Below are 111,059 nucleotides of genomic sequence, written 5' to 3' on the forward strand. Positions count from 1 at the left end.
GCTGAACCTGCTGGAGCAGACCCAGACGGCTGCACAAGCCAGCGGGGTGACCAGGGTGGGAACCGGTTTCCTGCAGCAGACACTGGCCCTGAATGCGCGTCGTTTCGACAAGGGTGGTGACCAGTTCTATGACCAGATTTCGGCCATGCACAAGTCGGTGCGGGGCTCGGACCCGGATGCCTCGCTCTACTGGTTCTGCCGCATGCTGGATGGCGGGGCGGACGCGCGCTATCTCGCGCGCCGCATCGTGCGCATGGCCTGGGAGGATATCGGCCTCGCTGACCCGCGTGCCATGCAACTGGCCAATGAAGCTGCCGCCACCTACGAACGGCTGGGGTCGCCGGAAGGGGAGCTGGCGCTGGCGCAGGCGCTGATTTATCTGGCGGTCGCTCCGAAGAGCAATGCGGGTTACCAGGCCTACAACACGGCGCGGGCTTTCGTGCGCCAGCATGGCTCGGATCCGGTACCGGTGCATCTGCGCAACGCGCCCACGCGACTGATGAAGGAACTGGGCTACGGCAAGGCCTACCGCTATGCGCACGACGAGCCGGAAGCCTATGCCGCCGGTGAAACCTATTTCCCGGATGCGCTCGACGCCCACCCCGGCTGGTATCGCCCGACGGCACGCGGGCTGGAATCGAAGATCGCCGCCAAGCTCGCACACCTGCGCGATCTGGACCGTGCATGGCAAGAGGGGCAGGGCGAACCCGAATGAATGCCAATGTGTGCCAAGGGTCACATTCCGCGGTGAAAAGTGTGCGACCGTCCTATTTTTCTAGGGCAAACCCTTGAAGTTCAATTGGTTGCATTTCGTGTCGAGTCGCTACAATCGCCCCACCGGAACGGGAGGGTCAAGAAACTGCCATATCTGCAGTCGACCTTCGTTCCAGCAGGACGGCGCTGTCCACAAGGCAGACGCATGCCAACATCAATAGCAGTCTTCCAGACCTACAGTCCAGGACAGACACGGAGTCACAACTTATGGAAATCTTGCTGCAGCAGATCATCAACGGTCTCGTCCTCGGCAGCATGTATGCCCTGGTAGCCCTTGGCTACACCATGGTGTACGGCATCATCAACCTCATCAACTTTGCGCACGGTGAAGTGCTGATGATCGGCGCTCTCACGAGTTGGTCCATCATCGGCCTGATGCAGGGCAGCATGCCGGACACTCCCGGCTGGCTGATTCTGCTCATTGCCATGGTTATCGCCTGTATCGTGGCTGCGGCGCTCAATTTCAGCATCGAGAAAATTGCCTACCGGCCGTTGCGCAACAGTCCGCGCCTGGCTCCGCTGATCACCGCCATCGGCATGAGCATCCTGCTGCAGACGCTGGCCATGATCATCTGGAAGCCGAACTACAAGGCCTATCCCACGCTGCTGTCCTCCACGCCTTTCCAGGTGGGCGGTGCCGTGATCACCGTGACGCAGATTACGGCCCTCGCGGTAACGGCCCTGTCGCTGGCAGCACTGATGTATCTGGTCAACGCCACCAAACTGGGCCGTGCCATGCGCGCCACGGCCGAGAATCCGCGCGTGGCCTCGCTGATGGGCGTCAAGCCTGATACGGTGATTTCCGCCACCTTCATCATCGGTGCCGTGCTGGCCGCCATCGCCGGCGTGATGTATGCCGCCAACTACGGCACCGTGCAGCACACCATGGGCTTTCTGCCGGGCCTGAAGGCCTTTACCGCAGCCGTGTTCGGTGGCATTGGCAACCTGGCCGGCGCCGTGATCGGCGGTATGCTGCTGGGCCTGATCGAATCCATCGGCTCCGGCTATCTGGGGACGCTGACCGGCGGTGTGCTGGGCAGCAACTACACCGACATCCTGGCCTTCATCGTGCTGATCGTGATCCTGACGCTGCGCCCCTCGGGCCTGCTGGGTGAGCGCGTGGCTGACCGCGCCTGATCACGAAGGAGAGCACCATGGCATCTTCCAAGAACAAACTTGTCGTTTTCCTGCTGGCGGCCGTCGGCCTGCTGGTGCTGCCGCTCATCCTGCAGCACTTCGGCAACGCCTGGGTCCGCATTGCGGATCTGGCCTTGCTGTACATCATGCTGGCGCTGGGCCTGAACATCGTGGTCGGCTATGCCGGTCTGCTCGATCTGGGTTATGTGGCTTTCTATGCCGTCGGGGCCTACCTGTTTGCATTGCTGGCCTCGCCGCACCTGATAGACACCTTCCCGGCCATTGCGGCCACCTTCCCCAATGGTCTGCACCTGCCCTTGTGGGCGGTGATTCCCATAGCGGCTGCGCTGGCGGGCATCGTCGGGGTGCTGCTGGGTTATCCGCTGCTCAAGCTGCGTGGTGACTACCTGGCCATCGTGACGCTGGGCTTCGGCGAAATCATCCGCATCTTCATGAACAACCTGGATGCGCCGGTCAACATCACCAACGGTCCCAAGGGCATCGGCCAGATCGATCCCGTGACCGTGATGGGTTATCCGCTGTCCAAGTCCTTCACCATCGGCGGTTTCACCATCGAATCGGTGTCGCTGTACTACTACCTGTTCCTGATCCTGGTAGTGTTCACCGTCATCGTCTGCTACCGCCTGCAGGATTCCCGCATCGGGCGCGCCTGGATGGCCATTCGTGAAGATCAGACGGCGGCGCAGGCCATGGGTCTGAACACGCGCAACCTGAAGCTGCTGGCATTCGGTATGGGTGCCACTTTCGGCGGCATTTCCGGCGCCATGTTTGCCAGTTTCCAGGGTTTTGTCTCTCCCGAATCCTTCAGCCTGATGGAATCGGTGATGATCGTCGCCATGGTGGTGCTGGGCGGCCTGGGCCACCTGCCGGGCGTGATTCTGGGTGCGGTGCTGCTGTCTGCGCTGCCTGAAGTGCTGCGCTATGTGGCGCACCCGCTGCAGGCCATGACCGATGGCCGTCTCGACCCGGCCATCCTGCGCCAACTGCTGATCGCACTCGCCATGATTTCTGTGATGCTGCTGCGTCCGCGCGGCCTGTGGCCGTCTCCCGAGCACGGCCAGGGCAAGACGCCCGCCGACAGGCATGCGGACGAAATCCGCCCCGGCACTGCGCAGCAGAACCCGCCCGGCGTGGATTCCCCCTCGGATGCGATTCCCGGCACCATCGAAGTCCGCCAGGACACCGTCAACCCCTGAAGCCGGAGCGAAGCATTCATCATGGGTACTACCATTCTCAACGTCAAGAACGTTTCCAAACGCTTCGGTGGTCTGCAGGCATTGAGCGATGTGCACATGCACATCGAGCAGGGCCAGGTCTACGGCCTGATCGGCCCCAACGGCGCCGGCAAGACGACTTTCTTCAACGTGCTCACCGGGCTGTACACGCCTGACAGTGGCAGCTTCGAACTCGGCGGCAAGCCCTACGAGCCGACGGCCGTGCACAAGGTGGCGCAGGCCGGCATTGCCCGAACCTTCCAGAACATCCGCCTGTTTGCCGAGATGACGGCACTCGAGAACGTGATGGTGGGGCGCCACATTCGCACCCATTCCGGCGTGATCGGAGCGATCTTCAAGACCGCCGGTTTCAAGGCCGAGGAGGCTGCCATCCGCCAGCGTGCGCAGGAACTGCTGGACTATGTCGGCATTGGCAAATACGCCAACTTCCGCGCCCGTACCCTGAGCTATGGCGACCAGCGTCGCCTGGAGATTGCGCGTGCACTGGCCACCGAGCCCAAGCTGATCGCGCTCGACGAACCTGCCGCCGGCATGAACGCCACCGAGAAGGTGCAGCTGCGCGAGCTGATCGACCGCATCCGCAAGGACAACCGCACCATCCTGCTGATCGAGCACGATGTGAAGCTGGTGATGGGCCTGTGCGATCGCGTCACGGTGCTGGACTACGGCAAGCCGATTGCCGAAGGGACTCCTGCCGAAGTGCAGAAGAACGAAAAAGTGATCGAAGCATACCTGGGCACAGGCCACCACTGAGGCGAGCAAGATGGCAAACGTATTGTTGAAAGTAAGCGGCCTGGAAGTGGCCTACGGCGGCATCAACGCCGTCAAGGGTGTGGATTTCGAGGTGCGCGAGGGTGAACTGGTCTCGCTGATCGGCTCCAACGGCGCCGGCAAGACCACCACCATGAAGGCCATCACCGGTCTGCTGCCGATCAAGGCCGGCGACATCAGCTTCCTGGGCAAGAGCATCAAGGGCCGCGGTGCCTGGGATATGGTCAAGGAAGGCTTGGTCATGATTCCCGAGGGTCGTGGCATCTTCACGCGCATGACCATCGTCGAGAACCTGCAGATGGGCGCCTTCATCCGTGATGACAAGGCCGGCATTGCGCAGGACATCGAGCGCATGTTCGCGCTGTTCCCGCGCCTGAAGGAGCGCCGTGCGCAGCTGGCCGGCACCATGTCCGGCGGCGAGCAGCAGATGCTGGCCATGGCGCGCGGCCTGATGGCGCAGCCCAAGCTGCTGCTGCTGGACGAACCCTCCATGGGCCTGTCGCCCATCATGGTCGACAAGATCTTCGAGGTGGTGGAAGAAGTCTACAAGCAGGGCGTGACCATGATGCTGGTGGAGCAGAACGCCAGCCGCGCCCTGAGCATTGCCGATCGTGGCTATGTGATGGAATCCGGCATCCTGACCATGTCGGGCGAGGCCCAGCAGATGCTGAATGACCCGCGCGTGCGCGCGGCCTACCTCGGCGAATAAGCGCACACGGACAGGAGCGTGGCTTTGCAGCATCCCTGCCTTCCGGCGGGATGTTGCATAGTTCACGCTCCTCGTTTTTTGCGGTTGGAGGGCCGAAAAATCAGGGTATTCATGGATCTACACTGTGCTTGCACAGGAAAGTTCATGTTGACCCAGTACATTTGCACCACCAATATCGGGCAGTCGATCGATTTTTATACGAAAGTCGTCGGACTGCGCTATGTGCCGCCGCAATTGGGGTCCGAGGAATATGCGCGTCTCGAGGCGGGCGCACCCATGACCCGAGAGGGCGAAGTGCTTGTGATCCGCGACGAGACAATCTGTCTGGCGTCGCCCCGGGTGGCCAGCCGGATCCGGCGCACACGCATGCGGCGGGTGCCCGGCAGTCTGGGGCAGGACCTGTACTTTCTGTCGCGCCACCCCCTGGATTACGTGCGCGCCCGTGTGCAGGCGGCCGGATGGCAAGTGCTTGAGGGTCCCGTAGCGCGCAAGGGCAACACCCACACCTTGCGCACGCTGTATCTGCTCGATCCCGACGGTAACCGTATCCGTCTGGTGGAACTGTCCGCCTGAACGCCCGACAGACCAAGCACCGCCCGTAGACGGTGCTTGCAACGGAGATCAGGCCGTGGCTTCCGGCGCCGTCTTGTCTTTCAGCGACGTGAAGGCATCGGCGAAGAAGGCATCTTCGGACAGACCGGCCTTGCCCACGCACTGCGCATGGGCGGCATGCACCATGGCGGGCACGCCACAGGCGTAGAGCTGGTAGTCGCTCATGTCGGGATGATCCTGCAGCATCTGGTCGAGCGCCAGGCCGCGCTTGCCTTCCCACACGTCTTCGGGCAGGGCGTCAGACACCACGGGCACATAGGTCACGTTGGGGTGGGCTTCGCAGTAATCCAGCATCCACTGGTGCATGTAGATGTCCACCGGACGGCGTGCACCCCAGTACAGCGTCACCTTGCGTTGGTTGCCGGTGTGCGTCATGTGCTCGAGGATGGCCTTGATGGGCGCAAAACCCGTGCCGGAAGCCAGGAACAGCACCGGGCCAGCGCTGTTGTCGCGCAGGAAGAAGCTGCCGAACGGGCCTTCCACGCGCAGGATTTCCTTCTCCTTCATGGCAGAGAACACATGGTCGGTGAACTTGCCGCCGGGCATGTGGCGCACATGCAGCTCCACCTGGGGCTTGTTGGGATCGACCTGATGCGGAGCCGTGGCCATGGAGTAGCTGCGGCGCTGGCCATCCTTCAGCAGAAAATCCAGGTACTGGCCGGCATGGAACTGCATGGGGGCGTTGGCCGGCAGCTGCAGCGTCAGGCGCATCACGTCGCTGGACAGCTGTTCCATGCCCATCACGCGCACCGGCATCTTGCGTACCGGATAGGCGCCTTCGGAGGTCACTTGGCGCGATTCCAGCACCAGATCGCTGCCGGGCACAGCACGGCAGGTCAGCACGTAATCCTGTGCGGCTTCTTCTTCGCTCAGCGCGCTCGGCTGGTAGGGCTTGTGCTCCACCGTGCCGCTGATTTTCTTGCACTTGCAGGAGCCGCAGGCACCATCCTTGCAGCCGTAGGGCAGGCCGATCCCCTGGCGGATGCCCGCCTCGAGCACCGTCTCGCCATCCAGCACCTCGAATTGCCGTCCGCTCGGCTGCACATTGACCTGATAACCCATGAAAAACGCTCTCCTGCAATCCTGAAACAATTGCCGTTATTATCCCCCGGACTGATTACTCCTCGCTTAACGCCCGTGCGGCCATCCCAAGGGCAGCAGGGTTTCCAGGGCTTGCTCCATGATGCATCGTGTCCGTTCCCGCGCCTTGCCGGCGCGATTCCGCCGTCACCGGCTGCTGATCGTCGGCTGCGGCGATGTGGGGACGCGTCTGGTGCACAGCCTGCAACCCGTCCCCCGGCGCGTGCAGGTGCTGGCGCTCAACAGCACGCCGGAGCGCGCCGAGGCCCTGCGTGCGGCCGGCATCCGGGTGCTGGCGGGCAATCTGGACGAGCCCTCCACGCTGCGCCGCCTTGCCGGGCTGGCGCACAGTCTGGTGCATCTGGCGCCGCCGGGAACGGCGTCGCCCACAACGGATCCCCGCATCCGGGCGCTGATCGCAGCCCTGCGCCGCGGCCGCTTGCCACAGCGCGTGGTCTACGGCAGCACCAGCGGCGTATATGGCAACCGGCAAGGCCGGTGGACGGAGGAGACTACCCAGCCGGCACCGCTGACGGCGCGTGCGCAGCGCCGCGTGGATGCCGAGCAGGCCTTGCGCCAATGGGGCCGGGCGGGGCAGGGACTTCCCGCTGTTCGCATCCTGCGCATCCCCGGCATCTATGCCCCCGACCGTGAAGGCGGCACCCCGCGCGAACGCCTGCAACGCGGCACGCCCGTGCTGGCGCAGCAGGACGATGTCTTCACCAACCACATCCACGCCGATGATCTTGCGCGCGCCTGCCTGCGCGCCCTGTGGAAAGGCGCGCCCCAGCGCATCTACAACGCCAACGATGACTCCTGCAGCCGCATGGGTGACTATTTCGACATGGCTGCCGACCTCTACGGCCTGCCGCGCCCGCCGCGCCTGCCGCTGGCGCAGGCGCGTGAACAGCTTCCGCCGACCTTGCTCAGTTTCATGCAGGAATCCCGCCGCCTGCACAACCGGCGCCTCAAGCGCGAACTGGGACTGGTGCTGCGCTATCCGACGCCCGAGCAGGGTCTGCGCGTCTGAGCGCCAGCCGCTACGCCAATAGCTGCCGCTACAATCGACGCATGTTAGCCAAACGCATCATTCCCTGTCTGGACGTTACCGGTGGCCGCGTGGTCAAGGGCGTCAACTTCGTTGAACTGCGCGACGCCGGCGATCCGGTGGAGATTGCAGCACGCTATAACGAGCAGGGCGCTGACGAACTCACTTTCCTGGACATCACCGCCACCAGCGATGGCCGTGACCTGATCCTGCACATCATCGAGGACGTGGCCAGCCAGGTCTTCATTCCGCTGACCGTGGGCGGTGGTGTGCGCACGGTGGAAGACGTGCGCCGCCTGCTCAACGCCGGCGCCGACAAGACCAGCTTCAACTCGGCGGCCATTGCCAACCCGGAGGTCATCCGTGAAACCTCTGGCCGTTATGGATCGCAGTGCATTGTTGTTGCCATCGACGCCAAGCGTCGCGTGGCGCCCGAAGAGATTGCTGCCCGCGGCCAGGGCTGGGACGTCTACAGCCACGGTGGACGCAAGAACACCGGTCTGGACGCCGTCACCTGGGCGCGCAAGATGGCCGAATACGGCGCTGGCGAAATCCTGCTCACCAGCATGGACCGCGATGGCACCAAGAGCGGTTTCGACCTCGAACTGACCCGCGCTGTGAGCGACGCCATCAATGTGCCCGTGATCGCTTCCGGCGGCGTGGGCAACCTCGATCATCTGGCGGATGGCGTGCAGCAGGGCGGCGCCGATGCGGTGCTGGCTGCCAGCATCTTCCATTACGGCGAGTACACCGTGCAGCAGGCCAAGCAGCATATGGCGGCGCGCGGCATTCCCGTGCGCCTGTAATTCGCAGCAGGGCGTTTTACGCGCTTACGCGCCGGCCTGCAGCCAGGCCGGCAACTTGCCGATTTCACTCAAGGATTTTCAATGACAAGCTCGATCGACTGGCTGGATGCCGTGCAATGGGACGCCAACGGCCTGGTGCCGGTGATTGCCCAGGAAGCCTCCAGCGGCGACGTGATGATGTTCGCCTGGATGAACCGCGAGGCGCTGCAGAAAACCGCCGAACTGGGCCGCGCCGTCTATTTCAGCCGCTCGCGCAGCAAGCTCTGGTTCAAGGGCGAGGAAAGCGGTCACGTGCAGACCGTGCATGACATCCGTCTCGACTGCGACAACGACGTGGTGCTGCTCAAGATCACGCAATTGGGGCACGAACCCGGCATCGCCTGCCACACGGGCCGCCACAGCTGTTTTTACCAGAGCTTGCAAAATGACCAGTGGCAGGCCGTCGATCCGGTCTTGAAAGACCCCGAATCCATCTACAAGTAAGCACTGACATGAACATGTCCACTGACATCCTCGCACGCGTGGCCGATGTGCTGGAATCGCGCCTGCCGGCCAACGGCGGCAACCTCGAATCCAGCTATGTGGCCAGGCTGCTGCACAAGGGTCCGGACGCCTTTCTCAAGAAGATCGGCGAGGAAGCTACCGAAACCGTGATGGCGGCCAAGGATGTGGATGCCGGCGCCGACAAGACCAAGCTGGTGTACGAGGTGGCAGACCTGTGGTTTCACACCATGGTCGCACTCACGCACTATGGTTTGAGGCCGGAGGATGTCGTCGCGGAACTTGCACGCCGCGAAGGGATCAGTGGCATTGAGGAAAAGGCCAGCCGGCCGGCTGGATAGCCCGCAGACAGCGGGCGCAACTGGCGGAGCAATCCGCACGGAGGTTGAAGATGAACGACGTGATCGACGTGAAGGCCCGCGAAACCCGCAAGGAACTGCCGAACGGCAGTGGTTTTGCTGCGCCCCAGGCCGATGCAGCCGCATTGCAGCGCGCCGACGGACTCAAGACGGTGGGCTGGATCAGCTACCTGCTGCACCTCATCGTGGCCGTAGCGGCCGTGGTGCCGGGCTTCCAGGTCAGCATTGCCTTGTTGATCGTTGCCTTTGTCATCGACCTGGTCAAGAAGGACGATGCAGCAGGCACCTGGCAGGAGAGCCATTTCTCGTGGCGCATCCGCTCCGTGGTCTGGGCAGGCATCCTGTATTTGGTGACCAGCCCGCTGTTCCTGCTGCTGTTGCTGCCGGGCATGCTGGCCTGGGCCGTGGTGTCGATCTGGTTCCTGTACCGCATCGTGCGCGGCATGGTCGCCATGAATGACAACCGCCCGGTTGGCGTGTGACTGTTGCAATGCAGGTTTGTGACAACTTGTCATGAACCTGCAGGATAATGCGCGGATGACCGCAACTCAGGAAACCCCCATGGACAAGCATCCAGACTGCATCTTCTGCAAGATCGCCGCCGGCGAGATTCCGTCGCGCAAGGTCTACGAAGATGACGAGCTGTTTGCCTTCCACGACATTTCGCCGTGGGCCCCCGTGCATTTCCTGATCATTCCCAAGCAGCACATTCCTTCCATGGCCTCGCTGACCGACGCCGATGCCGCCCTGATGGGCCGCATCATGACGCTGGCGCCCCAACTGGCGCTGGAGCAGGGCTGCGAGCCGTATCCGCAAGGCGGCTATCGCATTGTCATCAACACCGGAGAGCAGGGTGGGCAGGAAGTGCACCACCTGCACGTCCATGTGATCGGCGGACCTCGCCCCTGGGCCAAGGGCTGATCAGGCAAAGGCCATGCCGGTCACCGTGGTTCTGCATCAACGGTGGCTGCAGGGCCGGGCGCACGTACAATCGCAACATTCAAACAGGAGATTCATCATGGGTTCTTTTTCCATTTGGCACTGGCTGATCGTGCTGCTGATCGTGGTCATGATCTTTGGTACCAAGAAGCTGAAGAACATCGGTTCCGATCTGGGCGGTGCCGTCAAGGGCTTCAAGGACGGCATGAAGGACGGCGGCGAGCCGGAAACACCGGCTGGCGAGCAGCCCAAGGTGGCCAACAAGACGTCCAGCGCGCAGGACAGCGCCATCGACGTGGAAGCCAAGACCAAGTCCTGATGTGAGCAGCAGGAGCATGGCGCGTCGTGATTGACCTCGGTATTTCCAAGCTGGCCCTGATCGGCACAGTGGCGTTGATCGTCATCGGGCCGGAAAAACTGCCGCGCGTGGCACGCACGGTGGGTACCCTGCTGGGCAAGGCACAGCGTTACGTGAATGACGTCAAGGCCGAGGTCAGCCGCTCCATGGAAATGGACGAGCTGCGCAAGATGAAGGATTCGGTCGAGAGCGCTGCTCGCGATGTGGAGCAGAGCTTCGAGAAGACGGCCAGCACCGTGCGCGATGACCTGGAAGGCGTGGCTGGTTCCGAGAGCGACTTCACCTCGTCCACCGATCCGGAAGCCGAAAGCGACCGCAGCTGGTTCTCACCGCGTCCCGCCGTCTATACGCCGCCGCGCAAGAACTGGCGTGTCAAGCGTGGCGCCATGCCGCGTTGGTACAAGCTGCAGAACGGCGTGCGCACGCACGTGCAATCCGGCGCAGCGCGCGTGGCGCGTCACCGCCCCAAGAAGCGCTTCTGAAATCCCGCACGCTCCTGCCGCAGTCCTGCGCCTCATGCGCGCATGAGGCGTACCGTTTCAACACCTGATCCAACATGGCCGACCCCAACAACAAGGACGATGAACTGGCTGGCACCGAACAGCCTTTCGTCGAACACCTGATCGAACTGCGCAACCGCCTGCTGTATGCCATCTATGGCATCGCCGTCGTTGCGCTGGCGCTGGCCTTCTTTCCGGGCCCCGACGGCCTGCTCAACTTCGTTGCCGAGCCCATCCGCGCGCACATGCCGCCGGATTCCAAGCTGATCGCCGTGGACGTGTTCTCTCCGTTCTTCATCCCGCTCAAGGTGCTGATGATGGTGGCGGTGCTGGGTGCCTTGCCCTGGATCATGTACCAGATGTGGGCCTTCGTGGCGCCAGGCCTGTATGCCCACGAAAAGCGTTTCGCGCTGCCGCTGATCGTGTTCGGCAGCTTCCTGGCCTATTGCGGCATCGCTTTTGTCCAGTTCTTCGTGCTGGACAAGATGTTCACCTTCATCCAGCATTTCACGCCGGCCTCGGTGGCAGCCACGCCGGATGTGGCGTCCTATGTGCAGGCCATCCTGTCGCTGTACCTGGCTTTTGCGCTGGCATTCCAGGTGCCCATCGTGGTGATGCTGCTGGTGCGTTTCGAGATGGTCACCATCGAGAAGCTGAAGTCCTTCCGCGGTTACTTCATCGTGCTGGCCTTCGTCATCGCTGCCATCGTGACACCGCCGGACGTGCTGTCGCAGCTGGCGCTGGCCATCCCCATGTGCCTGCTGTATGAAGTCGGCATTCTGGGTTCGCGCTGGTTCGTGCGCATCAGCAAGGCGCCGGAAGAGGGCGAGCAGGAAGCATCCTGATATCGATCCCACGGCTAGCCGCCGTTCCGGAAACAACAAGGCCAGCTTCTTGAAGCTGGCCTTGTTGTTTGTCCAGGTAGAGGCCTGTCTTATTCGCGCCAGTGCTCATTCACCCACAGCGCGGGCTTGATGAAGCGGAACTTGCGGTTGCGGCGGCCAGCCAGGGCATCCGGCGGGTTGCATTCGCCGTGGAAGATCACCACACGCGCATCCTTGGGCACGAAAGGCGGATTCCAGAAGTTGGTCGGCCAGGTCGGAATGCAGTGGTACTTGAAGCTCGGACACCAGCTCTTGGGCCAGTAGCTGAGCTTGCCCTGCTTGTGCAGCACATCCGACAGATAGGCCTGCTCGTTGCGGTACTGCTTGCGGATCTCGGCAAAATGCTTGCGGAAATAATCCAGCACGTCCGGATGCGCGCCGACCTTGAAGCGGTACACCGACGAGTTGCCGGTGATGCGCCACGGTCGCTTGTAGTCGTGGATGATGACGAACTCGCCCGGGTAGGTGAAGAACTCGTCCAGCGAGCCGGTGATCACCACGTCCACATCCAGGAACAGCGCCGTGCCCTGCAGGCCATGCAGGTCGGCAGTGAAGGTCGTCAGCTTGTTCCAGCCACGCTCGGGAATGCCGGGGGGCAGGTCCAGCGGAGGAATCGGGTAGCATTCCACCTCCGGGCGGATGCCTTCGCCGTCGTCTGTCAGGCAGACAAAGCGAAAATCACCCGTCAGGTGCCGGCGCACCATGGCGTACAGGCGGTTGACATACTCGGGGCCGTACTTCTTGCCCCATTTCATGCACAGGATGATGCGGTCCTGATCGCTCATCAGTCGCCCTGGCGTTTCTTGACGGAGGACTGGCGCGGCTTGGCGCGCTTGATCTTGCCGCCGGGAGTCAGGCGCTCATTGCCCAGAACGCGTACCATGCGTACTTCAGGACGTTGTCCGCCACGCTTGCTGTTCTTGATGACCTTGATGTTGCGCGGACCGGGCATGCGGTCTTCGTCCAGCTCGCGCTCCTTTTCGGGTTGCGGGCGCCACAGCACGAGTAGTTTGCCAATATGCTGGATGGGGGCCGCGTTCAGTTCGTCCGCCAGTTGCTGGTACATGGCTTCGCGCGCAGCGCGGTCGTCGCCCAGCACACGCACCTTGATCAGACCGTGGGCATTGAGGGCGGCGTCGGTTTCCTTCAGCACGGCCGGGGTGAGGCCATCGGCGCCGATCATGACGACGGGCGACAGGTGATGGGCTTCTGCACGGTGCGACTTGCGCTCCTGCACGGTCAATACAATTTGCGGCATGGGGGTATTATCCTCAAAACAGTGAATCGGCGGTTGCGCCGGAAAATCCGATGAAAGTCAAAACCAAAAGCAAGAAAGTCAACAAGGCATGGCTCAACGACCATGTCAACGACCCGTACGTGAAACTGGCGCAGAGGGAGGGCTACCGTGCCCGTGCTGCCTACAAGCTGAAGGAAATTGACGAATCCCTGCACCTCATCAAGCCAGGTGATCTGGTGGTGGATCTGGGCTCGGCGCCGGGCGCCTGGAGCCAGTATGTGCGGCGCAAGCTGTCGCCCGATGGGGCGGCGGTCGGCGCACTCAATGGCAGGATTATCGCATTGGACCTGCTGACCATGCAGCCGATCGAGGGCGTGGAGTTCCTGCAGGGCGATTTTCGCGAGGAAGATGTGCTGCGGCAGCTACAGTCCACGCTGCAGGGACGCAAGGCCGATGTGGTGGTGTCGGACATGGCGCCCAACCTGTCGGGCGTGGAGTCGGCCGATTCGGCGCGCGTGGCGCACCTGATCGAACTGGCGATCGAGTTTTCGCAAAGCCACCTCAAACCCGAAGGCGCTTTGGTGACCAAGGTGTTCCACGGCAGCGGCTACAGCCAGCTGGTCAAGCTGTTCAAGGAGCATTTCCAGGTGGTCAAGCCCATCAAGCCCAAGGCCTCGCGCGACAAGTCTTCCGAGACTTTCATCGTCGGCATGCGCCTGAAACAGCCGCTGGTGGACTGAAGTACCGCAAAACCGCACGAATCAAGGGGTTTCGCGCACAAAATGGTACAGGCGAACAGCCTTGAAAGTCCTAAAATGAGATCCATATGGGCACTGTCGGCATGGCAGTGCCCAGTTTTGCATTGGTATTGGAGTCTGGTTTGAACAAGCAATGGTTTTCCAAGATAGCTGTATGGATGGTGGTGGCCATGGTGCTGTTCACCGTCTTCAAGCAGTTCGATGCGCGTGGGCCGGCCGGATCCAGCAACGTGGCGTACTCGGACTTCATTGCCGACGTCCATGCCCGCAAGATCAAGAGTGCCACCATCCAGGAAGGCTCCGGCGGCACGACCGAGATCCTGGCTGTCACCACCGAGGATCGCCGCATCCGTACCACGGCCACCTATCTGGACCGCGGCCTGATTGGCGACCTGCTGAATGCCGGCGTCAAGTTCGATGTCAAGCAGCGTGAAGAGGGCTCCCTGCTGGGTAGCCTGCTGATCAGCTGGGGTCCGATGCTGCTGCTGATTGGCGTCTGGGTGTACTTCATGCGCCAGATGCAGGGCGGCGGCAAGGGCGGTGCCTTCAGCTTCGGCAAGAGCAAGGCGCGCATGCTTGACGAGAACAACAACTCCATCACCTTTGCTGACGTGGCCGGTTGCGACGAGGCCAAGGAAGAGGTGAAGGAGGTCGTCGACTTCCTGAAAGACCCGCAGAAATTCCAGAAGCTGGGCGGGCGCATTCCGCGCGGCCTGCTGCTGGTCGGCCCTCCGGGTACCGGCAAGACGCTGCTGGCCAAGTCCATTGCGGGCGAAGCCAAGGTGCCGTTCTTCAGCATCTCCGGTTCCGACTTCGTCGAAATGTTCGTCGGCGTGGGTGCTGCCCGCGTGCGCGACATGTTCGAGAATGCCAAGAAAAACGCCCCCTGCATCATCTTCATTGACGAGATCGATGCGGTCGGTCGTCAGCGTGGCGCCGGCCTGGGCGGTGGCAACGACGAGCGCGAACAGACGCTCAACCAGATGCTGGTCGAGATGGACGGTTTCGAGACCAATCTGGGCGTGATCGTGGTGGCTGCCACCAACCGCCCGGACATCCTGGATGCCGCTCTGCTGCGCCCGGGCCGTTTCGACCGCCAGGTTTATGTGTCGCTGCCCGATATCCGTGGCCGTGAACAGATCCTGAATGTCCACATGCGCAAGATTCCGGTTGGTCCGGACGTCAACGCCGCCGTCATCGCCCGTGGTACGCCCGGCATGAGCGGTGCCGACCTGGCCAACCTGTGCAACGAGGCTGCCCTGATGGCTGCCCGCCGCAGCGCGCGTCTGGTCGAAATGCAGGACTTCGAGAAGGCCAAGGACAAGATCCTGATGGGTCCGGAACGCAAGAGCATGGTCATGCCCGAGGAAGAGCGCCGCAACACGGCCTACCATGAGGCCGGCCACGCCCTGATCGGCCGTCTGCTGCCCAAGTGCGATCCGGTGCACAAGGTCACCATCATTCCGCGCGGCCGTGCGCTGGGCGTGACCATGAGCCTGCCCGAGCAGGACCGCTACAGCTACGACCGTGAATACATGCTGAACCAGATCAGCATGCTGTTCGGCGGCCGCATTGCCGAGGAAGTGTTCATGCACCAGATGACCACCGGTGCCAGCAACGACTTCGAGCGCGCCACCAACCTGGCCCGCGACATGGTGATGAAGTACGGCATGAGCGAGCGCCTCGGCCCCATGGTGTATGCCGAGAACGAGGGCGAAGTGTTCCTGGGCCGCAGCGTTACCAAGACCACGCACATGAGCGAAGAGACCATGCGCAAGGTGGACGAGGAAGTGCGCCGCATCATCGACGAGCAGTACGATCTGGCACGCCGCCTGATCGAGGAGCACAGCGACAAGATGCACGCCATGGCCAAGGCCCTGCTGGAATGGGAAACCATCGATGCCGAGCAGCTGGACGCCATCATGGAAGGCCGCCAGCCGCAGCCGCCCAAGGACTGGGCCCCGCGTGTTCCGCCGCGTGGCGATGGTGGCTCCGGTGGCGGTACGGCACCGGCAACCGTGCCGGCTCCGCCCGCTCCCGAGGTGAAGCCCACGCCCAACCCGACGACCCGCGTCTGAGCGCGTTACACTCACCCAGCGGAGCTTAGGCTCCGCTTTTTTGTTTTCCGGAGACCGAGCATGACCGAACAAACGCTCTGGCAGGCGGGCGACTACTGCCTGGACCTGCAGCGCCCACACATCATGGGCATCGTTAACGTGACGCCCGATTCCTTCTCGGATGGTGGGCAGCATGCCGACACGCGCAGTGCCTTGCTGCATGCCGAATCGTTGCTGTACCAGGGCGCGACGATTCTGGACATTGGCGGGGAGTCCACGCGACCGGGTTCACCGGCCGTGCCGTTGGAACTGGAACTGGAGCGCGTGCTGCCGGTGGTGCAGCATGCGGTGGCCTACAAGGTGCCGATTTCGGTGGATACCTACAAGCCGGAGGTGATGCTTGCCGTGCTGGATGCCGGCGCCTCCATCATCAATGATATCTGGGCCCTGCGCTGGAAGTCCGGACCGGATGGCATGGACGGCGAGCAGGTGGTGGCCCAGCACGGCAAGTGTGGCGTCTGCCTGATGCACATGCACCGCGATCCGCGAAGCATGCAGGTGCAGCCCATGCAGGGCACGGTGCACGAGGTGGTGCGTGAAGTGGCAGACTTCCTGCAGAAGCGTTCCAATGTGCTGCGTAGCCTGGGCGTTAGCAAGGACCGCATCATGCTGGATCCGGGCATCGGCTTTGGCAAGACGGTGCCGCAGAACCTGGCGCTGCTGGCGCAGCAGGCCGTGCTGCAGGAGGCTGGGCATGCCGTGCTGGCGGGCTGGTCGCGCAAGTCCAGCCTGGGCGCCGTGCTGGAGCTGCTGCCGCCGGGCATCACCGATGTCGACCACCGCTGTGACCTGCTGGCGCACGACCGCAGCCTGGCCAGTGTGGCGGCTGCACTGCTGGCCGTGGAAAAAGGGGCCCGCATCGTGCGTGTGCACGATGTGGCCGCCACCCGGCAGGCACTGGCGGTGTGGGAGGCGATGGCGCGCGTTGCCGCCTGATACATGATTTTGCGCACGATTGGCCGCCTCGTTCCGGAAGGCAGGATGCGATAATCGAAAGATTATTTCTAGCGCAATTCCAGGAAAGATTCGATGAGCCAGGCACGCAAGTATTTCGGCACCGACGGCATTCGTGGTCCGGTCGGCACTCCCCCCCTGACGGCAGATTTCGTCATGAAGCTGGCGAACGCAGTGGGGCGGGTGCTGCGCCGGGGCAGCACGCAGCGTCCCACCGTCATCATCGGCAAGGACACGCGCATCTCCGGCTACATGCTGGAGAGCGCGCTCGAATCGGGCTTCAACGCCGCTGGCGTGGATGTGATCCTGCTCGGTCCGATTCCGACGCCGGCCGTGGCCTATCTGACGCGCGCCCAGCGCGCTTCGCTGGGTGTGGTGATCAGCGCCAGCCACAACGCCTTTGCCGACAATGGCATCAAGTTCTTCAGCTCCCAAGGGACCAAACTGCCGGACAGCTGGGAGCAGGAGGTGGAGGCCGAAATCGACCAGCCGATGGTCTGCGTCGAGCCCGAGAAGCTGGGCAAGACCTGGCGCCTGAAGGACGCTGCCGGCCGCTATGTCGAATTCTGCAAGGGCAGCTTTGCCAACGACCTGAACCTGCATGGTCTGCGCATCGTGGTGGATGCCGCTCATGGCGCCGCCTACCAGATCGCGCCCATGGTGTTCCACGAGCTGGGCGCCGAGGTGATTTCCATCGGTTGCAATCCCGATGGCCTGAACATCAACAAGGACTGCGGAGCCACGCATCCCGAGGCGCTGGTCGAAGCCGTCAGGCAGCACCGCGCCGACTATGGCGTGGCACTTGATGGCGATGCCGACCGTCTGCAGATGGTCGATGCCAGCGGGCGCCTGTTCAACGGCGATGAACTGGTCTATCTGCTCGCCATGGATCGTGTGGCCCAGGGCAAGGTCGTGGAGGGCGTGGTCGGTACGCTGATGACCAACATGGCGATCGAGCAGGCGCTGAATGAAAAAGGCGTGGATCTGGTCCGCGCCAAGGTGGGCGACCGCTACGTGCTGGAAGAGCTGCAGAAGCGCGGCTGGCTGATCGGCGGCGAAAGCTCCGGCCACATCCTGGTGCTGGACGAACACAGCACGGGCGATGGTTTGGTCAGCGCACTGCAGGTGCTGCAGGCTGTGGCACGCAGCCGTTGCTCGATGGCCGAGCTGCTGGAAGACGCCAGCCTGTTCCCGCAAACCATGATCAACGTGCGCATGGCACCGGGCACGCCCTGGCAGCAAAGCGCTTCGCTGCAACAGGCCATCAACGATGCTGAAACGGCGCTGGGCAGTGATGGTCGCGTGCTGATCCGCGCCAGTGGCACCGAGCCCGTGCTGCGCGTGATGGTCGAGGCGCGCGAGGCCGAGGTGGCCGAGAGCTGGGCCAAATCCATTGCAGCAACGGTGCCTGTGGCATGACGGCAGGGCAGGATAGCCAGATCCCGACAGGCTCTCGCACCGATGGAGCTTCGTTGAACGATCCGCAGCGGGACATGACCGTGTCGGTCATGCTGGCCGACTACCATGACCCGGTCCACGCCAAGGCTCTGGTCGACCTGCTCGACGCTTACGCCAGCGATCCTGCCGGCGGTGGAGAGGGCTTGTGCGATGACGTGAAGCGAGGCCTGATTCCCGCGATGGCAAGCCGTCCCGATGCCTTCAGTGTACTGGCCTGGGAGTGCCTGTCGGAAGACGGCGGGTTGCGGCCGATCGGCCTGATCAACTGCTTCGAAGGCTTCTCCACATTTGCCGCACGTCCGCTGATCAACGTGCATGACGTGGCGGTGCTGCCCGGCTATCGTGGCAGGGGCGTGGCCCAGGCCATGCTGGCGCGGGTGGAGGAAGAAGCGCGCCGCCGCGGGGCCTGCAAGCTCACGCTGGAAGTACTGGAAGGCAATCAGCCCGCCATGCGGCTGTACCAGCGCGAAGGCTTTGCTCCCTACTCGCTGGATCCGGCGTGGGGCACGGCGGTGATGATGCAGAAGCCGCTCTGAAGCCCGACGGGCTTCAGCCTGCGGGCTTGCGGTCAGGCGGAAAGTCCTTGACCGAAAAATCCATGCTGTGTACGCCGAAGGCGCCGCGTCGGCGGTCTTCGAAATAGTTCTGCAGCGTGTGGCGCACCGTGAGGAAGGCGATTTCGTCCCAGGGGATGTCCTCTTCTGCAAACAGCTGCGCTTCCATGGTTTCCGTGCCGGGGTCAAAACGGTCGTGGCGCAGGGCGCACAGGTAGAACAGATGAACCTGTCCCACCCGCGGCACGTTCATCACGCCGAACAGGGGGCCGATATCGAACTCGGCGCCCGATTCCTCCACTGTTTCGCGCGCCGCACCTTCTGCCGTGGTTTCATCCAGCTCCATGAAGCCGGCCGGCAGCGTCCACTTGCCCCGGCGGGGCTCGATATTGCGCTTGCACAGCAGCACCTTGTCGCCCAGATAGGGCACGGTGCCCACCACCACCAGCGGATTGACGTAATGGATGGTGCCGCAGGCCGGGCAGACGCTGCGTGGCGTGATGTCATCCTGGGGCGTGCGCTGCTCGGTGGCATGACCGCAGTGGCGACAGTAGAGGATCCGGGTGCGGGGAGGCTGGTGGATGGGGGTGAACACGGCAGGCAATCCGGCAAAGGGTCAGGCAACGCGCAACTGGATGGAGGGCAGGCCGTCGATCTGCGCTTCCAGCAGATCGCCGCGAACCACGGCCCCCACGCCTTCGGGGGTGCCGGTGTAGATCAGGTCACCGGGTTGCAGCGTCCAGGCACGGCTCAGGTGCTCGATGGTTTCGGCAATGTTCCAGATCAGCTTGGACACCGTGCTGCTCTGGCGCACTTCGCCATTGACACGCAGGCTGATGCCCGCTTGCGCCACGTTGCCCGCTTCGGCCGCAGGCACGATGGCGCCGATCGGCGCAGAGGCGTCAAAGCCCTTGCCGATGCACCAGGGACGGCCGTCCCTCTTCATGGTGTTCTGCAGGTCGCGCCGGGTCATGTCCAGACCTACGGCATAGCCGTACACATGCTGCATGGCGTCGGTAGCGGCAATGTTGCTGCCCCCCTTGCCGATGGCCACCACCAGTTCGACCTCATGGTGCAGGTTCTCGGTGAGGGTCGGGTAGGGCAGGGTGGTCGGGGCGTCTCCAACAGCCACCAGCACGGCATCGGCAGGCTTCAGGAAGAAGAAGGGCGGCTCACGGCCGGTGAAGCCCATTTCCTTTGCATGATCCTCATAGTTGCGCCCCACGCAGTAGATGCGGTGCACCGGAAATGCCTGTGCGCTGCCGGCGATGGGCACGAGCGGGACGGACGGGGGAGGGAACAGCGGCGTAGTCATGGACCTCTCGCAGGGAAACAGTGGATGAGCTAATTTACCACGCAAGCGCATCGCGCTCCGCGCTGGCAGGGCAGATCAGGTACATTGCCCGCATGAGCACATCTCCCGCCATTCCCGCAGACTGGATCCAGCCGCAATGGCCCGCGCCGCAGGGCGTGCGGGCACTGTTCACCACGCGTGCAGGAGGCGTTTCAGCGGCTCCGTTCGACAGCTTCAATCTGGGTGACCATGTGCAGGATGACCCAGAGGCAGTGACCCGGAATCGGGCCGTGCTCGCGTCGGTAGCGGGGATGCATCCGGTCTTTCTGCAGCAGGTGCATGGCTGCGACGTGCTGCCGCTGGAGAGTACTTCTGCCGACGGGCAGGTGGCCGATGCGTGTTTCAGCACCACCCGCGGAGTGGCCTGCACTGTCATGGTGGCGGACTGTCTGCCCGTGCTGTTCTCGCACCGCAGTCTGCCTCTGGTCGGGGCGGCGCATGCGGGGTGGCGTGGCCTGGCTGGCGCAGAAGGAGTGGGGGTGCTCGAGCGTCTGCTGCAGGCCATGGATGCGGCCCTGCAACGCCAGCATGCGGGTACTCCCGCCGACTGGATCGCCTGGCTCGGCCCCTGTATCGGACAGTCGGCCTTCGAGGTGGGAGACGAGGTGCGCGAGGCCTTCAGCATGCACCATGCGGGTGCGGCGCAATACTTCGGGCAGGGCGTTCGCCCGGGAAAATGGCAGGCAGATCTGGCGGAGCTGGCACGTCACCGCCTGCAGGCGATGGGCGTGGAAGTTCATGGCAATGACAGCAGTGCGGCCTGGTGCACCTTCAGCCAGCCGCAACGCTTCTACTCCTACCGCCGTGCCTCACGCACCGGGCGTATGGCTGCTGCCGTCTGGCTGTCGGTCTGACCCGCTCGCCGCCGGCGTTACGGCAGTCTCGGACGGTTCGGCACTTTCCTGCTCTTCCAGCAGGCGCTTGCGCCGCCTGGCACCATGGCCAAGGATGTAGTGCGCCAGACCCATGGGCAGCACCCCCACGAACAGGAAAACCAGGATGGCCTGCAGCACGCTGCCCTGGGGGTGGGAAGCTGTGGTGAGGGCGACCATGCCCACCACGTAAAGCCATCCCAGCAAGATCAAGTACATTCGTTTGCCTTCAAATTGTCAAAATTGTGTCTTACTATGATTGTCTTCGCGGAGCCAATCTGACGCAGCATATTCTGCCAGCGCCTGTGTACCGGTGTATGCGTCGGGGCGCGTTCCCGGCAGACTGGAGTACTCCCGGAGCAGCATATTGTCAGTTAGCTGTGGGCGTCTGCAGCTATGATATGGGCAGGATTTCCTGCAGCTACCAAACAAGGAGACGAGCCGATGAGTACGACCCCCAAGAACCCCTGGGAGGCCATTGCACAGCCCATGCAGACGATGTGGGCCAATGCCATGCAGCAGATGGGCCAGCCGATGCCGTTCGGCATGCCCGGCGCCATGCCCATGACTGACATGATGGGCACTTTTGCCAAGATGGTGCCCACGGTTCCGGGCGCACCCCAGGTCAGTTTCGACCCGACCAAGCTGCAGGAACTGCAGCAGGCCTACATGAAGGATCTGACCGAGCTGTGGATGCAGGGCATGGTGCCTCCGAGCATTGCCACCGACCGCCGCTTCGCCAGTGACGAATGGCAAAAGCAGCCGGTATCCGGCTTTGCTGCCGCCTTGCACCTGATCAATACCCGCATGCTGATGGGTCTGGCCGATGCCATGCAGGCAGATGCCAAGACCAAGGCGCGCGTCAACTTTGCGGTCGAGCAGTGGGCTGCTGCAGCAGCACCCAGCAACTTCCTGGTGTTCAACGCCGATGCCCAGCGCAAGGCGATCGAGACCAAGGGCGAGAGCATTGCCAAGGGCATGCAGAACATGCTGCATGACATGCGCCAGGGCCATGTCTCCATGACGGACGAGAGCAAGTTCGAGGTGGGCCGCAACGTCGCCACCACCGAAGGCGCCGTGGTGTTCGAGAACGAGCTGTTTCAGCTGATCGAATACAAGCCGCTGACCGAGAAGGTGCATGAGCGTCCCTTCCTGTTCATTCCGCCCTGCATCAACAAGTTCTACATCCTCGACCTGCAGCCCGACAACTCCGTTGTGCGCTACCTGATCGAGCAGGGCCACCACGCCTTCATGCTGAGCTGGCGCAACCCCGATGCCAGCATGGCGCAAGTCACTTGGGATGACTACATCGAGAAGGGTGCCATCACCGCCATCAAGACGGTGCAGGACCTGACCAAGAAACCCGACATCAACGCGCTGGGCTTCTGCGTGGGCGGCACGATCCTGAGCAACGCTCTGGCCGTGCTGGCTGCCCGTGGCGACAAGCCGGTGCACAGCGCCACCTTCCTGACCGCGCTGCTCGACTTCACCAACACCGGTGTACTCGACCTGTTCATCGACGAAGGCTTCGTGCGCATGCGCGAACTGCAGTTCGGCCAGGGCGGCCTGATGCCGGCGAGCGACCTGTCGACCACCTTCAGCTTCCTGCGCCCGAACGATCTGGTGTGGAACTACGTGGTGGGCAACTACCTCAAGGGCGAAACCCCGCCGCCGTTCGACCTGCTGTACTGGAACAGCGATTCGACCAACCTGCCGGGCCCGATGTACGCCTGGTACCTGCGCAACACCTACCTCGAAAACAAGCTGATCACCCCCGGCGCGGTCGAGGTGTGCGGCGAGAAGATCGACTTCAACAAGATCGACATTCCCGTCTACATCTACGGCTCGCGCGAAGACCATATCGTGCCGATCGAGGGTGCCTACGCCACCACGCAGGTGCTGCCGGGCGAGAAGCGTTTCGTGATGGGCGCCTCCGGCCACATCGCCGGCGTGATCAACCCGGTGAAGAAGAACAAGCGCAGCTACTGGACCAACGACGAACTGCCGGCCAGCCACGAAGAGTGGGTGGCAGGTGCTACCGAGCATGCCGGCAGCTGGTGGGCAGACTGGTCGGGCTGGCTGGAGCAGCAGGGCGGCAAGCTGGTTGCTGCGCCCAAGCGTTACGGCTCCACCAAGTACAAGGAAATCGAGCCGGCTCCGGGCCGCTACGTGAAGGCCAAGGCCAGCCTGATGTAAGCGCTTGCGGTGCGCCCTGGATGCCGATCGGCACTCAGGGTAAGCCATAGGCGTGTTTTTACCAAGTGGCGCTGGAGTCCGTCGGCGCCGCTTCTAAACTGGAATGGCAACGGATTTTTTTACCAGAGGAGACGACAATGACTCAAAAAGTAGCGTATGTAACGGGTGGCATGGGCGGCATCGGTACCGCAATCTGCCAGCGTCTGCACAAGGATGGTTTCAAGGTGATTGCTGGCTGCGGCCCGACCCGTGACTTCCAGAAGTGGCTGGACGAGCAGAAGGCAGAGGGCTACACCTTCTACGCTTCCGTGGGTAACGTGGGCGACTGGGACTCCACCGTCGAAGCTTTCGCCAAGGCCAAGGCTGAGCATGGCCCGATCGACGTGCTGGTGAACAACGCCGGTATCACGCGCGACCGCATGTTCGTCAAGATGACGCCCGAAGACTGGAAGGCCGTGATCGAGACCAACCTGAACTCCATGTTCAACGTGACCAAGCAGGTCGTGCCCGACATGGTGGAGCGTGGTTTCGGCCGCATCATCAACATCTCTTCCGTGAACGGTGCCAAGGGTCAGGCTGGCCAGACCAACTACTCTGCTGCCAAGGCCGGCATGCACGGCTTCTCCATGGCCCTGGCCCAGGAACTGGCCAACAAGGGCGTGACCGTCAACACCGTGAGCCCCGGCTACATCGGTACCGACATGGTCCGCGCCATCCGTGAAGACGTGCTGGAAAAGATCGTGGCCACCATCCCGGTCAAGCGCCTGGGTACGCCCGAAGAGATCGGCTCCATCGTCAGCTGGCTGGCTGGCCCGGATTCCGGCTTCACCACTGGCGCCGAATTCGCCTGCAACGGCGGTCTGCACATGAGCTGATTCCCTGTCGGGATTTCACTGCCATGTGAGAAAGAGTCCTGCTTCGGCAGGACTTTTTTCTTGGGTGCGGCCACTGTCACGAAAATGTCGTCACAGTGGAAAAACCCAAAAAACTGATATATAATTTCAGTCTCTGTTCCTCAATAGCTCAGTCGGTAGAGCGCCGGACTGTTAATCCGTAGGTCCCTGGTTCGAGCCCAGGTTGAGGAGCCAGAACAATTCAATGTGTTGCCTTGTGCAGCATACCGACATTCCTCAATAGCTCAGTCGGTAGAGCGCCGGACTGTTAATCCGTAGGTCCCTGGTTCGAGCCCAGGTTGAGGAGCCAGACAAAGCCCCGCAGCAGATGTTGCGGGGCTTTTTCTTTGTCCGCGCTTATGCCGTATGCTGGAGCTTTTCCGGCTCGTTCTTGATGGAGAGTTTTGCCATGCAGGCCCCCGATTTCGACTTCAGCTACATCCATGTGCTCAGCATTGCGGGTTCGGACAGCGGCGGTGGTGCCGGCATCCAGGCCGACCTGAAAACCTGTGCCGCCCTGGGTGTGTACGGCATGACGGCGATCACGGCCATTACCGCCCAGAACACGCGGGGCGTGACGGCCATCCATTCCGTGCCTCCCGAGGTGATTGCCGCCCAGATCGATGCGGTCGCCACCGATATCGGCGTGGAGGCCGTGAAGATCGGCATGCTGCATGCGCCGGAGGTGGCGGAGACAGTGGCAGCTGCGCTGGAGCGGCATGCTTTCGGGCAGGTGGTGCTGGATCCGGTCATGGTGGCAACCAGCGGTTCGGTGCTGATGGAAAACAGCACGGTGGACGTGCTGGTCAAGCGCCTGTTTCCGCTGGCCAGCATCATCACGCCGAATCTGGATGAGGCGTCCCTGCTGCTGGGCCGCAAGCTGGACACCGTCGATGCCATGCGGGAGGCTGCGCGTGAACTGCAGCAGCGGGGTGCCCGTGCCGTGTTGCTGAAGGGCGGGCATCTGCCGGGCGAGCGCGTGGCTGATGTGCTGCTGCTGGAGGATGGCGAAGAACTGGTGATGGACGGCGCGCGCATTGCCACGCCGAACACCCATGGCACAGGATGCACGCTGTCGTCGGCCATCGCCAGCTATCTGGCGCTGGGCGAGGAGCTTCCGGATGCCGTGCGCATGGCACGCGAGTTTGTGCGCAAGGCGCTGGAGGCCGGGGCGAATGTACGCACCGGAACCGTCGGCAACGGACCGCTGAATCACGGCTTTGCCCCGCGGGTGACGCGGATGGATCGGCTGTAGATCTGTTACAGGAGTTGCGGCGCTTCACGCATGCCGGCATCGGCTGTTGTTAGGCTGGACACCATTGCAACATGGGCAAGGAGGTGTCCCATGCAGAGTCATTGGAATGCTGTGGCGCTGTTCGCCGCTGTGCTGCTCGCGGCGTGTTCGGATGCGGGCCGTGAACTTCCGGCGTCTTCTGAGCAGAGTGGGAGTGCTGCCAGCACTCCGGTGGAGGGTGGCAGTAGCGCGGTGCCGGTATCGGAAGGGACTGCGGTTGATGGGGACGAGCAGGAGCGTGACAAGGGCCTGAATGAAGGCCGACCGGCTTCTGCTTCTGCTTCTGCCGCGGAGCCGGTTCAGCCGGTGGTTTCGCCGGAAGAGCAGGCCAGGCTTGAAAAGCAGCTGTGGCTGGAGTCACCTCTGTACGGCAGCGACAACCACATGGCCCGGGCCCGCCGGGTGACGATTACCCCTTTGGGCGATGACGGCTACCGCGTGCTGATCGCGAATCAGATGTCGTTTGAGTGTGATCTGGCTTTCAACAGCAGGGGGCAGCCTGCGCGCATGGCGCACTGCGCCCCCAAGCTAGCTGAAAACAGCGAATGGAAGGTGGTGCAGAAGGAGGTTCCACTGCATTGCTCCGCGCTGGCAACCGAAGTGGTGTGCAGCGGGGAGTACGACCTGGGAATGCCTGCGGGCGGCACCTTCCCCGGACGCATGACGATTGCGCGCAAGCGCTGAAGGGCATGACAGGGATGCAGCCAGAGGGCGGCTCGCTGGTGCCCGTATGATCTGGCCGCCTGCCGCCTGCCGCCTGCCGCCTGCCGCCTGCCGCCTGCCGCCTGCCGCCTGCCGCCTGCCGCCTGCCGCCTGCCGCCCCGGTATCGACCGCTCAGTCGAAATTCGGTGATTCCACGCCCAGCACCTTGTGCAGCTTGGGGCTGGTGGTGGTGTACTGCAGGAACACCTTCTTCTCGGGGAAGATGAAGTCCATGGCGCCGAAGGCGGCCAGGGCGCATTCGTGGAAGCCGGAGAGGATCAGCTTCTTCTTGCCGGGATAGGTGTTGATGTCACCCACGGCGAAGATGCCGGGGACGCTGGTGGAGAACTTCTCGGTATCGACCACCAGCTGCTTGCGTTCGATCTCCAGACCCCATTCGGCAATCGGGCCGAGCTTGGGCGAGAGGCCGAAGAACACCATGAGCACGTCCAGCGGCACGGAGCGTGTCACGGCATCGCCGCCGGTGACCTTGACGGCAGTGAGCTTGCCATCGGTCTCTTCGTAGCCGGTGATCTGGCCGACGAGGAACTGCATCTCGTGCTGGTTGCACAGCGCCTTCATCTTCTGCACGCTGGCCGGTGCGGCGCGGAAACCGTCGCGGCGGTGCACCAGGATGACGCTTTCGGCCTTGTGTGCCGTGTCGGATGTGAAATCAAGCGTCCAGTCGAGTGCGGAGTCGCCGCCGCCAACGATCACCAGGTTCTTGCCGGCAAAGTCTTCCGGGCGCTTGACGCGGTAGAACAGCTGACTCTCTTCGAATTTCTCCAGCCCCTCCACCTTGAGCTTGCGGGGCTGGAAGGCGCCCACGCCGGCGGCGATGAAGATGGTCTTGGTGAGGAACTCGGTGTTCTTGCTGGTGCAGACGTAGAAGCGGCCGTCGGGCTGCTGCTCGACTTCGGTCACTTCCTGGCCGAGGTGGAAGGTGGCGCCAAAGGGCTCGATCTGCTTCATCAGCGCATCGGTGAGCTCCTTGCCGGTGCACACGGGAATGGCGGGGATGTCGTAGATGGGCTTGTCGGGGTAGAGCTCGACCGGCTGGCCGCCGGGGTAGGCCAGGGCATCGATGATGTGCGCCTTGACTTCCAGCAGTCCGAGTTCGAACACCTGGAAGAGGCCGACCGGCCCCGCACCGATGATGACGGCATCTGCCTCGATCGCGTTGGGGAATGTGCGTTCTGTAGTCATGATGAAGTCAAAAAGGCAGCTTGCGCTGCCGTGGATGGGGTGCCGGGGCGCAGCGGCGCCGGCGCGTTGGAGGCGAAAGGAATCAGCGCACCAGCTCGTTCAGCTTGCCGGTCTTGTCTTTCCAGTCCTCGGCATCGGGCAGCGCGTCCTTGCGCTTGGTGATGCTCTTCCAGTTGGGCAGGCGGGCCAGTTCGGCGTTGAGCTTGATCATGTGCTGCTCGTTGGCCGGAACATCCTCTTCGGCGTAGATGGCGCCGACCGGGCACTCGGGAATGCAGACTGCGCAGTCGATGCATTCATCGGGGTCGATGGTCAGGAAGTTGGGGCCTTCGCGGAAGCAGTCCACAGGGCACACATCGACACAGTCGGTGTACTTGCAACGGATACAGGCTTCGGTGACGACGTGGGTCATGGTGGCTTCTCTTCTGAAACGGAAATACGACAGGAATGATGGCTAACCTGGAATTTTAGCTGCTGGGACCGGTATTGTCAGATTTAAGGGAAATGTAAACCGTCAAATCCGGTCGGGTCTTGCGTCAGGTCAAGCCCGGGAAGCGGCACTGTGTCGCCAGTGCAAACGATACGCCCAAGTGCGTCTGCCTTGGGCGATCAGGGTTATTTAGCGGACCATGGCCGCGGCAGCGGTGGCATGGGTGGCGGTGTCGACAAGGATCAGGGCGCCGAGCTGGCGGTTGTGCGCGTAAGGCTGCAGGGGCAGGGGTGCCTGGAACTCCAGTTCGACCTGACCGATGGCATTGGCGCCGAGCTGGTCGGCGGGGCCTTGTTCCAGCGTGTGGATGTCGAGCTGGTGCTCCACGCGGCGTACGCGCGCCTTGACCCAGCGGTGGCCGTGCAGCGCCCAGTATTGGCGGCCGGGCACCAAGGCTTCGTTGTCGAGCCAGGTGAGGGTGGCGGAGCACTGGCGCTGCGCTGGCAGGTCGTTCGTAGCGGCCACAATCCAGTCGCCACGGGTGATGTCCAGTTCGCGGTCGAGCACCAGGCCGACCGAGCGCTGTACGCTGGCGGTAGCGGGGCGGCGTGCGTGATCGAGCACCTGGGCCACGACGGCCTGCTGGCCACCGGGGAAGACCTGTACCGTATCCCCAGCCTGCACCGAGCCGCTGCTGACGCGGCCCCAGAGCGTGCGGCGGCCGTGATCGGTCTGGGCGCTGCCGGCGCTGGATTCGACCCACTGTACGGGCAGGGCAAAGGACTGCTGCGGTGCTGTTGCAACTGGCAGTTGCTCGAGGATGTCGAGCAGCGTGGGCCCCTGGTAGTTGCACCAGCCGGGATGGGCATCGACCACGTTCCAGCCCTTGAGGGCTGATAGCGGCAGGATGGCGGCAGGCTGGATGCCGGCTGCCTGGGTGAAGCTCTGGAGCGCTTCGGAGATGCGGACAAAGGCCAGGGCGGGATCGGCGACGGCGTCGAGCTTGTTGATGGCAAACACGCAGTGCGGCACGCGCAACAGCTGGGTGAGCAGGGTGTGGCGGCGGGTTTGGGGCAGCAGTTGCGCGGGGACATCCGCGGTGCTGGCCCACGGCAGCTTGGTGGCATCGACCAGCACCACGGCGCAATCAGCCTGGCTGGCAGCGGTGACCATGTTGCGGGTGTACTGCTCGTGGCCGGGCGCGTCGCCGATGATGAACTTGCGTCGCGTGCTGGAGAAATAGCGCCAGGCCACGTCGATGGTGATGCCCTGGGCGCGTTCGGCCTGCAGGCCGTCAGTCAGGCGCGCGAGGGCGGCGGCGTCCACCTCGCCGGTGGCCTGGTGGGTGACGTGGGCGAGCTGGTCCTGCAGCACGGACTGGCTGTCGAGCAGCAGGCGGCCGATCAGCGTGCTCTTGCCATCATCCACGCTGCCGCAGGTGATGAAGCGCAGGGCGGGAGCGAGTGCCTGGTCGGGGGAGGCGTTCAGGGCGATGTCCATCAGAAATATCCTTCGAGCTTGCGTTTTTCCATGCTGGCGTCGCTGGTCTGGTCGTCCATACGGGTGGCGCCGCGTTCGCTGGTGTCGGAACTCAGAGTTTCGCGCACGATGTCGTGGGCGGTGGCTGCGTCGCTCTCGACCGGGCAGGTGCAGGTGATGTCGCCCAGGGTGCGGAAGCGCACGTTGAGCGTCTGCACCTGTTCGCCTTCGCGCGGCGGGGTGAGCGGGGTGACGGGTACCAGCAGGCCACGGCGTTCGACGACCTCGCGCGGGTGGGCGTAGTACAGGCTGGGCAGGGCCAGTTGCTCGCGGGCGATGTATTGCCAGACGTCCAGTTCGGTCCAGTTGCTGATGGGGAACACGCGGAAGTGTTCGCCGGGTTGCAGGCGGGTGTTGAACAGCGTCCATAGCTCGGGGCGCTGCTGGCGTGGCTGCCACTGGCCGAAGCTGTCGCGGTGGCTGAACAGGCGTTCCTTGGCACGGGCCTTTTCCTCGTCGCGGCGCGCGCCGCCGATCAAGGCATCGAAGCGGAATTCCTCGATCGCTTCCAGCAGGGTGACGGATTGGTGCGCGTTGCGGCTTTCGTCCGGGCGCGACAGGCGCACGGTGCCGCGTGCCATCGAATCCTCCACGCTGCGCACGATCAGGTTGGCTTGCAGTTCGGCAGCGCGCTGGTCACGGAAGGCGGTCACTTCGGGGAAGTTGTGGCCGGTGTCGATCATCAGCAGCGGGAAGGGGATGCGGCCGCGGCCGAACGCCTTTTCTGCGCAGGCGAGCAGCACCAGAGAGTCCTTGCCACCGGAGAACAGCAGGGCGGGACGTTCGAAGCTGGCAGCAACTTCGCGCAGCAGGAAGATGGTTTCCTCTTCCAGGGCGTCCAGGTGGGATAAAGCGCCTGCTGGCGACATGTGCAGGGGATTGCGGGCATTTGCGGGCGGCAGGTGCGCGTATTGGGTGGCGCTGGCAGGCGGCGTATGCACTGCGGGAAGAGGGGTGTTCATGCTGGTTGCTCCTGAAGATGGGAGAGTGGGCTGGCTTCGGAGGTTGCGGCGGAGACGTGCAGGCCGCATTCGCGGGCGTTGTCCTGCTCCCACCACCAGCGGCCGGAGCGGAAGTCTTCGCCCAGGGTGACGGCGCGTGTGCAGGGAGCGCAACCGATGCTGGGGTAGAACTGGTCGTGCAGCGGGTTGTAGGGCACCTGGTGCGTGGCGATGTAGTGCCAGATGTCACCCCAGGTCCAGCTGGCCAGCGGGTTGAACTTGACCGGCCGTCCGGATGCCTGTTCGCCGGCATCACGCAAGGCCACTTCGGCCCGGGCGCCGGATTGCTCCCGGCGCAGGCCCGTCAACCAGGCGGATTTGCCTTGCAGGGCGCGCTCCAGCGGCTCGAGTTTGCGGATCTGGCAGCAGGCCTTGCGCAGGGCGATGCTGCGGTACATGGGCTCTTCGCCTTCTGCGGCGACGAAAGCTTGGACGGCCTCGGGATCCGGCTGGTAGACAGTGACGGCTTCCGGGCGGCGCTGCTGGGTGGCTTGCAGCAACTGCAGCGTTTCGGGGTGCAGCTTGCCTGTGTCCAGAACGAACAGGGGAATGCCCAGTTCGTTGGCTTCGATCAGGTGGCTGAGCACCACGTCCTCGGCGCCGAGACTACTGGCCTGCACGATGGTGTCGGTGCCAAACTCGGCGATGGCTGCGCGCAGCGTTGCCAGGGCTTCGTCCAGATGGGCGGCGTAATCAGCGGAAGGGCGCCCGTAGAGGGTGATGGCAGAGGGCTGGCTCATGATGCGGTTTCCTCGCTGGGTGTCCTGGCGTGGCCGATGGCAGGCGGGGTGGCGGATGCGTTGTCGATGGTGGACACGTCTGCACTGGCAGTAAAACGAGGCTCCGGCTGGAGGACATCTCCCTGGTAGTAGCCTTGCGTGAACAGCGCCAGCAGGCGTTGGCCGTGCGCGGCATCCTGATCGGCGCGCAGCACGGCCTGGTCGAAGCCGCAGCGCTGCATCTGCAGCAACTGGTCGATCAGCACGTCGCCCGTGGCGCGCAGCGTGCCGGCAAAGCCGCGCCGGCGGCGCAGCAGCAGGGCCTGGCTGTAGGCGCGGCCATCGGTGTGGGCGGGGAACTGCAGTTCGACGACGGAAATACCGGCCAGATCGGCTTGCAGCGCGTCCTGGTCGTTGCCCAGCACCAACCGGCCGGATGCTTCGGGCTGGTAATCGCCGGCGTGAATAAGGGTGAGCGTGGTCATGGTGTGCGTAGCTTCAGGCGATGGCGAGGTCGGTCGGAGTGGCTGCTCCGGGCGCGGTGGTGATGGCCGGGTGGCGTGCGGCGTTGGCAGCCTGCTTGAACGGATCGAGGCCGGTGCGGCGCAGGGTCTGGATGAAGGTTTCGCCGTCTGTCCGCTCTGCGCGATAGCAGTCGAGGATGGCTTCCACCACGTCCGGCACTTCGGCTGCGCTGAAGGACGGGCCGACCACCTTGCCCGGCATGGCAGGACCGGAGAGGGCCGAACCATCGGCACCACCAAGGGTGATCTGGTACCACTCCTTGCCATCCTTGTCGACGCCCAGAATGCCGATATGGCCGCTGTGATGGTGGCCGCAGGAGTTGATGCAGCCGCTCATGTGCAGGTCGATTTCGCCCAGATCCCACAGTTCGTCCAGATCCTGATAACGCTCGGCCAGTGCTTCGGCAATCGGGATGGAGCGGGCATTGGCGAGTGCACAGAAATCACCGCCGGGGCAGGCGATCATGTCGGTCAACAGGCCGATGTTGGGGCGGGCCAGACCAAGCGCCCTGGCGTGCTCGTAGAGCGCAGGCAGGTCGCTGGCGTGCACCCAGGGCAGCACCATGTTCTGCTCGTGTGTCAGGCGCGCTTCGCCCGCGCTGAAACGTTCTGCCAGATCGGCCACTGCGTCCAGCACCACGGCATCGGCATCGCCCGGTGCCAGGCCCGGGCGCTTGAACGACAGCGCCACCACGCGCAACTGGGGCAGGCGGTGGGCGCGCACATTGCGCTCCAGCCAGCGCTGGTAGGCGGTGCTGTCGGTGTCCACGCTGTGCGGCAGATTGGCGGGCTGCAGCTCGGGCTGCACGAAGCTGGCGGCCACGCGTTCCAGTTCGGCATCGGTGATGGTATGACGGCCACCGTCCTCGCTCAGGATCTGCGCGTACTCGGCCTCCACGGCATCGGTGAAACGCTGCCCTTCGGATTTCACCAGCACCTTGATGCGCGCCTTCCACACGTTATCGCGGCGGCCGTACTGGTTGTAGACGCGCAGCACGGCTTCCAGATAGTTCAACATCTGCTGCCACGGCAGGAAGCTGCGGATCACCGGACTCACGATGGGCGTGCGGCCCATGCCACCGCCCACGCTCACCACAAAGCCCAATTCGCCCGCGTCATTGCGCGTGAGCTTCAGGCCCACGTCATACCAGTGCGTTGCGGCGCGGTCTTCCACGCCGCCAGTCAGTGAAATCTTGAACTTGCGCGGCAGGTAGGCAAACTCGGGATGCAGCGTACTCCACTGGCGCAGGATTTCGGCAAAGGGGCGCGGATCGGCGATTTCGTCCGGCGCAATGCCGGCCAGCGCGTCGGCGTTGAGGTTGCGGATGCAGTTGCCGCTGGTCTGGATGCCGTGCATCTGCACGCTGGCGAGCAGGTCCATCACGTCCGCGCTTTTTTCCAGCGGGATCCAGTTGAACTGCACATTGGTGCGCGTGGTGAGGTGGCCGTAACCGTAGCGCAGCGGCGGGGCAGCCAGCGTGCCGGGTTGTGCCGCCTGAAGGGCATCCTGCAGGCCCTGGGCGTGGCGCAGCAAATTGGGGGCTGGCTGGTCGTATTCGCGGGCAATGCGGGCCAGCACGCGCAGCTGGCGGCTGGCAATCTCGCCATAGGGCACGGCGATGCGCAACATGGGCGCATGGCGCTGGATATACCAGCCGTTCTGCAGCCGCAGCGGCTTGAATTCGGTGTCGGAAAGCTGCCCGGCCAGATGCCGCTGCAGCTGGTCGCGGTACTGGGCCGCGCGCTGTTCGATGAACTGCTGATCGAAAGAGGTGTACTGGTACATGAATCCGTCCGCCTGCTTCCGGCAAGCGCACACCATGCGCGCATTACCGGTCAGGAACGGGGGAACTGTACCGAGTCTTTATATCTTTCGGAACGACTTTATGATGATGTATATATACCCAAAGAATATATACGCAGCAGGCTTATTGTTTGCGCACCACCAGGCTGCCGATGGAGTAGCCCGCGCCGAAGGAGCAGATCACACCGACATCACCCGTCTGCAGATCCTGGCTGTGGCGGTGGAAGGCGATGATGGAGCCGGCGGAGGCGGTATTGGCAAACTCGTCCAGAATCACCGGCGCCTCGTCGAAGCTCGGCTCGTGACCCAGCAGGCGCTTGCCGATCAGCTGGTTCATGCTCAGGTTGGCCTGGTGCAGCCAGAAGCGGCGTACCTGCGCGGGAGTCAGGCCCAGCGTTTCCAGTTGCGTGGCAATATGCTCGGCCGCCATCGGGCACACTTCCTTGAACACCTTGCGGCCTTCCTGCATGAACAGCTGGTCGCGGTCTTCCGGATTGCGGTCTTCGCTGCGGCTCATGAAGCCGGCGTTGTTGCGGATGTTGTTGGAGAACTGCGTGGCCAGACGCGTGCCCAGCACTTCCCAGCGGTGGGCCGAAGTCGCCAGATCGGCGCGCTCGATCACCAGGGCGGTACACACGTCACCGAAGATGAAGTGGCAGTCGCGGTCCATCCAGGCATGGTGGGCGGAGGTGATTTCGGGGTTGATCACCAGCGCCGCCTTCACCTGACCGGTGCGCACGGCATTCACTGCCTGCTCCAGCCCGAACGTGGCGGAAGAGCAGGCCACATTCATGTCGAACCCGTAGCCCTTGGCGCCGATGGCATTCTGCACTTCGATGGCCATGGCGGGGTACTGGCGCTGCATGTTGGAGGCAGCACAGACCACCATCTCGATGTCCTCGCCCTTGCGGCCGGCGTTTTCCAGTGCCTGGGTGGCGGCGGCCACGGCAATTTCGGCCATCAGCGAGAGCTGGTCATCCGGACGCGGCGTGAAGCGGGGACGCATGCGCTGCGGATCCAGAATGCCTTCCTTCTCGATCACATAGCGCTGCTTGATGCCCGATGCCTTGACGATGAATTCTTCGCTCGACTCCGGCAGCGCAGCCCGCTCTCCGGCGGCGATCGCCTCGGCATGCTGCTCGTTCTGCTGGCGCACGTAGGCGTTGTAGGCGGTCACGAGTTCGGCGTTGCTGATGGTGTGCGGAGCGACCCACAGGCCGGTTCCGCTGATGGCGGCTTGGTACATGGCGGATAGTTCTGATGAGAAAATAATCGAACGATTGTACGCTTTTGTGTCGACAGGCAGCAACCGACCGCCTGTGCACAACTCAGGGGGATTTCCCTATGGGGCAGGCACTGTTGCACGGGTTTGTACACCTGCCGCGCACAGCCTGTCCACAGACTTGTGCACAACCCGCCGGCCCCGAATCGCTACCATGTAGGGTTGCGGTGCATCTAACCAGGAAACAGGCTGTGGCAGAGAACGAGGATTACGGGCAATACGACATGGGTGAACCGGTGGACCGGCAGGTGGCGCAGCTGCGTGTGCCGCCGCACTCCATCGAATCCGAGTCCAGCGTGCTGGGCGGCCTGCTGCTGGACAACAACGCCTGGGATCGCGTGGCCGACCTGCTCATCGCCAGCGACTTCTACCGTCATGAGCACCAGCTGGTGTTCGAGGCCATTGCCAAGCTGATCAACGCCTCCAAGCCGGCCGACGTCATCACCGTGTTCGAGGCCTTGCAGAGCCTGGGCAAGGCGGAAGAGATCGGCGGGCTGGTCTACCTCAACCAGCTGGCCCAGTTCGTGCCCAGCGCCGCCAACATCCGGCGTTATGCCGAGATCGTGCGCGAGCGCTCCATCCTGCGCAAGCTGGTCACCGCCAGTGACGAGATCGCCACCAAGGCCTTCAACCCGCAGGGCACGCCGGTCGAGAAGATTCTGGACGAAGCCGAGCAGAAGATCTTCAAGATCGGCGAAGAAGGCTCCCGCATGAAGGAGGGCTTCCAGGCGATGGATTCGCTGGTGGTCGATCTGCTGGATCGCGTGCAGGAGATGGCGGACAACCCGAACGACATCACCGGCGTGCCGAGCGGCTTCTACGACCTGGACCGCATGACCAGCGGCATGCAGGCGGGCGACCTGATCATCCTGGCGGCGCGCCCGTCCATGGGCAAGACCGCCTTCGCCATCAACATTGCCGAGCATGTGGCGCTGGCGGAAGGCCTGCCGGTGGCGGTGTTCTCGATGGAAATGGGCGCCGCCCAGCTGGCGGTGCGTATCGTGGGCTCCATCGGTCGCATCGACCAGGGCCGCCTGCGCACCGGCAAGCTGCACGACGAGGAATGGCCGCGCCTGACGGAAGCCATCGAGAAGCTGCGTACCGTGTCCATGCACATCGATGAAACCCCCGGTCTGACGCCGAGCGAACTGCGCGCCAATGCCCGCCGCCTGGCGCGGCAGCAGGGCAAGCTGGGGCTGATCGTGGTCGACTACCTGCAGTTGATGAGCGGCAGCGGCGGTTCCTCCAGCGAGAACCGTGCCACCGAGCTGAGTGAGATTTCCCGTGGCCTGAAAATGCTGGCCAAGGAACTGCAGTGCCCGCTGATCGCACTCTCCCAGCTCAACCGCAGCGTGGAACAGCGTACCGACAAGCGCCCCATGATGAGTGACTTGCGCGAATCCGGCGCCATCGAGCAGGATGCAGACGTCATCATGTTCATCTACCGCGACGACTACTACAACAAGGAAAGCCGCGAACCGGGCGTGGCCGAGATCATCATCGGCAAGCAGCGTAACGGCCCGACCGGGACGGTGAAACTGGCCTTCATCAAGCCGCTGACCAAGTTCGAGAGTTTGGCGAGCATGGCGGATGAGTATTGATTCCCAATGGGGAATTAATTAAAGAGGAATGTTTTCCAGATCGATTTTCGAAAGGGATCGACAAGCCTTTGTAGACCCTGTCCAGTCATCTGGCCGGTAAGCTCACCCAAGGACGCATTCCAGCGCGAGTCCCCGAACCAACCCGCACCATAGGCGGTAAGCTCATCGGCACGGAGCCGACCGTGTTTGCGCGCGTTTAACCAGCCGTATTGGCTGCAAGACTCAAGCTACTCGCAGGGTGATGGGAGCGGAGTTTGCCATCAAGTACATGCTTTGAAGAGCAGCGGCAAGATTCATGCAGCTCTCAGTGTGACGGGAACCCACCCGCGTACGCTGTTGACGAACCAGAGCTGATCGCCCGGAAAGGGATCAAGCAGCCGCTGAACCGGGATGACAGCCTCCTCGATGCCGCCGCGTTGCAGCAGGGCTTCCCGCAGCGTGCCGGGCAGCAAATCCTGTGTCGCCGGAGGAGTCAGCAAGCGCCCGTCCGCCGTCTGCAGCACGATGTTGCCGCGCGTGCATTCGGTGGCATGGCCTTCGCTGTCATGCAGCAGCACATCCCAGGTCTCCTGATGCCGAGCCGTTTCGCGTTCATAGTGGGCGCGCTGTGTCGTCTTGTGACGTAGCCACGGGGCATCCACTTTCGCGTTGGGCGAGCTCGCCAGGGCAACTGTCTGTACCGCGCCGGAGAGGGCGCCGGAATCTGGTGGCTCCAGCCAGCACTTCGGCGCCAGCCCGTTGGCATTCCAGTCCGTCAGATGGGCGGGAGTGGCGTTCTCGAGCAATACGCCTTCCACCTGCACCTCTCCGTTCGCCGAGCGCAGCAGCCGAACACGCCAGACCCCGGGCACGCGCGACTGCGAAAATTCAACCAGATTCCGCTGCAACTCGGTCGCCGAAACCGGCCGGAAACCCAGTGCCACCGCAGAAGCCGTCATGCGTTCCAGATGCAGAGGCAGCAGCGCGTAGCGTCCATCCACCAGCAACAGGGTTTCAAGCAGTGCAGGGCTTGCAGCGGGAACTGGTGGCGTGTGCAGAAAACGCGCCTTCAGCGCCGCCTCCGCATACTCTGCCTCGGCCAGCGAGGACCAGGTAATTCCGCCCCCCACGCCACCGCGCAGATGGCCGTCTGCGGCAAACACCGTGCGGATTGCCACATTGAAGGTGGCACGATAGGGGCTGATGATGCCCAGCGCACCGCAATACACGCCACGCGCACTGCCTTCGAGTTTGGCAATCGCCTCCATCGCCTTGCGCTTGGGCGCTCCCGTGATGGAGCCGCAGGGAAACAGCGCCTGCATCAGGGACTGCAGGCCGATCTCCGGCCGCGTGATGGCCTGCACCGTGCTGGTCATCTGCCAGAGCGTAGGGTAGGGCTCGGTATCGAACAGCTTGGGTGTCTGCACGCTGCCGGTCACCGCGATCCGCCCCAGATCGTTGCGCAGCAGGTCCACGATCATCACGTTTTCGGCCCGCTCCTTGGGGCTGGAACGCAAGGCCTTGGCCGCAGCCATGTCCTCTTCCGGCGTTGCGCCGCGCGGAGCAGTGCCTTTCATCGGCCGTGTGCTGATCTGGCCCGTCCCACGGTTCCAGGTGAAAAACAGTTCGGGCGAGAGCGACAGCACCTGCCAGCCGCCCCAGTCCAGAAACGCACAGTAGTCGGCCTGCTGCCGCTGCCGCAAGGCCTCGTAGTAGTGCCACAGCGGATACTCAGGCGGCACCTGTGCCAGGGTGCGCAGCGTGTGATTCACCTGGTAGAAATCCCCGGCCGCAATCGACTGGCGAATACGCTCCACGGCAGCGGAGTGAGCGTCGGCATTCTCGCTCAACGTCCAGTCGGGGATGGCGGCTGTTTCCTTCTGCGAGTCAGGCAGCGCCATGGGCCGGCACTGACTCCCCAAGGCAAATTCCGGCTCCCCGTCCGGATGGTCGAACAAGGCAAACGCCAGCAGGGGTTCGTTCGAAATCGCATCTGCCGCCACGCCCATGCTCTGCGCCAGCTTGTCATCCAGCCCGGCAGCGGCTTCGTAGGACAGATAACCCACTGCCCACAAGCCGCTGGCAGTCGCCTGCTCCAGACGTGCCAATGCCGGCAGCACCTCATCGGGCTGCCAGGCCAGCAGCAATTCGCGCGGCCGGCTGAAGCGCAGCCGCTGCACACCACCGCGGCTGTGCGGAAAGTCCGTGACGAAAACCAGCCGGTCCGGATCGGGAGTCAGGCGCGCCAAGATTTACAGCACTTCGCTCGCAAAGTCCGCCAGGCGCGAGCGCTCGCCGCGTGCCAGCATGATGTGGCCGGCATGCGGCCAGCCCTTGAACTTGTCCACCACCGCCGTCAGGCCGGAAGAGCCTTCGGTCAGATAGGGCGTATCGATCTGCGCCAGGTTGCCCATGCAGATGATCTTGGTACCTGGGCCGGCGCGCGTGATCAGCGTCTTCATCTGCTTGGGCGTCAGGTTCTGTGCCTCGTCGATGATGACGTACTTGTTCAGGAAGGTGCGACCGCGCATGAAGTTCATGCTCTTGATCTTGATGCGGCTGCGCACCAGCTCCTGCGTGGCCGCGCGGCCCCATTCCCCGGCGCCGCTGTTGTCGCCGCCCTTGGTCAGAAACTCCAGGTTGTCGTCCAGCGCGCCCATCCAGGGGCCCATCTTTTCCTCCTCGGTGCCGGGCAGGAAGCCAATATCCTCGCCCACGCTCACCGTGGCGCGCGTCATGATGATCTCGGTGTAGCGGCGCTCGTCCAGTACCTGCGTCAGGCCGCAGGCCAGCGCCAGCAGCGTCTTGCCGGTACCGGCAGTGCCTGTCAGCGTGACGAAGTCGATCTCGGGATCGAGCAGCAGGTTCATGGCGAAGTTCTGCTCGCGGTTGCGTGCCGTCACGCCCCAGGCCGCCTGCTTGGGATGGGTGCAGTCGCGCAGCGTCTTCAGCACCGCGCTGTCGCCACGGATCTCGACCACGCGCGTGTACAGGCTGGGCTCGCCCGGCTGCTCGAAGTAGACGAACTGGTTGATCAGCATCTGCTGCGCCAGCGGGCCATGCACGCGGTAGAAGGTGTGTGCGCCTTCGTTCCAGCTCTCGATCTCGTCACCCTGGGTTTCCCAGAAATCACCGGGCAGGGCGAGGGCGCCGTTGTACAGCAGCTCGTCATCGTCCAGCGTCTTGTCGTTCTGGTAATCCTCGGCCGGCAGGCCCAGCGCGCGCGCCTTCACGCGCATGTTGATGTCCTTGGACACCAGCACCACTTCGCGGCCCGGATGCGCCTGCTGCAGCGCGGCCACCACCGCCAGAATCTGGTTGTCGGCCTTGCCTTGCGGCAGGGTGTTGGGCAGCGTGTAGTTCAGCGTCTCGGTCTGGAAGAACAGGCAGCCGCGCGCTTCGGTGTGGCCGGTGGCGTTCAGCGGCATGCCGTCCGCCAGATCCTGCTTGGGCACGGTGGCGACCAGGGCATCCAGCGTACGGCTGGTCTGGCGCACGTTGCGCGCCACTTCGGTCACGCCCTTCTTGTGACCATCCAGCTCTTCCAGCACGATCAGGGCCAGATAGATGTCATGTTCCTCGAAGCGAAACAGGCACATGGGATCGTGCATCAGCACGTTGGTGTCGAGGACAAACAGCTTGCGCGGTGCGTCACCGGCCTTGCGGGCCTTGGTGCGGCTGGCCGCTGCCGCTTTCACTGGGGGCGCGGGACTGACGGCTGGCGCCTTGTCTGCCACGGGCTTTGCGGTTGCAGCCTGGGCCTCTGTGGCAGGAGCAGCCGTTCTGGCGGCAGCTCCTGTCTTGCGTCGCACCGGCGCCGGCTCCGAAGCGGCTACGGCAGCCACTGGCAGCTTTGCCACCGAGCCCGGAGCGCTTTCGCCGGTTTCCAGCACCGTGGCCAGACTGGCTTCTTGCGCATGGGCTGCCAGCACGGTGTCGGTCTTGCGGCGACGGCGCGTGGAAGCAGGGGCCGCAGTGGCAGCTTCAGGAATTTCTTCGGCGACCGGGCGTTGCGCCTTGGCGTTGGAAGCCAGTGTTTCGGGGGAGGCGGCGGGCAGAAGCTTGGCATCCAGCAGGCTGGCACGCTTCTTGGGTGCGGGGGGCAGTGGCATGTAGGTAGGGCTCTCGCAAGTCTGTGGAACACATGCACGCACAGCAGGCATGCCGTAGAAATGCGCCGCAGCACGGCGATTCATACACCTGCAATATACAACGATCGACAGGCCGCTCCGTCATGCCACTGTCACACCGTGCAAGGCGCAGCAAAAAGCCGCTCACGGGGAGCGGCTTTGCGGCGGAAAAACCCTGAAGGGGGCTTATTCGGCGGATTCTGCGGTGGCAGGGGTGGCCGAGGTCTTCTTCAGCGCCTTGACGGCCTTGAGCACTTCAGCCACGTGGCCGGCCACCTTGATGCCGCGCCACTCCTGGCGCAGGATACCATCGGGGCCGATCAGGAAGGTGCTGCGCTCGATGCCCTTGACCTTCTTGCCGTACATGATCTTGTTCTTGACCACGCCGAACATGTGGCACATCTTCTCTTCGGTATCGGCGATCAGCTCGTAGGGCAGCTCGAGCTTGGCCTTGAAGCCGTCATGCGAAGTCATGTTGTCGCGCGACACACCGAAGACGGCAGCGCCTGCCTTCTCGAAGTCCTTGTACTTGTCGCGGAACTCCATGGCTTCGGTGGTGCAGCCGGGAGTGTTGTCCTTGGGGTAGAAAAACAGCACAACGATCTGGCCGAGATGGGAGGTGTTGCTAACCTTGACTGCGTTGGTCGCGATTGCATCGAACTCGGGAATCAGCTTGTCTACGACGATTGCCATGTGTGTATCAATCTCTCTTTATATCTAGGGAAGACGGGGGCATGGTCGGGTTGGTGCTCCCGCGCCAGAATCCTTCTGACGCAATGGGCGCTGTGTGCAGGCCCGTCTTCAGACGACAGCAGGCCGGGTGCCAAATGCTGTTCAATCCCCTATTTTAAACCAAATTGCCGAAACGCGCCTGTGCGTAATCCCCATGTCAGGCTGGGGGCTCGACGATCAGGGCGGCCACGACCTTGCGTCCTTCCCCCGCAAGAACGTTGTAGGTGCGGCAGGCGGCGGCCGTGTCCATGGTCTCGATGCCGATGCGGCGCTCCAGCAAGGCGGCGGTCCACTGCGGATGCACGAAGCGCAGGCGGTTGCCGCTGCCGAAGATGACCAGTTCGCAGTCATGCTCGGCCAGGGCAGTGAAATGACCGGCGTTGATGTCCTCGAAACGGTCGCAGTTCCAGCGCTGCAGGAAACCGTCCGAACTGAGCACCAGGCTCTCGGTGAACTGGCGGTGATCGACGGCCACCCAGCCCGGGCCGTGGGCGGTGATGGCTTGCACATCCATGCGGTCGGGCTGGATTTTCATGAGGGTCCTTTGTTGGGGCGCAACTGCTGCACTGCACCAGAGCGGCAAATTGTGGTCAAATTATAGTTTTCCCCTCAAAAATCCTGCAGGAGCCGGTGTGAAACCCATCCAGAAGTCCTCCAAACTTGCCAATGTGCTGTACGACGTGCGTGGACCGATCGTCGACGCGGCGCGCCAGATGGAGGACGAGGGGCAGAAGATCATCAAGCTCAACATCGGCAACCTGGCGCCGTTCGGCTTCGAGCCGCCCGAGGAAATCGTCGAGGACATGGTGCGCAACCTGCCCAACTCGGCCGGCTATTCCGACAGCAAGGGCATTTTCGCCGCGCGCAAGGCGGTGATGCACTACACGCAGCAACAGGGCGTGCAGGGCGTCACGCTGGATGACATCTACATCGGCAACGGCGCCAGCGACCTGATCATCACGGCCACCACGGCGCTGCTCAACGAGGGCGACGAACTGCTGGTGCCCGCGCCCGACTATCCGCTGTGGACGGCTGCCACCAGCCTGGCCGGCGGCAAGCCGGTGCACTACATCTGCGACGAGAACAATGGCTGGATGCCCGACCTGGATGACATCCGCAGCAAGATCTCGCCGCGCACCAAGGGCATCGTCGTCATCAACCCGAACAACCCGACCGGTGCGCTCTACAGCAACGAACTGCTGCTCGGCATCATCGAGATCGCGCGCGAGCATGGGCTGATCATCATGGCCGACGAGGTGTACGACAAGGTGCTGTACGACGGCGTCAGGCACACGGCGATGGCCAGCCTGTCCACCGACGTGCTCACGCTCACTTTCAACTCGCTGTCCAAGGCCTACCGTGCCTGCGGCTATCGCGCCGGCTGGATGTACATCTCCGGCGACAAGACGGTGGCCCGTGACTACATCGAGGGCCTGAACATGCTGGCCAACATCAAGCTCGGCTCCAACGTGCCCGGCCAGTGGGCGGTGCAGACGGCGCTGGGTGGCTATCAGAGCATCAAGGATCTGGTGAAGGAGGGCGGCCGTCTGCGCCGCCAGCGCGATCTGGCCTATGAGCTGATCTCCAAGATCCCGGGCGTGACATGCGTGAAGCCCCAGGCCGCGCTCTACATGTTCCCGCGCCTGGATCCGGCGGTGTACCCGATCAATGATGACCGCGAATTCTTCCTGGAAGTGCTCAAGGCCACGCGTGTCATGCTGGTGCAAGGTTCGGGCTTCAATTTCCCCGACAATCAGCACTTCCGCATCGTCTTCCTGCCGCAGGAGGACGATCTGCGCGAGGCCATCAACCGCCTGGCCAAGTTCCTCGAAGGCTACCGCAAGCGTCACGCCGTCGCGAATGCCGCGACAGCGGCGGCTGCCTGAGAACCCTTTCCCGTATCACGACAAACAGAAAACGAACACGACATGAATCCGATCAAAGTTGGCCTGCTGGGCATTGGCACCGTTGGTAGCGGTGTGTTTACCGTGCTGGAACGCAACCAGACCGAAATCAAGGGCCGCGCCGGCCGTGGCATCGAGATTGCCGTGGTGGCCGATCGTGATACCGAGCGTGCACGTTCCATCGTGGGTGAGCGCGCCGAAGTGGTGGATGACGCCTTTGCCGTGGTCAAGCGTCCCGACATCGACATCGTGATCGAGCTGATCGGCGGCTATACCGTGGCCAAGGATCTGGTCATGCAGGCCATCGAGAACGGCAAGCACGTGGTCACCGCCAACAAGGCGCTGCTGGCCGTGCATGGCACCGAAATCTTCGCCGCCGCCCAGAAAAAGGGCGTGATGGTGGCTTTTGAAGCAGCAGTGGCTGGTGGCATCCCCATCATCAAGGCGCTGCGCGAAGGCCTCACTGCCAACCGCATCGAGTGGGTGGCCGGCATCATCAACGGCACCACCAACTTCATCCTGTCCGAGATGCGTGACAAGGGTCTGGACTTCGACGTGGTGCTGAAGGAAGCGCAGCGCCTGGGCTATGCCGAAGCCGACCCGACCTTCGACATCGAAGGCGTGGACGCCGCGCACAAGGTCACGCTGATGAGCGCCATTGCCTTCGGCGTGGACGTGCAGTTCGACAAGGCCTACATCGAGGGCATCACCAAGCTGTCTTCCGCCGATATCCGCTATGCCGAGCAGCTGGGCTACCGCATCAAGCTGCTGGGCATCACCAAGCGCACCGACAAGGGCGTGGAGCTGCGCGTGCATCCCACGCTGATTCCGGCCAAACGCCTGATCGCCAACGTCGAGGGCGCCATGAACGCCGTGGTGGTGAACGGCGATGCCGTGGGTACCACGCTGTACTACGGCAAGGGCGCCGGCAGCGAGCCGACCGCCAGCGCCGTGATTGCCGACCTGGTGGACGTGACGCGCATGCACACCTCCGACCCGGCCAACCGCGTGCCGCATCTGGCCTTCCAGCCGGATTCCATGCAGAGCCACATCCAGATCCTGCCCATGGGCGAAGTGGTGACCAGCTACTACCTGCGTCTGCGCGTGGCCGATGAGACCGGCGTGCTGGCCCGCATCGCCACCGTGCTGGCCGATGGCGGCATCAGCATCGATGCCATCATCCAGCGCGAGGCCGACGAAGTGGCCGGCGAGGGCGCCGAGCAGACCGACGTGATCATCCTCACGCACGACTGCACCGAGGCCGCCATGAATGCCGCCATCGCCACCATGCAGGCTGCGCCCACCGTGCTGCAGCCCATCGTCCGTATCCGCAAGGAAGAGCTGAACTGATGCATTACCTGTCCACCCGTGGCGATGCCACACCGCGCAAGTTCTGCGACATCCTGCTCGAAGGCCTGGCTCCCGATGGCGGCCTGTACATGCCGGTGCGCTATCCGCAGGTCGATGCCCCGACGCTGGCCAAGTGGCGCAAGCTGTATGCGGAGCAGGGCTATGCAGCGCTGGCCTTTGCCATCCTGTCGCTCTACATCGACGACATTCCTGCGGCCGACCTGAAGGCCATCTGCGACAAGACCTACACGCAGGAGGTGTTCGGCACGCAGCAGATCACGCCGGTGCGTCCGCTCGAAGGCGATCTGCACATTGAAGGGCTGTCCAACGGTCCGACGATTGCCTTCAAGGACATGGCCATGCAGCTGCTGGGCAACCTGTTTGAATACGAACTGGGCCGCCGCGGCGAACAACTCAACATTCTGGGCGCCACCAGTGGAGACACCGGCAGCGCGGCCGAGTACGCCATGCGCGGCAAGCAGGGCGTGCGCGTGTTCATGCTCAGCCCGCACGGCCGCATGAGTGCCTTCCAGCAGGCGCAGATGTTCAGCCTGCAGGACGAGAATATCCACAACCTCGCGGTCGAAGGCGTGTTCGACGACTGCCAGGACATCGTCAAGGCTGTCAGCAACGATCTGGAGTTCAAGCGCCAGTACAAGATCGGCACCGTCAACTCCATCAACTGGGCGCGTCTGCTGGCCCAGGTGGTGTACTACTTTGCCGGCTATTTCCAGGCGACCACATCCGATGCGCAGAAGGTGAGCTTCACCGTGCCCAGCGGCAACTTTGGCAACATCTGCGCCGGCCACGTGGCGCGCATGATGGGCCTGCCGGTGGACAAGCTGGTGGTGGCTACCAACGAGAACGACGTGCTGGACGAGTTCTTCCGCACCGGCGTCTACCGCGTGCGTGCCAGCGCCGATACCTACGAAACCTCCAGCCCGTCCATGGACATCAGCAAGGCGAGCAACTTCGAGCGTTTCGTGTTCGACCTGCTGGGCCGCAATGCCAAGCGCACCGCCGAACTGTTCGGTAGTGACCTGGGCAGCAAGGGCCATTTCGACCTGAGCCAGGATCCGGTGTTCCCGCTGGCCGCCAGCCGTTACGGTTTCGTCAGCGGCAAAAGCACCCATGCCGATCGTCTGGACACCATCCGCGACTGCTACAACCGTCTCGGCACCATGATCGACACCCATACCGCCGATGGCGTGAAGGTGGCGCGCGAGCAGGTGCAGGCTGGTGTGCCGATGATCGTGCTGGAAACCGCCTTGCCAATCAAGTTTGCCGACACCATCACCGAGGCACTGGGCCGCAAGCCCGAAGTGCCGGCGAAGTTTGCCGGCATCGAGGATCTGCCCAAGCGCGTTGAAGTGGTTCCGGCCGATACGGATCGCATCAAGCAGATCATCAGCCAGGCCTGCGCGTAAGCTGCGGGCGCGATTGCCTGTCAGCGTTTTGCCATCCGGCTCCCCGTACACAAAAGTGTATGCAACGCCTTGTTAGAATCGGAACCGGTTTGCAAGCACGGAGGAGCATGATGGCAGTAACGACAACGAATTCGCGCAAGGGACTTTGGCGTGTGGCAATGGCAGCCGGCGTGTTGGCCGGGCTGCTGTCCGGTTGCTCCACCGTGGACAGTGCGCTGGGCGCAGTGGGCCTGCAACGCATTCCTTCCACCGGACCGGCTCCCGTGATCAAGGTGGATCCGGTGCCGCCGGCATCTTCGGCTGCGGCCAGCTGGACAGGCACCTATCGCGGGGTGCTGCCCTGTCCCGATTGCGACGGGGTGCGCATCAGCCTGTCGCTGTTCAAGGATGCCACCTACGAGTTGCAGACCGAGCTGATCGGTTCCGACAAGCGCCATGCGCGCAGCGGCTCCTTCACCTTCAATGCTGACGAAACCCGCATCACGCTGGATGCCAACGGGCAGAACCGCAGTTTCGACATCCTGCCGCCCAACCGCCTGCGCATGCTCGGCAAGGACAACGCGCCGGTGACGGGTGCAAATGCCGAGCGCTTCATCCTGCGCAAGTGAACATGGTCCGTCAGCCGGAGTTTCTGGCCTGTCGTGGGTAGCTGCATTGCGCAGGCCAGGCATGCAGGCCGATTGCCGGGCCGGCGTCCTTCAATGCGTGGCTTTCTGTCGCTATCCTGCAATCAATCGCGGGGCATCTCGGCCATTGCTGCTGCATCGCCGATCGAGGCCACTACAATAACTGCAATCCAGAAAGAGGCGGGCGTCAGGCCCGCCTGCTTTTGGTGCTGCCAACACAACCAGAACAAGCAAACAGGCAGCGCCGCACCGGTTTAACTTTTGGAGCATGCAATGTCTGCACTTTTCAATGCGACCGACCTGGTCGTTCCTTTCGAGAAACTCCGCATGGAGGACGTCGACACCGTCGGCGGCAAGAATGCCAGCCTGGGCGAGATGATCTCCCAGCTGCCCGAGGGCGTTCGCGTCCCCACGGGTTTTGCCACCACGGCCCACGCGTTCCGCGAGTTCCTCAAGCACGACGGCCTGGATGCGCGCATCAATGCCAAGCTTGATGCACTGGACGCCGATGACGTCAACGCCCTGGCTGTCACCGGCGCCGAAATCCGTGCCATGGTCGAGAACCAGCCGTTCCCTGCCGATCTGGAACAGGGCATCCGCGACGCCTTCGCCACCCTGAGCGGCGGCAATGACCAGGCCAGCTTCGCCGTGCGTTCTTCCGCCACCGCAGAAGATTTGCCTGACGCCTCCTTCGCCGGCCAGCAGGAAACCTTCCTGAACGTGGTGGGCATCGAGACCGTGCTGCACAAGATCAAGGAAGTGTTCGCCAGCCTGTACAACGACCGTGCCATCAGCTACCGCGTGCACAAGGGCTTTGCCCACGCCGAAGTGGCTCTGTCTGCCGGCGTGCAGCGCATGGTGCGCTCCGACCTGGGCGCTGCCGGCGTGATGTTCACCATGGATACCGAGTCCGGCTTCCGTGATGTCGTGTTCATCACCTCCAGCTACGGCCTGGGTGAAACCGTGGTGCAGGGTGCCGTCAACCCCGACGAGTTCTACGTGCACAAGCCCATGCTGCAAGCCGGCAACAAGGCACTGATCCGTCGCAACCTGGGCAGCAAGCTGATCCAGATGGTGTTTGCCACGCCCGAAGAGAAGGCTGCCAGCGGCAAGCTGGTGCGCACCGAAGACGTGCCGGCCGAACTGCGCAACCGCTATTCCCTGACCGACGCCGAAGTCGAGCAGCTGGCCCGCTATGCGCTGGTGATCGAGCAGCACTATGGTCGCCCGATGGACATCGAGTGGGGCAAGGACGGCACCGACGGCCAGCTCTATATCCTGCAGGCCCGCCCCGAGACGGTGAAGAGCCAGAGCGAAGGCCAGGTCGAATACCGCTACAAGCTCAAGGGCAAGGGCACCGTGCTGGCCGAAGGCCGTGCCATTGGCCAGAAGATCGGTACCGGTCCGGTGCGGCTGGTGAACGACCCCAGCGAAATGGATACCGTGCAGCCTGGCGACGTGCTGGTGACCGACATGACCGACCCCAACTGGGAACCGGTGATGAAGCGCGCCAGCGCCATCGTGACCAACCGTGGCGGCCGTACCTGCCACGCCGCCATCATCGCGCGTGAGCTGGGCATCCCGGCCGTGGTGGGCTGCCATGACGCCACCGAAACGCTCAAGGACGGTACCCTGGTGACCGTGAGCTGCGCCGAAGGCGACACCGGCCACATCTACGACGGCCTGCTGGAAATGGAAGTGACCGAAGTGGAACGCGGCGCCATGCCCGAGATCTCCACCAAGATCATGATGAACGTGGGCAACCCCCAGCTGGCCTTCGACTTCTGCCAGCTGCCCAACAGCGGAGTGGGTCTGGCCCGCCTCGAGTTCATCATCAACAACAACATCGGCGTGCACCCCAAGGCCATCATCGACTACCCGAATATCGATGCCGACCTGAAGAAGGCGGTCGAGTCCGTGGCCCGTGGCCATGCGTCTCCGCGTGCCTTCTACGTGGACAAGGTCGCCGAAGGCGTGGCCACCATCGGCGCGGCCTTCTGGCCCAAGCCGGTGATCGTGCGCATGTCCGACTTCAAGAGCAACGAGTACCGCAAGCTGATCGGCGGCAGCCGCTACGAGCCGGAAGAAGAAAACCCGATGCTGGGCTTCCGCGGTGCGGCGCGCTACGTGAGCGAGGACTTTGCCGAGGCGTTCGCCATGGAATGCGAGGCGCTCAAGCGCGTGCGCAATGAAATGGGTCTGACCAACGTCGAGATCATGATTCCGTTCGTGCGTACCCTAGGCCAGGCCAAGAAGGTCACCGAGCTGCTGGCGCAGCACGGCCTCAAGCGCGGCGAGAACGGCCTGCGCCTGATCATGATGTGCGAGATCCCGAGCAACGCCATCCTGGCCGAGCAGTTCCTCGAGTACTTCGACGGCTTCAGCATCGGCTCCAACGACCTGACGCAGCTGAGCCTCGGCTTGGACCGCGACTCCGGCATGGAGCTGCTGGCCATCGACTTCGACGAACGCGATCCGGCCGTGCAGTTCCTGATTGCCCGCTCCATCGCGGCGTGCAAGGCACAGGGCAAGTACATCGGCATCTGCGGCCAGGGCCCCAGCGACCATCCGGACTTTGCACAGTGGCTAGCGAAAGAGGGCATTGTGTCCATCTCGCTGAACCCCGATACTGTGATCGACACTTGGAAGAAGCTGGCAGCCTGACCGGCCTGAAGCGGAAGGGACTGCCCCAGGCAGTCCCTTTTTTTATTCTGATTGCAGCATCACACCGGTATGGAGTCCCACGAGTATTCGCACCGCACCCCTCTTGCTGAAACCGAGCCGGTCGGCTGGGGCTGGCGTGGGTTCCTGCTCGGGTTGTGGCTGGTGGGAAGCTTTGGCGGCATGTATTTCGTGCGCCAGCTCGAGCGCATCACGGTGCTGGGGTGGCCGCTGGGCTACTGGCTGGCCGCGCAGGGCCTGATCATCGGCTACGTCTGCATCGTGGCCTGTTACGCCTGGATTGCGAACCGGCGGGAGCGGCGCCAGCCGCCGCCTGCGCTGCAGGACGATACGGAGGAGGCCGCATGAACTGGCAGTCCCCGAATCGCGTGCACTTCGTGTTCGTGGCCTATGTGCTGGGCACCATGCTGTTCGTGGTGGCCATGGGATTTGCCGAACAGCTCGGACTGTCGCGCGAATGGCTGGGCGGCATCTGCCTGATGGCCTCCATCCTGAGCTACGCGCTGATCGGCATCTACTGCCGTACCACGCAAATCAGCGAATACTACGTGGCGGGACGCCGCATCAGCGGCTTCTACAACGGCATGGCCAGTGCGGCCGACTGGATGAGCGCCGCCACCTTCATCAGCCTGGCGGGCGGCCTGTATCTGCAGGGGTTCTCGGGCAGCAGCACGCAGGCCGGAGGATTTGCCTATCTGCTGGGCTGGACGGGTGGCTTCTGCCTGGTGGCGCTTCTGGCTGCGCCGTACCTGCGGCGCATGCAGCTGTACACGCTGCCGGGCTTCTTCGAGCAGCGCTACGGTGGAGACTGGCCGCGCCGCATTGCCATGCTGGCAACGGTGGTCTGCACCTTCATCTACATGGTGGCGCAGATCTATGGCGTGGGCCTGATTGCGTCTCGCCTGTCGGGGGTGCGTTTCGAGATCGGCATGCTGCTGGGCCTGAGTGGGGTGCTGGTGTGCTCCTTTCTGGGGGGCATGCGGGCCGTGACCTGGACGCAGGTGGCGCAGTATGTGATCCTGCTGCTGGCCTTTCTGGTGCCGGTATCCCTGCTGGCGTACAAGCAGCTGGGCAATCCCTGGGCGCCGGTGGCCTACAGCGAGCAGCTGGCGCGTGTCAATTCGCTGGAATATGCCCTGCTGGCATCGCCGCGCGAGGCGGAAGTGGGGCAGATCTACTGGCAGCGCGCACTCAACGATGCGCAGCGCCTGCAGGACGTGAAGACCTCCATGTACCAGGACCGCATGCAACTGCTGCAGCGCTTGCAGGAGCTGAAGAACGAGCAGACGGATACTTCGACCATCTTTGCCATGAGCCGCGCGCTGGCGCAGCTGCCGCGCACCGAGGAGGAGGCGAGGGCGCTCTGGAGCCGCTCGCTGGCCACCAACCAGGCGCGCAGCCAGCCGCTTTCGGGCATGCCGCTGTCGGCGCAGGCCTATGCCGGAGACCCGAATGGACCGCCGGAGCAGCGCGCCCTGCATGATCTCTCGCGGCGCAACTTCCTGGCCCTGATGTTCTGCCTGATGGCAGGAACGCTGGGCTTGCCGCACCTGCTGACGCGCTACCTGACGACACCCAGCGTGGCGCAGACCCGGTCTTCCGTGGCCTGGACACTGTTCTTCATCGCGCTGCTCTATGTGAGCATTCCGGCCCTGGCCATCATGGTCAAGTTCGAGGTGATGCAGAATCTGGTGGGCATGCGCTTCGATGCCTTGCCGCAATGGATCGGGCAGTGGTCACGCGTGGATCCGGATCTGCTGTCAGTCCAGGATGTGAACGGGGACGGCATCCTGCAGTTTGCCGAACTGCATCTGGATGCCGACCTGGTGATGCTGGCCATGCCGGAGATTGCCGGCTTGCCCTATGTGGTGTCGGCTCTGGTGGCAGCAGGCGGACTGGCCGCGGCACTTTCCACCGCGGACGGCCTGCTGTTGACCATGGGCACCACCATCGCCCATGACGGCTACTACCGCGAGATCAACCGCAATGCCCCGGAAATCCGGCGCGTGATGCTGTCCAAGTTCGTGCTGCTGGTGATGGCGCTGGCAGCCGCGTATGTGGCAGCACAGAAGCCGGGCGACATCCTGGCCATGGTGGCGGCGTCGTTCTCGATTGCGGCGGCAACCTTTGTGCCGGCGATGGTGCTGGGCATTTTCTGGCGCCGTGCCACGCGCATCGGTGCTGTCGCCGGCATGGTGGGCGGACTCTTGCTCACCGTCGGCTATCTGGTGGCGTTCACGCCCCACACGCGCGACGCCTGGCCCATCCTGAAGGCGCTGCAACCGTGGTGGGGCATCCAGCCGGTGGCGGCCGGCGTGTTCGGCGTGCCCTTCGGTGCATTCGTGCTGGTGGTGGTCAGCCTGTTGACGCAGCACACCAGTGCACACGAAATACGACGCGACTCCTTGCCAATCTAGCATTGGCATAGCTATAATCTTTGGTTTCCCTTGCTGCACTGCGCTTTGACGCTGCGGGCGGCATTCCATTCCACAAGGAGCATCAATGCGTCATTACGAGATCATTCTGCTGATCCACCCGGATCAGAGCGAGCAGGTTCCCGCCATGCTGGACCGCTACAAGGGCATGGTTACGGCCGGCAACGGCAACATTCACCGTGTTGAAGACTGGGGCCGCCGCCAGCTGGCTTACCAGATCAACAAGCTGAACAAGGCCCACTACCTGTGCATCAACATCGAAGCCGACCAGGCCGTGATGGCTGAACTGGAACACGCGTTCAAGTTCAACGATGCCGTGCTGCGCCACATGACTGTGCAGAAGAAGAAAGCCGACACCGCTCCCTCGACCATGATGAAGTCCGTCGAGCGCGAAGAGGCCCGCAAGTCCGCACAGGCCAGCGAGGCTGACGCATCCTGATCGGATGCAGGTGGAAACAGTGTCCGCGCCAGCCCTGAACCGGCTGGAACTGACCGCCAGACTGGTTGAACGCGCACCCCTGCGTCTGACACCCGCCGGCATCCCGGTTCTGGATTGTGTGCTCGAGCACCAGTCGGAACAGGTCGAGGCGGGCAGCAGACGCCAGGTGAATGCCCAGATCCGCAGCATGGCTGTAGGCCCCCTGGCCGAACAGCTCGAGCGCATGGAGATGGGATGCGAGGCCCGGTTTGCCGGTTTCCTGGCCACTCCGGCCAGACGCGGCGGGGTCGTCAAGACACCCAGACTGGTTTTTCACCTCCAGGCTTTCCAGACCACAGTCACCCCTTAAACACAGAATTTTCAGGAGTCCATCATGGCCTTCAAGAGCAACAAAGACAAGCGCCCCAAGCGCAATACCCAATCCCTGCTGTTCAAGCGCAAGCGCTTCTGCCGCTTCACCGTCGCCAAGGTCGAGGAAATCGACTACAAGGACGTTGACACCCTGCGCGACTTCATCTCCGAAAACGGCAAGATCATCCCCGCCCGCCTGACCGGCACCCGCGCGATCTACCAGCGCCAGCTGAACACCGCCATCAAGCGCGCGCGTTTCCTGGCCTTGCTGCCGTACACCGACCAGCACAAGATCTAAGCCAAGGAGCACATCATCATGCAAATCATTCTGCTCGACAAAGTTGTGAACCTGGGCAACCTGGGTGAAATCGTCAAGGTCAAGGATGGCTACGCCCGTAACTTCCTGATCCCCTCCGGCCGTGCCCGCCGCGCTACCGCTGCTGCCCTGGCCGAGTTCGAAGCCAAGCGCGCCGAACTGGAAAAGCAGGCGGCCGAGAAGCTGGCTGCTGCCGAAGAACAAGGCAAGAAGCTGGAAGGCGCTGTGGTCAAGCTGACCCAGAAGGCTGGCGTTGACGGCCGTCTGTTCGGTTCCGTGACCAACGGTGACATCGCCGAAGAGCTGGGCAAGATGGGCTTCCCGGTCCACAAGTCCCAGATCCGCATGCCCAACGGTCAGATCAAGACCGTGAGCGACAACACCGTTCAGGTGGCTCTGCACACCGACGTGGTGGTGGACGTGACCGTGACCGTGTACGGCGAAACCGCCTAAGCGATCCGGTTCAAACGACCGCATCCAAGGCCGTCAGGGCAACCTGGCGGCCTTTTTGTTTGCGGACGTGAAAGGGGGTGCGTGAGGCACGTGTGACTGCAGCCCCCTTGGTGTTGTATGCTCAAATATTCTGCTGAATCTGCAATCCTTGCCATGTCTTCTTCCCCGCTCGAATCCCTCATCACCCGCGCCGAATCCCTGCTGCAACGGCTGGAACAGGTGCTGCCTCAGCCTTTGCAGCAGCCCGACTGGGATGCGTCCATCGCTTTCCGCTATCGCAAGCGCTCCAGCGGCTTTGCCGGCCAGACCGGTGTGCTGGAACCGGTGCGCCACGTGGCAGAAATGCGGCTGGAAGACCTGCAGGAGATCGACGGGCAGAAGGAGCGCCTGGTGCGCAATACCGAGCAGTTCGTGGCGGGCCGCACGGCCAACAATGTGCTGCTGACCGGCTCGCGCGGTACCGGCAAGTCCTCGCTGATCAAGGCCTGCCTGCATGCCTATGCGCCCCAAGGCTTGCGCCTGATCGAGGTGGACAAGGCCGACCTGGTGGATCTTCCGGACATTGCCGAACTGGTGGCAGGCAGACCGGAAAAGTTCATCATCTTCTGCGATGACCTGAGCTTTGATGAGGGCGAGCTGGGCTACAAGGCGCTCAAATCCATGCTGGACGGTTCGGTGGCGGCGAGCACGCCCAATGTGCTGATCTACGCTACCAGCAACCGGCGCCATCTGCTGCCGGAGTACATGAAGGAAAACCTGAGCTACACGCACACGCCAGACGGTGAGGTGCATCCGGGCGAAGTGGTGGAGGAGAAGATTTCGCTGTCCGAGCGCTTTGGCCTGTGGATCAGCTTCTATCCCTTCAGCCAGGACGAGTATCTGGCCATCGTGCACCAGTGGCTGCGCAGCCTGGATGTGCCGGAGAACGAGATTGCCGCTGCCGATCCGCAGGCGCTGGTGTGGGCGCTGGAGCGGGGCTCGCGCAGCGGACGCGTAGCCTACCAGTTTGCGCGTGACTACGCGGGCCGCCGGGGGCAGCAGGCATGAAGCATACCGCAGAGCGTCCGCTGGTGGCCGATGGCGACCGGCCGCGTGCCGATGTGGCGAAGGGTGCCCCGCGCAAGCTGGTGCAGGTTGCTGTGGGGGTGCTGTTGCAGCCGGATGGCCACTTCCTGCTGACCAGTCGGCCGGAGGGCAAGGTGTATGCGGGCTACTGGGAGTTTCCTGGCGGCAAGCTGGAAGAGGGCGAATCGGTGGAAGAAGCCCTGCGGCGCGAATTGTACGAGGAGATCGGCGTGACCATCGGCGCTGCGCATCCCTGGCGCGACACCGTGGTCGACTATCCGCACGCGCTGGTGCAGCTGCATTTCTGCAAGGTCACGGAATGGGCCGGTGAACTGCACATGCATGAGGGCCAGCAGTTCAGCTGGCAGCAGTTGCCGGTGCAGGTGGAGCCGGTGCTGCCGGGTACCGTGCCGGTGCTGGAATGGCTGGAGCAGGAACGCGGCGGCGTGCCGCTGGGAGGCTGAAAGGGCTGTTGTTGTCCGCCAAGGCAGTAGAACCTTGCGGCGTTCAACCGCTCAGCCGTTCAGCCGTTCAGCCGTTCAGCCGTTCAGCCGTTCAGCCGTTCAGCCGTTCAGCCGTTCAGGTCGTCAGGGCAGCCAGCTTTTCCGCCGGAATGATGTGCTGCAGGCTTTCTGCCGGCACATGGGACACCATGAACTCCAGCGTGGCGGCTTCCTGTCCGTCCACCGTGGCCGTGCAGCTGGCCAGCACGGCTTTTTCTCCCATGCGGCGGCAGTGCAGTGTGAAATGCACCTGCTCGCTGGGCAGCACGGGGCGCTTGAACCATGCCTTGCGGATGCCGGTGAGCATGCCGAGGTGGCCAGGGCCGATGGCGCGCGCCACCGGATCGCCTGCCAGCAGGCCGGCGCCCGCCAGCTGGGCAGCGGCTTCCAGCAGAAGGGCACCCGGCACGATGGCACAGCCCGGAAAATGCCCGGCCAGCACCGGATCGTCTTCGCTCCAGCATGCGAGGCCGGTGTAATGGTCGTGGGCCAGTACTTCCGCCTGCTGCAGCAATTGCAGCGGAGCACGATGGGGCAGCAGGGCGGTGATGGCCGCGCGATCGAGGCGGATGGGGTAGTGTAGGGTTTCGGTCATGGCTGCAGGGAAACAGGAGCGGATTGACGCTGCAGGCGAGCCTTGCGCCAGCGCGTGGCCAGCACGGCCATGCAGCCGGCCGACAGGCCAAGCGCGATGCCGGCCAGCACATCCCACCAGACATGCTGCTTGGTGGCCAGCGTGGAAAATCCGATGGCGATGCACCACAGCAAGCTGGTGATGTGCAGCCAGCGCGGAGCGCGCATTTCAAGCAGTTCGTGGCGGATCCAAGCCCAGGCAAACAGCGCATAGGCCACGTGCATGGAGGGAAATGCATTGCCCGGCGCGTCCACGCTTTGCAGGATGCGACCCAGCGGCTGGCTGCTCCAGTCGACCCGGGGCTGGTCGAAGGTGGTGGGGTACCAGTAGTAGAAGGCCAGGCCAGCAGCGCACATCAGGAAGGCGCTGACGCCGTGCCAGAGCAGGCCGCGCAGATCCGGCTGCAGGGCGCCAGGCAGGGAGACATAGACCCAGAGCGAAAAATAGACGATGACCCAATGCGGCGAGAAGGCCACGATGCGGTCGATCCATGTGTCTGGCATGACGGTGACCGGAAACACGGGGTCGTGCAGCAGCTCGAAATAGAACAGGAAGAACACCCACATGAAGGCGGTGGTACCCAGCGCCTTGAGCCACCAGAGGGTGGACACGCGCTGCCAGAGCTGGCGTTGCCAGCTGGCGGACATGCCCGGAAGAGGTGCCCCTGTGCGTGACATCAGTTGTAGATGCCGATCAGCGCAATGCCGCCAGTCACATAGCGCTTCTGCGCCACCAGCGGGCTGTTGGCGAATTTCGCGCCGTGCAGGCTGTCGTAGCGCACATAGGAGCCGAGCCACACATTACGGTACTTGCGGCTCAGCGAAAACAGCAGTTGCGAGCCGCTGTAGCCCGAGCTTGCCTGGTAGGCCGGACGGCTGGCGGAGGCGTATTGCGGTGCCACGTCATAGAAGTAGGCGTGCTGCTTGCGGCTGGCAAAGATGGGGCCGGCCACCATGCCGAGGTTCCACTGGCCCAGCGGCACATCCAGATTGAGGTTGGGGGAGAACACCACGCCGGCGTTTCTGGGAGAGCGTTCCACCGTGAAGGCCTGCCGCACCGGCAGGCGCAGGCGCAGGTTGACGGGGTGGGTTTTGCCGTCGATCAGCGTGAAGTCGAGTTGCGGGCCCAGTTCGACGGTGGGCTTGAGATCGGGCATGCCGGCACGCTCGGGCACGTTGCCGCGCGTGGGGGGCGAGAGCGAGGCGCTGATGGACAGCTCGATCCGGTCGTTGTTGAACAGTTCGCCGCGCATGCCGTACTTGTCGGACTTGAAGAAGTCCCCTTCGTAATGCAGGTAGGGCACCGGCAGCACCATGGTCTTGGTGGTCTTCGCGCCCCGATAGGCCGGGAAGTGGACCACGCCGGCGCCCAGACCGATGCCTTCCAGCCCCTCGATGCCGAACAGCTTGCGCGATCCGCTGCCATCTTCCGGCGTGGCGGCGGCATCCTTGGCGGGCAGCGCCGTCTGTGCATGCAGGGGCGCGTGCAGGCCGGCAGCGAAGACGGCAAGCAGCAGGCCGGCGGAGGGAAGGCGGAGGCGGGCAGGCAGCATGCGGAATCCTTGCGGAGGGGCTCAGTATTCGGTCTGGTTGGGCAGCAGGCCCGGGATGGCGATGATGTCGTTGCGGCGCTTCTTCCAGGCGCGGTAGGTGCGCCTGAGGTTGAGCGTGGACAGCAGATAATACGCGCCCTTGAGGATGCGGATGGAGCCCCAGATGGGCGTCTTGCCATAGATGTCGCCGGCCAGCATGGAGAGCAGGGCTTCCCGCATGCGGTACTTGTCCGAGGGCGACATGAACATGTCGCGCATGGTGGGGTTGGTGACGCGGTAGATGAACCAGGAGAACTCGCGCGGACCGTGGCGCATCTGCATGTCGAACTTGCGCAGGGCGGCGGCGCTGCGCGCAGGCTGCGAGAGACAGGTGTCGATGGCTTCTGCGGCGAATACGCCGCCTTTCATGGCCAGCCACACGCCAGAGGAGAACACCGGATCGATGAAGGCGTAGGCATCTCCCAGCATCACGTAATTGCGGCCGTGGTTGCGCTCGGACACGTAGGAGAAGTTGCCGGTGGCCGTCACGTGGGCGTGGATCTGTGCCTGTTCCAGTCGCTTGGCCAGCGGCGGGCAGGTGGCGATGGTGTCGAGCAGGAACTGTTCCAGACTGCGACCGGCGCGTGTCTTGAGGTAGTGCGGCCAGGTTACCATGCCGACGCTGGTGACGCCATCCTGTAGGGGGATGAACCAGAACCAGCCGTGGTCGAACCAGAAGATGGTGATGTTGCCGGCGGCCTGGCCATCGTGGCGTTTGGCCCCGGTGAAGTGGGCATAGACGGCAGTGCTGTTGTGCCGCTTGTTCGGGTGCTTGATCCTGAACTTGTTCGACAGGAAGGTGTCACGACCGGAGGCATCCACCAGGAAGCGGGCCTGCCACTGGCTGGTGCTGCCATCATCGTGCCGCGCCTGCACGGTGACCTGCTCCGGGTTGCTGTCCAGGTCGACGCTCGTGACCTTGCAGCCTTCCACGGTGTGCACGCCCTTGCGGGTGGCGTTGCGGAACAGGATCTCGTCGAAATCCGAACGCAGCACCTGATAGGCCGAGGGCATGCTCTTGTCCCAGGCATCGGCAAACTGGAAAGTCTGGCTGCCGACTTCGTGCCAGGGCGAGACGAACTCGGCGCCGTGCTTGGGCATGCCGATGGCGCGGATCTCGTCGCCCACGCCCAGTTCGTCAAGCAGGGGCAGGTTGGCCGGCAGCAGGGATTCGCCGATGTGGAAGCGCGGATGATGCGACTTTTCGAGCAGGGCGACCTTGTAGCCCTTCTGCGCCAGCAGCGGCGCCACCGTGCTGCCGCCGGGGCCGCCGCCGATGACCAGCACGTCATACAGGGTGTCCTGCGAGCCGGCGGCGGGCCGGGAGGTGTCGGGAGTCATGGAAATTCCTTTCGGCTGCGGCTGCCTGAATCAGGCAGAAGCGTGCGGCCGGTATTTGCGCGCCAGCAGGGAAACATTGCTGCCGCCAAAGGCAAACGAGTTGGACAGCGCATACTCTAGCGCAAGCCCGTGACGGGCTTGTAGCGGAACGTAATCCAGCGGGCAGGCCGGATCGGGAGCGTGCAGGTTGGCCGTGGGCGGAATGGAGCCGGTGTGCAGGCTCAGCAGCGTGCTGGCAAACTCGACGGCGCCCGCAGCGCCGATCAGGTGGCCGTGCATGGACTTGGTGGCGCTGACCGGGATCTGGCCGGCATAGGGGCCGAAAACATCCTGAATCGACTGCGATTCGGTGGCGTCTCCTACCTGGGTGGCAGTGCCGTGGGCGTTGATGTAGCTCACCTGTTCCGGCTGGATGTGCGCCTCGTGCAGCGCCTGGCGCATGGCGCGGGCCTGGCCGTCCGCCGAGGGGGCGGTCAGGTGGGCGGCATCGCTGCTGCTGCCGTAGCCGCAGAGCACGCCGTAGATGGTGGCGCCGCGGGCTTCGGCCGCGCTGCGTGTTTCCAGCAGCAGGGCGGCTGCACCTTCACCCAGCACGAAGCCGTTGCGGCGGGCGTCGAAGGGCTTGCAGCTTGCAGTGATGTCATCCGCATCCGGTGTGGCCAGCACGCGCAGCGCATTCCAGCCCAGATAGGCACCGGTGGTGAGCTGCGCTTCGGTACCGATCACCAGCATGGTGTCGGCCTGACCAGCCAGGATGGCGCGCCAGGCTTCGCCAATGGCGACGGCCGAAGAGGCACACGCAACGCTATAGGTGTGCGAGGAGCCCTTGAGTCCGTAGCGCATGGAGGCGGCCGCGGCAGTGGCGTTGGCCATCAGGCGCGGTACCGTGAGCGGGTGCAGCACGGTGGGGTTGCGGTGGCCGCTGCCCTCGGGGTCGTACAGGCGCTGGTAGAAGGTGGAGTAGAGGGCTTCCAGCGTTTCCGCACCGGCCAGGCCCACGCCCACATACACGCCGGCACGGTCGGTGTTGACGGTGTCGCGCGAAAAGCCGGCATCCTGCAGCGCCGCGGCGGCGGCCACCATGCCGAGCTGTGTGGCACGGTCCAGGCCATGATCGGCCCGTTCGAGACGGGTTTCCAGGCCGGGCGGCAAGGGAGCAGCCAGGGCATTGGGCAGCCAGCGGCGTACGGCCTCGGGAGCCTGGGTGACGGCGCTGCGGCCTTCCAGCCAGGCGGCAAAGCTGGCATCGCGCGTCAGCCCGGAAGGCGTGACCAGACCAATGCCGGAAACGACGACCTCACGCATGGCCGGAGGAAGCTGCCTGCGCTGCAAGGTCGGGCATCTCGCCGTTGTTGCGGGCGCGGATGGCCTGCTCCAGATCGGCCACCACTTCATCCAGCGTCATGGTGCCGTAGCGCATCGGCTCCTCGATCTGGAAGCCGTACTTGTCCTCGATCTCGAACAGCATTTCGACCAGACCCAGGGAGTCGAGGCCCAGTTCGCCCATCTTTGCTGCCGGATCGGCGAGCTTGTCCACCGGAACGTCGGGTTGCTGGCGCAGGTAGTCGAGAATCAGTTCTTTGAGCATGGTTGCAAACAGGGCCCCCAGAGAGCCGTGGCAGTAAGGGAATGACGGAACAGCACTGGCGCCCGGGTTGTACGCGATACGTTTGCAATGAACAGCTACAGATGCAAGGCGAGGCAAAGCGGGCCGGCCAGCTGGCGAATCCTATAATTCTAGCTTTGTAGCACACAGGAACCATCATGAGCGACGTACAACATACCCCTGACGCCGCCGTCGTTGACGCACTGCTGCCCGAACTGGCAGAGCTTGTCGTCGAGGCCGTCAACCTCGACATGCCCGCTTCCGAGATCGAGCCGGATACCCCGCTCTACCGCGACGGCCTCGGTCTGGATTCGATCGACATCCTCGAGATCGCGCTGGTGGTGTCCAAGCGTTACGGTCTGCAGATCAAGGCCGGTGATGCCGACAACGCCAAGGTGTTCGCGTCCCTGCGTGCACTGGCCGGCCATATCGTCACGCACCGCACGGCCTGATGCTCGATCCCGCGCACGCGGGAGCCTGCTGCATGTTTCCACTCGACTCTGTCCCAGCCACTGCCGCCGCAAAGCGGCGCCCACCGCTGCGCGCCATGCTCAAGGTGCTGGCGGTTCTGGCGTATGCGGCGCTGGTGTTCTGGGCCTGCGTGCAGCCGGAGCCGCGCTGGTGGACGCTGCTTCCCATGCTGGCGCCGCTGGCCCTGTGGGCCGGGGCGGTGCTGGGCGCGCGAATGGCGGGACGGGCCGGAGCGATCCTGCTGGCGGTCGGCATGCTGGCAGTGCTGGCAGGGGGCCTTGCCTGGCTGGTGCCGGCAGGGCATGACGGGCTGGTGCAGCCGCAACAGGTGCGTCTCTACTATTTTCTGCAGGAAACCTTGCTGCTGGGGCTGGTGTTCTGGGCCTTTGCGCACACGCTGCGGGCCGGGCAGACGCCGCTGTGCACGACGATGGCAGGGGTGGTGCATCCGGTGCTCACGCCTGTGCTGCTGCGCTACACGCGCGGCGTGACCTGGCTGTGGGCCGGGGCGATTGCACTGATCTGGCTGGTGTCGGCGGTGCTGTTTGTTTTTGCCACACCGGCGGTGTGGGCCTTCTTTTCCTCCGTGCTGTCGCCGCTGCTGATGGTGGCGCTGTTCGTGCTGGAAGTGCTGGCGCGACGCTGGCTGCTGCCGCCCGGCGAGCAGACCGGTCTGGCGCAGACCCTGCGTGCCATGCGCACGGTGGACTGGCGCTCGTTTTCCGGCGCAGCGCATACCAGGGTGGATGACAAGGGCATGGAGCCTCTGCGATGAGTGCCAGGACAGACTGGCCCCTGTGTGGCCATGCGCAAGCGGATGCGGTGCTGGCGCGGGATGAGCGGGGCGCCATCACCGTGGGGCAGTGGCTGCAAGACGTGCAGGAGCTGGCGGCACGGCTGCCGGCCGATTGCACCCATGTGCTGAATGTGTGCCGCAACCGGTATTTATTCCTGGTGGGCTTGGGTGCCGGAATTGTGAGCGGACGTGTCAGTCTGCAACCTTCCTCGCTGGCGCCCGAAGCGGTGCGCCATTTGCTGCAGCATGCACCGCGACCCGTGTGCCTGCATGACGGCGAAACCGAAGGGCTGGAGGCGCTGATGCCGCTGCTGGCCGTGGAGCGTCAGGATGCGGCAGTGGCAGAGTCTGTACCGGATATCCCTCAGGTGCCTGCGGAGCAGGTGGTGTCGCTGGTGTTCACGTCCGGTTCGACAGGCCAGCCGGTCCCCCATGCCAAGACCTGGGGCAAGCTGCACCTGAATGCGCTGGCCGAAGCGCAGTTGCTGGGGCTGGACAAAGGCCCGCAGGCCTGCATTGTGGGCACGGTGCCCTCGCAGCACATGTACGGTTTTGAATCGGTGATGCTGCTGGCCCTGCTGGCAGGCAGCAGCCTGTGGACCGGACGGCCTTTCTATCCGGCAGACGTGGCGCAGGCGCTGGCCTCCGTGCCGCAGCCGCGCATGCTGGTGACGACGCCGGTGCACCTGCGTGTGCTGGTGGATGCCGGGCTGACGTATCCGGCCGTGGATCAGCTGCTTTGTGCCACGGCACCGCTAGCGCCTGCGCTGGCCGAGCAGGCAGAGGCCCATTTTGGCGCTCCCCTGCGCGAGATCTACGGCAGTACGGAAACCAGCCAGTTGGGCGTGCGTCGCCCGCTGGACGGCCCCGCTTGGCGCCTGTTTCCCGGGGTGCGGCTGGAGCAGGAGGGCGGCACCACGTTTGCCAGCGGCGGGCATGTCGAGGGGCGGGTGCCGATGTCCGACTTGATCGAGCTGGTGGGTGAGGAAGGCTTCATCCTGCATGGTCGCAAGACGGACATGGTGAACATTGCGGGTCGCCGCTCCTCGCTGGCCTATCTCAATCATCAGCTGGCACAGGTGCCCGGCATTCAGGATGGCGCGTTCTTCCTGCCGCAACCGGTGGACCTGCCGGGCAGCCACGCACCGATGGTGCCGGAGGTGGAGCGTCTGTGCCTGGTGGTGCAGGCGCCGGGCATGACAGGGCGCCAGATTCTGGACGGACTGCGCCCCTATGTGGAAGCAGTATTCCTGCCGCGCCCGCTGATCCAGGTGGAGCGCATGCCGCGCAACGAGACGGGCAAGTTGCCGCAACAGGCCTTGCAGGCGCTGTATGCCGAACACCAGCGCCAGCTGCACGCGCAGCAGGCCATGACGCTGCTGCGATGGCAGGTGCCTGCTGATCATCCGGTGTTTGCCGGTCATTTTCCCGGTCATCCCGTGGTGCCGGGTGCCATGCTGCTGCAGCGCTGCGTGGAGGCCTGGCGAGCCTTGCCGCAGGCACGGGGGCAGGCCTGCACCATCGCGCAGGCCAAGTTTCTGCTGCCGTGTATTCCCGGCGATGTGCTGGAGTTCAGGCTGGAGCCGGTGGAGAGCCCCGGCAAGCCTTTTGCAGCGGCATTTCGCGTGCTGCGCGGAGAAGATACCGTGGCTAGCGGCATGCTGCGTGCGTTGCCGGTTGCGGAGCCGGCATGAGTGCCCAGGGTGGAGCCAGCGCCGAGTGGGCCACGCGCCGCGAGCGCAGCCAGGTGCCTGTGGTGCGCTTCATGGTCTGGCTTTCGCTGTTGCTGGGCCGGCCGCTGAGCCGCGTGGTGCTGCGGGGCATTGCCGTCTATTTCCTGCTGTTTTCTCCGGCCTCGCGCAAGGCCTTGCAGCGGTACTACCAGCATCTCTGGCAGCGCCCAGCAGGGTGGGGGCAGCTGTACCGGCACTTTCTGAGCTTTGCCACCACCATCCACGACCGTGTCTTTGTGCTCAACGGGCAGATGGATCTGTTCGACATCCGTCTCGAAGGACGCGAGGCGCTGGAAGCGGAGCTGGCCAAGGGGCGCGGGCTGATCATCATGGGTGCGCACTTTGGCAGTTTTGCCATGCTCAAGGCCTTTGGCGATGCGCACCAGCGCCGTGCCCACATGCTGATGTACGAGGAAAACGCCAGCAAGATCAACGGCATATTGGCGGCCATCAATCCGGACGCACCGCGCCACATCATTGCGCTCAACCGGGTCGATTCCATGCTGCTGGCGCGCGAAAAGCTGGAGCAGGGCGACATGCTGGGCTTGCTGGCCGATCGCGGGCTGGACGATGACGATGTGGTGCGCCTGCCTTTTTTGGGCGAAGAAGCGTCATTCCCTGCGGGGCCGCTGCGGCTGGCCGCCATGCTGCGCTGCCCGGTGTTTTTTCTGGCCGGGGTGTACGAGGCAGGCAACCGCTACCGCGTGCATGCGGTGCCGCTGGCCGATTTTTCCGATTGCCCGCGTGGCGAGCGCCCCCAGCGCCTGCAGGCTGCGCAACAGGCCTATGTGAGCGAGCTGGAGGAGCAGTGCCGGACAGCACCGCACAACTGGTTCAATTTTTTTGATTTCTGGAAACCTTCGCCCGCGAAGCGTGTCCAAACCGGGCAGGGCGTGACGGCGCCCGACGCCGGCTCCTGATTTCCGAAAGGTTTTTGCATGCAAGTTCCCGTTTCTTCCCGCTTTTTCCGCCGTGTGGCACTGCTGGCAGCAGGCTTCGCCCTGTCTGCGCCTGCCTGGGCACTCGACATGGGCCAGCTGATGCAGAACATGGGCCAGTACAAGGAACGCACCGGCCGCTTTGTGGAAACAAAGCACATGAAGGTGCTGGACAAGCCGCTGCGCAGTACAGGCGAGGTACGCTATGTGGCGCCGCAACTGTTCGAGAAAAAGACGGTCGAGCCCACCGCCGAGTTGTTGCGTGTGGACGGCGATGCCCTGCGTGTGGAGCGCGGCGGCAAGACCTACAACGTACGGCTGTCCAGCCAGCCGCAGGCAGCGGCCTTTGTGGATGTGATCGTCGGCCTGCTGACCGGTGACGCGGGCAAGCTCGAGCGCAGCTATGACTACGAGCTCAAGGGCACCGCGAAGAAGTGGACCCTGGCCATGGTGCCCAAGGATGTGAAGATGAAGTCCATCATCAGCAAGGTGGTGGCCAGCGGCGACAGGGAGCAGGTGCGCACCATCGAATACCAGCAGGCCGACGGTGACCGCTCCGTGATGGTGATCGAGCCGCTGGACAAGCGTTGAGGGGCTGACATGGCCGAGTTGCAGGCGGTCCAGGCGGACATCACCACACTGCAGGTGGATGCCATCGTCAATGCGGCCAACAACAGCCTGCTGGGTGGCGGCGGGGTTGACGGTGCCATTCACCGCGCTGCCGGCCCGCAATTGCTGGCCGAATGCCGCACGCTGCACGGCTGTGCCACGGGCGAGGCCAAGATTACCGGTGGCTACCGCCTGCCGGCACGTCACGTGATCCATGTGGTGGGGCCGGTCTGGCACGGGGGCGGGCAGGGCGAAGCCGGGCTGCTGGCGTCCTGTTACCGCAACGCGCTGCTGCTGGCCGGCCAGCATGGGGTGACAAGCATCGCGTTTCCCGGCGTCAGCACCGGTGTGTATGGCTATCCGCATGCCGAGGCTGCCGCCATCGCCGTGCAGACCGTGCGCGCTACGCTGCCGCAGCTGCCCGGCTTGCAGCAGGTGCTTTTCTGCTGCTTTTCTTCCGCCGATCTGCAGACCTACCAGCGCCTGCTCGCTGACTGAACCCGGTTTGCCGCGTGGCATTCCGGCACGCACGCGCGCTTTGGCATCGCTTTCTCGGTGACAATGTCAGCTTTTTGGCGCACAAGGCGGGAAGGGTTGCATGGGTTTCTGGCGTAGCAGGGCGGTCTGGATCTGGTTGCTGACACTGGTGGTCGGCGTGCTGGTGATCGCCCGCAGCACCTTTACTACCGACATGTCGGCCTTTCTGCCGCAGAGTCCGAGCAAGCAGCAGCAGCTGCTGGTGGACCAGATCACCGTGGGCAGTGTGTCGCGCATGTTGCTGATGGGGCTGGAAGGGGGCACGCAGGAGCAGCGCGAGGCAGCTTCGCAGGCGCTGGCCCGGCAGATGCGCGCCAGCGATCGCTTTTCCATCGTGGCCAATGGGGCCGCCGAGGCGTTCGAGAAGGACCGTGTCTTCCTGTTCGAGAACCGCTATCTGCTCAGCCCTGCCGTCAAGGACGGGCATTTCAGCGTGGAGGGGCTGCGCCAGTCCATCGCGCAGTCCGTCGACATGCTGGGCTCCCCGGCCGGCATGCTGCTCAAGGAACTCTTTCCGCGTGACCCGACCGGCGAGTTGCTGGCGCTGGTGGATGAGCTGAACAGCGCCGACAGGCCGGGCGGGGGTGGTGTGTGGACGTCCAGGGACGGACAGCGGGCCATCCTGATGGCGCAGACGCGCGCGGCCGGCTCCGATACGGATGCCCAGGAGCAGGCGCTGGGCACGGTGCGACAGGCGTTTGCCGACGTTCAGGCGCAGGATGCGTCGCTGCAGCCGGTCAAGCTGCTGCTTTCCGGGGCGCCGGTGTTTTCCGTCGATGCGCGCAACACCATCCGCAGCGAAGCCACGCGCCTGTCGGTGGCCGGTTTTCTGGCGGTGCTGACGCTGCTGCTGCTGGTCTACCGTTCCCCGTGGACGGTCGGCATGAGTCTGGTGCCGGTGTTCACGGCGGTGGTGATGGGCATTGCGTCCGTCAGTCTGGTGTTCGGGGTGGTGCATGGCATTACCGTGGGGTTCGGCACCACGCTGATCGGCGAGGCGGTCGATTACAGCATCTATTACTTCGTGCAGTCGGGGCGTGTGGGCTCCAGCGGGGCTGCAGGCAGTGCTGCCTGGGCGAAGCGTTTCTGGCCCACCATCCGGCTGGGCGTGTTGACTTCGGTGTTCGGCTTTGCCGCGCTGGTGTTTGCCGGCTTTCCTGGGCTGGCGCAGCTGGGTCTGTATTCCATCACCGGCCTGTGTACGGCGGCGCTGGTGACGCGCTACGTGCTGCCGCACCTGCCGGCGCGTTCCGTCAATCTCGCGCCGGCGCGCAGGCTGGGACTGTGGCTGACGCGGCGTGTGACCGACCTGCGCCGTCTTCGGCCGCTGGCCCTGCTGGTCGCGCTGGCGGCAGTCGGTGTGCTGGTCTGGGTGTCGCTGCATGGCACGATCTGGAACCGCGCGCTGTCGGGCCTTAGCCCTGTGTCCCAGGAAGCCCAGGATCTGGATGAGTCGCTGCGGCGCGATCTGGGGCAGCCCGACTTGCGCTATCTGGTGGTGGTTTCCGCGCCGGACCGTGAGACTTTACTGCAGCGTACCGAGCAGGTCAGTGGCAGCCTGCAGCAGCTGGTGGACAAGCAGAGCATTTCCGGTTTCGAGACGCCGACGCGCTATCTGCCGAGTGCGGCCACGCAGAACGCACGCCGTGCCACCATGCCGGAGCCGGCAGAGCTGCAGGCGCGTCTGCAGCAGGCGCTGGCGCCGCTGCCGGTGCGCCCGGAAACGCTGCAGCCCTTTGTGCAGGATCTGGAGCGGGCGCGCCAGCAGCCGATGATCACCCCCGATAGTCTGAAAGGCACCGCGCTGGCACTGACGCTGGAGGCCATGCTGGTGCAGCGCGAGAATGGCTGGTCGGCCTTGCTGCCGCTGCGCGCTCCCGTGGATGCGCAGGGCAAGTCGCAGGAGATCGACGGCGCGGCTGTCCAGCGCGTGCTGGATGCGGATGCGGCCAGTGCCGGAGCTCCTGCGACGGAAGTGATGTTCATCGACATCACCACGGAAACCCGTGATCTGTATGCGCGCTATTTCAATGAGGCGTTGATGCTCTCGCTGGCCGGCCTGCTGGCGATTGTGGTCCTGCTGGGCTGGTCGCTCAAGAGCGGGCAACGCCTGCTGCGCGTGCTCACGCCCATCCTCCTGGCAGAAGTAGTGGTAGTGGCCGGACTGGTGCTGCTGGGAGAGCGGCTGACGCTGCTGCACCTGATCGGCCTGTTGCTGGTGGTGGCGGTGGGCTCCAATTACACGCTGTTCTTTGACCGCTACGATCTGGAGGATGAAGGCGAGTCCATCACCATGGTGTCGCTGCTGGTGGCCAACCTGGCTGCCGTGTTCGGTTTTGGCGTGCTGGCCTTCTCGCAGGTGCCTGTGCTCCGCGCCATTGGTGCCACTGTCGGCCCGGGCGCCGTGATTGCCTTGCTGTTTGCCACCATTCTCACGCGCAAGCCGGCTGGCAGGGCGGCTGTGAGCGAGGGGCAGGCATGAGCGCACCGTCAATGGAGGATAGCAGCCGGATGCAGGGCGTTTCGCCCGTCAAAGGGGATTTGGCGGCGCATGCCCCTGTCCAGCCGGGTATTGCCGTCACTGACGGGTCTGTTGAACTGAGCGAACCGGAAAGCGGGATTTGGCGCCCGGTTCCGCTGGTCTGGATCAGCGTCGCGTGGCATCTGGCCTGCCTGCTGGCGCTGGTGTGGCGGCCTGGGGACTGGCCGTACTGGCTGGGCTTGCTGGCTTTGAACCATCTGCTGCTCACCGTGCTGGTGTTTCTGCCGCGCAACCGCTGGCTTGGCCGCACGCTGACACGCTTGCCACCCGATGCACGAGGGCGCCGCCAGGTGGCGCTCACCTTCGATGACGGCCCCGATCCCGTGGTGACGCCCCAGGTGCTGGACCTGCTCGACCGTCATGGCGCGCGCGCCAGTTTTTTCTGCATCGGCAGCCGCGTGCGCCAGCACCCCGAGCTGGTACGTGAGATCGTCGCGCGGGGGCATACCGTGGAAAACCACGGAGATGCCCATTCGCCCATTTTTGCCCTTTGGGGCATGGCACGCATGCGACGGGATATTGCCGCGATGCAGCAGTCGCTGCGTGATGCAGGCGTGCCTCCGGCCCGTTTTTTCCGTCCCACGGCAGGATTCCGCAATCCGCTGCTGGATCCGGTGCTGGCCAGGATGGGCCTGCAACTGGCGATGTGGGAGCGGCGCAGTTTCGATACGCGCGACGGCAACCCAGCACGTGTACTTGCACGCCTGGTTCGTGGCCTGGCGGCAGGTGATATCCTGCTGCTCCACGATGGCAACAGCGCTGTCACGACCGATGGACGGCCGGTGGTGTTGGAAGTGCTGCCACAATTGCTGCGACGGTTGCAGCAAGCCGGCCTGCAGCCTGTCCACCTGCGGGAGGCATTGGCCCCGCAGACTTCTGTCCACCCTGATCCCGACGCACAAACCCTGCTTGCGCGCCTCGCGCACCAAGACCCGTGAACCCGATTCTTCTCACCCACTACACGGCGACCACCTGCCTCGGCGTTGGCAACGCAGCCCTGCTGCAGGCCTTGCGCAGCATGCGCAGCGGGCTGGCTCCGTGCGATTTCGATACCGTCGATTTCCCGACCTGGACCGGGAAGGTTGCGGACCTGGAAAACGTCCGACTTCCGGAAGGTCTGCAACACTACGACTGCCGCAACAACCGCCTGGCCCAGCTCGGCTTGCAGGCGGATGGCTTTGCCGACGCTGTGCGCCAGGCCATGCAGCGCTATGGGGCAGACCGCGTGGCCGTGGTGCTCGGCACCAGCACGGCAGGCATTTATTCGACTGAATTGGCTTATCGTATGCGCGATGCCGAGACGGGTGCGCTGCCGTCCGACTTCCATTACGCCGAAACGCACAACACCTTTTCGGTCGGAGCCTTCGTCAAGGACTGGTTCGGCTTGCAGGGCCCGGCCGAAGTGGTGTCCACGGCCTGCTCGTCCTCGGCCAAGGTGTTTGCTAGTGCAGCGCGTCTGCTGCAGGCGGGTCTGGTGGATGCGGTGGTGGTGGGCGGTGTCGATACGCTGTGCCTGACCACCCTCTATGGCTTCCGCTCGCTGGGGTTGACTTCAGGGCAGGCCTGCAGACCGTACGATGGTGCCCGCGACGGCCTGTCTATTGGTGAGGCAGCTGCTTTTGCACTGGTGGAGCGCCTGCCGCATGATGCGCAAGCACTTCCCGCCGGCAGCGTCCTGCTGACCGGCTATGGTGAAACCAGTGACGCACACCACATGTCGGCGCCGCATCCCGAAGGGGCTGGCGCCCAGGCGGCCATGCAGGCGGCCTTGCAGATGGCGGGACTGCAGCCGCAGCACATCGGCTACATCAACCTGCATGGCACCGCCACGCCAAGCAACGATCTGGCCGAAGGCAGGGCCGTGCGCGCGGTGTTCGGTACGGATACACCCTGCAGCTCGACCAAGGGCTTTACCGGCCACACGCTGGGGGCTGCGGGCGGGGTGGAAGCAGTGGTCTGCGCACTGGCGCTGACGCAGGGCTTCGCGCCCGGTAGCGCCGGCACACAGGCGCTGGACCCGGCCATTGCGCCGCTGCGTTACCTGTTGCAGCCCGAGGACTTGCCCTTGCAGCATGCCTTGAGCAACTCCTTCGGATTCGGCGGCAGCAACTGCAGCCTGGTATTCAGCCGCGCGGGAGGTGCCGCATGACGACGCCTGCGCTGCAACTGTGGGTGCATGGCCTGGCCGTACTGGGGCCGGGGCTCGCAAACTGGCCGCAAGCACGCGCCGTGCTGCGTGGCGAGGAGGCCTATGCACCCGCCGCCACGGTATTGCCCGCACCCGAAATGCTCCCTCCGGCCGAGCGCCGGCGTTCCAGCCGCGTAATCAAGCTGGTGATGGCCTTGGGTGCCGAAGCCTGTGCCCAGGCCGGCCTCGCGCCTTCCGCTCTCGCCTCCGTATTCACCTCGTCGACCGGCGATGGCCACAACTGCCATGCCATCTGCGAAGTACTGGCCAGCGACCAGCGCGACGTTTCGCCCACGCGCTTCCACAACTCGGTCCACAACACGGCAGCGGGCTACTGGTGCATTGCGGCCCAGGCCACCGGTCCATGCCAGGTGCTGGCAGCGTATGACGCCAGCTTTGCCGCAGGCCTGCTGGAAGCAGCAGTGCAGGGCGTGTGCGAGGCGCGCGACATGCTGCTGGTGGCCTACGATGCCGACTATCCCGAGCCCTTGCGTGCCACGCGCCCGGTGCCTGATGCGGCCGGCCTGGCCATGGTGCTGCGTGCGCAGCAGCAAGCCGGCGCGCTGGCGCGTCTGGATATCCGCTGGCTGGGCGGGCAGTCTGTCAGTGCAGCTGCCACAGATGCTGAATCCGGCCAGGAAATGGCGACCCCCGCGCTGGAGCAGTTGCGCGCCAGCATTCCTGCCATGCGTGCCTTGCCGCTGCTGCAGCTGCTGGCCAGTGGCCAGGCAGGCAGGGTGATCGTGCCTTCGCTGCCCGGTCAGTACCTGCAGGTGGACGTCACGCCATGCTGATGGGCCAGAGCGAGATCGCGTCCCGCATTCCGCATCAGGGCAGCATGTGCCTGTTGCAGGAAGTGCAAGCCATGGACGCCGACCACATCATCTGTGCCACGCGCACCCATCTGGATCCCGCCAATCCGATGCGCGAAGGCGGCCGCATGGGTGCGGCCCTGGGCATTGAATACGCCGCGCAGGCCATGGCCCTGCATTGCGCCCTGCAGCAACCGCAGGGCGAACGTCCACGCGGGGGCTACCTGACCAGCGTGCGTGACGTGCAGTTGCTAGCCGACGTGCTGGATGCCATTCCCGAACCGCTGTCCGTTCGTGCCGAACGGATCGCCGCCAGCGAGCAGACCGCCATGTACCAGTTCACCATCCACGCTGGCGAGCGCCTGTTGCTGCAGGGGCGCATTGCGGCTGTACTCGACGTGGCGGCTGCCCACGTGTCCTGATTTTCCGATTTTCTGACCATGTCCTCTTCCGATTCTCGTCAACGCCATGCCCTGGTGACCGGTGCCAGTGGTGATCTCGGTTCTGCCATTGCCCGTCGTCTCGCCAAGGCGGGCTGCCATGTCTGGGTGCATGCCAGCAGCCAGCCGGCGCGTGCCGAATCAGTGGTGGCATCGATCCGCGCAGATGGCGGTAGTGCCGATGCCGTGGTCTTCGATGTCACCGATGCTGTTACCGTACAGCAGGAGCTTCCACGCCTGCTGGAACAGCACACCATCGACATCCTCGTCAACAACGCCGGTGTGCACGATGACGCCGCCTTCCCCGGCATGACGGCAGCGCAATGGCAGCGTGTGCTGCAGGTCAATCTGGACGGTTTCTTCCACGTCACGCAGCCGCTCACCATGCCCATGGTGCGCCAGCGCTGGGGACGCATCATCAACATCTCCTCGGTGGCGGCGCTGGCCGGCAACCGGGGGCAGGTCAACTACGCGGCGGCCAAGGGCGGATTGCAGGCGGCCACGCGCGCGCTGTCGCTGGAGCTGGCCAGCCGCAACATCACCGTCAACGCGGTGGCGCCGGGCATCATCGCCGGCAGCATGACCGAAGGCGTGTTCGACGACAAGCTGATCAAGGACATGGTGCCTGCCAAACGCGCCGGCAAGCCGGAAGAGGTGGCCGAGCTGGTCGCCTTCCTGGCCTCGGACGCCGCGGGCTACATCACCGGCCAGACCATCTCCATCAACGGGGGGCTGTACGCATGAGTGTGGCCAGCGAGGCGCTGTCCGGCGTACACAAGAGCGAGCTGCTGTTGTTCTTCACGCTGCTGCAGCTGTGCGTAATCGTGCTGGCAGGGCGCATCGGCGCGAACCTGGCGCTGCGCTGGGGCCAGTCGGCGGCGGTGGGCGAGATCATCATCGGCATCATCCTGGGGCCGACACTGTTCGGCTGGCTGTGGCCGGATGCCTTCAATTTCGTGTTCCGCTCCACGCCGGGCGATGCCATGCAGATCCTGTCGCAGATCGGCCTGATCCTGCTGATGTTCCAGATCGGCATGGAGTTCGAGTTTTCGCATCTGGCCGAGAAGGAGCACCGGCGCAGCGTGACGCGTATCGCCGTGGCCAGTATGGTGGTGCCGTTCGGGCTGGGTTACGCGCTGGGCTACTGGATGACGCCGGTGCTGACGCCGCAGGCCAACCCGACGGCGGCAGCCCTGTTCGTCGGCACGGCCTTCTCCATCACGGCGCTGCCCATTCTGGGGCGCATGCTGATCGAATTCGACATTGCGCGCAAGCCGCTGGGCGTGATCGCCATCAGCGCGGCGGCCATCAATGACGTGGTGGGCTGGCTGCTGCTGGCGCTGGTGACCATGCTGGCGGTGTCGGGCTTTGATGCCGCGCAGTTCGGCTCGACTCTGGTGCTGCTGCTGGTGTATGTGGCGGTGTGCTGGTGGGGCGTGCGGCCCTTGCTGCGCTGGTGCGTGCGCCATCTGGGCGGTGCGGAAGGCTGGAGCAATAACCTGCTGGGCGTGATCCTGGTGCTGGTTTTCATCAGCGCCATCGTTACCTACAAACTGGGCATCTTCGCCATTTTCGGCGGCTTCATGCTCGGCGTGCTGCTGCACGACCAGCCGCAGTTTGTCGATGCCTGGCGCCGGCATATCGGGCAGTTCGTGAACGTGTTCTTCCTGCCGATCTTCTTCACTTACACTGGCCTGCGCACGGATATTGGCGGGCTGGACAGCCTGGGTCTGTGGGGATGGTGCGCTATCGTGGTGCTGGCAGCCTGCCTCGGCAAGTATCTGCCGTCCTATCTGGCGGCGCGTTCGGCCGGCATGTCGCATGGCGAATCACAGATCGTCGGCGTGATGATGAACACCCGCGCGCTGATGGAGCTGATCGTCATCAACATCGGCTACGACCTGGGGGTGATCTCGAAGAACGTGTTCACCATGCTGGTCATCATGGCCATCGTGAGCACGGTCATCACCACGCCGGTGCTGCGGCACTATCTGCCCAAGCTGGGCTACCGGCAGGTGAAGGCGCATGTGCCCGAAGAGGTGACGGCGGACTGAGCCTCAGCGCATCAGCTTGCGCCACACCAGCACCGGCAGGCGCACCACAAAGCCAAGGAACAGCCGCGTATGCATCCAGGTGAGCAGGGTGTTGTCGCGCAGGTACTTGAAGTGCGACACGCCGCCTTCGCTGGCCTGGAAGTAGCGTACCGGGGCGTCGATGTTGACGGCAGGAACACCGTTCCATGACAGACGCACCACGGCCTCCGGATCGAAGTCGAAGCGGCGCATCCAGCGCTGGCCCTGCATGGTGCGCACCAGCGGTGCGATGGGATAGACACGGAAACCGTAGAGCGAATCCCCGATGCCGTTCCACAGCGTTTCCAGGTTGGCCCAGAAGTTGGACACCTTGCGGCCGTTCACCCGCAGGCGCGGTGCATCGGCGTCGAATACCGGCTTGCCCAGCACCATGGCCGCAGGTTGCTGTTGCGATCGCTGCATGAACTCCGGAATCAGCTGCGCTGGATGCTGGCCGTCCGAGTCCATGGTCAGGGCGTGGGTGAAGCCTTCCTGCGCGGCGCGGCGCAGGCCGTGCAGCACTGCAGCACCCTTGCCGCTGTTCTGCGGCAGCAGCAATACCTTGAGGCCGCGATCCTCGTCGGCCATGCGCTGCAGCAGGGCAGCGCTGCCGTCGGTGCTGCCGTCCACCACCACCCACACCGGGTTCCACTGGGCGCGGGCGCCCAGCACGGTCTCCCGCACCTTGGGGCCGGGGTTGTAGCTGGGAATCAGCACCAGATGGGTGCGCGAAGGAGCGGCACTGGTCGGGGCATCAGCCATGGGAAGCCTCCGCAGAGCTGTTGAAATGCGTGCGCATGTCCTGCTCGAACTGGCGTGCGATGTCGGCAGCCACCTGCTCGCCGGGGGCATCGATGCGCCGGCCGAGCCGCATGGTCACCACCAGCGGTAGCACGGGCGGCTTGAACAACGGCCAGCCCTTGCCCAGGTAGGGCGTGCTCATCTCGATGAATACCTGCTGCATGGGCGCTGGCGCGCGCTGCGCCATGATGGCACTGGCCGGGCTGCAAGGGTTGATCGGCCACTGCGAAGTACGCGTGCCTTCGGGGAAAATCACCAGATGCGCATCGCGCCGCAGTTCATCGCAGGCCTGGCGGATCATCTGCATGGGCGAGGCGTTGCTGACAAAGTGCGCCAGCCGGGTGGCGGCACCGAACAGGATGTTCTGCTGCAGCGAGGCCTTCATCACGCACACCGTATTGGGCAGCTGCGACATGAACAGGATGGCATCGAGCAGGGAAGGGTGGTTGGCGACGATGACCAGCGCGCGCTCCGTGCGCAGCGTCTGCAGCGCGCGCAGGTCCAGCCGCACAAAGCACAGCGTGCGCAGGATCCAGGTGTACAGGCGTGTGCCGGCAAAGATGGCGCCGCGGCCGATGCGACGGCGCAGCGTGCCGGGCAGGGGCAACAGGCCCACCAGCATGGCAAACGGATACCAGGTGAGGCAGATCGCCGCCAGCGATCCGAGGCCGATCACCATGGCCACGGGTGCGTACAGGCGCAGCAAGGGATGCGCGGCACGGGCGGGTGCCGGTGCGGAGCGGTGCGGGGGAAAGTCGGGCTGCTGCTGCGGAGGCATGCGGATTCGGAGGGTTGGATCCGTGCACGGCGTCACGGAACATTGCTGCGAGGCATTGTAATGCGTACTTTGGACCAAACCTGTTATCCCGCCGGCACGCGGTTTCTGCGTCACAATATTGAAGCATACGCAAGGGTTGCAAGGGCAACTGTTGTCGGGACACACCGAGAGACCAGAGACAAGATCATGACCGCTTCCACCACCATTCCCATCAGCAAGGAATTCGACTTTCCGCTGCAGAACGCCGAGGGAGAAACCTGCACCGCCCATGCCTGGGCCAAGGTGCCGCCGCAACTGAGCACCGCCGAGCGCGATGCGCTGATGCAGAAGAGCGCCGAGCTGCTCAAGGCACGCAATGCCGTGCTGGTGGCGCACTATTATGTGGATGGCGACCTGCAGGATCTGGCCTTGGCCACCGGCGGCTGCGTGTCCGATTCGCTGGAAATGGCGCGCTTTGGTCGTGACCATGAGGCACAGACGCTGGTCGTGGCCGGCGTGCGCTTCATGGGCGAGAGCGCCAAGATCCTGAGCCCGGAAAAAACCGTGCTCATGCCCGATCTGGAGGCGACCTGTTCGCTGGATCTGGGTTGCCCGATTGACGAATTCAGTGCCTTCTGCGATGCCCATCCGGACCGCAAGGTGGTGGTCTATGCCAACACCAGCGCGGCCGTGAAGGCGCGGGCCGACTGGATGGTGACCAGTTCCTGTGCGCTGGCCATCGTCAATCATCTCAAGGACAAGGGCGAGAAAATCCTGTGGGCGCCGGACCGTCACCTGGGCAAATACATCCAGCAGCAGACCGGCGCCGACATGCTGATGTGGCAGGGCGCCTGCATCGTGCACGACGAATTCAAGGGGCTGGAACTGGATCTGCTGCGCAAGCAGTACCCCGGCGCCAGGATTCTGGTGCACCCGGAATCCCCCACCAGCGTGGTGCAGCAGGCCGATGTGGTCGGCTCCACCTCGCAGTTGCTCAAGGCCGTGATTGATGGTGCCGAGGGCGAGACCTTCATCGTCGCCACCGATAACGGCATCATGCACCGCATGCGCCAGCTGGCACCGGGCAAGACACTGATCGAGGCGCCCACGGCCGGCAACAGCGCCACATGCAAGAGCTGCGCACACTGCCCCTGGATGGCAATGAACGCGCTGCAAGGGGTGGTGGACTGCCTTGCAAAGGGCACCGGCGAAGTGTTCGTCGATGCGGAAATCGGCCGCAAGGCTGCCGGCTGCATCACGCGCATGCTGAATTTCGTCAAGGAACATCCCGAAGCGCTGGTGGTGAAGGATGGCGGACGCTTGGCGGGCATGACGCCCGGCATTGGCGCTGCCTGATCGATAACCATTGTCTTGCGACAGGGGTTTGCTGTGCCTGTGATGCGCGGGCCGGCTTGACCGGCTTGCTGGTTGCCCGACCACCTCGCCGCAGGGCGCAATTCCCTGTCTCCCTGTTTATTTCCCTGTTTTGCTGTAGCCCACCATGTTTGAATTCAACGAATCCCTGGAACAGGCCCGTGACCGCAACATCCGCGACGCCCTGACGGAAGATATCGGCATCTGCGACTGGACCGGCCAGCTGGTGCCTGTTCCCAATCCGGTGACGGCCCGCGTGCTGGTGCGCGAGGAGGCCGTGCTGTGCGGCCGTGCCTGGTTCGAGGGCTGCATGCGCGGTGTCGATCCCGACCTGCAGCTGGAATGGCATTACGAGGAAGGCGAACTGATGGCTGCCAATACCAATGTCTGCCACATCCGCGGCGAGGCGCGCTCCATCTTCACAGCCGAGCGCGCGGCGCTCAACTTCCTGCAGCTGCTCAGCGGCACGGCGACCCTCACGCGCCGCTATGTGGATGCGATTGCCGGTGTGTCCGAAAAAGGCTGCGCCGTGCTCGATACCCGCAAGACCATTCCCGGCTTGCGTCAGGCGCAGAAATATGCCGTGCGTGTCGGCGGTGGCCAGAACCAGCGCATGGCGCTTTGGCATGGCATCCTGATCAAGGAGAACCATATCGCAGCTGCCGGTGGCATTCCCCAGGTGCTGGACAACGCGCGCGCACTCGATGCCGGCGTCGAGATCCAGATCGAGGTGGAAAACATGGAGCAGCTCCAACAGGCGTTGGACTCAGGTGCCACCAGCGTGCTGCTGGACAACTTCACGCTGCAGGCCATGCGTGATGCGGTGGCGCTGACGGCGGGCCGGGCGCTGCTGGAAGCATCCGGTGGCGTGCAGCTGGAAACCATGCGCGACATCGCAGCGACCGGCGTGGATCGCATCTCCATCGGCAAGCTGACCAAGGACGTGGTGGCCACGGACTACTCGCTGCGCATCGTGGGCTGAAGGCGGTCGCTCGGGTAACGCCTAGATGTCCCGGCGCCGGACTACTCCTTGCGCGTCGTCGACAGGCACTTCGGGAGCGGGCAGCTTGACTGGCGAGTTACCGGCCTGTCGGCTGGTGTGCTTGCTCTTGCACCACGCAGGACTGCACAGAGCTGTCGGTTGATGCATTGCATGGGCCCGGAAAAGGTGGCGTGCGAGCCACACAAGGCACGGGTAGCAGCAGGGTCGGTTGTCAGCTTCGCGTGAGCTATCCTCTAAAATTGCGCCTTCTCCGGCGCGCTCCCAAACGGACGTGACGGCCACAAGATGTGATGATGTTCCGTGATCCGGCCGTCATCTTGGGAGAATTTTTGATGATGGATTCGGTCAAGCATTTCATCCGGCACGGTTCGCTGGTGATGCAGATTTTCATGGGATTGGTGTTCGGCATTGCGCTGGCCGTGCTGTGGCCCGATGCGGCACGCGCAACCATCCTGTTCGGTACCCTGTTCGTGGGGGCGCTCAAGGCGGTGGCCCCGCTGCTGGTGTTCGTGCTGGTGATGTCCTCCATCGCCAACCACCAGAAGGGCGTGCAGACCAACATGGGTACGGTGCTGATCCTGTACGCGGTCGGCACGTTCGCTGCGGCGCTGGTGGCCGCTGGCGGCAGTTTCCTGTTCCCGATGGAACTTACCTTGAAGCCGGTGACCGAAGAGCTGTCGCCCCCCGGTAACGTGCTGCAGGTGCTGAAGAATCTGGTGCTGAGCATGGTGGACAACCCCTTCAAGGCACTGATGAATGCCAACTACATCGGCGTGCTGACCTGGGCGGTGGTGATCGGTCTGGGCCTGCGCCATGCGGATCGCGCCACGCACAAGGTGCTGGGCGATGTGTCCGATGCGATTTCCTGGGTGGTGCGTCTGGTGATCCGCTTTGCACCGTTTGGCGTGATGGGTCTGGTGGCCGACGCCATCCTCACCTCCGGCTGGGACGTGCTGCTGCAGTATGTGCAGCTGCTGGGCCTGCTGATCGGCTGCATGCTGGTTGTGGCGCTGGTGGTCAACCCGCTCATCGTCTGGTTCATGACGCGCCGCAATCCCTTCCCGCTGGTCTTCACCTGCCTGCGCGAGAGCGGCGTGACCGCCTTCTTCACACGCAGTTCTGCGGCCAACATTCCGGTGAACATGGAACTGGCCAAGCGCCTGGGTCTGAACCGCGATACCTACGCCATTTCGCTGCCGTTGGGTGCAACCATCAACATGGCCGGCGCTGCCGTCACCATCAACGTGCTGACGCTGGCCGCAGTATTCACGCTGGGCATTCCTGTGGATTTCGGTACGACGCTGCTGCTGTGCCTGGTGGCTTCCATTGCGGCGTGTGGCGTTTCCGGCGTGGCCGGTGGTTCGCTGCTGCTGATTCCCATGGCCTGCAGCCTGTTCGGTATTCCGAACGACATCTCCATGCAGGTGGTTGGCGTCGGTTTCGTGATCGGCGTGCTGCAGGATGCGTTTGAAACGGCGCTGAACTCCTCGACGGACGTGCTGTTCACGGCGGCTGCAGATCCGGTGATGCGCGCTCGATAAGCGGCGGGCCAGGCGAGTTTGGCTCGGTCATAAGCGGTAGACAGCGGCTGGAGGTCGCTGGATGCCGGATTGAGGAAGGCCAGCGTTCGCTTGCCCCATAGCGCCCGTATCAGGTGAGCAGTTGCAGGGTCTGACAGTGTAAAAATGCCCGCGACCGTGATGGTTCGCGGGCATTCTCATGCCGGGAGCAGCTATCCGCTCAGCGCTGCGACACCAGCAGTTTCGCTGCCATTCCCACAAACACCACGCTGGCACTGCGGTTGAGCCAGCGCTGGGCCTTGGCGGAGTGCTGCAGCTTCTGCCCGATACCGCCTGCCAGCAGCGCCAGCACGGAAAAGGTCAGCCCGGCCGCCACAATGAAGATCAGCCCCAGCAGAAAGGTCTGCACCGCAACGCTGCCGCGTGCCGGACTGCTGAACTGTGGCAGAAAGGCGAGGAAGAACAGGATCACCTTGGGGTTGGTCAGGTTCATGATGACGCCGCGCAGCCAGGCCTGCATCGGCGTCATGGCGGGCAGGGCAGGGGCGCTCCCTGACTCGTCGGGCACGCTGGCAGGCGCATTCCATGCACCCCAGGCCAGATACAGCAGATAGGCCGCCCCCAGCAGCTTGAGCACCGTGAAGGCGGTGGCGGAAGCAGCGAACAGCGCAGCCACGCCCCAGGCAACGGCCAGCGTATGCACGATCAGCCCGCTGCACAGCCCGAGCACCACCCACAGCCCCGCGCGTACGCCGCGCAGCGCGGACAGGGTGATGACGAACAGGTTGTCCGGCCCCGGCGAAAGCGCCAGCAGCACCGCAATGCCGAAGAATCCGATGGCGATGTCGAGAGGAAGCAGCATGGCAGCAGTCAGGTGAAGCTAATCGGGAGCGTAACAGGTGGAGAACAGAGTGGGCCCTTGTCATCGGTGGGTTCAGCGCAGCTTCCTGGTCTTCTTGCCCGAGCGCTTGTTCACGTTCTTGAACAGGATGGTCGGGAAGCTGGCCGGCAGCAAGTCCGGATAGTCTCGCACATAGTGCAGGCCGCGACTTTCGTGGCGGCTCATGGCGCTGCGCACGATCAGGTCGGCACAATCAACCAGGTTGCGTAACTCCAGCAGGTCGCGGTTGACCTTGAAGTTGGCGTAGTAGTCGTCGATCTCGGCTTTCAGCATGTTGATGCGGTGCTGCGCGCGCTCCAGACGACGCGTGGTGCGCATGATGCCCACGTAGTTCCACATCACCAAGCGCAGCTCGTCCCAGTTGTGGGCGATAACGACTTGTTCATCAGCATCTTCCACCTGACTTTCATCCCATTCGGGAAGTTTTGGCAGATTTACAACCGCTTTTTGCATGATCATCTCGGCGCAGCTCTTGCCCAGCACCACGCACTCCAGCAGCGAATTGCTGGCCAGACGGTTGGCGCCATGCAGGCCGGTGTAGGTGGTTTCGCCCACGGCGTACAGGCCATGCAGGTCGCTCTGGCCGTTCAGGTCGGTCACCACGCCGCCGCAGGTGTAGTGCGCTGCCGGCACCACCGGGATCGGATCCTTGGCAATGTCGATGCCCAGCTCCATGCAGCGCTGGTAGATGGTGGGGAAATGCTCCTTAAGGAAGGCCTCGCCCAGATGCGTGGCATCCAGCAGCACATGGTCCAGGCCGTGCTTCTTGATCTCGAAGTCGATGGCACGGGCCACGATGTCGCGCGGCGCCAGTTCGGCACGCGGGTCGTGCGCGGGCATGAAGCGCTCGGCATGCACGTTGCCGTCCGCATCCTTGAGCGGCAGCTTCAGCAGGCCGCCTTCCCCACGCAGCGCCTCGGTGATCAGGAAATTGCGCTCCAGCGGGTGGTACAGACAGGTGGGATGGAACTGGATGAATTCCATGTTGCCGATGCGGCAGCCCGCGCGCCAGGCCATGGCGATGCCGTCGCCGGTGGAGGTTTCGGGGTTGGTGGTGTAGCGGTACACCTTGCCGACGCCACCACTGGCCAGCACCACGGCCCGTGCCGGAATCGTCAGCACCTTGCCTTCGTCGATGTTGAGCACATACACGCCGTAGCAGTTCTTGATCGGATGCTGGCCTGCATCGCCGAGGTGCTTGTCGGTAATCACGTCGATCGCCATCCAGCGCTCGTGCAGCGTGATGTTGGGGTGATGGCGCACGGCTTCGAGCAGCGCTTCGTGGATGGCCTTGCCGGTGGCATCGGCTGCATGGGCAATGCGTCGCACCGCGTGGCCGCCTTCGCGCGTCAGGTGCAGGCCGAGCGGGCCGCTGGGGTCATGCGTGAACGGCACGCCTTGCTGCACCAGCCACTCGATGGCCTCGGCGCTGTTCTCGGCGATGAAGCGGGCCGTGTCCTCGTCCACGATGCCGGCGCCGGCTTCCTGGGTGTCGTGCACATGGCTTTCGATGCTGTCATCGGCGCCGAGCACGCCCACGATGCCGCCCTGGGCGCGTGTGGTGGCGGATTCTTCCACCTTGCGCTTGGCGAGCATGATGACGGGAACCGTCGGTGCCAGATGCAAGGCAACGGCCAGGCCGGCCAGACCGGCGCCGACGATGACGACAGGCAGGCCGGCAGCTGCGCCGCCTGCGGAAGAGGAGAGGGAGGACTCGGAAGACATGGGAAGCAATCAGGAAAGCGGACCGCGACCGCACCCGAAGGAGCCATGCCGCACTGTCCGGAAGATTCAGGAATCAGGCGGCTCGTAGCCTTCCTCTTCGGTGCCGGGCTTTTGCTCCATGCGGTAGCTTTCGCTGGCCCAGGCACCAAGGTCGATTTTCTTGCACCGCTCGCTGCAGAACGGGCGGTAGGGGTTGGACGGCGCATAGACACTGTCGCCGCCGCATTGCGGGCAAACGACGATTTTCACGGGGTTGCCGTTGGGGGCGGGTGTCGATGCAGCCATGGCGATGTCAGGCGCAGAGGGTGAGCTGGAAATCGATGTCTGCCGGGTGCAGGGCCAGATGGCCTTCAACATCCTCGCGCATCATGCGCACGGCCACCATCAGGTGGTTGGCGCTGATTTCGGGCACCACCTTGCGATTCGGGTCGATGCTCAGACGCAGCAGCTGGAAATTGCGGTTTTGCGGCAGGTTCTGCTGGAACTGGCCGTTGGATGCACTCACGCGTTGCGTGTGCCCGCTGTTGCGCAGCAGGGAGAGCAGCATGCGGATGCTGTCTTCCACCGCCTTGAAGGCGCCGATCCAGCCCTTGAGGGCGTACTGGCGCTGGCTTTCAGGCAGGTGCAGCCAGGCGTGGTAGGCGGGCAGATCGAATTCGCAGGTGCCGCCTGGAATGGCGGCGCGGCTGCGGATGGTCATCAGCCAGTCGTTTTCCGTGATCGGTTGTCCGATCTTGCCGGTCATCTGCTCCAGCCGCAGAAAGCAGTCTTCTGCCGTGCGGATCATCTGGTTCAGCATGGATTCTTCCACCGCCGGATTGCCGCGGTAGCTGGCAAGGTGCTGCTTCTGGCGGTCCAGATCGCGCATGATCTCGCCCTTGAGGTCGGAGCGGCTGGAGACCTCGAGCAGCTCGAACAGCGTGACCAGTGCGAAGTGGTGGTCGAGTGCCGTGGTGCGGCCGGCGAGTTCGTTGAAACGGTCGAGCAGGCGCTCCATCCGCAGATAGGTGCGAATGCGTTCGTTGAAGGGGTATTCGAACAAGATCACGCGGCGTTTCCTTTGCAACCAATGATAAGGTGGAAATGGCGTGCCAGGGCCTCCACCTGTGCGCGCAGGCCTTCCAGCGTGGTGGTGGCGCCGTTCTGCACCACGGCATCGGCAATGGCGTGGCGCTGCTGGCGTGTAGCCTGGCTGGCGATGATGCCCTCCACCGCTTCGCGTGTGAGCTGGTTGCGCCGCATCACGCGCGCAATCTGCGTGTCTGTGTCGCAATCGACCACGATCACCTGCTGCAGGCGCTTGCGCCAGTGCGCCGATTCGGCCAGCAGGGGAATGTCGTACAGCACCATGCGCGCGCCTTGCTGCACGGCTTGCGCGGCGCTGGCGCGGATCTGCTGCAGCACCAGAGGGTGCACGATGGCCTCGAGTTGCCGCTTGGCATCGGGCTGTGCGAACACCAGTTCACGCATGGCGTTGCGGTCCAGTGCCCCGTCCGGCTGGATGAAGCGCTCCCCGAAGGTTTCGCGGATTGGCGTGATGGCGGCGCCTCCCGCTGCGGTGGTGGCGCGCGAAATGGCGTCGGCATCGATAAGGAATGCCCCGTGTTGCTGGAACAGCTCGGCCACCGTACTCTTGCCGCTGCCGATGCCACCTGTCAGGCCGATGTGCCAGGTCTGCATGTGTCTTGTCTCCCGCGTCTGCGGTTGGTTCTTGTGCAGACCGCCGTGCTGCGCGCCCTGCAGCCCGCTCGGGAACGAGCGGCGCATGTTGCAAATATAACTGCTTGCAGGGCCTATGCCAGCAGTTGAAACAGCCAGTTGCTGCCAATCGTCCAGCCGAGGGCGGCTCCAAGGGCGAGAAAGGGGCCGAATGGCAGCTGTCCGCTTGCATCCAGACGATTCCGGGCCTTCAAGGCCAGACCCACGATGAGCCCCACGATGGAAGCAAGCAGCAGCACCGGCAGCAAGGCCGGCCAGCCCAGCCAGGCACCGATGGCCGCAAGAAGCTTGAAGTCGCCATGCCCCATGCCTTCCTTGCCGGTGATGCGCAGGAAGACTTCATGTACCAGGCGCAGGCTGCCGTATCCGATGGTGGCGCCCCAGACGGCGTCTGCGAGGAGGGTGCCTGTCCATCCCATTGCGCTGGCAAGCAGGCCGCCCCAGAGCAGGGGCAGGGTGAGACTGTCAGGCAGGTAGGTGGTATCCCAGTCGATCAGCGCCAGGCTCAGCAAGGTGGCCGTGAAGCCGAACCAGGCGAGCGCTGGCCAGGTGAAGCCATAGCGCCAGACGCAGTAACCGGCCAGCAGGGCCGAAGCCAGCTCCACCAGCGGATAGCGGGAGGAAATCCGTGTCTGGCAATGGCTGCAGCGCCCACGCAGCCAGAGATAGCTGAGCACGGGGATGTTTTCGAACCAGCGCAGCGGGGTGCTGCAGGCCGGGCAATGCGAGGCTGGCAGCCAGAGATTGAAGCGGGGGCTTGTGGTTTTGGGAGGAGCGGTGTTTGTGCTTACGGCGTTGGTCGTTCCCTGCTCAATTCCGCGTTCAATTCCGCCCGGGAGGGCGGCGCCAGAATCTTGGACAACATCCTGCTGCATGTGCAGCCAGGCCAGATGGTCGGCATCCCAAGCCGCCTCCAGCATGCGCGGAAGGCGATGGATCAGCACGTTCAGAAAACTGCCCACAAGCAGGCCCAGCAGGGCTGCGACCAGGATGACAGGCCAGCCGGACGTCGTCATAGCGCCTGTCCCAGGCTGAACACGGGCAGGTACATCGCCAGCACCACGCCACCGACCAGCAGTCCGAGCACGACCATCAACAAGGGCTCCAGCAGGCTGGACAGGCCGCGTAAACCTTCGTCCAGTGCAGAGCCTTCATATTCGGCAACCTTGGCCAGCATGGCATCGAGCGCCCCGGATTCCTCGCCGATTTCGACCATCTGCACCACCAGCGGCGCAAACAGGGCTTGTGACTCCAGGGCATGAGAAAAGCGGCTGCCGCCGAGCAGGCTCTGAAGGATGCGCAGGCTGGCCTGTTCGAAGACCCGGTTGCCCGAGGCGCCGGCTACGGCGGGCAGTGCCTCCACCAGCGGAACACCGGCTGCAAACAGGGTCGCCAGCGTACGCGCCCAGCGCGCCGTGGCGGCCTTGTGCGCCAGCGGGCCAAGCAGGGGAAGGTGCAGCAGGAGGCGATCCATGGTGTGCTGCATTGTGGCATGACGGCGCAGCCTGCTGCGTAGCGCGAGGGTTCCGGTGACGAGGGCGAGCAGCAGCCACAGGCCATGCGCCTGCAGCCACCGGCTGGCTTCAATCACCAGCAGCGTCGGCCAGGGCAGGGCGGCACCGAGCGAAGCGAAGGTCTGTTCGAATGAAGGGATGACCCACAGCATCAGGGCCGCCACCACGCCGATGGCGACCAGCAGCACGGCCAAGGGATAGAGCAAGGCAGCCCGGATGCGTGCCTGCAGTGCTGTGGCCTGTTCCAGATCCTGGGCCAGCCGCGACAGCACCGTATCCAGCGTGCCGGACAGTTCTCCGGCTTCCACCACGCTGCAATACAGGGTGTCGAAATGGTGCGGATGCTGCCTCAGGGCCTGATGCAGGGCCTGACCCTGTTCCACCGCGTCGTGCACGGCTTGCAGGATGCCGGAAAAGAACGGCGAGCTGCTGCGGATGGCCAGATCCAGGCATTGCAGCAACGGTACGCCAGCGCGGTGCATGGTGGCGAGCTGGCGCGTGAATCGCGCAAGGGCGGCAGGGCTGGCTCGGCCTGCCATCCAGAATGGGGCCGGCTGTATACGGATGTGGTGCATGCCCTTGCGGAGCAGCCGCGTGCGCAACTCGGTGGCTGACCCTGCCTGCCATAGACCGCGCTGGCGCTGCCCACGCCGATCCAGCGCCTGCCAGCGAAAGCCGCGCATGTCGGAGCGCAAGCTTGCGGATGGCGTCACCTGCTCAGGCATGGGTGGCCGCCAGGACTTCTTCCAGCGAAGTGATGCCTTGCAGCACCTTGTCCAGCCCGGCCTGCCGCAAGGAGCGCAGCCCTTCGCTGGCGGCCTGCTGTTCCAGCGCCATCGATGAGGCATCGGCCAGCATCTGGCTGCGCATGGCATCACTGACCGGCATGACCTGGAAGATGCCGGTGCGGCCACGATACCCACTGCTGCAGGCCGGACAGCCGACCGGCCGGTAGGCAACTCGCGGACCATCGACGGCTTCGGGCGGAAACCCGGCAGCCAGTATCTGTTCCGGCGTGAGGGTGACGGGCTGGCGGCACTGCTCACACAGGCGTCGTACCAGCCGTTGCGCACTGATCAGGCTCAGGCTGGCAGCCAGGTGATAGGCCGCTACGCCCATGTGGCGCAGTCGCGTGATGGCAGAAGGAGCATCGTTGGTATGCAGCGTGGATAGCACCAGATGTCCGGTCTGCGCTGCCTTGAGTGCCATGTCCGCGGTTTCCAGATCGCGTATCTCTCCCACCATCAGGATGTCCGGATCCTGCCGCAGAAAGGCGCGCAGCGCGCTGGCATAGGTCAACCCGGCCTTCTCATGCACGTTGACCTGGTTGATGCCCGGTAGCGGGATCTCACAGGGATCCTCGACACTGGCGATGTTCACGCCGGGCTGGTTGAGGCGCTGCAGGCAGCTGTACAGCGACAGGGTCTTGCCGGAACCGGTAGGGCCCGTGACCAGCACCATGCCATGGGGGCGCGCAATCGCTTCTTCCAGAAGCATCTGGTCGCCGGCAGGGTAGCCGAGCGCCTCCATGTCCAGACCGACATGGGTGGCATCCAGCACGCGGATGACGACTTTTTCGCCAAACAGGGTGGGCAGCGTACTGACGCGCAGGTCGACCATGCGCTCGGGCCCCATGCTGAACTTGATGCGCCCGTCCTGGGGCAACCGGCGTTCGGAAATGTCCAGCCGCGCCAGCACCTTGATGCGGGCCACCAGCCGTTCACGCAAGGCCAGTGGCAGAGCCATTTTTTCCTGCAGCACGCCGTCGATGCGGAAGCGGACCCGGTAACGCTCCTCGTAGGGTTCGAAATGCAGGTCGGAACTGCGGAGCGCAATGGCCTGCTCCAGCAGTTCCTGCAGCAATGTCACTGCAGACGCGTCGTCGCTGTCTGCTCTGAAAGGCATGACGGCAGGGGCGAGCGAACGGGCAGCAAGGGACGGTGAGACCTGCATGAGGAAGATGATATAAAATGAAAGTATTAATTATAGTGCTGAAGATGCCTCGGCCGCTGACAAAACATGACAGGTACGTCGCCTCTGGTCCCGTAGAATTCCTGCATGCTTGAAGTGATCCTGATCCGTCACGGTGAAACCGATGCCAACCGTTCGCTGCGCTTCCAGGGGCATGCGGATATTCCGCTCAATGCCACCGGCCTGCTGCAGTCGGACCGGCTGGCGCGGGCGTTCCGCAACAACGGCATTCTTGAGCGTGTGGCTGCCAGCTACAGCAGCGATCTGCAACGTGCCGTGCAGACAGCGCAAACCTCGCTGCAGCAGACGCCGCACGCTGCGCCGGTGCTGCAGTCGGCCTTGCGCGAGCAGAGCTTTGGCGTGCTGGAAGGCCTGACCTTTGACGAGGCGCGCGCCAGCTACCCGAACGATGTGGAGAGCTGGATGCAGTTCAATGCCGACTACGCCTTGCCATCCGGCGAGAGCACACGCCAGTTCCATGACCGTGTCCTGGGTGCGCTCAACGACATTGCGCTTGCCCACAGGAACACCCCTGAAAACAGTTGCGTGCTGGTGTTCTCGCACGGCGGGGTGGTGGACATGGCCTGGCGTCACCTGACTGGCCAGCCGCTGTCCGGCCCGCGCACCTGCGAGATCCCCAACGTGGGCTTGAACCACATGCGCTGGGACGGGCGGCGTTTCCACCTGCAGGACTGGGCCGATGCGCGTCATGTCGCCGATCTGCCGGAACAGCCGCGTTACGACCAGCGCAAGCTGAGGGGACGCAATTAAGCGGCTGGTGCAACAGCGGCGTCGTGCGATATGTCACATACCGCGCACTATCGGCAATACAGGCGCTGGCTGGCCCCTTGCAATGGTATAAAAGATGTACGCTGCGGTGCAGCATGCACGCCCCTGTTCGGGCGATGAGGGAGAAAAAACATGATGGATCGTCGATCAGTACTGCTGTCGGGCCTGGCCTGGACGGTGGGCGCAGGTGCGCTGAGCCAGCAGGCGGGATGCGCCAAGGAGGCCAAACGTGACCTGACGCTGGGCATGGTGCTGGAGCCGCCGGGGCTGGATCCCACGGCTGGCGCTGCTTCCGCCATTGGCGAGATCACGCTCTACAACATCTACGAGACCCTGACCAAGATCCAGTCAGATGGCTCCGTGCAGCCGCTGCTGGCCGAAAAATGGGAAACGGCCGACCAGAAGACCTGGACCTTCCATCTGCGCAAGGACGCCAAATTCCACAATGGCGAGCCCTTCAACGCCGAAACTGTCAAGTTCGCCTTCGAGCGCGCGGCCGGTGAAAAGAGCACCAACAAGGACAAGCGCCTGTTCGCCAGCTTCAGCGGCATCAGCACGCCCGATGCACACACCGTGGTGCTGCAGGGCACCGAGCCCAATCCGGACCTGCCGTTTCTGCTCGGCCAGGCCACGGCGATCATCGTCGAGCCCAAGAGCGCTGGCAGCAACGCGACCGCGCCGGTCGGCACCGGCCCCTATGTGCTGGATCAGTGGCGCAAGGGCGCATCGCTGTCGGTGAAGAAATGGCCCGAGTACCGTGCAGCCGACAAGGTCGCCATCGACGGCGCGACCTTCCGTTTCATCTCCGACACCGCCGCCCAGGCCGCGGCGCTGCTGTCCGGCGATGTAGACCTGTTCGCGCGCGTGCAGGTGGCGCGCAGCCTGGATCAGTTCAAGAATGACCAGCGCTTCCAGGTGCTGGTGGGAGCCTCGCGCGCCAAGACCATTCTGGCCATGAACAACGGCCGCAAGCCGCTGGACGATGTGCGCGTGCGCCGCGCCATCTCCGCCGCCATCGACCGCAAGGGCGTGATCGATGGCGCCGCCGATGGTTTTGGCGTGCCCATCGGCAGCTACTATGTGCCGGGCGCCCTCGGGTATGTCGACACCACCGGCATCAACCCCTACGATCCGGAAAAGGCCAAGCTGCTGTTGCAGGAGGCGGGCGTCAAGGACCTGAAACTCACCATCAAGCTGCCGCCCACGCCGTATGCGCGCCAGGGTGGCGAGGTGATTGCCGCCATGCTGGCCAAGGTGGGCATCACGGCCAAGCTTGAAAACATCGAGTGGGCCCAGTGGCTGAGCAATGTCTATGGCCAGAAGGACTACGACATGACCATCATCAGCCATGTCGAACCCTTCGATTTCGGCAACTTCGCCAAGCCGGAGTACTACTGGAACTACCACTCCGAGGCGTTCGATGCCCTGTTTGCCAGCATCAACCAGACGGGAGAACCGGAGCAGCGCGCTCGCCAGCTGGCCGAAGCCCAGCGCCTGGTGGCATCGGATGCCGTCAGCGCCTATCTGTACCAGCCGCAGTGGATCACGGTGGGCAGCAGCAAGCTCAAGGGCGTGTGGAAGGATATGCCGGTGTTCGTGAACGATCTGTCGGCGCTGTCCTGGAGTTGACGACCCATCGTGCAGCAGCCCGGTGGCATCCACCTCACCGAGGCAGGCCGCCACTGGCCAGGGTAAGCCTCGACTGGCGCAGGTAAGGGGCCGCCACGGGCAAAGACACGCTGTTTACAGCAAGGGCGCAGCTGCCAGCAACTGGCGCGTATACGGGTGCTGCGGATCGGCAAACAGCTGATCCGTAGGCGCATATTCCACCACCTTGCCGCGGTACAGCACCGCAATCTGGTCGCACACGTGGTGCACCACGGCCAGATCGTGGCTGATCAGCATGAAGCTGATGCCGTGCTCCACCTGCAATTGCCGGATCAGGTTCAGGACCTGCGCCTGTACCGATACATCCAGCGCGCTCACCGGCTCATCGGCCACGATCAGCTTGGGCCGGCTGATCAGGGCACGGGCGATGGCAATGCGCTGGCGCTGGCCACCCGAGAACTCGTGCGGATACTTGTCCAGATCCGCTTCCTGCAGGCCAACGGCGTGCAGCGCCTCGATGGCCTGGGCACGCAGTGCGTCGTCGCTGGCTCCGGAGGTGTGCAGCGGCTCCGTCACGATCTGTTCGATATCCTGCCGCGGATCGAGCGAGGCATAGGGGTCCTGGAACACCATCTGGAAGTCGCGGCGCGCCCGCTGCAGCTCGCGTGCGGAGAGCGCATGCACATTGCGCCCCAGAATCTCCACCGTGCCGCTGGTAGGCTGATCCAGCGCCATGACCAGCTTGGCCAGCGTGCTCTTGCCGCTGCCGGATTCCCCCACGATGCCCAGGCTTTGTCCGGCCTGCAGGCTCAGCGTGACCCCATCCAGCGCCCGCGTGACGCGCGGCGGTACGAACAGGCTCTGCCGGCGCTGGCGGTAGTGGCGCTTGAGATCGGTAACCTGGAGCAGCGGCGTGGTCATGGGGTCAACTGCATGTGATAGCAACGGGCCAGATGTGGAGCAGCAGGCTCGGGGGCAGGATGATTGTCAAGCGCCACAGGTGGCACCTCGAAAGAAGGTGGCTCGGCCTGTCGGCAATCCTCCTGCACGAAATTGCAGCGGCTGGCAAAGCGGCAACCCGGAGGCGGAGTGAACATGTCCGGTACACGGCCCGGAATGGTCTGCAGCGGTGCTCCGCGGGGCGCGCCGATGCGCGGGCGGGCCGCCAGCAGGGCGCGTGTATAGGGATGCGCCATGCGCGCAAACACCTCGGCGGTGTTACCTGATTCGGCCACGGTGCCGGCGTACAGCACCATCATGCGCTGCACGTTGTGCGCAATCACCGCCAGGTCGTGGCTGATCAGGATCAGCGCCATGCCGCGTTCGGCCACGAGCTCGCGCAACAGGTTGAGGATCTGTGCCTGCACGGTCACGTCCAGCGCCGTGGTCGGCTCATCGGCAATCAGCACATCCGGATCGCAGGCGAGGGCGGCTGCAATCATGATGCGCTGGCGCTGTCCACCAGAAAACTGGTGCGGATAGTCATGCAGCCGGTCACGCGCATCGGGGATGCCCACGCGATCCAGCAGCTCGGCGGCATGCTCCAGTGCGGTGCGCCGGTCCATGTCGCGGTGCTGGCGCAGCGGCTCGGCTATCTGATCGCCGATGCGCTGCAGCGGGTCCAGCGCCGTCATCGGCTCCTGGAACACCATGCCCAGGTCATCACCACGCAGGGCGCACAGCGTCTTTTCGCTGGCACCGACCAGTTCCTGCCCGTTGAACACGATGCTGCCCTCGGCCCAGGCATTGCGCGGCAGCAGCCCCATCAGCGCCAGCATGGCCAGCGTCTTGCCGCTGCCGGATTCGCCGATCACGCCCAGGGTTTCGCCACGCTCCAGCGTAAAGCTCATGTTGCGCACGGCAGCGGCCACGCCGCGGTGAGTGCGCACCATCACGCTGAGGTTGTTGACTTCCAGCAGCGCCATCAGCGGCCTCCCTCGCTGATCTTGGGATCGAGCAGGTCACGCAGCGCATCGCCCAGGAAGTTGAGACCCAGCACCGTCAGTGCAATCGCCACGCCCGGATACACCGCCAGCATGGGATGGCTGAACATCAGCGTCTGGGCATCGGCCAGCATGCGGCCCCAGCTCGGCTGCGGTGGCTGCGTGCCCAGACCCAGATAGGACAGGGCGGCCTCGGCCAGAATGGCAATGGCGAACTGGATGCTGGCCTGCACGATCAGGATGGCCAGGATATTGGGCAGGATGTGTTCCCAGGTGATGCGCCAGCGGTTCTTGCCGCAGGCGCGTGCGGCCAGCACGAATTCGCGCGTCCACAGGGCGTTGGCGCCGGCCCGCGTCACGCGGATGAAAGTGGGAATGTTGAAGATCCCGATGGCGATCATGGCGTTGACCATGCCCGGACCCCATACGGCTGCCAGCATGATGGCGGTGAGAATGGCGGGGAAGGCGAAGGTGACGTCCGTCATGCGCAGGATCAGCTCTTCCATCCAGCCGCGCCGCGCGGCCGCCAGCAGGCCCAGCGCCGTGCCGATGAGCAGACCGATGCCCACGGCGATCAGCCCCACGAAAATCGAGCTGCGCGCGCCCACCAGCAACTGGGACACCACATCGCGCCCCATCACGTCCGTGCCCAGCCAGTGGCTGGTGCTCGGCGGCAGCAGCTTGCGATCCAACTGCATCTCCAGCGGCGGCCAGGGCGTCCACACATAGGACAGCAGGGCGGCCAGCACCAGCGCCAGCGTCAGCCCGCCGCCGATCCACAGGCCGGGATGGCGCCACGCACGGGCACGCAGGCGATTGACGCGCGGTGCACTGGCTGCGGTGTTCGCTGCAGCCGTCACGGAATCGGTGCTGGACGCGGTAGCAGGCGTGTTCACTGGCTGCTCCCTTCCCGATGCCGCAGGCGCGGATCGATGGCTGCATACAGCACGTCCACCACGAAGTTCACCACGATGACCATGGCCGCCAACAGCATCACGCAGTTGCGCACCACCACCAGGTCGCGGTTGGCAATGCTCTGGAAAATCAGCCGCCCGAGTCCGGGCAGGAAGAACACGTTCTCCACCACGATGGTGCCGGCCAGGAGGTTGGCAAACTGCAGCCCCATCACGGTCAGCACGGGAATCATGGCGTTGCGCAGCACGTGTCGCCATAGCGTGGCGCGCTCGCTCAGGCCGCGGGCGCGCGCAGTGCGCACAAAATCTTCCTGCATCACTTCCAGCACGGAGGAGCGTGTGATGCGCGCCAGGATGGCCGTCTGTACCACCGCCAGCGCGATGGCCGGCAGCAGCAGGCTCTGCAGCCCGCTCCAGAATCCCGCGCGCCAGCCATCAAAGCCGCCCGCGCTGAACCACTGCAGCTGCACGGAAAACACCAGAATCAGCACAATGGCAAACCAGAAATTGGGCACGGCCATGCCGATCTGGCTGATGCCCATCACGGCGATATCGGCCGGCTTGTTGTGGCGCGAAGCGGCATAGATGCCGATGACTAGAGCCAGCACGCTGGTGATCAGCATGGCGAACACCGCCAGCGGAATGGTCAGCGCCAGCCGCTCGGCAATCAGCGGCCAGACGGGGCTGCTGTAGGCGTGGCTGATGCCCATGTCTCCCTGCAGCAGGCCGCCAGCCCAATCCAGATAGCGTGTATGCACGGGCAGGTGCAAGCCCAACTGCCGCGAGAGTTCAGCCACGGCCTCGGGGCTCGCGTCCGGGCCCAGCATCACCTGGGCCGCATTGCCGGGCAGCACCTCCAGCACGCCAAACACCACGATCGATGTGAACAGCAGGGTCAACAGCAGACTGAGCAGGCGTTTGGCGAGATACAGACCCATGAGGCAGAAATGGATACGAAGGGCAGATGGCGGCCGGAAGCCGCACACTTGCGATAATAGCGGCGTTTTGTCCTTCGACCGAAGGATGCGCTGAAAGGAAGGACCGGCTACCGTGGCACTGATCATCACTGACGACTGCATCAACTGCGATGTGTGCGAACCCGAGTGCCCGAACGAAGCCATCTACCTTGGCGAGCACATCTACGAGATCAATCCGGACAAGTGCACCGAATGCGTCGGACACTTTGACGAGCCCCAGTGTGTGCAGCTCTGTCCGGTGGCCTGCATACCCGTGGATCCTCAGCGCGTGGAAACACGGGAACAGCTGATGCAGAAGTACGAGCGCCTGCAGCAGGAAGCGCTGGGAAACAACTCCTGAGCGGGAGACTTCGGGGTTAAAGGTGGTGGGTGCGGGCGCTTGCACAGGACTCTGGCGCGGCGCACCTTTGGAGGGACGCTCTCCGAAAAGCTGCGCAGGTAGCGCCAACCTCAGGGCGCCGTGTGGATATCCTTGGTTGCCTTCACCATGTCTCCCGCCAGCAGGTCGGGCAGGGCGCGCAGGCTGTGGTCGATGGCCTGCTCGATGGCGATGCGGTGGTCCATGGAGGGCTTCTTGAGTACCCAGTTCACCACTTCCGACTTGACGCCGGGATGGCCGATGCCCAGGCGCAGGCGCCAGTAATCGGGCGTGCCCAGTTGGGCATGGATGTCGCGCAAGCCGTTGTGTCCTGCGTGCCCGCCACCTTTCTTGAGCTTGACTTGACCCGGCTCCAGATCCAGTTCGTCATGCACGACGAGGATGTTCTCCGAAGGAATCTTGAAGAAGCGTGCCAGCGCGCCCACGGCCTGGCCGGAACGGTTCATGAAGGTCTGCGGCAGCATCACCCACACAGGGTGGCCAGCGACGTTCGTTCGTCCGACCTGAGCAAAATAGCTGCGTTCATGGTTGAGCATGATGCCCAGTTTGCGTGCGGCCGCTTCGGCCCACCAGAAACCGGCGTTGTGGCGGGTGGCTTCGTATTCCGGGCCGGGGTTGCCCAGGCCGACGATCAGTTGAATCATGGCGAGATAGTGTAAGTGCAGGACATGAAAAAGCCCACCGAAGTGGGCTTCTTGCAGACGATGCAGTCCGGAATTACTCGGCTGCGGGCTCTTCGCCTTCGGCAGCTTCCTCGTCGGCAGCAGCACCCTTCGGAGCCACCACGCTGGCCAGCACCGGGTCTTCTTCGCCGTGAGCGATGGCTTCCACGCCCTTGGGCAGCTGGATCTGGCTCAGCTTGACCACGTCGCCCTTGACAACCTTGCTCAGGTCCACTTCGATGAACTCGGGCAGGTCGGCCGGCAGGCAGCTGACTTCCAGTTCGGTCACGATGTAGGCAACCATGCACTGCTCCAGCTTGACGGCCGGGGAGTCGTTTTCACCCAGGAAGTGCAGCGGCACCTTGAAGTGCAGTTTTTCGGTGGCGGACACGCGCTGGAAATCCACGTGCAGCACTTGCTGCTTGTAGGGGTGGTACTGCACGTCACGCAGCACGACCTGGCTGGTCTTGCCGGCCACTTCCAGTTGCAGGACGGAAGAGTGGAACGCTTCCTTCTTCAGGGCGTGCCACAGGGCGTTGTGATCCAGCTCGATCAGCTGGGGTTCGGCGGTGCCACCGTAGATGATACCGGGGGCCTTGCCAGCATTGCGCAGGCGGCGGCTCGCACCCGTACCTTGCTTGGCGCGCTCAAAAGCGACGACTTTCATGGGTTTTCTCCATTGGGGGTACCACCGCGACCAGTGTGTACCCAGGTTGTAAAAGTGCACCGGACATCCGGTGCACCCGATTGGTTCCGGAGTGGAATTACTCCGAGAACATGCTCATGACCGACTCGCCGTGGGCAATGCGCGTGATCGTCTCGGCGATCAGCGGGGCCACGGAGAGCTGGCGAATGCGTTTGCACTGCTGCGCCTGGGGCGACAGCGGAATGGTATTGGTCACGACGACCTCGTCCAGGGCCGTGCCCTGGGCGATACGTTCGATGGCGGGGCCACTGAACACGGGGTGCGTGCAGTAGGCGTACACGTTCTTGGCGCCGCGCTCCTTGAGCACTTCGGCGGCCTTCACCAGCGTGCCGGCGGTGTCGATCATGTCATCCATCACCACGCAGTTGCGGCCTTCGATGTCACCGATGATGTTCATCACTTCGCTGACGTTGGCCTTGGGACGGCGCTTGTCGATGATGGCCAGATCGCAGCCCAGCTGCTTGGCCAGGGCGCGCGCACGCACCACGCCGCCAACGTCGGGGGAGACCACGATCAGGTCTTCGTAGTTCTTCTGGCGCAGGTCGCCCAGCAGCACCGGAGACGCGTAGATGTTGTCCACCGGAATGTCGAAGAAGCCCTGGATCTGGTCGGCGTGCAGGTCCATGGTCAGCACGCGGTGCACACCCACGGTCTGCAGCAGGTTGGCCACGACCTTGGCGGAAATCGGCACGCGGGTGGAACGCGGGCGGCGATCCTGGCGGGCGTAGCCGAAGTAGGGGATGACTGCCGTGATGCGCTCGGCCGATGCACGCTTGAGGGCATCAACCATGATGAGCAGTTCCATCAGGTTTTCGTTGGTGGGGGCGCAGGTGGGCTGGACGATGAACACGTCGCGGGCGCGCACGTTCTGCTTGATCTCGACGGTCACTTCACCATCGGAGAAGCGGCCGACCTGCACATCACCCAGGGCGGTGCCGAGGGACTTGACGATTTCTTCCGCCAGGCTGGGGTTGGCGTTACCGGTGAAGACGAGGAAATCGGAATCGAAGTTTTGCATGTCAGCTTCCGGCAATACAAAAGGCCATCAACAGTGGAAACACGATGATGGCCGATTTTATTCTGGGTGGTGAGAACAATGAGTTTGGCAGGGGAGGAAGGATTCGAACCCTCGCATGCCGGAATCAAAATCCGGTGCCTTAACCGACTTGGCTACTCCCCTACACACGCCAACTGCTGCAAGCAACCAGCGTTTGTGCGTTTCGTTAAGCTCTCCATTGTAGCAGAGGATGGAGGCCCAAATTGCTGCAGATTCTGATTTTCCAGTTTTTTTCTGGGGCCGACTGTTGCAATTTGTCGGCATCAGGAAAACCTGCGGGCAATTGTGCAAACACCGCACTGCCTGAACCGGTCATGCGTGCCTGGAGTCCTTGCTGATCGAGCCATTGAATGGCCTGGGTGATCGGTGGGCAAAGCCTTTCGGCGACCGGTTGCAGGTCGTTGTGTCCATAGTGAAACGGGTCAGCGTCTGCAACGAAAGCCGAGAGTGTAGCAGGTTTTGTGTCGCGTTTCAGCTCGGGTGAAGAAAAAATCGGGCCGGTGGGAACGCCCTGGTCCGGCTTGACGACCACCCACTGTGCGGAAGGCAATTCGACTGCCTGCAGCTGCTCGCCAATGCCTTCGGCCCAGGCGTTGCGGCCGAACAGGAAGAAGGGCACGTCGGCACCCAGTTCCAGTCCGATGGCAGCCAGCTGTTCCTGCGACAGCTGCAGGTTCCACAGGCGGTTGAGCGCCATCAGGCAGGTGGCGGCATCGGACGAGCCACCGCCCATGCCGGCTTCGGCCGGTATCTGCTTGCGCAGGTGGATGTGGGCGCCCAGTGTGCAGCCCGTGGCCTGCTGCAGCTTGCGCGCGGCACGCACGCACAGGTCTTCGGGCGGTAGCGGCACGTCGCTGTCTTCGCTGCGCGTGATGGCACCATCGGTACGCAGGGTGAAATCGAGCGAATCCTGCCAGTCGATCAGCATGAAGACGGACTGCAGCAGGTGATAGCCATTGTCCTGGCGTCCCACCACATGCAGGAACAGGTTGAGCTTGGCGGGGGCGGGGAGATTGTGGAACGCGGTATCGGCCATGAAAGGATATCAGGCGGGGTTCTGGTCCAGCACCACCTGCAGGCGTGCCGTGGGCAGGGGTTGCAGACGGCGTGCGCTGATGCGGCCTTCGGGCTGGCGGCTCAGGTCGGGTTGCCAGCCGGAAACACTGGTGCTGCGGCCGGCGAGCCAGTCGAACAGGGCGGTGACCGGTACGTTGGCCCCGGTCAGGTCCACGATCAGGTCATCCAGCGACGGGTATTCGCGTGCCATCTTGCCTTGCTGCGCAATGGCCTCGCCCGGTGACCAGCGCACTTGCGCAATGGTGCTGCCGAGCGGGCTGTACAGGTCGAGCGTGCCCTGGCGCGGCGTGCCCTTGAGCAAAAAGCCTGCAAAGAAGGATTGCGGCGGTTCCTGATCCACCGTAAGGGACAGGCGGCCACTCCAGGTGGAAGCGGCAACATCCGGCTCGACAGGACGCGGCGGGGTGGCACAGCCGGCCAGCGTGGCACCGATCAGGGACAGGGAGAGCAGGCTGGCGGCCTGGCGACGGTTGAGACCTTGGGATGTGTTCATGAATGAGGCAGTAGTTGTCGGGGGGCGCAGGCTACAGTGTCAGGGCGCAGGTTTTACGCCGAACTCCTGCATGGTGCGCAGCAGGACCTTGTCCTTGGCGTCCAGCTTCAGGCCTTCTTGCCAGATGCTGCGGGCCTTGTCCTGCTCGCCCAGTTTCCAGAGCACTTCGCCCAGATGGGCGGCGATTTCGGCATTGGGTTCGTTGTCGAAGGCCATTTCCAGCCAGCGGCGTGCTTCCTTGTGGCGGCCCAGCTTGTATTCGGCCCAGCCCATGCTGTCCTGCACGGCTCCGCTGTTGGGCATGAGTTCCAGCGCGCGCGCAATGAGCTTGCGGGCTTCTTCCAGGCGTTCGCCGCGTTCGACCAGCGAGTAGCCCAGGGCGTTGTAGGCAGCGGGGGTGTCCGGATTCAGGGCGATGACCTTGCGCAGGTCGGCTTCGGCTCCGGCTTTCTCTCCCAGGCGCTCGCGGATCATGCCGCGGGCATAGAGCAGTTCGGCGTTGTCGGCGTCTTCGGCAAGAGCGGTGCTCAGCGTTTTTGCGGCCGGGGCCAGTTTGCCGGCCGTTTCCAGGATCTGGCCCTGCACCAGCGCCTTGAGCGATCGCTCCTTGACGCTATCGCCCGGCAGCGCATTGACCAGTTGCAGCGCCTGTTCCGCTTTGCCCTGGTTGTTGAGCGACTCGGCGCGCTGCAGGATGGCAGCATTGCGTGCCGTGGGCGACTGGATGCGCTTGAGCCAGTTGGCTGCTGCCGTGGCGTCGTTGCGCTGGTCTGCGATCTCGGCCAGCATCAGATAGGCTTGCACATCGCTGCCGGCAGACACCATTCCCAGCAGGGAAGGGGCCTCGCCCTGGGGTGTCACGCTGTCTTCGGTGGTGCGAAGCTTCAGGTAGCGCTGCAGCGAAGTTTCTGCCGCCTTGTATTGCTTGTTCTGCAACTGCACGCCGCCCTGCAGCAGCCAGCCCATGGCGTAGTCGGGATGGGTGCGCAGCAGGTCGTGCAACTGTGTCAGGCTGTCGTCGTAACGGCGCGATTCGATCAGCACCTTGGCGTAGCTGATGCGCAGCTCCTGCGAGGCGTTTGGCTGACGTACCGCCTGGCGCACGAAGTCTTCTGCATGGCTGGCGACATAGGGCGAGCCGGTACGGGCCAGGCGCATCAGGTCGAGGGCGACGAGGGCGGGCAGCTCGTGGTTGGGCAGCACAGTGCCCAGCCGCTCCGACGGAACCGATGCCGCACGGGCGCGTTCGAGCGATTCCATGACCTGGGCGTATTGGCGCGCCAACAGCTGCATGCGCGCGAGGCTGATGTTGGTGACAAATGCGGTGTCGGGCTGGTTGGCCCATTTGCGCAGCACGGGTTCAACGGCGCGCAGGGCGAGCTCCTGGTTGTGGATTTCCCCGTACAGCACGGGGGTGGCGTGGATCAGCTTGAGGCGGCGTTCGGGCGTGGCATTGGCCAGCGCCTGGGACAGCGGCTCGGAGGTCTGGTCGATGCGGCCGAGCAGCAGCAGGATCTGCAGGTGGTAGTTGCTGGCCTCCGAATCGGAAGGCTTGAGCTTTTGCCAGGCCTGCACGGCACGCAGGGCGGCATCGGGCGAGCGGGCCTGGATGGCCACTTCGGCCGCGCGGGCATAAAGGCGTACATCGCCACTGCGACGCGCCGCTTCCATCAGGTAGGCATAGGACTTGCCCGGCTCCCGGCGCTGGTAATACAGCTCGCCCACCAGCGCATCGTACAGCGCGGTGGAGTTGAGGATGATGGTGTCCAGGGCCGCCTCTTCGCTGATCCTGCGGGAAGCATCGATTTTCGTGCTGCTGCTTTCGGGCGACAGGGCGGCCGGCCGCGCCGGAGCAGCTGCAACCGGCTGGCTGGAAAGCGTTGCCAGGCCAAGGGCCAGGCTGAGGGCAAAAGGCGAGAGGCGCAAGGTGGTGTCCTGAAAGTAAGCTCTGCCGCTTTCCCCTGCGGGAGAGACGGGCGACTGTCCCCATGGATAATAAAGGAACTTGGGCGCAAGGCTTCCTTGGGAGGGGATGCGTCCGTATGCAGTTGCAACCGCGAACGTGTGTGCCAAGGAGTTTTCTTGCCTGAATTGCCAGAAGTCGAAGTTACCCGCCGCAGCTTTGTCGACCGTATCCGCGGCGCACGCGTTGCCGGCGTGCATCTGGGCAAGCCGCTGCGCTGGCCGCTGGGCGCCGAGCCCGAGGTGCTGCTGGGCCAGGAAGTGCAGGACGTGCGGCGGCGTGGCAAGTACCTGCTGCTCGACATGAACAGCGGGCTGCTGATGGTGCATCTGGGCATGTCGGGCAGCCTGCGTTTCGATGCCATGCTGCCCCCTCCTGGCGTGCACGACCATTTCGAGATGGACACCAGCCTGGGCCTGTTGCGCCTGAATGATCCGCGCCGCTTCGGTGCGGTCATGTATATGCAGGGCGAAACCGATCCGCGTGCACAGAAGCTGCTCGCGCACCTGGGCGCAGAGCCGCTGGGAGATGCGTTTGACCTGCCGTATTTTGCTGCCGGCCTGAAAACGCGCAGCGCCCCGATCAAGCAGGTGCTGCTGGCGGGGGATGTGGTGGTGGGTGTGGGCAATATCTATGCGTCCGAGGCGCTGTTCCGAGCCCGTATCGATCCGACGACTCCGGCGCGTGCGCTGACCCGGCCGCAGGTCGAGCGCCTGTGGGCGGCGATACGCCACATCATCCAGTGGGCGATTGACGAGGGCGGCAGCACCTTGCGCGATTTTTCCAGTGCGGAGGGGCGCAACGGTTATTTCCAGCTGCAGGCCATGGTGTATGACCGCGCCGGTCAGCCCTGCCGCGAATGTGGTACGCCGATCCGCATGTTACGGCAGGGGCAACGATCCACCTACGTATGCCCACGCTGCCAGAAAATGCCGGCTTCCCGGTTCAAGGAAGCGTGAATGGCCCGTACGCAAGGTAGTGCGGATCCGGGTCCGGCACAGGTTTCCGATGGGATCCGCACGGTATTTTTTGGCCGTCTGGTGCAATGGCAGCGCGGCCATGGCCGCCACGATTTGCCTTGGCAGCAGACACGGGATCCTTACCGGGTCTGGCTGTCGGAAGTGATGCTGCAGCAGACGCAGGTGGTGACGGTGCTGGGCTATTACGCGCGTTTTCTGGAGGCATTTCCGGATGTGCGGGCGCTGGCGCAGGCGCATCAGGATGAGGTGTTGGCCTTGTGGGCCGGCCTGGGGTATTACAGTCGTGCGCGCAACCTGTTGCGCTGTGCCCAGCAGGTGTGCAGTGTCCATGGGGGCGAGTTCCCACGCAGCAGTACCGAGCTGGCCACCTTGCCCGGAATCGGTCCGTCCACGGCGGCGGCGATTGCGGCGTTCTGTTTCGGTGAACGTAGCTCGATTCTGGATGCCAACGTGCAGCGGGTGCTCAGCCGTGTGCTCGGATTCGGCGAGGATCTGTCCGGGGTGCGACACGTTCGTACGCTGTGGCAGATGGCAAACAGCCTGATTCCCGAGGATGCGACGCCCGAGGCCATGGCCGCCTACACGCAGGGCCTGATGGATCTGGGCGCGACTGTCTGCACGCCGCGCCAGCCGGCCTGTACGGCATGCCCGATGCGGGGCGTGTGCGTGGCCGAACAACAGGGCACGCCGCTGGCGTATCCGGTCCGCAGCAGCAAGCTCAAGCGGACGGCGGAGAACTGGTGGATGCTGGTATTGCGCTCCCGTGAAGGCCTCTGGCTGCAACGTCGGCCGCAACAGGGAATCTGGGCCGGTCTGCATTGCCTGCCATTGTTCTCAAGCGAAGAGGCATTGCGCGCCGCGATCCCGCATCATGCAGGCCGGTTGCAGCATCAGCCGATGTTCAAGCATGTGCTGACCCACAAGGATCTGTATCTGCATCCGGTGGTATTCGATCTCGCCGATGAGGCCTTGATGGCATTCGGCAACGACGACAGGCAGGAGGTGCTGGAAGGCGGCTGGACGGAGGACTCCCGCCGTATGGGTTTGCCCGCTCCGGTACGGAAATGGCTGGACGCACAGGGGACTTCCGGACAGCCAGCAACGCGGGAACTCTGGGACTGACGCGGCCTGCAGTGCTTTATGCACCGGCCTCAGGCGGGCAGGTGAATACTCACGCCGATTCCATCTCGCGGTGCCGCTTGATGCAGACCCAATCGTCCTTGAAGTCCTTGTACAGCTGCTCGACCAGGAACACCGAACGGTGCTGTCCGCCGGTGCAGCCCACTGCCACGGTGACGTAACTGCGGTGGTCGTTGGAGAGTTCGGGCAGCCAGTGGTTGAGAAAGTCGCGGATGTGCTGGCGCATCAGCGTCACGGCCGGTTGCTGCTGCAGAAAATCGATCACCAGGGCATCGCGCCCCGTCAGCTCGCGCATGCCCGGCTCGTAATGGGGATTGGGCAGCATGCGCACATCGAAGACATAGTCGGCATCGGTGGGCACACCGCGCTTGAAGGCAAACGATTCGAACACCAGCGTCAGCTGGCTGTGCTGCACGGCCAGCAGTTGCTTGATCTGGGTGCGCAGCTGGGCCGGGCGCGACATGGTGGTGTCGATGACCTCGGCCATTTCGCGGTAGGCCGCCAGCAGTTGGCGTTCCTGGGCGATGGCGTCGCGCAGGTCGTGCACCTGATCGTGCGTACTGACCTTGGTGAGCGGGTGCTTGCGGCGGGTCTCGGAGAAGCGGCGCACCAGGGTCTCGTCGCTGGCGTCAAGAAACAGCGGCGTCACATGCACGCCACCGTGACGCAGGGCATTGATCTGGACCGGAATCAGCGGGAGGGAGTTGGCGCTGCGCACATCCATGGCAATGGCGATCTTGTCGCTGTCATGGGTCTTTTCCACCTCGATGAAGGGCAGCAGCAGCTCCGGAGGCAGGTTGTCCACGCAGTAGTAGCCGGCATCTTCCAGTGCGTGCAGCGCCACCGACTTGCCCGAGCCGGACATGCCGCTGATGATGACCAGATGGATATTGGTCTGCGGTTCGGGAGCGACGAGGGCGGAGGTTTCGGTCATGGCGTTTCCTGGGACTGCGGGAGTTACGCGGGAGTGCGCGCTCTGGCCTGTTGCAGCATTTCGCCAGCGTGGGCCAGAGTGGTGGCGGATTCGGCATCGCCGCCAAGCATGCGGGCGATTTCGTGCAGGCGCTCGGCTTCGGCCAGCATTTCGGCGCTGCTGACGGTGGCTGTCTGGGCCCCGCTGGCGGTCTTGAAGACGCGCAGGTGGTGGTCGGCACAAGCGGCCACCTGCGGCAGATGGGTTACGGCCAGCACCTGGCGGTCCAGTCCGAGCTGCTGCATGAGCTGGCCCACGGTGTGGGCGACCTTGCCGCCGACGCCGGCATCCACTTCATCGAAGATCAGCGTGGGCGCTGTCCCCAGTTGACTGGTGGTGACGGCAATGGCCAGGGCAATGCGGGACAGTTCGCCGCCCGAGGCCACCTTGGCGATGGGGCGGGGCGTGCTGCCGGCGTGGCCTGCAACGAGGAAATCGATGGTGTCCGCGCCATGGCTTGCCGGTTGCGGAGCAGGGGCGACATCGACGACGAAGCGCCCGCCTTGCATGCCGAGTTGCTGCATGGCCTCCGTGATGGACTGGCCAAGCTGCAAAGCAGCCTTCTGGCGCAGTTGCGTGAGGCGCGTGGCTTCGTCCTGGTAGGTGCTGCGCGCAGACTGTTCGGCCTGCTGCAAGGCTTCCAGATCTTCGGCCGCATCCAGTTCCTGCAGCTGCTGCTGCCAGCTGTTCCAGGTAGCCGTCAGCTCCTCGGGCTGCACGCGGAAGCGCCGTGCCAGCGAAATCCAGCCGGACAGGCGCTGGTCCAGTTGCGCCAGGCGATCCGGATCCAGCTCGGTGCGGTTGAGGTAGGAGTGCAGGCCGCGCTGGGCTTCTTCCAGTTGCGTCTGGCTGCTGGCGAGCAGGGCAATCCATTCGGCAAACGCGGGTTCGATATGTTCCTGTTCCTGCAGCGCGTGGACGGCGGTGTGGAGCGTATCGAGCAGGCCGTGCTGCTCGCCTTCCAGCGCCTGTAGCGCGGTGCCGGCGGCATCCAGCAATTGCTGCGCATGGGCCAGGCGCTGGTGTTCGCTATTGAGTTCTGGCCACTCGTCTGCCTGCGGAGAGAGCTTGTCGACTTCGGCTACCTGCCATTGCAGGCGCTCGCGTTCCTGCTGGCGCTGCTCCTGGCCTTGCGTGGCCTGTTCCAGCTTCTCGCGCGCGGCTTGCCATTGCTGCCACAGCGTGCGGATGGGAGCGGTGTCGATGCGGCCATAGCCGTCGAGCAGGGCGCGCGTGCTGGCGGGCTGTATCAGGCTTTGCCAGGCATGCTGGCCGTGGATGTCCACCAGCAGGCTGCCGAGTGCGCGCAACTGGGTGGCCGTGGCCGGTGTGCCATTGATCCAGCCGCGGCTCTTGCCCTGGCTGTCGATCAGGCGGCGCAGCAGCAGGCCTTCTTCGGCGTCTGCTTCGATGCCATATTCATCCAGCAGCGGTGCCAGCGCCGGGGTGATGTCGAAGTGGGCGGTGATGTCTGTGCGGCTGCAACCCTCGCGCACAAAGCCGGCATCGGCGCGTGCGCCCATGACCAGTTGCAGCGCATCCACCAGAATGGATTTGCCTGCGCCTGTCTCGCCGGTGAGCACCGTGAAGCCGTTGTGAACATCCAGATCCAGCGCCTGCACGATCACGAAATCCTGCAGGGCGATACGCCGTAGCGCCATGGTCAGTTGCTCCCGCTGTTCCAGTGCAGCTTTTCGCGCAGGGTGTCGAAGTAGTTCCAGCCTTGCGGATGCAGGAACAGCGCCTCATGCTCGGAGCGGCGCACCACGATGCGGTCGCCAGGCTGCAGCGAGGACAGCGACTGCGTGTCGAAGTTGGCGCTCGCCTTGCGGCCCGAGACCACCTCGATGGTGATTTCGCTCGAATCGTTGAGCACGATGGGGCGGTTGGACAGGGTGTGAGGCGCGATCGGCACCATCACCCAGCCGGCTACGGACGGGTGCAGCAGCGGGCCGCCGGCAGACAGCGAGTAGGCCGTCGAGCCGGTGGAAGTGGACACGATCAGGCCGTCGGCGCGCTGGTTGGACACGAAATGCCCGTCCACCTCGATGCGCAGCTCGACCATGCCGGCCGTGCTGCCGCGGTTGATGACGATATCGTTGAAGGCCAGCGCCTCGAACACGGTGCTTTCGCCGCGCTTGACCTGGCCCAGCATCATGCTGCGGTGGTCTTCGATGTAGGCGCCGCGCAGCATGGGCGGCAACGCCTCGCAGATGCGGCCCAGGGGAATGTCGGTAATGAAGCCCAGCCGGCCCTGGTTGATGCCGATCAGCGGCACCTTGGCCGGCGCCAGGGTGCGGGCAGCACCCAGCATGGTGCCGTCACCCCCGACCACCACGGCCAGATCACACTGTTCGCCAATCTCGACCATCTCCAGCGAGGGGTAGCGGGAGTTGAGGCCGGTCATTTCGGCCGCGCGGAATTCCATAGCGACCTGGCAGCCGTTGCGCTCCAGGCATTCGGCCACGGCCAGCATGATTTCGGGAGGAGTGCCTTCGGAATGAGAAGCCTGCTGCAGGTTATTGCTTTGCAGGAATTTTCCAATCAGTCCGACATGGTGAAATTGGGGCTTCATACTTACATTAGATCATTAAAATGTGACGCCATGCTCGACGATCGTGCCAAGTTGCTGCTCAAGACCCTGGTCGACCGCTACATCGCGGACGGCCAGCCCGTGGGTTCCCGAACGCTCTCGCAAACGGCGGGGCTGGAACTGTCGCCGGCCACCATCCGCAACGTGATGGCGGACCTGGAAAATCTGGGCCTGATTGCCAGTCCGCACACCTCGGCAGGACGCATTCCCACAGCGCGCGGCTACCGGCTTTTCGTGGACACCATGCTCACCGCCGATCCGGCGCACCTGTCGGTGTCCATGCCCACGCTGGCCCTGCCGCCCGAGCAACCGCAGAAGGTGATCGCCAATGCCGCCAACATGCTGTCGAGCCTGTCGCAGTTTGTGGGCGTGGTGATGAGTCCGCGGCGCGGGTCGGTCTTTCGGCATATCGAGTTCCTGCGCCTGTCGGAAAAACGGGTGCTGGTAATCATCGTCTCGCCGGAAGGCGATGTGCAGAACCGTGTGCTTTTCACCGAAACCGACTTCGACCAGAGCCAGCTGGTGGAAGCCGCCAATTATCTGAACGCACATTACAGCGGGCTTGCACTGGAGCAGGTGAGCGTGCGCCTGAAGGACGAGGTGGAATCGTTGCGCAGCGAAATCGCCGCGCTGATGCAGGCGGCCATTGCGGCCAGCACCGAGGCCATGCACGAGCATGAGCAGGATGTGGTGATTGCCGGAGAGCGCAACCTGCTGTCCGTGAGCGACTTCTCGACCGACATGTCGCAATTGCGCCGCGCCTTTGATCTGTTTGAGCAGAAGACCACGCTGATGCGCTTGCTGGATGAATCCAGCCAGGCAGCGGGGGTGCATATCTACATCGGCGGCGAGAGCCAGGTGGTGCCGGTGGAGGAGCTCTCGGTGGTGAGTGCCCCCTACAGCGTGGACGGCACGGTGGTGGGCACGCTGGGCGTGATCGGGCCGGTGCGCATGCCGTATCAGCGCATGGTGGAGATTGTGGACATCACGTCGCGGCTGGTGAGCAATGCGCTGAGCCAGCGCTGAGGAACGTGCCGCTGCGAGTTGACTGGCTTGCCTTGCTAAGGGGAGGGCGGCTGTGTTCCGGACAGGCAAAACAAAAACGCCTTGCATTGCTGCAAGGCGTCTCTGAACTTTCTGGTGCGGCTGGCAGGATTCGAACCCACGACCCCTTGGTTCGTAGCCAAGTACTCTAATCCAACTGAGCTACAGCCGCAGAAAGGAGAACAAAACGCCTCGAAAGGCGTTTTGTAATGTTGGTGCGGCTGGCAGGATTCGAACCCACGACCCCTTGGTTCGTAGCCAAGTACTCTAATCCAACTGAGCTACAGCCGCTGAAGCATTGAAGTATAGCGTAATTCTTGCGGTGGTGACAAGAATTTTTAAAAAAACTACGCATAGAACGAGCGGTTGGAAGAGCGAGCTTCCTCATGCGAAGCAGTTATGATTTCGGCGCGAGCCGTACGGCTTGCACCCATCAGAAAGGCTGCCGTCTTTGATTCGGCGGCCATCGTAGTTACCAGTCATGAGGTGTCCAGTTGGATCTGCATTCATCTCCCCCCGGGCGTGCAACATCGCCCTTGCAGCCTGCGCGCTACGGCAGTGCAGGCACCCGTATCGCAACCTTGCTGCTGGGCCTGACCCTGGCTCCTGTGGCCATGGCGCAGCAAGCAGCGCCGTTGTCATCCGTGGCGGTGGCGGCAGCTACCTGTGCCAACTGCCATGGCACAGATGGCCGTTCGCCCAGCTTCATCCCCAGCATTGCCGGCCAGCCCAAAAACTGGTTGCTACAGCGTCTGCAGGATTTCAAGGCCGGCACCGATCCGCGTGCCACGGTCATGACGCGCCTGATGAAGGGTTATGACGATCAGGAGCTGCAGGCCCTGGCCACCTGGTTCTCGGAGGTGAAGCGATGAGCAGGCAGCTGGAATCCGGAATTTCCCGCCGCAAGCTGATGGGAGGCATGGCCGCTGGCGGTCTGCTGCTGGGCGCACCGGCACTGGTGCACGCGCGCCAGGCATCGGCCCACGTGGTGGTGGTAGGAGGGGGTTTTGGCGGTGCCACGGCAGCGCGCTATCTGCGCCGCTACCTGCCTGAGGTGAAGATCACGCTGGTGGAGCCGGCGCAGCGTTTTTACACCTGCCCGTTCTCGAATCTGTACCTGGCGGGCCTGCGCAGCTGGGAGAGTATCGGTCACGGCTTTGACGGCCTGCGCAAGTTGGGCATCGAGGTGGTGCATGCCAGCGCGGAGGGCGTCGATGCCGCCGCCAGGACTGTGCGGCTCTCCAACGGCAGCACCCTGAAGTGGGACAAGCTGGTGCTGTCACCCGGCGTGGACATGCAGTGGAACAAGCTGAATGGCTATGACGAGGCGGCTGCCGAGCTGGCCCCCCATGCCTGGAAGGCCGGCCCGCAGACCCAGTTGCTCAAGCGCCAGCTGGAAGCCATGAAGGACGGCGGCACCTTCGTCATGACGATTCCGGAAAACCCGTTCCGTTGCCCGCCCGGCCCCTACGAGCGCGCGGCCATGGTGGCGCACTATTTCAAGCAGCACAAGCCGAAATCCAAGATCCTGCTGCTGGACGCCAAGACTGCCTTCTCCAAGCAGGCGCTGTTCATGCAGGGCTGGAAGGCACTGTATGGCGAAATGATCGAATGGATCGGGCAGTCGGACGATGGCGAAGTGGTGCGCGTGGATGCGCGCAAGCGCGAGGTCGAAACTGCCTTTGGCCAGATTCACAGGGCCGATGTGCTGAACGTGATTCCGCCGCAGAAGGCCGGTTTCATTGCCGAGCGCGCCGGGGTGAGCAATGGCAGTGGCTGGGTGCCGATCAAGGGCGATACCTTCGAGTCGGCCCAGGTGCAGGATGTGTTCGTGGTGGGGGATGCCACCATCGCCGCGCCCATGCCCAAATCCGGCTTTGCGGCCAACACGCAGGGCAAGGTGGTGGCGGCAGCCATCGCAGCCCAGGTGCGTGGCCAGGACTTGCCGGCGGCATCCTATGCCAATACCTGCTACAGCCTGATCGGTCCCGGTTACGGCATTTCGGTGGCTGGTGTTTACCGTGCAGAGAACGGCAAGGTGATCGAGGTGCCCGGTTCTGGTGGCGTCAGCCCGCTGGATGGCGATCAGCGCTTCCGCCAGGCGGAAGCCCGCTATGGGGAAGGATGGTATGCTGCCATCACTGCCGATATCTGGGGTGCCTGAAAAGCATTCCGGAGTGGGCGGTACCGGGGTTTTTTCATACCCCATCCCCCAGGGGTGCATGGCGCCCCTTTGATGTAAACCCGCTGATCTGTTCAGGCGGCCGGCTATCGGTGTGTGCCGGCCCGCAAGCCTATATCGGCGTAGACAGGAGACACCCTCATGGTGAAACGCAGAACTTTTCTGGCGGCTCCGCCAGCCATGGCGCTGGGCGCTGCCAGCCTTCCCCTGACCGGTCTGGCTGCGCCGGCCGTCCTGAACAGCGAATCCCGGCTGTTGCCCCCGGCGAGCAAGAAACCTCGCGTCGTGATCTGCGGCGGCGGTTGGGGCGGGATGACGGCTGCGCGCTACGTGCGCCAGTACGTGCCGAATGCCGATGTGGTGCTGCTGGAGCGCAACCCGACCTTCTGGTCCGGCCCGATGAGCAACAAGTGGCTGGTGGACATCGTCAATACCGACTTTGTGCACCACGACATGACGCATGCCGCCAACAAGTACGGTTATCGCCTGATCCAGACCGAAGTGAACGGCTTCGATCGTGCCAAGCGTCAGGTGCGTACCGCGCACGGCGTGGTGGACTATGACTACCTGATCCTGTCGGGTGGCATCCGTGACGACTTCGAGGCCTGGTTTGGCGAAGACCGCGAGGCGGTGGCCTATACCAGCAAGCATTTCAACAGCGCCTACATTCCCAACGCCAAGATGCACACGGTGAAGGCCAAGCTGAAGAACTTCAAGGGTGGCACCATGGTCATGACGCTGCCGCCGCCGCCGCACCGCTGCCCGCCATCGCCGTACGAGCGCGCCTGCCTGATGGCCTGGCACATGAAGAAGAACAAGATTCCCGGCAAGATCCTGATTCTGGACCCCAAGCCCAAGATCGGCCCGATCGGCGAAGGTTACCGCCAGGCCTTCGAGGAGCTGTATCCCGAGATCATCACGCACGTGCCGAATGCCGGCGTCAAGAGCCTGGATCCGTACAAGAAGCGCATTGTCACTGCCGCGGGCGAATACGATTTCGACGATGCCATCCTGATGCCTCCGCACCAGGCTGCCGACATGGTGTGGCACGCCGGCCTGATCGGCAAGGGCGCAGACGGCAAGCCGACCGGCTGGGCCGACATGGACCCGCGCTACTTCACTGCGCGCAGTGATGACCGCGTGTACTTCGTGGGTGACGTGATGGGCGCGATTTCGCCGCAGTTTGGCTACTACCCGAAGAGCGCCCACGTGGCCAATGCCATCGGCAAGATCGTGGCGCGCAACATCTCCGAGCGCGTGGCCGGCAAGGAAGTGGTGGCACGACTGCCCGACAACCTGTGCTACATGATGGTGAATGGCGATCCGCAGGAAGAAATCGCGGTCAAGTTCGACTATGCGGTAGATGCTGCCAGCGGCCATGTGCACCAGACCCAGATCGATCTGGATGTGCGCACCAATGACATGGTGAAAGAGGACTTCGCGTGGATCAAGGGACGGTTCGATGATTTCCTGTTCTGACGTCCGGGAGGCCAACCCTGGCCGCCGCAAACTGATCGAGCGTGCGGCATGGGGGGCAGGGCTTTCCATGCTGTCGCCAGCGCTGATGGCGCAAACGGTTGCGGCCGATGCGCCGGTCAGCCCGGCCGTGACCAAGCTGGTGGAAGACTTTGCCAAAGGAGCCAAGCTGCAATCCGAAGGCCTGAAGCTGGATCTGCCGGTGCTGGGGGACAACCCGGCATCGGTGCCGGTCAAGGTCAGCGTGACGCTGCCCATCAGCGAGCGGAGCTATTGCGAGGAGCTGATCGTGATTGCCGAAAGCAATCCGCAGCCGCTGGCCAGTACCTTCCATTTCACGCCCTACATGGGCACGGCCGAAGCCGCCATCCGCCTGCGCCTGATCGCCTCGCAGAACATCCGTGCCCTGGCGCGCATGAGCGACGGCAAGGTGCTGACGGCACGCCAGTTCATCGAAGTGGCGCCCGGCAGCTGCGGACTGTAAAGGAGAGCCAGACATGTTGAGACCCCCACGTATCTGGATCAGCAGTGCCACGCCCAAGGCAGGCGAGCGCGTGCGCGTGCGCGCCCAGGTGGACCACCGCATGGAAACCGGATTGCGTACCGACGACGGCGGCAAGACGATTCTGCGCAACATCACCAACCGCTTCGAGGCCACGCTGGCCGGACAGCGTCTGTTCCTATGGAGCCCGGAAATTTCCGTGGCCCAGGATCCCTACATCGAGTTCCTGTTCGTGGCCCGCAAGTCGGGCACGCTGAACATGGTGTGGACGGATGATGCGGGCAAGACGCAGACGGCTGCGCGGGAATTGAAGGTGGGATGAGGATCAGGGCTTTCGAAGGCAGCCATTGATGCGCTTTGGGAGCGCGCTGGTGCTGTTGGCAACCCGGTAAGTCTCTGGCTGTTTGTGTTTGCCTGTGAGTGGGTGAGAGACTTGGCTCTAAAACGTGGTAGAAAAATACCCATCAAGGAGCAGCAATGAACTGGTTCACCCGACTCACCGGTTTCAAGGAAACCACCTACGAAGCAACCCGTGCCGGGCTGGAAGTGCGGGGAGAGGCGCTGTGTTCCAGCGTGAACGGTGCGTCCTGGGGCATCGGCACCTTTGAAATGGCCTCGCTGGCCGACTTGCGGGCGCGGGTAGCGGCTGGTGCGGGCATGGCGGGGCGGCCACGGGTGAGCATCGTGCAGGGCAACGTGCGGGAGATGCATCTCGATCCGGCCTATGCAGGTGCGCTGTTTCAGGTGGCCAGCCAGTTCAATGCGCTGGAGATGGTGGCTCCCGGCGTGACGCCGGAGGAGGGCGTTACCCGCTACGAGCATGACCATACCCAGGGGCCTTCCTGTGCCATTGCGGCAGGCGCGGCCACCATCTTCCGCAACTATTTTGTTCCCGTCGGCGATCAGCTTGGCCAGACGGCGCAACGGCAGCTGGACGGGCTTGCTGGTGTAGGCATGGAGTTGAGCCGGGTGCTTGGACGGCCGGTGGCGGACCTCTGGGAGTGGCGCAACGGCTATGTGCTCTGCACGCGTGCAGGGCTGGATCTGATCGCGGCGTATCTGGCCGAAGTGGGGCCGGAGGGGACTAATGCCCTCGGGGCCCTGCTGCGGATTGGCATTCACACCGATGTGGAAGTAACGATCGGCGCGCTGCCGGGGCCGCTGGTCTCGCAGGCGTTCTGTTCGGCGTTGCCCGTAGCCTATGGAAACGTGCCCAGGAAGCATTGGGCTGCATTTGCACAGCTGATCCTGGATGCAGCCTACGAGGCGACGTTGTTGCAGGGAGTGCTCAACGCCCGTCGGGGTGCTTCAAGCATTGTGCTGCTCACGCTGCTGGGCGGTGGCGTGTTCGGCAATGCGCCTGATTGGATCCACACGGCCATCC

The 111,059-nt window shown here is 63.9% G+C and carries 112 protein-coding genes, 5 tRNA genes and 2 pseudogenes (2 of these 119 running past the window's edge); 69 read left to right on the forward strand and 50 right to left on the reverse strand.

The genetic code is table 11. From position 1 onward, the window contains the following. The 6 genes from BMW28_RS04385 to BMW28_RS04410 form a co-directional block, all read left to right on the forward strand. Positions 1-715: the 3' portion of a replication-associated recombination protein A gene (locus BMW28_RS04385; protein ID WP_407640928.1), read on the forward strand. Its footprint begins 650 nt before the window's first position; the window shows 715 of its 1,365 coding nt (coding positions 651-1,365); its start codon lies off the left edge, out of view; the stop codon is at positions 713-715. 266 nt (positions 716-981) lie between these two features. Next, complete coding sequence (locus BMW28_RS04390) at positions 982-1,911, forward strand: branched-chain amino acid ABC transporter permease (protein WP_091814301.1); 930 nt, start codon at positions 982-984, stop codon at positions 1,909-1,911. A gap of 17 nt (positions 1,912-1,928) precedes the next feature. Continuing rightward, entirely contained in the window at positions 1,929-3,128 is a 1,200-nt protein-coding gene (locus BMW28_RS04395) for an ABC transporter permease subunit (protein WP_091814305.1), read from the forward strand. A gap of 21 nt (positions 3,129-3,149) precedes the next feature. Next, positions 3,150-3,920, forward strand: a complete 771-nt coding sequence (locus tag BMW28_RS04400; protein ID WP_091814308.1) for an ABC transporter ATP-binding protein — start codon at positions 3,150-3,152, stop codon at positions 3,918-3,920. A 10-nt stretch (positions 3,921-3,930) separates the two neighbouring features. Beyond that, complete coding sequence (locus tag BMW28_RS04405) at positions 3,931-4,647, forward strand: ABC transporter ATP-binding protein (protein ID WP_091814312.1); 717 nt, start codon at positions 3,931-3,933, stop codon at positions 4,645-4,647. 144 nt (positions 4,648-4,791) lie between these two features. Next, positions 4,792-5,220, forward strand: a complete 429-nt coding sequence (locus BMW28_RS04410) for a VOC family protein (RefSeq protein WP_091814315.1) — start codon at positions 4,792-4,794, stop codon at positions 5,218-5,220. 48 nt (positions 5,221-5,268) lie between these two features. Here the strand turns inward: BMW28_RS04410 and BMW28_RS04415 are convergent, their stop codons facing one another. Further along, positions 5,269-6,321, reverse strand: coding sequence for a CDP-6-deoxy-delta-3,4-glucoseen reductase (locus BMW28_RS04415; protein WP_091814318.1), 1,053 nt, complete (start codon positions 6,319-6,321; stop codon positions 5,269-5,271). Between the two features lie 118 nt (positions 6,322-6,439). Between BMW28_RS04415 and BMW28_RS04420 the strand changes: the two genes are divergently transcribed. The 9 genes from BMW28_RS04420 (at position 6,440) to tatC (ending at position 11,695) form a co-directional block, all read left to right on the forward strand. Next, positions 6,440-7,369 (forward strand): SDR family oxidoreductase, encoded by a 930-nt coding sequence (locus BMW28_RS04420; RefSeq protein WP_407640929.1) that lies wholly within the window; start codon positions 6,440-6,442, stop codon positions 7,367-7,369. 41 nt (positions 7,370-7,410) lie between these two features. Further along, complete coding sequence (gene hisF, locus BMW28_RS04425) at positions 7,411-8,193, forward strand: imidazole glycerol phosphate synthase subunit HisF (RefSeq protein WP_091814321.1); 783 nt, start codon at positions 7,411-7,413, stop codon at positions 8,191-8,193. 81 nt (positions 8,194-8,274) lie between these two features. Then, on the forward strand, positions 8,275-8,676 hold the full coding sequence (gene hisI / locus BMW28_RS04430; protein WP_200785716.1) for a phosphoribosyl-AMP cyclohydrolase: 402 nt from the start codon (positions 8,275-8,277) through the stop codon (positions 8,674-8,676). Positions 8,677-8,684: 8 nt separating this feature from the next. Then, positions 8,685-9,035: a phosphoribosyl-ATP diphosphatase gene (locus BMW28_RS04435; protein WP_200785717.1), complete on the forward strand. Its 351-nt coding sequence runs from the start codon at positions 8,685-8,687 to the stop codon at positions 9,033-9,035. A gap of 50 nt (positions 9,036-9,085) precedes the next feature. Beyond that, positions 9,086-9,535, forward strand: coding sequence for a DUF4870 family protein (locus BMW28_RS04440; protein ID WP_234969973.1), 450 nt, complete (start codon positions 9,086-9,088; stop codon positions 9,533-9,535). Positions 9,536-9,614: 79 nt separating this feature from the next. Beyond that, a complete protein-coding gene (locus tag BMW28_RS04445; RefSeq protein WP_091815500.1) occupies positions 9,615-9,974 on the forward strand; it encodes a histidine triad nucleotide-binding protein in 360 nt (119 codons plus the stop codon). A 97-nt stretch (positions 9,975-10,071) separates the two neighbouring features. Further along, entirely contained in the window at positions 10,072-10,311 is a 240-nt protein-coding gene (gene tatA, locus BMW28_RS04450; RefSeq protein ID WP_091814324.1) for a Sec-independent protein translocase subunit TatA, read from the forward strand. 26 nt (positions 10,312-10,337) lie between these two features. Beyond that, a complete protein-coding gene (gene tatB / locus BMW28_RS04455; RefSeq protein ID WP_091814327.1) occupies positions 10,338-10,832 on the forward strand; it encodes a Sec-independent protein translocase protein TatB in 495 nt (164 codons plus the stop codon). Positions 10,833-10,906: 74 nt separating this feature from the next. Continuing rightward, on the forward strand, positions 10,907-11,695 hold the full coding sequence (gene tatC, locus BMW28_RS04460) for a twin-arginine translocase subunit TatC (protein ID WP_091814330.1): 789 nt from the start codon (positions 10,907-10,909) through the stop codon (positions 11,693-11,695). Between the two features lie 89 nt (positions 11,696-11,784). Here the strand turns inward: tatC and BMW28_RS04465 are convergent, their stop codons facing one another. Continuing rightward, positions 11,785-12,519, reverse strand: a complete 735-nt coding sequence (locus tag BMW28_RS04465; protein WP_091814333.1) for a glycosyltransferase — start codon at positions 12,517-12,519, stop codon at positions 11,785-11,787. Beyond that, positions 12,519-12,992 (reverse strand): YhbY family RNA-binding protein, encoded by a 474-nt coding sequence (locus BMW28_RS04470; RefSeq protein WP_091814336.1) that lies wholly within the window; start codon positions 12,990-12,992, stop codon positions 12,519-12,521. The genes BMW28_RS04465 and BMW28_RS04470 overlap by 1 nt, the downstream gene beginning before the upstream one ends. Positions 12,993-13,042: 50 nt before the next feature. Between BMW28_RS04470 and BMW28_RS04475 the strand changes: the two genes are divergently transcribed. The 5 genes from BMW28_RS04475 (at position 13,043) to BMW28_RS04495 (ending at position 18,794) form a co-directional block, all read left to right on the forward strand. After that, positions 13,043-13,711, forward strand: a complete 669-nt coding sequence (locus BMW28_RS04475) for an RlmE family RNA methyltransferase (RefSeq protein WP_091814339.1) — start codon at positions 13,043-13,045, stop codon at positions 13,709-13,711. Positions 13,712-13,851: 140 nt separating this feature from the next. Continuing rightward, positions 13,852-15,807 carry an ATP-dependent zinc metalloprotease FtsH gene (ftsH, locus tag BMW28_RS04480; RefSeq protein WP_091814342.1) on the forward strand — a complete coding sequence of 652 codons (1,956 nt, stop codon included), beginning with the start codon at positions 13,852-13,854 and terminating at the stop codon, positions 15,805-15,807. A 60-nt stretch (positions 15,808-15,867) separates the two neighbouring features. Continuing rightward, positions 15,868-16,782 carry a dihydropteroate synthase gene (gene folP / locus BMW28_RS04485; RefSeq protein ID WP_091814344.1) on the forward strand — a complete coding sequence of 305 codons (915 nt, stop codon included), beginning with the start codon at positions 15,868-15,870 and terminating at the stop codon, positions 16,780-16,782. A 93-nt stretch (positions 16,783-16,875) separates the two neighbouring features. Then, entirely contained in the window at positions 16,876-18,219 is a 1,344-nt protein-coding gene (gene glmM, locus BMW28_RS04490) for a phosphoglucosamine mutase (RefSeq protein WP_091814347.1), read from the forward strand. Between the two features lie 74 nt (positions 18,220-18,293). Then, a complete protein-coding gene (locus BMW28_RS04495; RefSeq protein WP_091814349.1) occupies positions 18,294-18,794 on the forward strand; it encodes a GNAT family N-acetyltransferase in 501 nt (166 codons plus the stop codon). A gap of 13 nt (positions 18,795-18,807) precedes the next feature. Here the strand turns inward: BMW28_RS04495 and BMW28_RS04500 are convergent, their stop codons facing one another. Both BMW28_RS04500 and BMW28_RS04505 read right to left on the reverse strand, forming a co-directional pair. Next, positions 18,808-19,407 carry an NUDIX hydrolase gene (locus BMW28_RS04500; protein WP_234969975.1) on the reverse strand — a complete coding sequence of 200 codons (600 nt, stop codon included), beginning with the start codon at positions 19,405-19,407 and terminating at the stop codon, positions 18,808-18,810. 21 nt (positions 19,408-19,428) lie between these two features. Continuing rightward, entirely contained in the window at positions 19,429-20,127 is a 699-nt protein-coding gene (locus BMW28_RS04505; protein WP_091814352.1) for a fumarylacetoacetate hydrolase family protein, read from the reverse strand. A gap of 92 nt (positions 20,128-20,219) precedes the next feature. Here BMW28_RS04505 and pgeF point away from each other — a divergent pair, with 92 nt between their 5' ends. Continuing rightward, positions 20,220-21,020 carry a peptidoglycan editing factor PgeF gene (gene pgeF / locus BMW28_RS04510; protein WP_091814355.1) on the forward strand — a complete coding sequence of 267 codons (801 nt, stop codon included), beginning with the start codon at positions 20,220-20,222 and terminating at the stop codon, positions 21,018-21,020. Here pgeF and BMW28_RS04515 read toward each other — a convergent pair. After that, on the reverse strand, positions 20,976-21,257 hold the full coding sequence (locus BMW28_RS04515) for a hypothetical protein (protein ID WP_091814358.1): 282 nt from the start codon (positions 21,255-21,257) through the stop codon (positions 20,976-20,978). The genes pgeF and BMW28_RS04515 overlap by 45 nt on opposite strands. A gap of 225 nt (positions 21,258-21,482) precedes the next feature. Between BMW28_RS04515 and BMW28_RS04520 the strand changes: the two genes are divergently transcribed. The 6 genes from BMW28_RS04520 to BMW28_RS04545 all read left to right on the forward strand — a co-directional run bounded on the left by BMW28_RS04520 (position 21,483) and on the right by BMW28_RS04545 (position 26,105). Next, complete coding sequence (locus BMW28_RS04520) at positions 21,483-23,234, forward strand: PHA/PHB synthase family protein (RefSeq protein ID WP_200785718.1); 1,752 nt, start codon at positions 21,483-21,485, stop codon at positions 23,232-23,234. A 137-nt stretch (positions 23,235-23,371) separates the two neighbouring features. Continuing rightward, positions 23,372-24,109, forward strand: coding sequence for an acetoacetyl-CoA reductase (gene phbB / locus BMW28_RS04525; protein WP_091814361.1), 738 nt, complete (start codon positions 23,372-23,374; stop codon positions 24,107-24,109). A 137-nt stretch (positions 24,110-24,246) separates the two neighbouring features. Next, positions 24,247-24,322, forward strand: a tRNA-Asn gene (locus BMW28_RS04530). Positions 24,323-24,361: 39 nt separating this feature from the next. Next, positions 24,362-24,437 (forward strand) — tRNA-Asn (locus tag BMW28_RS04535). Positions 24,438-24,536: 99 nt separating this feature from the next. Next, on the forward strand, positions 24,537-25,382 hold the full coding sequence (thiD, locus tag BMW28_RS04540; protein ID WP_091815506.1) for a bifunctional hydroxymethylpyrimidine kinase/phosphomethylpyrimidine kinase: 846 nt from the start codon (positions 24,537-24,539) through the stop codon (positions 25,380-25,382). Between the two features lie 90 nt (positions 25,383-25,472). Further along, positions 25,473-26,105 carry a hypothetical protein gene (locus BMW28_RS04545; protein ID WP_091814364.1) on the forward strand — a complete coding sequence of 211 codons (633 nt, stop codon included), beginning with the start codon at positions 25,473-25,475 and terminating at the stop codon, positions 26,103-26,105. A gap of 151 nt (positions 26,106-26,256) precedes the next feature. On the opposite strand, the pseudogene BMW28_RS04555 reads toward BMW28_RS04545, so the two are convergent. The 8 genes and pseudogenes from BMW28_RS04555 to BMW28_RS04590 form a co-directional block, all read right to left on the reverse strand. Continuing rightward, positions 26,257-27,378 (reverse strand): annotated as a pseudogene (locus tag BMW28_RS04555) (NAD(P)/FAD-dependent oxidoreductase); the annotation flags it as partial. 34 nt (positions 27,379-27,412) lie between these two features. After that, positions 27,413-27,742: a ferredoxin FdxA gene (gene fdxA / locus BMW28_RS04560; RefSeq protein WP_091814370.1), complete on the reverse strand. Its 330-nt coding sequence runs from the start codon at positions 27,740-27,742 to the stop codon at positions 27,413-27,415. A gap of 207 nt (positions 27,743-27,949) precedes the next feature. Beyond that, positions 27,950-29,260, reverse strand: a complete 1,311-nt coding sequence (locus tag BMW28_RS04565) for a sulfate adenylyltransferase subunit 1 (protein ID WP_091814373.1) — start codon at positions 29,258-29,260, stop codon at positions 27,950-27,952. Then, complete coding sequence (gene cysD, locus BMW28_RS04570) at positions 29,260-30,168, reverse strand: sulfate adenylyltransferase subunit CysD (RefSeq protein WP_091815509.1); 909 nt, start codon at positions 30,166-30,168, stop codon at positions 29,260-29,262. The genes BMW28_RS04565 and cysD overlap by 1 nt, the downstream gene beginning before the upstream one ends. Before the next feature lie 89 nt (positions 30,169-30,257). Next, entirely contained in the window at positions 30,258-31,040 is a 783-nt protein-coding gene (locus tag BMW28_RS04575; RefSeq protein WP_091814377.1) for a phosphoadenylyl-sulfate reductase, read from the reverse strand. Continuing rightward, positions 31,037-31,504, reverse strand: a complete 468-nt coding sequence (locus BMW28_RS04580) for a DUF934 domain-containing protein (RefSeq protein ID WP_091814380.1) — start codon at positions 31,502-31,504, stop codon at positions 31,037-31,039. Before BMW28_RS04580 ends, BMW28_RS04575 begins: the two co-directional genes overlap by 4 nt. A gap of 13 nt (positions 31,505-31,517) precedes the next feature. Further along, positions 31,518-33,329, reverse strand: coding sequence for a nitrite/sulfite reductase (locus BMW28_RS04585; RefSeq protein ID WP_091814383.1), 1,812 nt, complete (start codon positions 33,327-33,329; stop codon positions 31,518-31,520). 142 nt (positions 33,330-33,471) lie between these two features. Then, positions 33,472-34,593 (reverse strand): beta-ketoacyl-ACP synthase III, encoded by a 1,122-nt coding sequence (locus tag BMW28_RS04590; RefSeq protein WP_091814386.1) that lies wholly within the window; start codon positions 34,591-34,593, stop codon positions 33,472-33,474. A 260-nt stretch (positions 34,594-34,853) separates the two neighbouring features. Between BMW28_RS04590 and dnaB the strand changes: the two genes are divergently transcribed. Next, the gene (gene dnaB / locus BMW28_RS04595) at positions 34,854-36,230 is read left to right on the forward strand and encodes a replicative DNA helicase (RefSeq protein ID WP_091815512.1); all 1,377 of its coding nucleotides are present in this window, start codon (positions 34,854-34,856) and stop codon (positions 36,228-36,230) included. A gap of 293 nt (positions 36,231-36,523) precedes the next feature. On the opposite strand, the gene pabB is transcribed toward dnaB, so the two are convergent. The 4 genes from pabB to BMW28_RS04615 form a co-directional block, all read right to left on the reverse strand. Continuing rightward, a complete protein-coding gene (gene pabB, locus BMW28_RS04600; RefSeq protein ID WP_091814389.1) occupies positions 36,524-38,458 on the reverse strand; it encodes an aminodeoxychorismate synthase component I in 1,935 nt (644 codons plus the stop codon). Positions 38,459-38,461: 3 nt separating this feature from the next. Then, positions 38,462-40,321 carry a PhoH family protein gene (locus tag BMW28_RS04605; RefSeq protein WP_091814391.1) on the reverse strand — a complete coding sequence of 620 codons (1,860 nt, stop codon included), beginning with the start codon at positions 40,319-40,321 and terminating at the stop codon, positions 38,462-38,464. 204 nt (positions 40,322-40,525) lie between these two features. Beyond that, a complete protein-coding gene (locus tag BMW28_RS04610; RefSeq protein WP_091814394.1) occupies positions 40,526-41,032 on the reverse strand; it encodes a peroxiredoxin in 507 nt (168 codons plus the stop codon). 196 nt (positions 41,033-41,228) lie between these two features. After that, on the reverse strand, positions 41,229-41,606 hold the full coding sequence (locus BMW28_RS04615; RefSeq protein ID WP_091814396.1) for an Mth938-like domain-containing protein: 378 nt from the start codon (positions 41,604-41,606) through the stop codon (positions 41,229-41,231). Positions 41,607-41,703: 97 nt separating this feature from the next. On the opposite strand from BMW28_RS04615, the gene BMW28_RS04620 reads away from it, so the two are divergent. From BMW28_RS04620 to BMW28_RS04680, 13 genes are all read left to right on the forward strand, one after another. Then, positions 41,704-42,957, forward strand: coding sequence for a pyridoxal phosphate-dependent aminotransferase (locus tag BMW28_RS04620; RefSeq protein WP_091814399.1), 1,254 nt, complete (start codon positions 41,704-41,706; stop codon positions 42,955-42,957). A gap of 42 nt (positions 42,958-42,999) precedes the next feature. Further along, on the forward strand, positions 43,000-44,325 hold the full coding sequence (locus BMW28_RS04625) for a homoserine dehydrogenase (RefSeq protein WP_091814402.1): 1,326 nt from the start codon (positions 43,000-43,002) through the stop codon (positions 44,323-44,325). After that, positions 44,325-45,752 carry a threonine synthase gene (gene thrC, locus BMW28_RS04630; protein WP_091814405.1) on the forward strand — a complete coding sequence of 476 codons (1,428 nt, stop codon included), beginning with the start codon at positions 44,325-44,327 and terminating at the stop codon, positions 45,750-45,752. Before BMW28_RS04625 ends, thrC begins: the two co-directional genes overlap by 1 nt. A gap of 158 nt (positions 45,753-45,910) precedes the next feature. After that, positions 45,911-46,360 (forward strand): copper resistance protein NlpE, encoded by a 450-nt coding sequence (locus BMW28_RS04635; RefSeq protein ID WP_234970036.1) that lies wholly within the window; start codon positions 45,911-45,913, stop codon positions 46,358-46,360. Between the two features lie 291 nt (positions 46,361-46,651). Continuing rightward, entirely contained in the window at positions 46,652-49,042 is a 2,391-nt protein-coding gene (gene ppsA, locus BMW28_RS04640; RefSeq protein ID WP_091814411.1) for a phosphoenolpyruvate synthase, read from the forward strand. Between the two features lie 69 nt (positions 49,043-49,111). Then, positions 49,112-49,408 (forward strand): DUF4212 domain-containing protein, encoded by a 297-nt coding sequence (locus BMW28_RS04645; protein WP_091814414.1) that lies wholly within the window; start codon positions 49,112-49,114, stop codon positions 49,406-49,408. Then, positions 49,405-51,477, forward strand: coding sequence for a VC_2705 family sodium/solute symporter (locus tag BMW28_RS04650; RefSeq protein WP_091814416.1), 2,073 nt, complete (start codon positions 49,405-49,407; stop codon positions 51,475-51,477). The genes BMW28_RS04645 and BMW28_RS04650 overlap by 4 nt, the downstream gene beginning before the upstream one ends. A gap of 85 nt (positions 51,478-51,562) precedes the next feature. Next, positions 51,563-51,934 carry a 30S ribosomal protein S6 gene (rpsF, locus tag BMW28_RS04655; RefSeq protein ID WP_091814418.1) on the forward strand — a complete coding sequence of 124 codons (372 nt, stop codon included), beginning with the start codon at positions 51,563-51,565 and terminating at the stop codon, positions 51,932-51,934. Between the two features lie 19 nt (positions 51,935-51,953). Further along, on the forward strand, positions 51,954-52,283 hold the full coding sequence (gene priB / locus BMW28_RS04660) for a primosomal replication protein N (RefSeq protein WP_407640930.1): 330 nt from the start codon (positions 51,954-51,956) through the stop codon (positions 52,281-52,283). A gap of 24 nt (positions 52,284-52,307) precedes the next feature. Further along, positions 52,308-52,583 carry a 30S ribosomal protein S18 gene (gene rpsR, locus BMW28_RS04665; protein WP_091814421.1) on the forward strand — a complete coding sequence of 92 codons (276 nt, stop codon included), beginning with the start codon at positions 52,308-52,310 and terminating at the stop codon, positions 52,581-52,583. An 18-nt stretch (positions 52,584-52,601) separates the two neighbouring features. Beyond that, positions 52,602-53,054 (forward strand): 50S ribosomal protein L9, encoded by a 453-nt coding sequence (rplI, locus tag BMW28_RS04670; RefSeq protein WP_091814424.1) that lies wholly within the window; start codon positions 52,602-52,604, stop codon positions 53,052-53,054. Positions 53,055-53,207: 153 nt separating this feature from the next. Beyond that, entirely contained in the window at positions 53,208-54,101 is an 894-nt protein-coding gene (locus tag BMW28_RS04675) for an ATP-binding protein (protein ID WP_091814427.1), read from the forward strand. Then, positions 54,098-54,583 (forward strand): NUDIX domain-containing protein, encoded by a 486-nt coding sequence (locus BMW28_RS04680; protein WP_091814430.1) that lies wholly within the window; start codon positions 54,098-54,100, stop codon positions 54,581-54,583. Before BMW28_RS04675 ends, BMW28_RS04680 begins: the two co-directional genes overlap by 4 nt. Before the next feature lie 115 nt (positions 54,584-54,698). On the opposite strand, the gene BMW28_RS04685 is transcribed toward BMW28_RS04680, so the two are convergent. From BMW28_RS04685 to BMW28_RS04710, 6 genes are read right to left on the reverse strand one after another with little or no spacing between them, the layout of a single operon-like run. Beyond that, positions 54,699-55,217 carry a 3-hydroxyacyl-ACP dehydratase FabZ family protein gene (locus BMW28_RS04685; RefSeq protein WP_091814433.1) on the reverse strand — a complete coding sequence of 173 codons (519 nt, stop codon included), beginning with the start codon at positions 55,215-55,217 and terminating at the stop codon, positions 54,699-54,701. Next, on the reverse strand, positions 55,214-55,903 hold the full coding sequence (locus BMW28_RS04690) for a phosphatase PAP2 family protein (RefSeq protein WP_159430715.1): 690 nt from the start codon (positions 55,901-55,903) through the stop codon (positions 55,214-55,216). Before BMW28_RS04690 ends, BMW28_RS04685 begins: the two co-directional genes overlap by 4 nt. 29 nt (positions 55,904-55,932) lie before the next feature. Next, entirely contained in the window at positions 55,933-56,808 is an 876-nt protein-coding gene (locus BMW28_RS04695; protein ID WP_091814439.1) for a MipA/OmpV family protein, read from the reverse strand. A 21-nt stretch (positions 56,809-56,829) separates the two neighbouring features. After that, positions 56,830-58,188, reverse strand: coding sequence for an NAD(P)/FAD-dependent oxidoreductase (locus tag BMW28_RS04700; protein ID WP_091814442.1), 1,359 nt, complete (start codon positions 58,186-58,188; stop codon positions 56,830-56,832). Positions 58,189-58,218: 30 nt separating this feature from the next. Then, the gene (locus tag BMW28_RS04705; protein ID WP_091814444.1) at positions 58,219-59,493 is read right to left on the reverse strand and encodes a beta-ketoacyl-[acyl-carrier-protein] synthase family protein; all 1,275 of its coding nucleotides are present in this window, start codon (positions 59,491-59,493) and stop codon (positions 58,219-58,221) included. After that, positions 59,486-59,776: an acyl carrier protein gene (locus BMW28_RS04710; protein WP_091814447.1), complete on the reverse strand. Its 291-nt coding sequence runs from the start codon at positions 59,774-59,776 to the stop codon at positions 59,486-59,488. The genes BMW28_RS04705 and BMW28_RS04710 overlap by 8 nt, the downstream gene beginning before the upstream one ends. A 176-nt stretch (positions 59,777-59,952) precedes the next feature. Here BMW28_RS04710 and BMW28_RS04715 point away from each other — a divergent pair, with 176 nt between their 5' ends. The 13 genes from BMW28_RS04715 (at position 59,953) to BMW28_RS04775 (ending at position 72,914) form a co-directional block, all read left to right on the forward strand. Beyond that, positions 59,953-60,246, forward strand: coding sequence for a phosphopantetheine-binding protein (locus BMW28_RS04715; RefSeq protein ID WP_091814450.1), 294 nt, complete (start codon positions 59,953-59,955; stop codon positions 60,244-60,246). A 32-nt stretch (positions 60,247-60,278) separates the two neighbouring features. Then, positions 60,279-61,040: a COG4648 family protein gene (locus BMW28_RS04720; RefSeq protein WP_143280547.1), complete on the forward strand. Its 762-nt coding sequence runs from the start codon at positions 60,279-60,281 to the stop codon at positions 61,038-61,040. Next, positions 61,037-62,755, forward strand: a complete 1,719-nt coding sequence (locus tag BMW28_RS04725) for an AMP-binding protein (RefSeq protein WP_091814455.1) — start codon at positions 61,037-61,039, stop codon at positions 62,753-62,755. The genes BMW28_RS04720 and BMW28_RS04725 overlap by 4 nt, the downstream gene beginning before the upstream one ends. Further along, entirely contained in the window at positions 62,752-63,714 is a 963-nt protein-coding gene (locus BMW28_RS04730) for an LpxL/LpxP family acyltransferase (protein WP_091814457.1), read from the forward strand. Before BMW28_RS04725 ends, BMW28_RS04730 begins: the two co-directional genes overlap by 4 nt. A gap of 18 nt (positions 63,715-63,732) precedes the next feature. Beyond that, positions 63,733-64,323 carry a LolA-related protein gene (locus BMW28_RS04735; RefSeq protein ID WP_091814460.1) on the forward strand — a complete coding sequence of 197 codons (591 nt, stop codon included), beginning with the start codon at positions 63,733-63,735 and terminating at the stop codon, positions 64,321-64,323. Positions 64,324-64,332: 9 nt separating this feature from the next. After that, positions 64,333-64,839: an O-acetyl-ADP-ribose deacetylase gene (locus BMW28_RS04740; protein WP_091814462.1), complete on the forward strand. Its 507-nt coding sequence runs from the start codon at positions 64,333-64,335 to the stop codon at positions 64,837-64,839. A gap of 100 nt (positions 64,840-64,939) precedes the next feature. Continuing rightward, complete coding sequence (locus BMW28_RS04745; protein ID WP_091814465.1) at positions 64,940-67,360, forward strand: MMPL family transporter; 2,421 nt, start codon at positions 64,940-64,942, stop codon at positions 67,358-67,360. After that, positions 67,357-68,358 carry a polysaccharide deacetylase family protein gene (locus BMW28_RS04750; RefSeq protein WP_234969978.1) on the forward strand — a complete coding sequence of 334 codons (1,002 nt, stop codon included), beginning with the start codon at positions 67,357-67,359 and terminating at the stop codon, positions 68,356-68,358. The genes BMW28_RS04745 and BMW28_RS04750 overlap by 4 nt, the downstream gene beginning before the upstream one ends. Then, positions 68,355-69,569: a beta-ketoacyl-[acyl-carrier-protein] synthase family protein gene (locus tag BMW28_RS04755; protein ID WP_091814471.1), complete on the forward strand. Its 1,215-nt coding sequence runs from the start codon at positions 68,355-68,357 to the stop codon at positions 69,567-69,569. Before BMW28_RS04750 ends, BMW28_RS04755 begins: the two co-directional genes overlap by 4 nt. Further along, entirely contained in the window at positions 69,566-70,402 is an 837-nt protein-coding gene (locus BMW28_RS04760; protein WP_091814473.1) for a beta-ketoacyl synthase chain length factor, read from the forward strand. Before BMW28_RS04755 ends, BMW28_RS04760 begins: the two co-directional genes overlap by 4 nt. After that, a complete protein-coding gene (locus BMW28_RS04765) occupies positions 70,396-70,842 on the forward strand; it encodes a hotdog family protein (RefSeq protein ID WP_091814476.1) in 447 nt (148 codons plus the stop codon). The genes BMW28_RS04760 and BMW28_RS04765 overlap by 7 nt, the downstream gene beginning before the upstream one ends. Positions 70,843-70,860: 18 nt before the next feature. Continuing rightward, positions 70,861-71,604 carry a 3-oxoacyl-ACP reductase FabG gene (gene fabG, locus BMW28_RS04770; protein ID WP_091814479.1) on the forward strand — a complete coding sequence of 248 codons (744 nt, stop codon included), beginning with the start codon at positions 70,861-70,863 and terminating at the stop codon, positions 71,602-71,604. Further along, the gene (locus BMW28_RS04775; protein ID WP_091814482.1) at positions 71,601-72,914 is read left to right on the forward strand and encodes a cation:proton antiporter; all 1,314 of its coding nucleotides are present in this window, start codon (positions 71,601-71,603) and stop codon (positions 72,912-72,914) included. The genes fabG and BMW28_RS04775 overlap by 4 nt, the downstream gene beginning before the upstream one ends. 3 nt (positions 72,915-72,917) lie before the next feature. Here the strand turns inward: BMW28_RS04775 and BMW28_RS04780 are convergent, their stop codons facing one another. Further along, a complete protein-coding gene (locus BMW28_RS04780) occupies positions 72,918-73,694 on the reverse strand; it encodes a glycosyltransferase family 2 protein (protein ID WP_091814485.1) in 777 nt (258 codons plus the stop codon). After that, positions 73,687-74,511: a lysophospholipid acyltransferase family protein gene (locus tag BMW28_RS04785; RefSeq protein WP_159430716.1), complete on the reverse strand. Its 825-nt coding sequence runs from the start codon at positions 74,509-74,511 to the stop codon at positions 73,687-73,689. Before BMW28_RS04785 ends, BMW28_RS04780 begins: the two co-directional genes overlap by 8 nt. A gap of 186 nt (positions 74,512-74,697) precedes the next feature. Here BMW28_RS04785 and nadA point away from each other — a divergent pair, with 186 nt between their 5' ends. From nadA to sstT, 3 genes are all read left to right on the forward strand, one after another. Further along, positions 74,698-75,846, forward strand: a complete 1,149-nt coding sequence (nadA, locus tag BMW28_RS04790) for a quinolinate synthase NadA (protein ID WP_091814488.1) — start codon at positions 74,698-74,700, stop codon at positions 75,844-75,846. Positions 75,847-75,991: 145 nt separating this feature from the next. Continuing rightward, a complete protein-coding gene (gene nadC / locus BMW28_RS04795; RefSeq protein ID WP_091814491.1) occupies positions 75,992-76,846 on the forward strand; it encodes a carboxylating nicotinate-nucleotide diphosphorylase in 855 nt (284 codons plus the stop codon). Positions 76,847-77,199: 353 nt separating this feature from the next. Beyond that, positions 77,200-78,408 carry a serine/threonine transporter SstT gene (sstT, locus tag BMW28_RS04800; protein WP_091815520.1) on the forward strand — a complete coding sequence of 403 codons (1,209 nt, stop codon included), beginning with the start codon at positions 77,200-77,202 and terminating at the stop codon, positions 78,406-78,408. Positions 78,409-78,607: 199 nt separating this feature from the next. Here the strand turns inward: sstT and BMW28_RS04805 are convergent, their stop codons facing one another. The 8 genes and pseudogenes from BMW28_RS04805 to BMW28_RS04840 all read right to left on the reverse strand — a co-directional run. Further along, on the reverse strand, positions 78,608-79,246 hold the full coding sequence (locus BMW28_RS04805) for a LysE family translocator (protein WP_407640940.1): 639 nt from the start codon (positions 79,244-79,246) through the stop codon (positions 78,608-78,610). A gap of 75 nt (positions 79,247-79,321) precedes the next feature. Then, positions 79,322-81,013: an L-aspartate oxidase gene (gene nadB / locus BMW28_RS04810; RefSeq protein WP_091814497.1), complete on the reverse strand. Its 1,692-nt coding sequence runs from the start codon at positions 81,011-81,013 to the stop codon at positions 79,322-79,324. 66 nt (positions 81,014-81,079) lie between these two features. Then, a complete protein-coding gene (locus tag BMW28_RS04815) occupies positions 81,080-81,298 on the reverse strand; it encodes a DNA gyrase inhibitor YacG (RefSeq protein ID WP_091814500.1) in 219 nt (72 codons plus the stop codon). A 7-nt stretch (positions 81,299-81,305) separates the two neighbouring features. After that, positions 81,306-82,061 carry a cell division protein ZapD gene (gene zapD, locus BMW28_RS04820; protein WP_091814503.1) on the reverse strand — a complete coding sequence of 252 codons (756 nt, stop codon included), beginning with the start codon at positions 82,059-82,061 and terminating at the stop codon, positions 81,306-81,308. Then, entirely contained in the window at positions 82,058-82,693 is a 636-nt protein-coding gene (coaE, locus tag BMW28_RS04825) for a dephospho-CoA kinase (protein ID WP_091815523.1), read from the reverse strand. The genes zapD and coaE overlap by 4 nt, the downstream gene beginning before the upstream one ends. Before the next feature lie 113 nt (positions 82,694-82,806). Further along, positions 82,807-83,748 (reverse strand): prepilin peptidase, encoded by a 942-nt coding sequence (locus tag BMW28_RS04830; RefSeq protein WP_091814506.1) that lies wholly within the window; start codon positions 83,746-83,748, stop codon positions 82,807-82,809. Continuing rightward, positions 83,745-84,971 (reverse strand): type II secretion system F family protein, encoded by a 1,227-nt coding sequence (locus BMW28_RS04835; RefSeq protein ID WP_091814509.1) that lies wholly within the window; start codon positions 84,969-84,971, stop codon positions 83,745-83,747. Before BMW28_RS04835 ends, BMW28_RS04830 begins: the two co-directional genes overlap by 4 nt. Further along, a pseudogene (locus BMW28_RS04840) lies at positions 84,964-86,139 on the reverse strand (GspE/PulE family protein); the annotation flags it as partial. The pseudogene BMW28_RS04840 and the gene BMW28_RS04835, both read right to left, overlap by 8 nt. A gap of 165 nt (positions 86,140-86,304) precedes the next feature. Here BMW28_RS04840 and BMW28_RS04845 point away from each other — a divergent pair. Continuing rightward, positions 86,305-86,988, forward strand: coding sequence for a histidine phosphatase family protein (locus BMW28_RS04845; protein WP_091814514.1), 684 nt, complete (start codon positions 86,305-86,307; stop codon positions 86,986-86,988). 150 nt (positions 86,989-87,138) lie between these two features. Next, positions 87,139-88,635, forward strand: a complete 1,497-nt coding sequence (locus BMW28_RS04850) for an ABC transporter substrate-binding protein (protein ID WP_091814517.1) — start codon at positions 87,139-87,141, stop codon at positions 88,633-88,635. 114 nt (positions 88,636-88,749) lie between these two features. Here the strand turns inward: BMW28_RS04850 and BMW28_RS04855 are convergent, their stop codons facing one another. From BMW28_RS04855 to BMW28_RS04870, 4 genes are all read right to left on the reverse strand, one after another. Continuing rightward, complete coding sequence (locus tag BMW28_RS04855; protein WP_091814520.1) at positions 88,750-89,535, reverse strand: ATP-binding cassette domain-containing protein; 786 nt, start codon at positions 89,533-89,535, stop codon at positions 88,750-88,752. Then, the gene (locus tag BMW28_RS04860) at positions 89,532-90,539 is read right to left on the reverse strand and encodes an ABC transporter ATP-binding protein (protein WP_091814523.1); all 1,008 of its coding nucleotides are present in this window, start codon (positions 90,537-90,539) and stop codon (positions 89,532-89,534) included. The genes BMW28_RS04855 and BMW28_RS04860 overlap by 4 nt, the downstream gene beginning before the upstream one ends. Further along, positions 90,539-91,369 (reverse strand): ABC transporter permease, encoded by an 831-nt coding sequence (locus BMW28_RS04865; RefSeq protein WP_234970037.1) that lies wholly within the window; start codon positions 91,367-91,369, stop codon positions 90,539-90,541. Before BMW28_RS04865 ends, BMW28_RS04860 begins: the two co-directional genes overlap by 1 nt. Positions 91,370-91,449: 80 nt before the next feature. Continuing rightward, positions 91,450-92,409, reverse strand: a complete 960-nt coding sequence (locus tag BMW28_RS04870) for an ABC transporter permease (protein ID WP_091814528.1) — start codon at positions 92,407-92,409, stop codon at positions 91,450-91,452. 112 nt (positions 92,410-92,521) lie between these two features. Here BMW28_RS04870 and BMW28_RS04875 point away from each other — a divergent pair, with 112 nt between their 5' ends. After that, positions 92,522-92,788 carry a YfhL family 4Fe-4S dicluster ferredoxin gene (locus tag BMW28_RS04875; protein WP_091814529.1) on the forward strand — a complete coding sequence of 89 codons (267 nt, stop codon included), beginning with the start codon at positions 92,522-92,524 and terminating at the stop codon, positions 92,786-92,788. A gap of 110 nt (positions 92,789-92,898) precedes the next feature. Here the strand turns inward: BMW28_RS04875 and pth are convergent, their stop codons facing one another. The 7 genes from pth to BMW28_RS04910 form a co-directional block, all read right to left on the reverse strand. Continuing rightward, positions 92,899-93,471 (reverse strand): aminoacyl-tRNA hydrolase, encoded by a 573-nt coding sequence (pth, locus tag BMW28_RS04880; RefSeq protein ID WP_091814532.1) that lies wholly within the window; start codon positions 93,469-93,471, stop codon positions 92,899-92,901. A 73-nt stretch (positions 93,472-93,544) separates the two neighbouring features. Continuing rightward, positions 93,545-94,156 carry a 50S ribosomal protein L25/general stress protein Ctc gene (locus tag BMW28_RS04885; RefSeq protein WP_091814535.1) on the reverse strand — a complete coding sequence of 204 codons (612 nt, stop codon included), beginning with the start codon at positions 94,154-94,156 and terminating at the stop codon, positions 93,545-93,547. 97 nt (positions 94,157-94,253) lie between these two features. Further along, complete coding sequence (locus BMW28_RS04890; protein WP_091815524.1) at positions 94,254-95,213, reverse strand: ribose-phosphate pyrophosphokinase; 960 nt, start codon at positions 95,211-95,213, stop codon at positions 94,254-94,256. An 85-nt stretch (positions 95,214-95,298) separates the two neighbouring features. Beyond that, positions 95,299-95,375 (reverse strand) — tRNA-Gln (locus BMW28_RS04895). Between the two features lie 43 nt (positions 95,376-95,418). After that, positions 95,419-96,288, reverse strand: coding sequence for a 4-(cytidine 5'-diphospho)-2-C-methyl-D-erythritol kinase (ispE, locus tag BMW28_RS04900; RefSeq protein WP_091814538.1), 870 nt, complete (start codon positions 96,286-96,288; stop codon positions 95,419-95,421). Positions 96,289-96,297: 9 nt separating this feature from the next. Next, positions 96,298-96,822, reverse strand: a complete 525-nt coding sequence (locus tag BMW28_RS04905; protein WP_091814540.1) for a lipoprotein insertase outer membrane protein LolB — start codon at positions 96,820-96,822, stop codon at positions 96,298-96,300. A gap of 39 nt (positions 96,823-96,861) precedes the next feature. Continuing rightward, a complete protein-coding gene (locus BMW28_RS04910; RefSeq protein WP_091814544.1) occupies positions 96,862-98,748 on the reverse strand; it encodes a tetratricopeptide repeat protein in 1,887 nt (628 codons plus the stop codon). 156 nt (positions 98,749-98,904) lie between these two features. On the opposite strand from BMW28_RS04910, the gene mutM reads away from it, so the two are divergent. After that, positions 98,905-99,744, forward strand: a complete 840-nt coding sequence (gene mutM, locus BMW28_RS04915) for a bifunctional DNA-formamidopyrimidine glycosylase/DNA-(apurinic or apyrimidinic site) lyase (RefSeq protein WP_091814547.1) — start codon at positions 98,905-98,907, stop codon at positions 99,742-99,744. A gap of 78 nt (positions 99,745-99,822) precedes the next feature. Next, positions 99,823-100,887, forward strand: a complete 1,065-nt coding sequence (gene mutY, locus BMW28_RS04920) for an A/G-specific adenine glycosylase (protein WP_234970038.1) — start codon at positions 99,823-99,825, stop codon at positions 100,885-100,887. Between the two features lie 49 nt (positions 100,888-100,936). On the opposite strand, the gene rapZ is transcribed toward mutY, so the two are convergent. From rapZ to BMW28_RS04935, 3 genes are read right to left on the reverse strand one after another with little or no spacing between them, the layout of a single operon-like run. Further along, entirely contained in the window at positions 100,937-101,839 is a 903-nt protein-coding gene (gene rapZ / locus BMW28_RS04925) for an RNase adapter RapZ (RefSeq protein ID WP_091814552.1), read from the reverse strand. Positions 101,840-101,862: 23 nt separating this feature from the next. Next, positions 101,863-103,539: a DNA repair protein RecN gene (gene recN / locus BMW28_RS04930; RefSeq protein ID WP_091814554.1), complete on the reverse strand. Its 1,677-nt coding sequence runs from the start codon at positions 103,537-103,539 to the stop codon at positions 101,863-101,865. A 2-nt stretch (positions 103,540-103,541) separates the two neighbouring features. Continuing rightward, positions 103,542-104,453, reverse strand: a complete 912-nt coding sequence (locus BMW28_RS04935) for an NAD kinase (RefSeq protein WP_091814557.1) — start codon at positions 104,451-104,453, stop codon at positions 103,542-103,544. 30 nt (positions 104,454-104,483) lie between these two features. Here BMW28_RS04935 and hrcA point away from each other — a divergent pair, with 30 nt between their 5' ends. Next, positions 104,484-105,497, forward strand: a complete 1,014-nt coding sequence (gene hrcA / locus BMW28_RS04940) for a heat-inducible transcriptional repressor HrcA (RefSeq protein WP_091814559.1) — start codon at positions 104,484-104,486, stop codon at positions 105,495-105,497. Positions 105,498-105,609: 112 nt separating this feature from the next. Here hrcA and BMW28_RS04945 read toward each other — a convergent pair. Both BMW28_RS04945 and BMW28_RS04950 read right to left on the reverse strand, forming a co-directional pair. Continuing rightward, positions 105,610-105,687: transfer RNA gene (locus tag BMW28_RS04945), tRNA-Arg, on the reverse strand. 41 nt (positions 105,688-105,728) lie between these two features. Further along, positions 105,729-105,806, reverse strand: a tRNA-Arg gene (locus BMW28_RS04950). Between the two features lie 245 nt (positions 105,807-106,051). On the opposite strand from BMW28_RS04950, the gene BMW28_RS04955 reads away from it, so the two are divergent. The 6 genes from BMW28_RS04955 to BMW28_RS04980 all read left to right on the forward strand — a co-directional run. Then, a complete protein-coding gene (locus BMW28_RS04955; RefSeq protein WP_234969979.1) occupies positions 106,052-106,387 on the forward strand; it encodes a c-type cytochrome in 336 nt (111 codons plus the stop codon). After that, complete coding sequence (locus BMW28_RS04960) at positions 106,384-107,679, forward strand: NAD(P)/FAD-dependent oxidoreductase (RefSeq protein ID WP_091814561.1); 1,296 nt, start codon at positions 106,384-106,386, stop codon at positions 107,677-107,679. The genes BMW28_RS04955 and BMW28_RS04960 overlap by 4 nt, the downstream gene beginning before the upstream one ends. A gap of 162 nt (positions 107,680-107,841) precedes the next feature. Beyond that, on the forward strand, positions 107,842-109,176 hold the full coding sequence (locus BMW28_RS04965; protein ID WP_091815529.1) for an FAD-dependent oxidoreductase: 1,335 nt from the start codon (positions 107,842-107,844) through the stop codon (positions 109,174-109,176). Then, entirely contained in the window at positions 109,160-109,657 is a 498-nt protein-coding gene (locus BMW28_RS04970; RefSeq protein WP_091814564.1) for a thiosulfate oxidation carrier protein SoxY, read from the forward strand. Before BMW28_RS04965 ends, BMW28_RS04970 begins: the two co-directional genes overlap by 17 nt. A gap of 13 nt (positions 109,658-109,670) precedes the next feature. Further along, positions 109,671-109,997, forward strand: a complete 327-nt coding sequence (locus tag BMW28_RS04975; RefSeq protein ID WP_091814567.1) for a thiosulfate oxidation carrier complex protein SoxZ — start codon at positions 109,671-109,673, stop codon at positions 109,995-109,997. A gap of 155 nt (positions 109,998-110,152) precedes the next feature. Next, on the forward strand, positions 110,153-111,059 hold the 5' portion of the coding sequence (locus BMW28_RS04980) for a hypothetical protein (protein WP_091814570.1). Its footprint extends 104 nt past the window's final position; 907 of the gene's 1,011 nt are visible here — the first part of the coding sequence; its start codon is at positions 110,153-110,155; its stop codon lies off the right edge, out of view.

Origin of the sequence: Allobrachymonas denitrificans DSM 15123, from assembly GCF_900110225.1 — a bacterium.
GTDB classification, from domain to species: Bacteria; Pseudomonadota; Gammaproteobacteria; order Burkholderiales; family Burkholderiaceae_C; genus Brachymonas; species Brachymonas denitrificans.

What these genes read in the sequence shown, in the direction of transcription:
- BMW28_RS04970 (WP_091814564.1), top strand. Translation starts at nt 109,160, where the DNA reads ATGATTTCCTGTTCTGACGTCCGGGAGGCCAACCCTGGCCGCCGCAAA.
- fabG (WP_091814479.1), top strand. Translation starts at nt 70,861, where the DNA reads ATGTCCTCTTCCGATTCTCGTCAACGCCATGCCCTGGTGACCGGTGCC.
- BMW28_RS04680 (WP_091814430.1), top strand. Translation starts at nt 54,098, where the DNA reads ATGAAGCATACCGCAGAGCGTCCGCTGGTGGCCGATGGCGACCGGCCG.
- BMW28_RS04515 (WP_091814358.1), bottom strand. Translation starts at nt 21,257, where the DNA reads ATGTACTTGATCTTGCTGGGATGGCTTTACGTGGTGGGCATGGTCGCC.
- BMW28_RS04405 (WP_091814312.1), top strand. Translation starts at nt 3,931, where the DNA reads ATGGCAAACGTATTGTTGAAAGTAAGCGGCCTGGAAGTGGCCTACGGC.
- BMW28_RS04685 (WP_091814433.1), bottom strand. Translation starts at nt 55,217, where the DNA reads ATGACCGAAACCCTACACTACCCCATCCGCCTCGATCGCGCGGCCATC.
- hrcA (WP_091814559.1), top strand. Translation starts at nt 104,484, where the DNA reads ATGCTCGACGATCGTGCCAAGTTGCTGCTCAAGACCCTGGTCGACCGC.
- thiD (WP_091815506.1), top strand. Translation starts at nt 24,537, where the DNA reads ATGCAGGCCCCCGATTTCGACTTCAGCTACATCCATGTGCTCAGCATT.
- BMW28_RS04395 (WP_091814305.1), top strand. Translation starts at nt 1,929, where the DNA reads ATGGCATCTTCCAAGAACAAACTTGTCGTTTTCCTGCTGGCGGCCGTC.
- BMW28_RS04390 (WP_091814301.1), top strand. Translation starts at nt 982, where the DNA reads ATGGAAATCTTGCTGCAGCAGATCATCAACGGTCTCGTCCTCGGCAGC.
- nadC (WP_091814491.1), top strand. Translation starts at nt 75,992, where the DNA reads ATGTTTGAATTCAACGAATCCCTGGAACAGGCCCGTGACCGCAACATC.
- BMW28_RS04445 (WP_091815500.1), top strand. Translation starts at nt 9,615, where the DNA reads ATGGACAAGCATCCAGACTGCATCTTCTGCAAGATCGCCGCCGGCGAG.
- fdxA (WP_091814370.1), bottom strand. Translation starts at nt 27,742, where the DNA reads ATGACCCACGTCGTCACCGAAGCCTGTATCCGTTGCAAGTACACCGAC.
- tatC (WP_091814330.1), top strand. Translation starts at nt 10,907, where the DNA reads ATGGCCGACCCCAACAACAAGGACGATGAACTGGCTGGCACCGAACAG.
- BMW28_RS04835 (WP_091814509.1), bottom strand. Translation starts at nt 84,971, where the DNA reads ATGCCTGAGCAGGTGACGCCATCCGCAAGCTTGCGCTCCGACATGCGC.
- dnaB (WP_091815512.1), top strand. Translation starts at nt 34,854, where the DNA reads ATGGGTGAACCGGTGGACCGGCAGGTGGCGCAGCTGCGTGTGCCGCCG.
- hisF (WP_091814321.1), top strand. Translation starts at nt 7,411, where the DNA reads ATGTTAGCCAAACGCATCATTCCCTGTCTGGACGTTACCGGTGGCCGC.
- BMW28_RS04740 (WP_091814462.1), top strand. Translation starts at nt 64,333, where the DNA reads ATGGCCGAGTTGCAGGCGGTCCAGGCGGACATCACCACACTGCAGGTG.
- BMW28_RS04815 (WP_091814500.1), bottom strand. Translation starts at nt 81,298, where the DNA reads ATGGCTGCATCGACACCCGCCCCCAACGGCAACCCCGTGAAAATCGTC.
- ppsA (WP_091814411.1), top strand. Translation starts at nt 46,652, where the DNA reads ATGTCTGCACTTTTCAATGCGACCGACCTGGTCGTTCCTTTCGAGAAA.
- BMW28_RS04585 (WP_091814383.1), bottom strand. Translation starts at nt 33,329, where the DNA reads ATGTACCAGTACACCTCTTTCGATCAGCAGTTCATCGAACAGCGCGCG.
- rpsF (WP_091814418.1), top strand. Translation starts at nt 51,563, where the DNA reads ATGCGTCATTACGAGATCATTCTGCTGATCCACCCGGATCAGAGCGAG.
- folP (WP_091814344.1), top strand. Translation starts at nt 15,868, where the DNA reads ATGACCGAACAAACGCTCTGGCAGGCGGGCGACTACTGCCTGGACCTG.
- pth (WP_091814532.1), bottom strand. Translation starts at nt 93,471, where the DNA reads ATGATTCAACTGATCGTCGGCCTGGGCAACCCCGGCCCGGAATACGAA.
- recN (WP_091814554.1), bottom strand. Translation starts at nt 103,539, where the DNA reads ATGGCGCTACGGCGTATCGCCCTGCAGGATTTCGTGATCGTGCAGGCG.
- ispE (WP_091814538.1), bottom strand. Translation starts at nt 96,288, where the DNA reads ATGGCCGATACCGCGTTCCACAATCTCCCCGCCCCCGCCAAGCTCAAC.
- BMW28_RS04935 (WP_091814557.1), bottom strand. Translation starts at nt 104,453, where the DNA reads ATGAAGCCCCAATTTCACCATGTCGGACTGATTGGAAAATTCCTGCAA.
- BMW28_RS04615 (WP_091814396.1), bottom strand. Translation starts at nt 41,606, where the DNA reads ATGAAAATCCAGCCCGACCGCATGGATGTGCAAGCCATCACCGCCCAC.
- BMW28_RS04440 (WP_234969973.1), top strand. Translation starts at nt 9,086, where the DNA reads ATGAACGACGTGATCGACGTGAAGGCCCGCGAAACCCGCAAGGAACTG.
- BMW28_RS04520 (WP_200785718.1), top strand. Translation starts at nt 21,483, where the DNA reads ATGAGTACGACCCCCAAGAACCCCTGGGAGGCCATTGCACAGCCCATG.
- BMW28_RS04650 (WP_091814416.1), top strand. Translation starts at nt 49,405, where the DNA reads ATGAACTGGCAGTCCCCGAATCGCGTGCACTTCGTGTTCGTGGCCTAT.
- BMW28_RS04780 (WP_091814485.1), bottom strand. Translation starts at nt 73,694, where the DNA reads ATGGCTGATGCCCCGACCAGTGCCGCTCCTTCGCGCACCCATCTGGTG.
- BMW28_RS04695 (WP_091814439.1), bottom strand. Translation starts at nt 56,808, where the DNA reads ATGCTGCCTGCCCGCCTCCGCCTTCCCTCCGCCGGCCTGCTGCTTGCC.
- BMW28_RS04750 (WP_234969978.1), top strand. Translation starts at nt 67,357, where the DNA reads ATGAGCGCACCGTCAATGGAGGATAGCAGCCGGATGCAGGGCGTTTCG.
- BMW28_RS04410 (WP_091814315.1), top strand. Translation starts at nt 4,792, where the DNA reads ATGTTGACCCAGTACATTTGCACCACCAATATCGGGCAGTCGATCGAT.
- BMW28_RS04715 (WP_091814450.1), top strand. Translation starts at nt 59,953, where the DNA reads ATGAGCGACGTACAACATACCCCTGACGCCGCCGTCGTTGACGCACTG.
- BMW28_RS04625 (WP_091814402.1), top strand. Translation starts at nt 43,000, where the DNA reads ATGAATCCGATCAAAGTTGGCCTGCTGGGCATTGGCACCGTTGGTAGC.
- BMW28_RS04545 (WP_091814364.1), top strand. Translation starts at nt 25,473, where the DNA reads ATGCAGAGTCATTGGAATGCTGTGGCGCTGTTCGCCGCTGTGCTGCTC.
- BMW28_RS04435 (WP_200785717.1), top strand. Translation starts at nt 8,685, where the DNA reads ATGAACATGTCCACTGACATCCTCGCACGCGTGGCCGATGTGCTGGAA.
- hisI (WP_200785716.1), top strand. Translation starts at nt 8,275, where the DNA reads ATGACAAGCTCGATCGACTGGCTGGATGCCGTGCAATGGGACGCCAAC.
- BMW28_RS04495 (WP_091814349.1), top strand. Translation starts at nt 18,294, where the DNA reads ATGACCGTGTCGGTCATGCTGGCCGACTACCATGACCCGGTCCACGCC.
- BMW28_RS04905 (WP_091814540.1), bottom strand. Translation starts at nt 96,822, where the DNA reads ATGAACACATCCCAAGGTCTCAACCGTCGCCAGGCCGCCAGCCTGCTC.
- BMW28_RS04675 (WP_091814427.1), top strand. Translation starts at nt 53,208, where the DNA reads ATGTCTTCTTCCCCGCTCGAATCCCTCATCACCCGCGCCGAATCCCTG.
- BMW28_RS04475 (WP_091814339.1), top strand. Translation starts at nt 13,043, where the DNA reads ATGAAAGTCAAAACCAAAAGCAAGAAAGTCAACAAGGCATGGCTCAAC.
- cysD (WP_091815509.1), bottom strand. Translation starts at nt 30,168, where the DNA reads ATGTCGCCAGCAGGCGCTTTATCCCACCTGGACGCCCTGGAAGAGGAA.
- BMW28_RS04885 (WP_091814535.1), bottom strand. Translation starts at nt 94,156, where the DNA reads ATGAAAGTCGTCGCTTTTGAGCGCGCCAAGCAAGGTACGGGTGCGAGC.
- BMW28_RS04870 (WP_091814528.1), bottom strand. Translation starts at nt 92,409, where the DNA reads ATGGGTCTGTATCTCGCCAAACGCCTGCTCAGTCTGCTGTTGACCCTG.
- phbB (WP_091814361.1), top strand. Translation starts at nt 23,372, where the DNA reads ATGACTCAAAAAGTAGCGTATGTAACGGGTGGCATGGGCGGCATCGGT.
- BMW28_RS04420 (WP_407640929.1), top strand. Translation starts at nt 6,440, where the DNA reads ATGATGCATCGTGTCCGTTCCCGCGCCTTGCCGGCGCGATTCCGCCGT.
- BMW28_RS04400 (WP_091814308.1), top strand. Translation starts at nt 3,150, where the DNA reads ATGGGTACTACCATTCTCAACGTCAAGAACGTTTCCAAACGCTTCGGT.
- BMW28_RS04590 (WP_091814386.1), bottom strand. Translation starts at nt 34,593, where the DNA reads ATGTACCAAGCCGCCATCAGCGGAACCGGCCTGTGGGTCGCTCCGCAC.
- BMW28_RS04745 (WP_091814465.1), top strand. Translation starts at nt 64,940, where the DNA reads ATGGGTTTCTGGCGTAGCAGGGCGGTCTGGATCTGGTTGCTGACACTG.
- BMW28_RS04690 (WP_159430715.1), bottom strand. Translation starts at nt 55,903, where the DNA reads ATGTCCGCCAGCTGGCAACGCCAGCTCTGGCAGCGCGTGTCCACCCTC.
- BMW28_RS04610 (WP_091814394.1), bottom strand. Translation starts at nt 41,032, where the DNA reads ATGGCAATCGTCGTAGACAAGCTGATTCCCGAGTTCGATGCAATCGCG.
- BMW28_RS04785 (WP_159430716.1), bottom strand. Translation starts at nt 74,511, where the DNA reads ATGCCTCCGCAGCAGCAGCCCGACTTTCCCCCGCACCGCTCCGCACCG.
- tatA (WP_091814324.1), top strand. Translation starts at nt 10,072, where the DNA reads ATGGGTTCTTTTTCCATTTGGCACTGGCTGATCGTGCTGCTGATCGTG.
- BMW28_RS04700 (WP_091814442.1), bottom strand. Translation starts at nt 58,188, where the DNA reads ATGACTCCCGACACCTCCCGGCCCGCCGCCGGCTCGCAGGACACCCTG.
- nadA (WP_091814488.1), top strand. Translation starts at nt 74,698, where the DNA reads ATGACCGCTTCCACCACCATTCCCATCAGCAAGGAATTCGACTTTCCG.
- BMW28_RS04855 (WP_091814520.1), bottom strand. Translation starts at nt 89,535, where the DNA reads ATGACCACGCCGCTGCTCCAGGTTACCGATCTCAAGCGCCACTACCGC.
- BMW28_RS04735 (WP_091814460.1), top strand. Translation starts at nt 63,733, where the DNA reads ATGCAAGTTCCCGTTTCTTCCCGCTTTTTCCGCCGTGTGGCACTGCTG.
- BMW28_RS04845 (WP_091814514.1), top strand. Translation starts at nt 86,305, where the DNA reads ATGCTTGAAGTGATCCTGATCCGTCACGGTGAAACCGATGCCAACCGT.
- nadB (WP_091814497.1), bottom strand. Translation starts at nt 81,013, where the DNA reads ATGTCTTCCGAGTCCTCCCTCTCCTCTTCCGCAGGCGGCGCAGCTGCC.
- coaE (WP_091815523.1), bottom strand. Translation starts at nt 82,693, where the DNA reads ATGCAGACCTGGCACATCGGCCTGACAGGTGGCATCGGCAGCGGCAAG.
- BMW28_RS04760 (WP_091814473.1), top strand. Translation starts at nt 69,566, where the DNA reads ATGACGACGCCTGCGCTGCAACTGTGGGTGCATGGCCTGGCCGTACTG.
- BMW28_RS04470 (WP_091814336.1), bottom strand. Translation starts at nt 12,992, where the DNA reads ATGCCGCAAATTGTATTGACCGTGCAGGAGCGCAAGTCGCACCGTGCA.
- BMW28_RS04775 (WP_091814482.1), top strand. Translation starts at nt 71,601, where the DNA reads ATGAGTGTGGCCAGCGAGGCGCTGTCCGGCGTACACAAGAGCGAGCTG.
- BMW28_RS04710 (WP_091814447.1), bottom strand. Translation starts at nt 59,776, where the DNA reads ATGCTCAAAGAACTGATTCTCGACTACCTGCGCCAGCAACCCGACGTT.
- BMW28_RS04890 (WP_091815524.1), bottom strand. Translation starts at nt 95,213, where the DNA reads ATGCAAAACTTCGATTCCGATTTCCTCGTCTTCACCGGTAACGCCAAC.
- rapZ (WP_091814552.1), bottom strand. Translation starts at nt 101,839, where the DNA reads ATGACCGAAACCTCCGCCCTCGTCGCTCCCGAACCGCAGACCAATATC.
- BMW28_RS04465 (WP_091814333.1), bottom strand. Translation starts at nt 12,519, where the DNA reads ATGAGCGATCAGGACCGCATCATCCTGTGCATGAAATGGGGCAAGAAG.
- BMW28_RS04830 (WP_091814506.1), bottom strand. Translation starts at nt 83,748, where the DNA reads ATGACGACGTCCGGCTGGCCTGTCATCCTGGTCGCAGCCCTGCTGGGC.
- BMW28_RS04860 (WP_091814523.1), bottom strand. Translation starts at nt 90,539, where the DNA reads ATGGCGCTGCTGGAAGTCAACAACCTCAGCGTGATGGTGCGCACTCAC.
- BMW28_RS04725 (WP_091814455.1), top strand. Translation starts at nt 61,037, where the DNA reads ATGAGTGCCAGGACAGACTGGCCCCTGTGTGGCCATGCGCAAGCGGAT.
- BMW28_RS04960 (WP_091814561.1), top strand. Translation starts at nt 106,384, where the DNA reads ATGAGCAGGCAGCTGGAATCCGGAATTTCCCGCCGCAAGCTGATGGGA.
- BMW28_RS04705 (WP_091814444.1), bottom strand. Translation starts at nt 59,493, where the DNA reads ATGCGTGAGGTCGTCGTTTCCGGCATTGGTCTGGTCACGCCTTCCGGG.
- sstT (WP_091815520.1), top strand. Translation starts at nt 77,200, where the DNA reads ATGATGGATTCGGTCAAGCATTTCATCCGGCACGGTTCGCTGGTGATG.
- BMW28_RS04635 (WP_234970036.1), top strand. Translation starts at nt 45,911, where the DNA reads ATGGCAGCCGGCGTGTTGGCCGGGCTGCTGTCCGGTTGCTCCACCGTG.
- BMW28_RS04720 (WP_143280547.1), top strand. Translation starts at nt 60,279, where the DNA reads ATGTTTCCACTCGACTCTGTCCCAGCCACTGCCGCCGCAAAGCGGCGC.
- BMW28_RS04730 (WP_091814457.1), top strand. Translation starts at nt 62,752, where the DNA reads ATGAGTGCCCAGGGTGGAGCCAGCGCCGAGTGGGCCACGCGCCGCGAG.
- BMW28_RS04505 (WP_091814352.1), bottom strand. Translation starts at nt 20,127, where the DNA reads ATGACTACGCCGCTGTTCCCTCCCCCGTCCGTCCCGCTCGTGCCCATC.
- BMW28_RS04975 (WP_091814567.1), top strand. Translation starts at nt 109,671, where the DNA reads ATGTTGAGACCCCCACGTATCTGGATCAGCAGTGCCACGCCCAAGGCA.
- thrC (WP_091814405.1), top strand. Translation starts at nt 44,325, where the DNA reads ATGCATTACCTGTCCACCCGTGGCGATGCCACACCGCGCAAGTTCTGC.
- BMW28_RS04580 (WP_091814380.1), bottom strand. Translation starts at nt 31,504, where the DNA reads ATGACCACGCTCACCCTTATTCACGCCGGCGATTACCAGCCCGAAGCA.
- BMW28_RS04415 (WP_091814318.1), bottom strand. Translation starts at nt 6,321, where the DNA reads ATGGGTTATCAGGTCAATGTGCAGCCGAGCGGACGGCAATTCGAGGTG.
- BMW28_RS04565 (WP_091814373.1), bottom strand. Translation starts at nt 29,260, where the DNA reads ATGGACATCGCCCTGAACGCCTCCCCCGACCAGGCACTCGCTCCCGCC.
- BMW28_RS04575 (WP_091814377.1), bottom strand. Translation starts at nt 31,040, where the DNA reads ATGAGCCAGCCCTCTGCCATCACCCTCTACGGGCGCCCTTCCGCTGAT.
- BMW28_RS04605 (WP_091814391.1), bottom strand. Translation starts at nt 40,321, where the DNA reads ATGCCACTGCCCCCCGCACCCAAGAAGCGTGCCAGCCTGCTGGATGCC.
- rplI (WP_091814424.1), top strand. Translation starts at nt 52,602, where the DNA reads ATGCAAATCATTCTGCTCGACAAAGTTGTGAACCTGGGCAACCTGGGT.
- rpsR (WP_091814421.1), top strand. Translation starts at nt 52,308, where the DNA reads ATGGCCTTCAAGAGCAACAAAGACAAGCGCCCCAAGCGCAATACCCAA.
- glmM (WP_091814347.1), top strand. Translation starts at nt 16,876, where the DNA reads ATGAGCCAGGCACGCAAGTATTTCGGCACCGACGGCATTCGTGGTCCG.
- pgeF (WP_091814355.1), top strand. Translation starts at nt 20,220, where the DNA reads ATGAGCACATCTCCCGCCATTCCCGCAGACTGGATCCAGCCGCAATGG.
- BMW28_RS04645 (WP_091814414.1), top strand. Translation starts at nt 49,112, where the DNA reads ATGGAGTCCCACGAGTATTCGCACCGCACCCCTCTTGCTGAAACCGAG.
- BMW28_RS04765 (WP_091814476.1), top strand. Translation starts at nt 70,396, where the DNA reads ATGCTGATGGGCCAGAGCGAGATCGCGTCCCGCATTCCGCATCAGGGC.
- BMW28_RS04850 (WP_091814517.1), top strand. Translation starts at nt 87,139, where the DNA reads ATGATGGATCGTCGATCAGTACTGCTGTCGGGCCTGGCCTGGACGGTG.